The organism is Nonomuraea polychroma, from assembly GCF_004011505.1.
GTDB lineage: Bacteria > Actinomycetota > Actinomycetes > Streptosporangiales > Streptosporangiaceae > Nonomuraea > Nonomuraea polychroma.
The window spans coordinates 8,766,280-8,878,504 of record NZ_SAUN01000001.1 but is presented as its reverse complement, the minus strand read 5'-3'; the positions used below and the strand labels follow the sequence as shown (position 1 = coordinate 8,878,504).

Below are 112,225 nucleotides of genomic sequence, written 5' to 3'. Positions count from 1 at the left end.
AGCGGGGAAGGAGCGCTGCTGAGGGCGGTGCTGACGGCGTTCCTGGGGTTCGGCTGCAGGGATCTGCACGTGATCACCGCCGACCCGTCCGGTCTCGCCACCCTCGTCAGCCGGGAACGCCGCGATCCCGGGCAGCACGTGCGAATTGAGCGCCTCGACGCGGGTGCGGACGGGGATGCTCGGCCCGATGCCGACCTGAGCGGGAACGACCTGGTCGTCCAGATCGGTGATGACCTCGGCGCGCTGGTCCAGGCCGGCCGCGCCGCACACCGATCGGGCACCTCCATCGCGCAAGTGCTGGTCCGGCGCTCGGAGGTGTGGCTGAGCGGGGTCGGGCCGCCCTCCGTCACGCAGGCCGAGTCCGGCTGGCACCGGCTGGCCGCCGCGCCGGTCGAGCCCAGGCTGCACGCCGAGGAGGACTGGGTGACCGGACCGGTGCCCGCGGTGGTCGCCGCGGTGCTGGGGCTGGCGTGCTTCTCCTTCCTGACCGGCATGGAACGCCCCCTGGAGAGCGGCGCACCACGTATGACGAGGATCGACCTGCGTAACCTCGACACCCGCTCCCACCGTTTCCTCCCCCACCCCCGCGCCGCGATCGGGATGAACGCGTCGCCAGAGCCTGATGGCGATGCGGCGCCGGTGACTGAGGAGCGGGTGCTGGAGCGGGTGCTGGAGCGGGTGCCGGAGCTGGTGGATCCCCGGCTCGGCGTGCTCACCTCCCTCGACGAAGGGGATCTCGCGCAGAGCCCGCTCGCCGTGTGCCGGGCGAGTGTCTCCGATCCGTTGTCCGTGCTGCCGAGCTGGGTGCCGCTGCCGGAGGTGGCGGGCTGGGGTGAGGACCGTCGGACGGCCCGGTTTCGCGCCCTGCTCGCCGCCGCGGCCGTCTACGGCGGCTTGTCGACCCCGCAAGGCGTGTACGAAGGGGTGGAGCTGCTCACCGGCCGCATCAGGCCGGTGACCCTGGATCAGGTGCCCGCGCCCGTCGGCGTGGCGGCCGGCCTGAGCTGGGATCAAGCGGTCGCGGCCGGACTCCGCGCCCACTGCGAGGACCTCCTACGGGCCGCGATCGAGGGTGACGGCAGTGTGGCCGGTGGGATCGACGGCGGCCACCCGCTCGCGGCGCTGCCTGACGACCACCTCGGCCGGATGATCGCCTTGGCCGGTCTGGACGTCGCCATACGGGACCTCACCGACGTGCTCGGTGTCCCCGCCTTCGACTTCCGCCTGGCCGGCCGCGGGGCTTTCGTCTCCTGCGCGCCCACCGCCCACCAGGCCATGCACGACGGACTGGAACGGGTGTTGCTGCACTGGCAGAACCCGGTGTTCGGGCTGGAGACGCCCCGCTGGCTCGACGGCACGCCCGACACGGCCCTGCTGGCCGGCGCATTACGGCGGCAGGGGCGGGTGCCGGTGGCGGTCCGACTGAACGGCGACCCCGCGGCGGCCCGCCTGCTGCCCTGCGCCGTCCGGGTCGTCCTCCTGTGACGCCGGACACGACGGTGCTGCGGACACGCACGCCGCCGGACACCGCTGTGCTCGGCACGGGCAGGCTGCACGCCGCCATCACCGCGGCCTTCACCCCCGACCGGTTGACCGCAAGTGACGCGACCCGGCCGGACGGGGCGACGGCGCTGCTGACCGTGAGCGATGCCAGCGATGAGCGGGATTATCCGGCGTTGACCCGGTTGGCCGCCGCCCGCGGGATCCCGTGGTTGCCGGTGCGGGTGGACGCCGGCTGGGTGCTGCTGGGCCCCGCCGTACACCCGCCCGCCCCCGGCTGCCCCACCTGCGTGGCACGCAGGCGGGATGCGAACCGGGCCGACGCCCAGGGCAGGGACGCCATGCGGGTGCGCTTCGGCGAGGAGCTGGCGGCGCGCCCGTCCGGGCTGCTCACCCGGGCGACGGCCACCGCGGTCGCCGCGCTGGCCGCCGCGGAGCTGGACCGGCTGCGCGAGGACGCCGCCACCGCGCTGACGGCCGGGGCGCTGCTACGGGTGAGCGTGTCGACCGGACTCGTACGCAGGCACCCGTTCCTGCCGGACCCCCTGTGCCCCGACTGCGGCCGCCGCCCGCCTGACACCCGAGAGGTCGTGCGCCCGCCGCGCGGGCCCGCACGGAAACCGGCCCCCGGCGTGTTCCGGGTGGCCGATCTGGCGGGCAGGGAGGAGGAATTGCGGGAGATGTTCGTGGACGGGGAGACTGGGCTGATCCAGTCCCTCGTCTCGGACGCGCGGGGCGGCAGCCCGATGGCGGTGGCCCGCCTGGCCCCGGCCCGCACCTCGGACGAGAGCCACCACGGGTACGGCCGATGCGACGACTTCTCCGCGGCCAGGACGACCGCGATGGTCGAGGCTCTGGAGCGGATCGCCGGCATCCACCCGCGCGCCCGCCGCCCCGCCGTCCGGGCCGCGTACGCCGACGTGGCCGAGCAGGCCCTGGACCCCCGCACGCTGGGCCTCTACCCGGACGACCGCTACGACCTGCCGGGCTTCTGGTTCTCCCGGTTCGACCCGAGCCGGGAGATCTCGTGGGTGTGGGCGTACTCGTTCGGGCGGGACGCGCCGCTGCTCGTACCCGAGAGCTACGTCTATTACGGTCCGCCTCCCGACCCCGGGCTCGCCTACGAGAGCTCCAACGGCTGCGCGGCCGGCGGGTGCCCGGCCGAGGCGATCCTGTACGGGCTGCTGGAGGTGGCCGAGCGTGACGCCATCCTGACGACCTGGTACGCCAGGATGCCGATGTCCCCCGTGGACCTGGACTCCGCCACGGACCGGCGCATTCCGATGATCGCCGAACGGCTCAGGCACCGGCTGGGCTACACCGTCGAGGCGTACGTGACGGCCATGGAGCAGGGGGTGCCGGTGTTCTGGGTGATGGCCGTGGACCCGGCCGGCAACCCGGAACGCCCCAAGGCCGTCTGCGGCAGCGCCGCTCACCTGGAGCCCGAGCATGCCCTGCGCCGCGCCCTGGTCGAGCTGGGCCCCACCTTGGAAGGCCAGCTCGATCGGTACGACCCCGCGCGGGCCGCACGACTGGCCGCCGACTCCGACCTGGTGCGCACGCTGGACGACCACCCGATGGTGTACGGGCACCCGGGCGCGTACGACCGGCTGGCGTTCCTCGCCGCCGGAGGCCCCCGCCTGGCCCTGGCAGCCCTGCCAGGCTGGCCCGCCCACGACGACCTCACCGAAGACCTCGCCGAGCTGGTGCGGCGCTACCTGGACTCCGGCCTGGACGTGATCGCCGTGGACACCACCTCGCCCGAGATGGAAGCGGCCGGGCTGCACGCGGCCAAGGTGATCGTGCCGGGCACGGTGCCGATCACCTTCGGGCACCGGCACCGGCGTACCCACGGCCTGCCCCGGCTGCTGTCCAGGCCGCGCCTGCTCGGCCACCGCGCCGAGGACCTGCGGCCGGAGCAGCTCAACCCGTTCCCCCACCCCTTCCCCTAGAGCCGGAGCGACGTGACCATGAGCCCCGCGAACACGGCCGTCCACGACTACGTGGCCGCGCTGCGCGAGCGCGGACCGCTCGCCGTCGACTGGAGCGCCGCGCCGACCCGGCACAAGCGCTACCCGGACGCCGCCCGCATCCCCTTGCCCCACAACGCGAAGAGCCCGTCCGGCCTGGGCGAGCTCGCGGCGGCGGGAGAACTGCTGCGTGAGCTGCTCGGCATCGCCCGGCTCATCTGGTACCACCCCACTGACGACCAGGGCCGCCCCGCAGGCGGCCCGCCGCTGCTCCTGCTGGGCCGCCCGGCGCCGTCCGGAGGCGCGCTCTACCCGGTGGAGGCGTACCTGGCCTGCGGCGACCTGTACCACTACGACCCCGTGCACCACGCGCTCGAACGGGTGCGTCAGGGCGAGCACACCCCCGAGCTGACCGCCTGTCTCGCCTGCCCGCCGGCTCCGCAGCCCCATGCGGTGCTGGTGCTGAGCGGGGTGTTCCTGAGGTCGATGTTCAAGTACGGCGACCTCGGATACCGGCTGGTCTGCCAGGAAGTGGGCGTCCTGGCCGCGCAGGCGCTGGCGGTGGGGCGGCGGCTCGGCGTGGAGGTGGGCGTTCACCTGCGTTTCGAGGACGCGCGGGTGGAGCGGCTGCTCGGCCTCGACGGCGCCAGGGAAGGCGCGCTGGCCGTTCTCACCCTGCGCCTGCCGACAGCCCCCCGCCGGCACCGGCACCTGCCCCGGGGGCCCTGGGAACGGGAGAGCGAGCCGCGTCCCCGGCCGCTCCCGCCCGGCCCGGCCGCCGCTTTGCACCAGGCCGCCAGGTCCGATCCCGGCTCGGTCGCGCGACGGCCCGCGGTGCCGCCGCTGCCACCGGGGCCCGGGCTGGCGCTCCCGGACCCGCTGCCGGTGCGGCTCGCCGACGGCGTGCCCCGCCGCGCCTCCCCTCCCGCGGGCTACCGGCCGGAGCCGATCCCGCTGCGTTCGCTGGCCGCCGTCCTGGCCGAGGCGGCGCGGCCGTACCCGGGGGACGGTCTGGGCACGGCGGCGCTGTACCTGCTGGCGCAGCGGGTACGCGGCCTGGCCCCGGGGGCGTACCGCTACGACGCGGGCCGGCACGTGCTGCACCGGGTGGGGGCGACGGCCGTGCCGGAAGCCGGGAGGTTGCTGGCCAACACCAGGAACGCCCTGCGTACTGCCGCGATCGCCCTCGTGCCCGTCACCGATCCGCTGGCCGGCATGGGCGCCCGCTGGTACCGGACGCGGCAGATCGAGGCCGGCATGGCGGCGCACCGGGCCGCACTCACCGTGGCGGCGCTGGGCCTGACGGCACGCCTGCACACCGACGGCGCCGACGCCGCCGACCAAGCACTTGGACTCGTGGGGACCCGCTGGAGGAGCCTGACCTTCCTGCTGGCGGGAACCCCGCGCGCGGGCGGTCCCGCGCTGGCCCGCCCGATCCACCGTCCCCCGACCCGAGGAGGTGGCGCCGAACCGTCCTGAGCCGCGCCGAACACGGATCAGAGCTCATCAGACAAAAGGAGAACCATGAGCAACGACATCCTGCCGCTCGACCTCAGCGGCCTCGAAGTGGCCTCCATCGACGTCCTGTCCGCCGACTCGATCGTGGTCGAGGGGCACGGGGCCATCGAGACGGGCGCGTCCTCGTACAGCCCGTACTGCTCGTCGTACATGCAGGCGTGCAGCTGCTGGGTGCCCGAGCAGTAGTGATCAGATAGGCCGGGGGCGCCGTCGCGCGCCCCCGGCCGCTAGGAGCCTTGATGAGCCGAGCAGTGCCGTCCGGGGCGGGGTACGCGGTCGCGCCCGTGTTCGGGGTGCGGGTCGCGAGCGTGCCGGTGGAGCGGTTGGAACGGATGCGCTGCGTCGAGACGTGGGCGCTGGTGGACGAGCTGGCCGAGGTCTCGGCCTGGCTCTCCCGCGAGGGCGCGGAGCTGTCCGAGCCGCTGCACGAGGCGATCGGCGCGGCCGCGGGCACCCCGGCGAAGCCGCTGCTCGTGGCGTTGCGGCGGGCGGTGTACGGGGACCGGCGACCGGACCGGCGCAGCCTCGACGCGCTCGCGTACCTGCCGGATGAGCTCGCGCACCGGGTCGAGGCCTGGCTGGCGCGTCGCGAGCACCGGGAGGAGGTGCGACGGCGGCTGCCCGAGGTGCTGGCCGCGGAGGTGGACGCGGCGGTGGAGGCCCTGCGGCACGCCGCCGGCGCCGACACCTTCCGCCGCGGACTCGCCCAGGGCAGTCCCGTCCTGTCCGCCCAGGTGGACCGCTGGCTCGCCGGCCGCCCCCCGGGACGCCAGGAGCTGCTCGGCCTGGCCAGGTATGTGGCCAGGGCCGCGGCCAAGACCAGCCCGTACGCGACGTTCACGCTCAGCGGGCTCGGCGCGTGGGCGGCCGGCGGGCCCGCCGTGCAGCCGCCGGACTCCCTGGACTGGCAGGGGGTCGTCGAGCTCGACCGGGCCGTGCTGCAGCCGGTGTGGGCGGCGCTGACCAGGCATCCCGAGGTGTACGCGCGGGCGCGGCTGCGGGTCAACCCGGCGGCGTACGACGACGGGGAGCGGATCTGGTTCCTCGGGCCCGGGCCTGCCGAGCGGCTGTCGAGCGTGCCGGCCGGGAAGGACGTACGGGCGGCGCTGGCCTGGCTCCGCACGCACCCGGACGTGGCGGCGGGGTCGGTGCCCGGCCTGCGGCCGCTGGTGCAGGCGGGGCTGGTCGAGCTGGTGCCTCCCTACGACGAGCAAGGGGACGACCCGGTGGGCGTCCTCGCCTCCTGGCTGCCGGTGCCCTCGCTGGCGGCGACGGTGCGCCGCATCGCCGAGGCCGCGCACGGTGACGACCGCCGCAAGAGCATCGACACCGTACGGGAGGCGCTGGAGGAGCTGCTCTCCCCGGGAGCCCGGGCCCATCCTTGGCTGCCGGACAAGAACCTGTGCCCGGAAAGTGCGCTCTTGACCGGTGTCGCCGGGCGCTGCGGGGCCGGCGTGTGGCAGGCGCTGCTGGACGATCTGGATGCCGTTCGCGGCCTGCTCGGGTTGTTCGACTCCGACCTGCCCGCCAAGGTCAGCGCGGCCGCCTATTTCCTCGATCGGTACGGGCCCGACGCCTCCGTGCCGGCGCCGGTCTTCTACCGTGACCTGCACACCGCGGAGCATCCTGGGCCGGCGGGGCTGATGGTGCGCGAGCTGCTCGGCAACCCCCTGGCCACCCCGGGCGGTGCGGGGCTGCCCGACCTGCCGGGAATGCGGGCGCTGGCCGCGGCCCGCCGGCGCTTCTGGCAGGCCGCGAACGCGGGACCGGGCGGCGGCGCCCCGGTTTGCCTGCCGGTGGAGGAGCTGGCGCAGCTGGCCACCGGGTGGCCGCCGTTCGTCCAGGCGCCCGGGTCGGTGTGCTGCTACGTGCAGGTAGTGTCCGCCCCCGATGGCCCGCGCCTGGTCCTCGGCACCGTCTCCGCCGGTTACGGGCGCGGGCTGTCCCGCCTGCATCGGCTGATCACCCTCGCCGGAGATCAGCCTCCGGCCGCCACGCTGCTGCGCGCTCCACAGGAGGGCGTACGCCTGGCCGAGTGCCGGGCCATCGCGGGCGGCGGCCTGAACCTCCGCACCGCCACTGCCGACGTCGCCCTGGCCTACCCGGGCACGGGCGCGAGCGGCGGGATGCCCGAGGTTTCGATGGATGAGCTGGTGGTCACCTATGACGCCGTCACCGAGCGGCCGGCCCTGCGGGACGCCACCGGCTGCCAGGTCCGGCCCGTGCACCTCGGCCTGGCCGCGCAGCACTGGTTGCCGCCCGCACTCCAGTTCCTCATCCGGGTCTTCGGCGAGCCCGCCACGGCGATGGTGCCCGGCTGGGTGTTCCGCGCGGGCGGTGACGTGCCCCCGCCGGGCGTCGTGGAACGCTGGCCGCGCCTGGATGTGGGCCGCGTGACCCTGGCCCGCGCCTGCGTACGCCTGCGCGCCGGTGACTTCCCCGTACCGCTGAGGGGCGAGGCGGACGCGGCGTACCTGCCCAGGCTGGCGGCCTGGCTGTCCGCCCATGGGGTGGCGCGCCGCTTCTTCGCCCGCGTGGTGGACCTGCGTGCCGGTCTGGGCATCGGGCTGCTGAGCAAGGGACGCAAGCCGATGTACGTGGACGTGACGGACCACCTGCTGCTCACCGGATTCCTCCGGTCGATCGGCGACCCGGACGCTCTGATGGTGCTGGAAGAGGCCCTTCCCGACCCGGCCGACGCCCCCGTGTACGGCGATGGGGAACGCCACGTCACCGAGTACGCCGTACAGGTGTCGCGGTCGTGAGCGGGCAGTGGGTGAGCGCGCACGTGTTCCACTACGGCGACCTGGACGCGCTGGTGACGGAGGTCGTGTCCCCTGTCGTCGGCGCGCTGGACGCGGAGGAGCACTTCTTCCTGCGGTATTGGGAGGGCGGACAGCATGTCCGGCTCCGGCTGAAGACGGCCGACCCGGACCGGGCCCGCGACCTGGTACGTTCTGCCGCCGCCGCCCATTTCGCCGGGCATCCGTCCACGCCCCCGTTCGGCCAGGACGTCTACCGCCGTTTCGCCGCGGTCGTCGCCCGGGAGGAACGTAGAGAGCACTTCGACGAGCGGTTGCGGCCGGGGGAGACGGTCGAGTTCATCGCGTACGAGCCGGAGCACGCCGCCTACGGGGACGAGGCCTGCCTGGCGGCCGTGGAGCGCCACTTCACAGACTCCAGCACGCTGGCGCTGCGCGTGTTGCGCGCGGGCACGCCGATGGACCAGCGGGTGGCCATCGGCCTGGCCGCGCTGACGCTCACCCTGGCCGTCGCCGAACCCGATCTCCCCGCCGCCGCGACCCGCTTCACCGAGACCGCCGGGCCCACCTCGGCTCAAGGATCGCGCCAGGAAGCGCTCCTGCGGCAGGCCGCGAACCTCTGGAGCTCCACCCCCGGCGGTTTGCTGGGGACCTGGCGCGAGTCGGTCGAGTCGTTGCGCGCGGCGCTCGAGCCGCTGCACGCCGCAGGCCGATGCAGGCCACGGGACCCGGGCTCACCGCACGCCCACCTGGCGATGGCGCTGCCGCCCGCCCGCCGTACCGTGCCGCTCATCCTCCTGCGGTGCGCCCATCTCTTCCACAACCGCCTGGGGCTCGGCCGCGAAGCCGAGCTGCGGACGACATACCTGCTCGCCAGCACCCTGACCGAACTCGCCGCATCGCGGAGGTAACTCATGTCCACCTGGCACTGCGCCCACGTCTACTACCACGCCGACAGGGACGCCCTGCTGCTGGGCGCGGTACGTCCGCTGCTGGCGCGGGTGCGGGAGCAGGTCGAGGCGGCGTACGTGCTCAGACACTGGCGTCAGGGCCCGCACGTGCGGATCAACGTACGGACGTCGCCGGACGTGTGGCGGGAGGTCGTCCGGCCGGCGCTCGACGAGATCGTCGGCGGCTACCTGAAGGAACACCCGTCCACCACGACCCTCGACGCCGAGGCGATCCTGGCCAGGCACCGGCTGATGGCCATGCGGGAGGAGGAGCGCGGCCCGCTCACCCCGTGGCGGGCCGACAACTCCATTCACGAGGAGCCGTTCGACTCGCGCCACCACGTTCTGGGCAGCGACCAGGCCGTTGACCTGCTCACGTCGTTCTACGCCGACAGCAACGACCTGCTGTTCGACATGCTCGAGCACGCCGGCGGCAAGCTGGGTGTGGCCATGAACCTGATGCTGACCGTCGCCCACACGTCCCAGCCGATCACCAGCAGCTACATGTCGTTCCGGTCGCACGCGGAGGGCTACCTGACCTGGGCGGCCGACCCCGCCGCCTCCCGGGCCGCGTTCGACCGCGCTTACGCCGCCCAGCGTGACGCGCTGGTCGCGCGGGTCCGCGACGTGATCCGCACGTTGGACGAGCCCGAGTCCGAGCCGATGCCGTTCGTACGGGAGTGGGCCGCCCTCATGGACGCCTACCGCGAGCGGGCCGGCGAACTGGCCCAGCCGATGACCGGGCCGGGCGAAGCCCCCGTCCTGGCGCCGCGGCGCGAACCGAGCGAGCTCCACCGGCTCATCTTCGACAGCCCCGCCTACCACGACGCCGTCTTCGCCGACCCGTCGTTCCTGCGCTACCGGGTGCTGCTCAACTACACGTACCTGCACCTCACCCGCTTGGGCCTGACCCCCCTCGAACGGTTCCACCTGTGCCATCTGACGGCCAACGCGGTGGAGGACGCGTACGGGGTGTCGGGTCTGGAGCAGATCCGGCAGTACATAGAGAGCCGGTAGGCACGTTGTGAGATCAATGTCCCATCAGTGGGCGGATGTCTACGTTTGCGTGTCTAGGCGGCGAACACTCAGTGTAAGACCTTTTGTCATGATGGCCGGCTGGTCAAAGATCGGCAACGAGCGGCGAATGATCCGCTCGAGCCGGAAGGGAAAAGATGAAGAAACTGATCAAGACGGCCGTTGTGGGCATCGGTGTGGCGGCGGCGAGCATGGTGCTCGCGCAGCCGGCCCAGGCCGCCTCGTTCACCTGGAATGTCGGCGACGGCGTCGTCACGTACGACGACGCTACCGACTCCATCTGCGCCCAGGCCTACAACAGCGAGGGCCCGCGCTGGGTCGAGGTGGCGCTGGTTCCGGTCAACGGCGGCGGCCCCTCCTACACCTGGCGGGACAACAACAACTACTACGGCCACTCGGGCAAGACGTGCCGGAGCCTGGCCACCGCTTACGAGGACACCTACTACCGCGCCACGGTCAGGACCTACTGGGGCGAGCGCGGCACCATCGTGAGCCGCGGCAGCAAGTACTTCTACAGCTGATCGAGCCCGGCGACGGCGCGGCAACGCGCCGTCGCCCCCGCTCTGCCTCATCGCACGGGTACGGCGAGCTCGCGGCCCCGGTAGAAGCCTTCTCGCTCCTCCACGACATACGGGGCCATGGCCTCGCGCCGGCGTGCCTCGCCCTCCGACTCTCGCCAGGCGTCGCACGCCTCCTTCGAATCCCAGAACGACACCCCGGTGATCTCCAGCCCATCCTCGGTCCAGTACGCGTAGGCGTGGTGCAGACCCTCCGGGTAGGGCTCCGGACGCCAGGCCTGTTCGAACTCCTCCAACGTGCCCGGCCTGATGCGGCGCGTTGTCACCCAGATGAAGTGTTCCCTCATCACAGCCTCCTCTGGAACACAGGTTCGGCTTGATGACCCTCTCTCACTTCCACGATAGACCGTGGTGTCCGTCCTAGCTCCGGCTGTCCGGTTTGACGAAGACCGGAGCGCCGAGCCGGAGTCGTCCCGCGTTCTGCGGCACCAGGCGGATGCCGAACCAGGTCTTGCCGTCCCAGCGGCGGTGTTTCGCCAGGGTGCGGATCGGCTCCTTGTCCTTGACCAGGGTCACCGGGTCGATGGTGGTGACCGCGCAGCGGTCGCACAACTCCGAGACACGGAAGCCGACCTCGCCGATCCTGATCTCGGTCCAGGAGTCCTCGGCGTACGGCTCGGCGCCGTCGATCACCACGTTGGGGCGGAAACGCGCCATGTCGAGCGGGGTGTCCCCGCCGATCTGCTCGTCCAGGAGACGCAGTGACGCGGCGGACGTCAGCAGCAGCGGCGCGTCCCACGCGAAGCTGACCACCTCGCCGGGCAGGCCTCCGTGGGCCGGATCGATGGTACGGCGGCGCGGGTCGTCCAGCCAGACCAGCCGGGCGGGGCAGCCCAGGAGCCGGGTGAACCAGGTGTGGGCGTCGTCGGAGGCGGCGATCGCCTGATCCAGGCCGGTGAAGCCTACAGGCACCGGCTCCCCGGCAGCCGGCGGGACTTTCAGGTCGGGCATGCCAGGGGCGGACAGCAGCAGGCCGCCGCCGTCCACGTTCTGCGCGCGGACCGATGCCATCCGGGGATGTTCGCCGAGCCAGAGGTTGTCGCCCGCCTCGTCGACGACCGCCCACCGCCGATCTCCGGCCAGCCCCCAGGGCTCCACGGTGGCTTCGGGCACGCGACATCCGGCACCGGATTTAACGGGATAAATCCGGATATCGACCAGTCTCATGATCGAATCGTAGGATGCGCCCGAGCGTACGCACAATGCCACACGGTAGGAACCACGATCTGCCGTTACCATTCAGGTCGGTGGTGCCCCGGATCCCGCAGGAGAAGCCGGCGTTGAGCGAGAAGCCGTCGGGGCCGCGCAAGCGGCCGTCGCTGATCGACGTGGCGCGCGTCGCGGGCGTCGCCCCGATCACCGTCTCCCGCGTCGCCAACGCGCAGGACACGGTACGCGAGTCCACCCGCAAGAAGGTGCTCGACGCCATGGCCAAGGTGGGATACCAGCCCAACACCGCGGCCCGTGCCCTGGCGACTGGCCGGTTCGGCACGATCGGCGTCATAACGTTCACGATGGCCACGTACGGCAACGCCCGCACCGTCGCGGCGACCGTCGCCGCCGCCGAGCGCCAGGGCTACGCGGTGACGTTGCTGACCGCGCCGTCCACCAGCCAGGACGAGGTGCACAGCGCCGTGGCCCGGCTGAAGATGCAGGCCGTCGACGGCGTCGTCGTGATCGTGGAAGCGCGGCTGCTCGGCGATGAGCAGTTGTCCCTCCCGCCCGGCATCCCGATCGTGGTGGCCGACTCGGGCGGGGCGTCGGAATTCTGCGTCGTGGACAGCGATCAAGAGGGCGGTGCGCGGCTGGCCACCGGGCACCTGCTGTCGCTGGGGCATCGTACGGTCTGGCACATCGCCGGTCCGGCGCGGTCGTTCGCGGCCGCCGCGCGGGCGAAGGCGTGGGAGGAGACCTTGCGCGCGGCCGGTGTGCGCCCGCCGCGCGTGTTCGGCGGCGACTGGACCACCCAGTCCGGCTACCGGCACGGGAAGACCCTGGCCGCGGACCCGTCGGTCACGGCGATCTTCGCGGCCAACGACCAGATGGCGCTCGGGGCGATGCGCGCGCTGCACGAGGCCGGTCGGGCCATCCCGGGCGAGGTCAGCGTGGTCGGCTTCGACGACATGGAGGACTCGGAGTCGTTCTGGCCCCCGCTGACCACCGTGCACCAGAACTTTGACGAAATCGGGCGGCTCTGCGTGGACAGCCTGCTGGACGAGATCCGCCACCACACCGGTGCGTTGCGCACGCACATCGTGCCGACCTCTTTGGTCGTACGGCAGAGCACCGCGCCTCCACCAGCCATGTGAGGCGCGGTGCTCCTTGCTCCCTAGGAGCGCCTCCATTGCTGGTGGGAGGTGCCGGCGCACTGTCCCACGTCGATCAGCGTCCCGTTGCCGGTTCCGGCGCCCGTGGCCTGCAGGCACAGGCCGGTGGCCGGATTGGTGATGGTCAGGTCGGCGTTGACGGCCCACTTCTGGGCGGGCGTGCCGGCGCAGTCGTTGATCTGCACGGGGCTGCCCGGCGAGACGCCGTCGCCGCCGATCTCCATGCACTTGTTGCCGTAGACCATGAGCGCCCCGTCGGTGGTGTGGTTCCAGGACTGGTTGGCGCCGCCGTTGCAGTCCCACAGGTCGAGCTGGGTGCCGTTGGCGGTGCTCCATCCCGGCACGTCGACGCATCGGTCCGAGCCGACTCCCCTGATCACCTCGCCCGGGGGAGCGGGCGGGTCGTCGTTGACCGGCGGCTCGTCCCCGAATCCCCAGCCCCACCTCAGCTGGGCGAGACCGGTCGCGCTGTTGGGCGTCAGGGTGCCGTCGGCGTTCTGCGAGAGCAGTGAGTAGGCGTCCCCGGCCCGCAGCCCGGGCCAGTAGACCAGGCCCATCCGCTTCTCCCGAGCCGTGTTGGTGGTGGCGGCGAAGTAGGAGGTGTAGATGTTGCCGTTCCACGCGCCGTAGTTGAGCCCGGTGGTCATCGGGGCGCCGGCCTCGTCGATGAGGGTGCGGTAGGCGTACTCGCCGAGGCGTGCAGCCAGGTCGGCCTTCCACTCGGCCTCGGTGGTGTGGGCGGCCCAGAAGCCGTAGAAGTGCAGGGACAGCAGGGTGCCCTGGAGCTCGGGTGCGGCGCCGACCCCTGTGACATTGTCGTTGTAACCGGTGCCGCTGACGATGACGCGCCCGCGCGGCACGTGGCGGTGCGCGGCCAGCCAGTCGGCGCCGATCGTGACCCACTGGTCCAGGCCGTAGCCGAATGGCTCGTTCATCGGCTCGAAGTACACGCGGGAGTGTTTGCCGTACTTGCCGACGATGGTGTCCCACATGGCGTTCCACGCCGCCACGTCGTCGATCTTGCCGTCCTTGGCGGTGTTGGCTTCCCAGTAGCTCAGGATGACCTTCATGCCACGGGCGAGCGCGGCGTCGATGGCGCCCGTGTAGGACGACCACCAGGTGGTTCCCACGCTGGAGGGATTCACCGGCATCCGTACGGTGTTGGCGCCCAGCACCGACTGGAAGCCTGAGACGATCCGCTTCGCCTTGGCGTGGGTGGCGGCGTAATCGTCGGAGGTGGAAAGGCCGGTCGGCACGACCTGGTCGGCGGCGTAGTTGTCCCGCGGGTCGGCCCAGTTGACGCCGCGGAAGTCACTCGTTCCGCGGGAATGCGCGGTGGCCGGCTGGGCGAGCGCGGCGGTGAGCGCGCTCGCCAGCAGGACGGCCGCCGCCACCGCGCGCGGGACAAGCCCGCGTGTCAGCGCAGCCATGCGTGTACGTCTCCTTCATGGTGGGGGTTCACGGGGGTGGAGAGAGAGCAGTGATGGTTGCGCAACCATTGAAGGGATACTGAAGCGCGGCGGTCACCGTGTCAACACCCTGCGTGCGTGGACCTGCTTCGCGGGATTTCTTACCTGCGTTTAATGCTGGGCCAAGGGGGCTCCCATGCCGGCTCCCGATCATCGATGTCATGAGCGTCCTGACCACCGCCCCCCACGCCCCGGCCACCGCATCGGACTCCGGCCCGGCCACGATCTCCCGCCGGCTGCCGTCCTACGCGGTCGTCGGAGCCACGTGCACGGTGGCCTATCTGGTGCTGTTCTGGGCGCTCTCCGCGATCCTGCCGTCGATGGCCGCGAACACCATCGCCATGCTCACCACGGCGATCGCCAACACCGCCGCCAACCGGCGGTTCACGTTCGGGGTGACCGGCAGCGCGGGAGCCGCGCGCGACCATCTCGGCGGGCTCATCGCCTTCCTCATCGGCCTCGGCATCTCGACGCTGAGCCTGGCCGTCCTGCCGTCGGGCTCCTCGGCGACGGCTGAGCTGATCGCGGTGATCCTGGCCAACGGCCTGGCGTCGGCGATCCGGTTCACCCTGTTGCAGGGATGGGTGTTCAACCCGAGGCTGCGCTCAACGACACACTGACGCCGCGAAAAAGGATTCCCGCCTGTCCGACCTGGACATGTTCCACCACGGCTACGTTCCGAGGGGGCGCTGACGTGACGGTGGCCGCCGTCCTCGCCCGAGCCGAACCCTCCTCCCGCTGAACACAGGAGGAGGTGGCATGTCACACAAGAAGATCAGGCCGCCCGCGGGCGTGTCGGGCGGGGCCGGTCCAATGGTGTCCGAGCGGGTGGTGGCACGCCTGCTGGTGGTTCTCGCCGCGGCCGCGGGTTGCCTGGACGCCGTGTGCGTGACGCGCCTCGGGGGCGCGTTCGCCAGCGTCGTCACCGGCAATCTCGTGCAACTCGGGCGTGGCGTCGCGACGCTGGACGGTGCGCTGTCGGCGGGCGTCACCACAGCCGTGGCCGGTTACGCTCTCGGCGTCGCGGCCGGCAGCGCAGGGCTCGGCAGCGGGGCCGGTTGGCGCCGGCGGGCCTGCTTGATCGCCGTGGCCGAGCTGGCGCTGCTGGCATGCGTGTGCGCTGGATGGCTGGCCATCGACGGGCAGCCGAACACGAACGCCGCCGTGCTGCTGCTCGCGCCCGCCTCGGCGGCGATGGGTGTGCAGAGCGCGCTGACGATCAGCTCAGGCGTGCCCGGGGCATCGACCACCTACCTGACGGGTACGCTGACCGGCCTCATGCGTACCCGCACCGGCACGCCACGCCGGCGGGCCGCCGTCGCGGGCGACGTGGGCAGGCTGGCAGCGCTGCTGTGCGGCGCCATCATCGGCGCGCTGCTGCTGCGCGTGGCGCCGTTGTGGGCGCCGGCCCTGCCGGTGCTGCTGGTCGGCGTCGTCGTCGCGATCATCGCGATCTCCACCCGCGGGCGGATAGACCGTCCGTAAGACGGTCGGCCCGGTCAATCGCGCGGGCGGACGGACAGTCCGTGAAACGCCCGGCCCGGTCAATCGCGCGGAAGGCGCAGGATCAGCCGCCCTCCTGAGTCGCCTCCGGCTTCCAGCGTGCCGCCGTGGACCCTTGCGATGTCACGGGCGATCGGCAGCCCCAGCCCGCTGCCCCCGGTATCCCGGGACCGGCTGTGTTCGAGCCGGGTGAACCGTTCGAACACCCGGTCCCGCATCTCCTCGGGGATCCCCGGCCCGTCGTCCCGCACCTCCACCACGGCCTCGTCCGCGTGTCCCCGGACGGAGATCCACACCCGGGAGTCGCCGTACCGATCGGCGTTGGACAGCAGATTCGTCAGCAGCCGCCCCAGCCGCAACCGGCTCCCCCGGACGTGCACTCCGGGCTCCACGTCGATGGTCATGGGCAACCGGGAGGGCCGCTGGGAGATCTCCTCCTCTACCAGCTGCCCGAGATCGATCCGCTGCTGCTCCATCGGCGTGCCCGCGTCCAGCCGGGCCATCAAGAGCAGGTCGTGCACGATGTCCGACAGCCGCTGAGCGTCCCTGATCGCCGCCCGCCACTCCTTCTCGTCCAGGTCGTGGAGCCCTGACTCCAGGCGTACGAGGAGCCCGGCGATGGGGGTCCGCAACTCGTGGGAGGCGTCCGAGACGAAGCTGCGGTGCCGCTCCACGGCGTTCTCCAGCCGCGCCAGGGTCCCGTTGACGGTGGTGGCGAGCTCGGCGACCTCGTCCTTCGTGTCGGGCACGTCGATGCGCCGGCTCAGATCCTGGGCGCTGAAGTGCTCCAGCTCCGATCGGATCCGCTCCACGGGAGCGAGCACCCGGCCGGTGCCGTACCACGCGCCCCATCCCAACAGCGCCACCAACGCCGCCGCCGAGGCCGACAGGATCACGGGAAGGAACGGCGATCTCAGCAGGAACGGCTCATGCGTGGCCGCGTAGGCGACGACGGGCCCGTACACGCTGGTGGGGTTGCTCGTTCCCACCACGACCATGCAGCCGCCGGAGTGGCACACGCGGTCCATGACCCGGGAGTCACCCCCAGTGGGCCGGGCGTCGGTGAGGGCCTGCCGGCCGGCGCTCCCCTCGGTGGCGGCCAGCACCCGGCCGGAGGCGTCGACGATCTGCATGATCTGCACACCGTCCCATGGCGGGATGGAGCCGGTGAAGCGCACCTTGTCGATGGTGGTGGCGAGGCGGCGACTGGCGGCGTCCGCCTGGGCGACGAGGTCGGCTCGCGCGCGTACCGGGTACGTCAGCGAGATCGCCAACACCCACACGCTGACGATGACGCCGAACAGCGCCACCGTCGCGATCGTCATCCGGGCCCTGATGGAGCGGCCGCCTGCCATGCTCATACTGTGTCACTTACCGAAGAAACCGCAGGTAAAGCGGCGGATGCCGGTGAGGTGCTCAGCCGCGCGGGATGACCAGGCCGGGCCGGAGGGCGAGCAGCACGCCCAGCGTGGCGTAGCCGAGGATGAGGTGCCCGCACGGTCGGTGCGCCACGCGTGCTCCCGCAGAGGATGGCCGTCGGCGAGCAGGTACGCGTCAGGCGGCGCGGCGCAGGGCATGCTCGGTCAGCCGTGCGGCTTCGAGCGCGGTCTCTTTGATGGACGCGTCGGTCGGCCGGGTGGCCAGCGTCGTGTAGCGGACCGCCACGACGAGATTCGCCAGCCGGAAGCTGACGACAGAAGTGTGGACCCTGCCGTGCGGGCCGGTCAGCTCGAAGGCGAACGCCTCCTCACCCACCCCCTCGATCCTGCGGCTGGGCGTGCTCTTCGCGGTGTAGGAATCCGCCGCGCCGATCGCCTCCCACGTCCATTCCACGTTCTGCCCGGCCTCGCGCCAGTAGCGTTCCTCGCTGAGCAGGAGCTTGTGCGCGGTCTGCCTGGTCATCGACCACGGGTCGGCGGTGCCGGAGTCGGTCTGCACCTGGAGGCTGATCCCGTGGTCGGGGATGGTCCACCGGCACGTCGGCCCGCCCTGGTCGGTGCTCGGCCGGCCCGTCACGGGCCGGCGTGACTTGAGCAGCTGAGCCGCCTCCTGGGCCGGCAGCACCGTGCACACGTCGATGGGCACGGTGAAGGCGTCAGGAACATCTGTCTCGGCACTCCTGGTGGCGGCGACGAACGCCGTGACGACCAACGCCAGCGTGATGACCAATAAGGCCCAGATACGGCCACGTCTGCGGGTCCTTTCCCGGATCATGGCGGCGGCGTGGGGCAGCCGGGTGGGCCGGCCGGCCGCGATGTCCCTGAGCGCGCGCAGGGCCGTCTGGGCGTCCGGCCTGGCGGTCGCGGGGCGGGCGAGCATGGCCGCCAGGACCGGGCCGAGAGGCTCGCGGGCCGGACGGGGCCGCGTTTTCAGCGTCGCCCTGATCCGCTCGGAGGGGGAGCCGTCGAAGGGCGGGCGCCCCTCTGCCGCCAGGTAAAGCGTGGCGGCGAGCGACCACAGATCGCTGGCCGGGCCGCCCTTGTCGCCCCTCAGGCGTTCCGGGGCGATGAAACCGGGTGAGCCGATCATCATTCCGGTCTCTGTCAGCGTCTCCTGGCCTTCCTCCCTGGCGATGCCGAAGTCGGTGAGCACGACCCGGCCGCTGTCGGTGAGGAAGATGTTGCCCGGCTTCACATCGCGGTGCTGCAGACCGCGCGCGTGCGCGGCGTTCAGCGCGTCGAGCACGTCGGCGCCGATGCCGGCCACCTGCCGGGGAGGCAGCGGGCCCCGCAGCGCGACCGTCTCGTCCAGCGTGCGGCCACGGAGCAGCTCCATGACCAGCCAGGGCCGGCCCTGCTCGACCACGATGTCGTGCAGCTCGACGATGCCGGGGTGGCGTAGCCGGGCGGTGGCCTGCGCCTCGCGTACAGACCTGGTGACGGCCTCGGCACGCTTCGCCTCGCCCATGCCGTCAGGCAGCTTCAGCTCCTTGACGGCGACCTCACGGTGCAGCATCTCGTCCCTGGCCAGCCAGACGGTGCCCATGCCGCCGCTGCCGAGCTGACGGATCAAGGCGTACCTGCCGGACAGCCTTCCGCCGTTCACGTCGTGGCTTGATCTACCACGTATCGCACCTCTCTCCACAGCCTGTGCAAGCTAGCCACCTGAGCTTTCAACTCGCTTGACGCGCCCCGTACATCGAAAGGGCCCGGGCGACCAATGATCGCCCGGGCGGGAGGCCGGTCTCAGGAGGTCGCCACCGCCTCCTCCTGAGCGGGTTCGGCGGCGGCCGGGGCGGGCTGGCGCAGGACGACGAGGGCCACGGCGAACGCCGCGAGCAACAGCCCGGCGGAGATGCCGAACGCCAGCCGGTAGCCTCCGGTCAGCGCGGCGGCCTGGCCGGCTCCGGCGGCCAGCAGCTCACCGGTGCGCGAGGCGGCCATCGTGGACAGCACCGCCACACCGATGGCCATGCCGACCTGCTGGGTGGTGTTGAACAACCCGGACGCCAGCCCCGCGTCGCTCTCCCGCGCGCCCGACATGCCCAGCGTGGCCAGCGCCGGGAGCACAAGTCCGCCACCCGAGATCAGCAGCATCGGCGGGAGCAGGTGAGCGACGTAGTCCGCGTTCACCGTGACGCGGGTGAGCAGGAGCATCGCCCCGACGAGCAGCACAAGGCCGGCCAGCAGGACGGTACGGGCGCCGAAGCGGGCGCTGAGCCGGGCCGAGACGAACAGCGAGATCGAGCCGATGCCCACCGCGGCCGGGAGCATCGCCAGCCCGGTGTCGAGCGCTCCGTAACCCAGGACCCGCTGCATGTAAAGCGCGACGAGGACCTGGAAGGCGAACATCCCCGACAGGGCCAGCATCTGGGCGAGGTTGGCGCCGACCACGTTGCGCGAGCGCAGGATCCGCAGCGGCATGAGCGGGGCCTTGGCCGTCGCCTGCCGCGCCACGAACGCGGCGAGCAGGGCCAGCGACACCGCGCCGAGGCCAAGGGTGTGGGCGGCGAGCCAGCCGTACTCCTCGACCTTGACGACGGTGTAGATGCCCAGCATCAGGCCGGTGGTCACCAGCACGGCCCCGATGACGTCCGCGCCGGCCGCCAGGCCGACACCGCGGTCGGCGGGCAGCGCCAGCAGCGCCAGCACGACGGTGATCACGCCGATCGGCACGTTGATGAAGAAGATCCACGGCCAGCTCAGGGCGTCGGTGAGCACACCGCCCAGGACCTGGCCGATCGAGGCGCCGGCGGCACCGGTGAAGCTGAAGATCGCGATGGCCTTGCCGCGTTCGCGCAGGTCGGTGAACAGCGTCACCAGGATGCCCAGGACCACGGCGGAGGCCAGCGCGCTGCCCACGCCCTGCAGGAACCGGGCGGCGATGAGCAGGCCGGGGCCGGTGGCCGCGCCCGCCAGCACGGAGGCGGCGGCGAAGATCGTGTTCCCGGCCAGGAACATGGTCCGGCGCCCGATCAGGTCGCCCAACCTCCCGGCCAGGAGCAGCAGACCGCCGAAGGGGATCAGATAGGCGTTGACGATCCAGCTCAGCTCCGCGCCGGAGAAGCCCAGGTCCTTCTGGATGGCGGGCATCGCCACCGTCACGATGCTGCCGTCCAGGATCGTCATCAGTCCCGTCGCGGACAACACGCCCAGCGCGGTCCAGCGCGAGTTACGCACGTACGACATGGTCTCTCCCGTCTCAAGTCGACAGGAGAGACCGTAGCAGATAGTTCCGTAATAGACGATCCTTTTCGGATCTACTTTGCGCGCTCCCGGGCCCGGCGCGCTTGCTGCGGACCCTCGGCGGGGCTGGCGAGATGCCCGCTGACCAGGCGGTTCAGGGCGCGTACCAGGACCTCGCGCTCGTCCTGGGGGAGCGCGTTCAATGCCGACCGGTGCACGCCGTCCACGATCTCCTGGCTGCGCGCGGCGATCGCAGCGCCCGCATCCGTGACCGCGATGATCCGCGCCCGGCGGTCGGTGCTGGACGGGCGGCGCTCTGCGTACCCGGCCTTCTCCAGCGCGTCCACGGTCACCACCATCGTGGTCTTGTCCATGTCGCCCAGCTCGGCGAGCTGGATCTGGGTGCGCTCCTCCTCCAGTGCGTGGACGAGCACGCAGTGCATGCGCGGCGTCAGCCCGATCTCGGCCAGCGCCGCCGTCATCTGGGTGCGCAGCACGTGGCTGGTGTGGTCGAGCAGGAAGGACAGGTCGGTTTCTGTCCGCGCGGGAGCCATCGCTGTCATGTTCTCAGCCTACCCAAGTGGTCCTGCTGCGGATTATCTGCGAAGGGACGATATACGCCGAAGAGGCATGACGACCGGAATCGAGTCCCGATCGCCATGCCTCGTGGAATGGGGTTAGAAGTAGGGGGCCCAGCCGGTCCCGATTTCGATGGCGGGGCCGAAGTTGTTGGCGCCCTTGCCGTTCCAGACGGTCAGCGTTCCGGTCGCGGCCGAGAAGATGTCCCCGACCCCATCGGCGTTGAAATCGGCACCGCCTGACGAAGAAGAAGCGGCTGACGACCTGCTGCCCCGGTGTCGTGGGCGCGGCGAAGCCCTGCGGCGGGGGCGGGGGAGGCGCGCCGAGCAGCGCGGTGAGGTCGCGGCTCAGCTCCTCCTCGGTCGCCCACTGACGGCCCCGGTTGAACATCGCGAACGCGGCCACCGACAGGCGCAGCAGCTCCTTCTCCACGGCGGAGCGCAGCGCGTCGCCTTCCAGGCCGGGCGCCGACTTGCCGATCTCGCGCTCGGCGAAGCGCACCAGGATGCGCTCGTACAGCTCGGCCGAGCCCAGCTCCGGGCCCTCCGCCCGCAGCGCGTCATCGCCCACGTCGTAGAGCGCGAGCATGAGCAGGAGCAACGGCTGGGAGGCCAGGTGCGGCTGGCGGTACACCGCCGCCATCGGCAACGGCGACAGCCCTTGGGCGGAGAAGTAGGCGGCGTTGGCCGCGTTCCAGATCTCCAGCCAGCGGCTCACCTGCTGGTTGTTGAAGGGCTCCAGGCGTAGCGCCACGGCGCCGCCCGGGGGGATCCGTGCCCGGTCGGCCACCGCGGTGCGGCTGGTGACGATGACGGCGACGGGCCTGCCCTGGTCGGCCTCGCGCTCCTGGAAACGTACGACCTGCTCCAGGTAGTCGCTCTGGCCGATGTTGGTCGCCTGGAGCAGCTCGTCGAACCCGTCGAGGAGGACGACGGGGAGCGCGTCACCGGCCGCTCGCACCAGGGATGGCCAGGACAGCTGCTCGCCGGTCGCGTCGCGGATCGCGTGCTCGATCTGGCTCTGCAGGTCGGCGTCGGCCGGCACCTCCCTGAGCACGACACGCACGGCCATGAAGTCCGTCGCGGGCAGCCGGGCGGCAAGAATCTTGGTGAGCACGGACTTGCCCGAACCCGGCTGGCCCAGCACCACCAACGGCGCCTCCACCGCATGCCGGGACGTCAGGTGCCCGATGAGGAAACCCTGCAGGTCGTCCCTGACCTCGTGCTGAGCCCACCAGGACTCCTCGTCGAGCCGGTCCGCGCGGATCACCGGCACCACCCGGTAACGCGGATTGACGTACGCGGTCTCCAGCGACGGGATGACCAGCCCCTCCGGGATGTCGCCCATGGCCACGATGGGCCGCTCCAGCTGCCTGCGGTACCGGCGGGTCAGCGCCTGACGGCGTTCGTCGGGCGCCCGGCCGGAGGCGATGGCCTCGAGCACGCGGCCGAAGTCGGTGAGCCCGATGCCGAGCCGGCGCAGCTCGCTCCTGGTCGCCTCGTGGTCGAGCCGCGCGGCCCAGTAGGCCACCTCGGGGAAGTCGCCGGCCAGGCGGGTGAACAGCTCGCCGTAGTGACGCAGCGCCGCCTCCGGCACCTGCTCGCGCAGGGCTCGGGCGAAGCGTTCGCGGGCGGCCTCCGGCGCGCTCGCCCACGCCGGTTGCTCCGAGAGGTACGCGAGCAGGTCGTCGCCGAGCGAGCCGTAGTACCGGCGAAGCGACCGGGGCATCGTATCCCGGCGATCGCGTGGGGAGTGGCTGGGGATGTCCGTGTCCAGCAGAATTCTCGCGAGCCTGCCGAGACCACCCTCCCACGTGCGGCCGGTCGCCACCGTCACTTCGGCCGCCGCGCCCAGGCGCAGCTTGGCGTGGTCGAAGGGCAGCTCGGCTTGTCGCACCGCGTCGAAGTACGCGGTGAGAACGAGCACCCGCTGCGCCGCCGCAAGCCGCTCAGTCCGGTCATATCTACTCAGACCACGTAACCGGTCCGCGAGCCCCTTCACCAGCTCGCCGCTCAGCTTGGCCAGCTCCCCCTTGGCGTCGAACAGGCTGACCGCCAGTTCGCTACCGCCGCCCGTCGCGGCCAGCAGAAGCCCTCCCGTCGCCTTGTCCAACGCCTCGACCACGGTGCTTCGACCACCGAGCAGCTTGGCCGCATCGGCGTAGGAGAGTCTCTTCGACATGAGGCCTCCACGAGGATGATCTCCTCATTGTGCACCTAGCCTTCATCGCGGAGAGTCACTTCACGCAGTCGGCTGTCGTACCCCAGACGTCCCACACGAGCGGCTCGGCCTCGGGCAAGAGCGGCTCGTGTTCTCGTCAGGCGGCGGTCGTCTGGATGAGGGACGCGAGCGCGGAGCGGCTCTGCTGGAGCCCGGAGATCCGGGCGTCCAGCTCGCTGAGCTGCTCGTCCAGGTAACGGCGCACGCACGGGTGCAGATCGGCCAGGCTCGGGCCCTCGACGCAGCGGAGGATCTCGCGGATCAGGTGCGTGGGCAGGCCGGCCGCGAGCAGCCCTCGGATGTTGCGGACGGTGGCGGGCGAGTCGTCGGCGTACCGGCGGTGTCCTCCGCTGCTGCGCTGCGAACGCAGCAGGCCCTGCTCCTCGTAGTAGCGCAGCATGCGGGGGCTGACCCCGGCCTCCCGAGCCAGATCACCGATCCTCATGTGACGTCCCTCACAAACCCTTGAATCTCACATCGGTGGCAAATCTTACGGTCTTGGCCATGAGCGAGAAACTGATCAAGGCCAATCACGACAACATCCTGCTGGGCGGCGATCTTCCGGTGCGCCGGATCGGTTACGGGACCATGCGGCTGGCGGACGGCCCCGACTCCCCGCGCGGGGGCGAGGCGCTCATCTGGCGGCCCCCGGCCGACCGGGCCGCCGCGCTCGCGGTGCTGCGCCGGGCTGTGGACCTGGGCGTCAACCTCATCGACACCGCCGACGCGTACGCGCTGGGCGGTGGCGAGGAACTGGTCGCCGAGGCGCTGCACCCCTACCGCGACGGCGTGGCCGTCGCGACCAAGGTCGGCGTGCTCCGGCCGTCCCCCACCGAGTGGGTGCCGCTCGGCCACCCCGCCTACCTGCGACAGCAGGCAGAGCTGAGCCTGCGCCGCCTGCGTGTCGAGCGGATCGACCTGCTCCAGCTGCACCGCATCGACACCGACGTGCCGCTCGCCGACCAGATCGGCGCGCTCAAAGAGCTGCGGGACCAGGGCAAGGTACGGCACATCGGGCTGTCGGAGGCGTCGGTGGAGCAGCTCCGCGAGGCAGCTCAGATCGTCCCGATCGTCAGCGTGCAGAACATGTACAACCTCGTCACCCGGCACCACGATCCGGTGGTCGACTACGCGGCGACCAACGGCATCGCGTTCATCCCGTTCTTCCCCGTCGCGATGGGCGCGCACGCGAGTCCGGACGGCCCCGTCGCGGCGGTGGCGCGGGAGCTCGGCGCGACCCCGGCGCAGGCGGCGCTGGCCTGGCTGCTGCACCGCTCGCCGACCGTCGTCCCCATCCCCGGAACGACCTCGCCGGCGCATCTGGAGGAGAACGTCGCCGCGCTGGATCTCACGCTGACCGGCGCGCAGTTCGCCCGGCTGGACCAGGCCGGCGGGTAAGACCTCGTCGGCGTTGCCTCTGCCCCTGGGACAGCGCTCATACTGGCTCGGTGGCCATCGGCATGCCCCTGACGGAGCTCGGCCAGGTGCTGCGGCTGGACGGTCCGGAGGCGGCGCAAGCCGTGGCGCGGCACTGGTGCCGGACCGGCGGAGCACGTGGCCGACGTGGCGTTCCCGTTCACGCCGGAGGAGGTGGACGGCGCGACCGCGAGGTAGGCGCTACTGGTGGTCGGCGACGTATTTGTCGAAGAAGTCGAAGGTGCGCCGCCATGCGTCGTCCGCCGCCGGGCGGACGAGGCCGTGACGCAGCGGGAACAGCGCGAGTTTCGCGATGGGGTGGTGGCCGTCGGTCATGAAGGAGTGCCCGGCGGCCGGGTAGATCTCGACGTCGTGCTCGATGCTGAGCGCCCGCATGTGCTCCTGCAGCCGGGTGCCGTGCGACCGGAAGCCTCCGTCGCGACCGCCGTAAGAGCCCACGACCGGGCACACCGCCCGCAACTCGCCCTGGTCGCGGGGGACCGCGCCGTAGTTCACCGACGCGGCTCGCACGCCGGGTGGCGTGCTTGCCGCGTACGCGAGGGCGAATCCGCCACCCATGCAGAATCCGATCACACCGAGCCTGCTGCCGTCCACGTCTTCGCGGTCGGCCAGCCATTGCCGGGTCGCGTCGATGTCGGCGGTCGGCCGCCCCGGCCTCCCGGTCACGAACTGCTGCATGGCCCGTGCCAGGCAGCCGATCCTGGTGCCGTGGCTGTACAGATCCGGCAGGACCGCCGCGTATCCATGGTCGGCGAACAAGTCCAGCACGTTCAGCATGTCCGGCTCGACGCCGTAGATCTCGTGGACGACCACCGCCCCCGGCCATCCGGTCGCGGGTGCGGTCCCCTCCGGCAGTGCCACGGTCGCGGCCAGCGAACTGCCGTCCGGCAGGGGAATGCGCACCTGTTGTCTCATCAGCAGTCCTTGGCCGGCCCGGTTGAAGCAAGACGTAACGTAACAGGTCTCGGATGGCCTAGCCCGAGGCGAGATCGCGGCGGCGCAGGCCGTACCGGCCGGGGATCGGCTGCCTCCGTCAGGGCGTCGGGGGCTGCTCGGCGAGAGGCGTGGGCGGGGCCGGCTGGTGGCGCGGGTCGGCAAGCTCGTGGGCGGAGCGGGTCAGCCAGATCACCGTCAGGGCGCCGGTGACCGCCAAGACGTCGTCGTAGATGCCTCCAGCGACTGCGAGCAGCAGCCCCACAACGATCGGCGCCACCATGGAGGTGATGCCGTACACGAAGGTGGCCCGCTGCCAGCGGCCGTCCCACCGCTGGGCCCGCAGGATGAGCACCATCCAGACCAGCGCCGCCAGGGCGCAGATCAGGGCCACCCCGTTGGGCAGCAACCAGTCGGGGACGTTGAGCACCGTGATGACGGCCGCGCCCCCGTACCCCAGCATCCCTGCGCCCAGCGCGAAATCGGCACGCTCCAGGCTCCGTCTCAGCACCGGCTGGAACAGCACCACGACGACCCACATCAGCACGGCGTCGAGCACCAACGCCCAATGGGGCCAGGACGGCACGAGGGGATTCAGCAGCCAGGACGCCGCCGTGGCGTACAGCGCCATCCGCAGCCGCCGCGTGTGCCGGTCCAGCTCTGGTGGCGGACCCGCCAGCGGCCCCCGCAGGCTCTGCCACAGCGCCCAAGCCCACGCCATGCCGGCCAGGAGCAGGGTGAGCACGTTCGGCCACGTCGCCGCGGCGTCCTTGTCCATCTCCGTGAACAGGGTCAACCGCCACAATCCGCCGAGGTCGCAGGTGATCAGCGCGATCACGGCGGCGACCGCCAGCGCGACGACGTACACCCCCACGATGAGCAGGGCGGGAATGCCTAATCGGTAACGGCGGGGCATGGGCACTTCCTGGGGCGATGGGGATCGAACGCCTCACCTTAGCGATCCGGCACCGCGAAGTCGATCAAGCGCAGACGCTCGACAAGGTGGTCAGCCGCCCAGCAGCTTCAGCACCGCGTTGACGGCCGGGCTCGCCGTGCGGAGCAGCGCGTGGGTGGTCCGGGTGATCTCGATCGTGGAGATCGGGCGGAGCAGGACGCCGTCGGGAACGCCGACCACCGTGGCGACCAGTTCCGGGACCAGGCCGACGCCCAGACCCTCGCGGACCATGCGGAGGGCCAGGGCGTAGTCGTCGGCCGTGTGGATGACGTTCGGACGGAAGCCCGCCAGGGCGCAGGCACGGTCGAGCATCTCGTGGTCGGTGGTGCCCTGGGAGCCCGCTATCCACTGCTCCTCACGCAGCACGCGCAGATCCACCTCGCCGGTCGCGGCGGGGTGGTGTGCGGGAAGGGCGATCAGGATGGGCTCGACGCCGAGGAGCCGCCGGGAGACTCCAGGGGGAGGGTCCTCGGGGATGACGCTGTAGGTGAAGCTGATCCCGAGGTCGCAGCTGCCGTTGCGGAGCGCCTCGACCGCCTCGCGGGGTTCGAGCTCGTAGACGATCACGTGGAGGCCGGGATGGCGGGTTCTGGCGGCGGCTATGGCGGGCAGCAGGCGGTGGACCGCGGCGGTGGCGAAGCAGGCCACCCGGACGGGTCCCCGCGGGGTCGAGGCCGAGCGGAGGTCTTCCTCCGCGGCGTCCAGGGCGTTCAGGACGATGTGCGCGTGCCGGACGAGGCGCTGCCCTTCGGCCGTGAGGCGGACACGGCGCCCGGCACGCTCGAACAACGGCACCTTGGCCTCGCGTTCCAAGGTGGCGAGTTGCTGCGACACGGCGGACGAGGTCATGCCACAGACCTCGGCCACGGCGGTCATCGTGCCGCGTTCGGCGAACTCACGCAGCAGGCGCAGCCTGGCGGGATCCAGCATCAAGGAAACCTTATAGATCAGTGCAGAAATACTAAGTGGACGTTGCCAATTGGAGCACGCGACACTGTCGCCAGGCCAGGAGAAATCGACGCCCGAGGAGGGCAAGGATGCTGACTGTCGTTGAGGTTCCCCAGTGGCAGGGGTCAATGTCGCCCACGGCGCCCAGGTTGGTCGAGGGCGCCTCCCGCTTGGCCGCAATGGTTCCCGCGGCCCGGCACGTCCGGGTGGACACCGGAGGCACTCTTGCCGAGACCGCCGATCGGGTCCGGCAGGCGTTGCCCCAAGACGGCTTCACGGTCACGGTCGGCGGGGACTGCGCCGTCGACCTCGAACCGGTCGCGGCGGCGCTGCGCCGGTACGGCGACCGCCTGAACCTTGTATGGTTCGACGCCCATGGCGACATGAACACCCCCGCCACGTCTCCGTCCGGCGCCTTCCACGGCATGATCCTGCGTACGCTCCAGGGCGAAGGCCCCTCCGACCTGGTGCCTTCACCTGCGCTGCGCCCGGATCAGATAGCCCTGGCCGGCACGCGCTCGCTGGATCCCGCGGAGGCCGACTACATCCGCCGGGCCGGCATCGGCGGCCTGTCCACCATCGACGACGACGCAGTCCTCTACATCCACGTAGATCTTGACGTCCTGGACGGCATCACGTCCGTCGGCTACCCGGAACCTGGCGGTCTGTCCCCGGAGGCGCTGACCGAGGCGATCGCCACCCTGGCCGCTCGGCACGAGATCGTCGGCCTGTGCATCACCGAATACGCGCCCTCGGACCCGCGGGACGAGGAGATGCTCCGGCACCTGGTGCCCGAACTCGTGCGGCTGTGCAGCGGCCGTAGAACACCCTGACCGCAGCATCTGATCACGCCGGGTCAGCTTGAGTACGGGGGTACTCATGCCATCCCCGCGTCCCCGCTCCATCGTGGGAATCGGCGTATTCGACGGTCGAGGAGATCCCATGATCAGGGACGGACGCTACGAAGGTGAGAGCGGCGGCATCTCGGTCACGCTGCGGGTGGACGCCGGCGGCTCCGGCGTGATCAGCGCGGACGTGTTCCGGGTCGTATCAGGCGGCCTCAGATACCTGGCGTCGGCGCGCACCGCACCCGGCACCAAGGTGGCGCTCGACGACGGGAAATGGCCGGCGATCTGGCAGGCCGGTCCGGCGAACAAGACGACGGGATCGCTGGCCCTCGCCCCGGCGGAGGACGGCGGCGTGTCGGTCACGTTCACCCTCGACGCCGCGCTGAACGGGTTGCCCGTCCAGACCGAGATCGTCATCCCGGCCGAGCACAAGGACGTCGCGCTGCGCGAGCTGGGCCTGGAGATCGAGCTGGAGGAGGACGCTCCCGCGCCGAGCGCGGTGATCTTCCAAGGCGTGGAGCGCACCGTCAACGGCTGCCTGGGGGCCGCCGGGTTCGCGGTCAAGGAGATCGGGCGGCAGACCTCCATCCCCGCCGGGATCGCCGGAGCGTGGGACGACTCCCTGCTCTACACCATGCTGAGCGATCTCATGCTCATCACCGGCGAGGCGTCGCTCCGCGCCAGGGCGTGGGAGCTGCACCTGCTCCTGCTGTCCCGGGCGGCCATCCCTGGACTCGCCGGCGTGATGTTCGACGCCGAGGGCCTGCTCCAGCGGCAGGGCGCGGCGGTCTTCACCTCCGGGTTCCAGGGGGCGACCAGAGACCAGAAGATCATCAGGACCGTCGTGCACGAGCTCGGGCACGCGCTCAACCTCGCGCACCGCTTCGAGCGCGCGGTCGGCCGGGCCGACTCGACCTCCTTCATGAACTATGACTGGCGGTACCGGGGCGGCGGCCACGAGCTGGACTACTGGCGCGATTTCGCGTTCACCTTCGACGCCGACGAGCTGGCGTTCCTCCGCCACGGGCCGTTGATGTCGCTCATCCCCGGAGGCGAGCCCTTCCACTCGGTTCGTTACTGGGCCGACGGGACCGGCGGGCACTCGCCGTACGCACGGGAGGTCCCGTTCGACGGTCACCGCCTGACGCTCACCGCCCCGGCGGCGGGGACGACCTTCGCCTTCGGCCAGCCGGTGTTCCTCAAGGTCACCCTGGAGAACCGCACCACGGCGAATCTGGAGGTGGAGCGCTGGGTGCTCGACCCGAAGAGCGGCCCGCTGGAGATCCTGGTACGCCGCCGCGCCGATCCGCCGGAAGAGGCGACCGCGTTCACCCCGATCGCCCAACGGTGCATGGCCGCCATGGACTCCACCGCCAAGCTCGTCATCCCGCCCGCCGGGTCGCTCAGCAACAACGTCAACCTCACCTTCGGCTCGGCCGGCTTCACTTTCGCCGAACCCGGCGAATACGACATCACGCCGGTCCTCGGCATCTACGGCCGCGATCCGGCGGGCGAGCCCGTCCAGTGGGTGTCCACGGGGGAGTCGCTGCGCATCCGCATCTCGCCTCCGCAGGATGTGGCGGAGGAGCGCGAAGCCGAGGTGCTGCGGACACCGGACGTGGGCGCCTGGTTCGCCCTCGGCGGCAGCGACGCCCTCGCCTCGGCGAGGGAAGCGCTGGAGGCGGTACGCGAGCGCCGCCAGGCGGAGGCCGGGGTCCATGATCCTGTCGTCGCGGCGATCGTACGGACGGCCGCACTCGACGCCGCCCGCCCGTCGGTCCGGCTCCAGGACCACGAGTTCGTCCGCCGCGACGGCAACCCCCAGCAGGCCGCCGACCTGCTGGCCGGCCTCGACAGCCAGGCGCTGCGCACCTTCGACCCTTACACCGCCCAGCAGACGGCCGCGCTCGCCGACCGGTACCGGAGCGCCGCCGAGCAATAGCCACCCCGCTGCCACCCCCTCCCCGGAGTGTGTCCGGCGTCACCTCCGGTGCGTGGATTTGTCCACAGTTGATCTCTCCGGAGCTCCGTAATGTCCGTGCTGTCGGACAGAACCGGCGCACCCAGACGGGACACACAACGGGGAGGAACCCGAAATGCGTAAGACCTTTGCGATCGCCGCCCTGGCCGGCTCGATGGCCGTCACCGGCCTCGCTCTCAGCCCGGCCGCCCAGGCCGCCACCACCACGCAGACCACGACCACCACCGTCAGCTGGGGCAAGTTCTTCTCCAGCGACCACAAGGCCTACACGTTCGGCAAGACGTGGAGCAGCGGCGGCACGGTCTTCACGAAGTGGTACGGCGTCGACAAGGTCGGCGGCAAGAAGGGCTGGGTGTGGTTCGAGTACTACAAGAACGGCTCCTGGCACCGCTTCAACAAGGCCTGGGACGGCAAGGTCGTCGGCACCTGGAGCGGCCACGGGATCAAGAAGGTCTACACCTTCACCTGCTGGGCCGGGAAGTTCGACAACTGCGGCAAGAAGTACCGCATCTACTGAGCTCGAACGGATGCTCCGCCAGTGAGGCCCGGCGCAGCGCGCCGGGCCTGGGCCGTTCAGGCCCGCAGCCTCTCCAGGCGCAGCGCGCCGCGCAGCAGCGGGCGTGCCGCCAGGGCCACGAGCACCGCTGCGAGAACCCCGATGCCCGCCATGGCCAAGGCCCTGGTGGACGCCCAACCGAGCCACTGGACTTGATAGATGTCCATGAGGGGCACGATCACCGCCGCCGCTCCCGAAACAGCGGCCACGAGGCAGACCGGCAGCGCGGCGATGACCGCTTGCCGTACGAGCACCCCGCTCAGCGCACTTTCCGGCACCCCCGAGGCGGCCAGCGCGGCGAACGAGCGACGATGATCGATCAGTTCCTCCGCCTGGTGCACCACGAGGGCGACCGCCGAGGTCAGCAGGGCCACCAGGAGCGCGACATCCACGAGCGCGTGGGCCTGGGAGTAGCCGACGCCCGCCTGCTGGGCTCCGGCGCCCGCGCCGAAGAACACCGTCAGGCTCACCACTGACAGGGCTCTGGCCCATGCCCTCGGGTCGGCCTCGACCAGCCGTGCGGCCAGCAGCATCTCGGGGGAGGCGGCCCGTCGGCCGGCCCGGCGAGCGTACGCTCTGATCAGCCAGGTCGTGGCCATGGTCACGCCGAACAGCAGGAGCACCAGCCCGGCCGTCATGGCCAGAGCCGCCCCGTACGGACCGACGATAGGAAAGCGGCCCTTCAGCACGCTTCCGAGAGTGAAGAGGCCGACGCCGGCCACGACGAGGAGGAGATCTCGCACTCTCGGCCCTCGCAGCCGTGTCCGTCGAGCCACACCGATCGGCGAGGCGATGACGTGCCGGCCGGCGCGTGACCCCGACTGAACCCCGTACAGCACCACCACAGCCATGACCACGGGCACCTGAACCAGCGGCCCGCCGAGATGGGTGATCACGTAGACCGCAGCGCCGGCCAGGGAGCCGAGCAGCGCCAGCAGGCCGCTTTCCAGGGCGCCGAGCAGGCGCACGTCGCCTGGTGTGGCCCCGGCCAGCCGCATGCCTGCCAGCCGTCGCTCCCTGGTGGCGGAGGCCAGCCGGTTGGCCTGGTGAACCAGAGCGGCGACCGGCAGGGCCAGCAGGGCCAGCGCGAGCCCGGTCAGCGAGCCGCCCTCGTCCTTGAAGTCCGCCAGGCTGACGGCCGTGCAGACCAGGAACGTCGCCACCCCGACCCCGGCGGCGACCAGCCCGGCGCGTACCCGCTCGGCCCGCGACCGTCCCCTGTTCAGCATCCGCATGACGGTGATCATTGGTTGATCCCCGCCAGAACGGCGCCGTCGCGCAGGGCGATCTCCCGGTCGGCGTAGGCGGCCACCCGGTTGTCGTGAGTGACCAGAACCACGGTGGTACGGCCGGTGCGCGCCGTGTCGAGCAGTGCGCTCATCACCTGCTCGCCGCCCAGCGTGTCCAGCGCGCCCGTGGGCTCGTCGGCGAACAGCACGCGGGGGCCGGTCGCCAACGCACGCGCGAGTGCCACTCGCTGCAGCTGACCCCCGGACAGCTCGCCGGGCCGCTGATCGGCGCAGTCGGACAACCCCAGCCGCGACAGCCAGTCCGCCGCGACGGTCATCGACTCCTGCCTGCCGTGCCGGTTGAACAGCATGGGCAGGGCGATGTTCTCCGCTGCGGTGAGCTCGGGCACCAGCCCGCCGAACTGGAAGACCACGCCGAAGCTCTCGCGGCGGAGCTTGGTCAGCTCGCCCTCGGCCAGCGTGTCGATCCGCCTGCCGTCCAGGACGACCTCGCCGGACTCCGGGCGGATGATCCCGGCCAGGCAGTGCAGCAACGTCGACTTGCCCGATCCGCTCGGCCCGGTGATCGCGACGATCTCGCCCTCCGCGACCTCGAGGGAGACGCCTGTCAGCGCCCTGGTCTTGCCGTACGACTTCACCAGGCCTCTGGCCTCAAGCATCCTTCTCCTCCTTCAGCCGCGAAATCGCGGTCTCGATCCAGCGCAGGTCGGCGTCGAGGTGCTGAAGCGCGTAGTCCGCCGCCAGCACTTGGGCCGGCGCGCCGGACGCCTTCGCGGCGGTCAGCTCCCTCATGCGGGCCAGATGCGCCTCACGCTGCCGCGCGAGGTACCCGTCAGCGGCCTTTCCCGCGACGGCGACGCGCGCGAACAGCGAGCTGGCAACATATGGCGCCGGTGGCTCCACGGTGTTCAGCCACTGGGCCAGCTCTGCCCGGCCGCTGTCGGTGATCGCGTAGACGGTCCGCTCGGGTCCGCCCTCCTGCTGCGTCTCCGCCACCTCCGCGTAGCCGTCGCGTTCCAGCCGTTGCAACGTCGCGTAGACCTGCCCGTACGCGAGCGGTTTGGCGCCGGCCAGGCGGTGATCGTGCTCCTTCTTGAGCTCATAGCCGTGCTTCGGGCGCTCGACGAGGAGGCCGAGCAGCACGTGACCGGTTGACATGATCATGACTATACATTCAATGAATAGTTAGGCAAGTGCCAACGGCCGCGAGCCCACACCGCCCGCGGGGACGGTGACTCCTTCGACGACCTCTTCTCCGAGCCCGGTGCCGCTGGCCATCAAGCAGGCGGCCCGGCGGTATCTGGGCATCGTGCGGCCGTACAACGTCGCGCTGGAGCGACTCGAAAAGGCGATCAAACGGCGGCCGGCCTGCTCGGCCTGGAGCAGTACGACGAAGACGACTACTCGTGACCCACGCCGTGCAGTCCCTGGGCGCAGCCGGAAAATCGCTCGCTCCTCCGTAGGTCCTGCGGCAGCATGGCCAGGGCGGTGTCGGCATTCGGGAGGGGCGGATGGCTGCGCTCGAATCACGCGAGCACTCCGGGGATGGTCCATCTCTACGAAAGTCGGCGGTCCTGCTGGCACTGCGCTACTACTGCGGTGAGCTCAAGCGTCAGTGGCGAGTCGCGGTGCCCGCGCTGACGCTGCCGGCGATGGGCAACATCTGCCTCTTCTACCTGGCGCCGCTGGCGGTCGCCGGGCTCGTGGGGCATCTGGCCGAAGGCGGGGACGGCACGGTCACCGCGTTACTGCCCTATGTGCTCGGATTCGGCGGCTGCCTCCTTGCGGGCGAGGCGCTGTGGCGGGTGGGACTGCACTTCCTCAACCGTACGGACGCCCGGGGCATCGAGCGACTCGGCGTGGTGGGCATGGACGAGTTGCTCACCAAGGACGCCGCGTTCTTCCACGACAACTTCGCCGGCTCGCTGACCAAACGGGTGCTGGGATTCTCCGCCAGGTTCGAGGAATTCGCCGACACGCTGACATTCTCGATCATGGCCAAGCTGGTGCCGCTGGCCTTCGCTTCGGTCGTGTTGTGGCAATATCACCCGCTGCTGGTCGTCGTCCTCGTGGGCCTCATCATCGTGACCGGCTTTCTCGTCGCTCCGCTCATTCGCCGTCGCCAAGCGCTGGTCGACGAACGTGAGGCGGCCAAGGTGCTGGTGTCGGGCCACGTCGCCGATGTGCTGGCCAACATGGAGACGGTTCGCGCGTTCGCCGCCGAAGATCGCGAAGCCACCGAACATCGGGCCAGGGTTGCCGAGCAGGGCAGGCTGTCGCTCCGCTCCTGGGATTACGGCAACCTCCGGGTGGACACCGTCGTCGCCCCGCTGTCCGTCCTCACCAGTGCCGTGGGCCTGCTCCTCGCCGTGGCACTCCGGGGAGGCCTGGGCGTGGAGGCCATCGTGGTGACGTTCTCCTACTACACGACCACGATCAGCATCATGTTCGAGTTCAACCAGATCTACCGGCGCATCGAGAGCGTGCTCACCGAAGCCGCCCAGTTCACCGAGTTGCTCCTCGTGCCGCCGACCGTGGTCGATCCGGCCGATCCGCAGCCGCTGCGCCCGGCCGACGCGAGCATACGCTTCGAGCGGGTGAGATTCGGCTACGCCGGCGGCGCGCCCTTGTTCGAGGATCTGGATCTCGACATTCCCAGCGGCACCAAGATCGGGCTGGTCGGCCAGTCAGGCGGTGGCAAGAGCACCCTCACCCGGCTGTTACTGCGCCTCATGGACGTCGACGGAGGCCGGATCCTGATAGGCGGCCAGGACATCACCCGGCTGCGCCAAGCCGACCTGCGCAGCCTCATCGCCTACGTCCCTCAGGAACCCGCCATGTTCCACCGGTCGGTGCGGGACAACATCGCCTTCGCCCGGCCGGGGGCCACGGATGCCGAGATCCTCCGGGCCGCGCGGGCGGCGCACGTCACGGAGTTCGCCGAGTCTCTGCCGGACGGATTCGACACCCTGGTCGGCGAGCGTGGCGTCAAGCTCTCCGGCGGCCAGCGGCAACGCCTGGCCCTCGCGCGCGCCATTCTGCGCGACGCCCCCATCCTGCTGCTGGACGAGGCCACCAGCGCCCTCGACTCCGAGAGCGAAATCCTCGTCCAGGAAGCCTTGTGGCACTTGATGCAGGACCGCACCGCGCTCGTGGTCGCGCACCGCTTGAGCACCGTCGTCCGCATGGATCGGCTTGTCGTGCTCAACCGGGGACACGTCGTGGAGCAGGGCACCCACAACGAATTGCTCCAGGCCGAAGGCCCGTACGCACGGCTCTGGCGTCACCAGTCCGGTGGCTTCCTGGTTGACGACGACACCCCGGACGCGCTCCACCGTTGACCGGTGCCTCCGCGCACCGGTGGGCCGGGGCGTGGAGGCTCCGGCCCACCGGGGCAGCCCTACGGGGCCGGGTAGTCCGCGATGTACACCGGCACCCCGATCTTGGTCGTGTCAGCCGCGTCGCCCACGCCGTTGACGACGTGGTCGATGATGCCGGCGCTGAGGTTGACGGTCATGATGTGGTGCAGCCTGACGCCCGGCGTCGCCGGAACCTCGAAGCCGTTCTCGGTGTGGATCTGCGGGTTGTTCTGGTTGAAGACGTAGACGCCGCCCCCGTAGAGGCGGTGCGTTTTCACGCGGTCGCCGACCTTGTAACCGGCCCAGCCCTCGACGGCGCCGTTCATCCAGTCGGCCTGGGTCGGCGGGTCGTACGGCAGCTCGTTCTGGTAGAGGATCGTCGTGCCGTCGTCGCCGTTCCAGACGGTGTTGTACTGCTGGAAGTGCTCGACGAAGAGGCCGGTCGCGGTCACATGGTCGCCGTTGATGACGGCGCCGTTGCGGCCGATGTTGGTGTTCCAGCGCTGGGTGTCGGTGAAGCCCTCCACACCGTGGTCGGCGCGCCACACCCAGGCGTGGTCGATGAGCACGTTGTCGCTGTTGACCTCGAGCGCGATGTCGGTCTTGCCGACGTGCGGTCCGCCGACCCGGAAGTACACGTCGGACAGGGTCGTCGGGTTGTCCGCCGAGCTCCAGCGCGGCCCGTGCTTCTTGCCCACCCTCAGCAGAACCGGCGACTTCTCCAGACCCGCGTCGACGGTCACGCCGGCGACGACGACGCCGGGGACGTCGGCCACGTCGAGCGGCGTCGAGCCGTGGACGGCGGTGAGCGTGGCGTGGCCGAGACCGAGGACGACCGTGTTCGGGCGCTTGACCTCGATGGACCGCGCGATGTCGTACACGCCGGGAGTGAGCAGCAGGTGCTTGCCGCGCGCGAGCTGGTTGTTGATGACCTGCACCGAATCCGACGGCTTCGCGACGAAGAAGTGGCTGATCGGCAGCGTACGGCCGGGCGTCATGCCGTCAGCCCAGGAGATGCCACGCGTGTCCTTGCGGGCGGCGGGCACGCGGACCTTGTACCTGCCCTGCGCGTCGGCGTACAGGTAGGGCTTCTCCCGGCTGACGGGAGTGGCGTCGAGGGTCGTGTAGGGCGGACTCGGGAACCCGGCGTCGTCCGGCGCGCCGACGACACCGGAGAAGACCTGGTTCCACACGCCGTTCGACCAGCCGGCGACCTCGCTGTTGCGGGTCAGCCACTGCTGTTGCGATCCGTTCGTGACGGACGGCAGCTTGGAGTCGGCGATGAAGCCACCGCTGGCGTACTGCGGGCCGGCGGTGCAGTAGTCCATCAGCGACAGGTTGCCGCCGCCGATGTTGAGCCGGCGCAGGGACACCGCCTGGGAGACGGCCCAGAAGTTCGCCGACGATCTGCAGCCGTCCTGGCCGGCCGCGTTGACGTTGATCGACAGGTTGGACAGGGTGCGCCAGAAGTTGACGAGCGCGAGGCAGTTGGCGGTCCCGCCGTCCGCCAGGCAGCGGTTGTAGACCTCGACCTTGCCGTTGATGACGACGTCGGTGGGGGAGGCGCCCAGGCCGGCGATCTCGGTGTAGTAGCCGACCTTGATCTGGAGCGGATGCTCCGCGGTGCCGTACGTGCCGGGCTTGAAGAGGTAGGCGTGGCGCGTGGTGCCCATCTCGTTGTCGACCTGAGCGGCGTGCGCCGCGTCGAGGGTCGCCTGGATGTCGCTGACCGGCATGCTCGGGTCGAAGACGGTGACGTTCGGCCCGAGATCGGGGATGCCGGGGGCCGGCGATGCGGCGCTGGCGGCCGGTCCCGCCGTCATGACGGCGGTCGCCAGCACGAGACCGAACGATAACGCCCGGGCGAGTTGCCGGCCGGGGCGCCGCCTCGTGGCACTCCCGTCGCCGAGAGGCTGGGTCGTCATACGGTTCGTCCTTTCCGCTGCGTGTGCAGCGCTCCATGGACTGGGGGCATCGGAGGTGGATGAGATCCTTTGACGGGCGGTGGGACACCGCCGGATCATGAGAGAGCGCTCTCTCGCGGGGCAACGCTCGTATCAGGGCCGGAAAGATGTGTGGGACGTTTCTATCGCGTGAACCGGGCGGATCACAAGTACACGGACTACGCCCGCCGGAAGGTGCCTCTTGCCCGCCAGTCCCACGCTCCCTAGCTTGATCGCGTGAGCTCCAGGTCAGAGGAAGAGCATCCCTCCGTTCCGCGGTCGCGCGCGCTCTGGATGGTGATGAGGGCGCGGCCGTTGTTGCTCGTGCCGGAGTGGGCGCGCCGGTGGCTGGTGCCGGCGGCGGCCGGGATCGCCGTCGCGGCGGTCATGGCTCTGCTCGTCCCGGCTGTCCTCCCCGCCGTGGCCGCCGGCCTGGTCGCGGCCGGTGTGGCCACGGCGCTCCAGATGGCGGACCCGGACGAGTCGCGGCTGCCGCTGGCGAACGAGGAACTGCACCGGCTGATCGCCGAGGTGGCCGCCGAGCTGGGACTGCGCCGGCCGGGGCGCGTGTGCGCGTGGGCGCGTCCCGACTCGCTGGCCGTGCGGGTCACTCCCTGGAGGGACGAACTGCGGCTGGGCCTGCCGTTCCTGACGGAGATGAGGCGCGACGAGCTGCGAGCCGTGGTCGCGTACGAGCTCACCCTGCTCGCCCTGCGCCGGTCCCTGCTCACTGACGCCTTGCACACGTGGTGGATGACGGACCTGCCGCGGGGGCGGCCGGTGCCTCCCGAGGTCGAGGACGTCCTGATCGGCATGTTCCGGAGCGCCGACGCCGCGGCGGCCCGCGTGGCCGGGGTGCCGGCCAGCACGTCGGCTCTGCTCCGCGGCGCCCTGATCAGCAACTCGTTCACGTGGTTCGCCGTACGGTACGGCGGCCCGGCGGCGGAGTTGCACGGCTTCCCGACCGATCTGTACGCGGGCTGGCGCTGGAAGGGCCGCCACGACGGTCTCCTGACGGCCTTCGCCCGCTCCGTCGCCGAGGACGACCGCCCGGGCTCCACCCCCATGAGAATCGCCGCGCTGACCGGCGAGACCCCCACCGACGTCGCCGCCAAGATCGCCGCCGACGGGATCGGGACGCGGGCAGGAAGTGCCGGATCAGCGGTGCTGCCCGAAGGCCTCCCGGAGGAGGACGAAAGGCGGCTGGCGAGGGCGTTCATGCGCGAACTGCTGGCTCGTCCGGCCGCTCGGGGCGTGCCACTGCGTGAGGTGCCCGACCGGCTCTGGGACGGCGTACTGGAGCAGGAGCGCACCGACGTGCTGGCCGTCGTCGCGGCCCTGCTCGGCCGGGAGGACGCGACATCCGAGGACGTGGTGGACGTCGCCCGCGCCGGACGAGCCGACGAACTCGCCTGGGACCACCGCGCCTGGTTGTGCCCCCACCGGGATCCCGCCGTGTGTGCGCTGTTCCCAGTGCTCCACCGCGAGCTGCGGGAGAGCGGCCACGCCTACGCGAACCCGCTCGCGCGCCGAGTCCTGATCGCCCCGGACGGAGCCCGGGTAGACGTGGCCGCGCTCGCCGCCGAGGTCGCGACAGGCACGTAGGCGCCGCCACCGGCAAGCGTGGACGGGCCGTCCAGCCGCAGGACGTCGAAAGCACCTTGGAGGAACTGGCAGGTCAATGCCGCTCGCGTACGATGCTCATGTGACCAGCAGGCCCGTCACGGAGCAGCACCTGCGCGACCTCGCGCGACTGCGGCGCGTCCGCGACCGGATCGACCGGGAATACGCGCAGCCGCTGGACGTCGAGGCGCTCGCCCGCGGCGTGCACATGTCGGCCGGGCACCTCAGCCGCCAGTTCCGCCTCGCCTACGGCGAGTCGCCGTACGCCTATCTGATGACGCGGCGCATCGAACGCGCGATGGCGCTGCTGCGTCGTGGCGACCTCAGTGTCACCGAGGTCTGTTTCGCGGTCGGCTGCTCGTCGCTGGGCTCCTTCAGCACGCGCTTCACCGAGTTGGTCGGTGTGCCGCCCAGCACCTATCGGGCCCAGACGGCTCGCGCGACGGCGGGGATGCCGTCGTGCGTGGCGAAACAGGTGACACGACCGATCAGGAATCGAGAAGCGCCGGTTGGCAGCCGCAACTAGCGTGACCGCCATGGACATCACCATTCACGCGAGCTTCCTCCCGCACGACGACCCGGACGCCTCCCTGGCCTTCTATCGGGACACCCTGGGCTTCGAGGTCCGCAACGACGTCGGATACGAAGGGATGCGCTGGATCACGGTCGGCCCCGCCGGCCAGCCCGGCACGTCCATCGTCCTGGAGCCGCCGGCCGCCGACCCCGGCATCACCGACGACGAGCGCCGCACCATCGTCGAGATGATGGCCAAGGGCACCTATGCCGGCATCGTCCTGGCCACCGCCGACCTCGACGGCACCTTCAAGCGGCTCCAGGCCGGCGGCGCCGAGGTCGTCCAGGAGCCGACCGAACAGCCGTACGGCGTTCGCGACTGCGCCGTCCGCGATCCCGCGGGCAACATGATCCGCATCCAAGAGCTGCGCTAGCGGCTGTCACGGATGAGTGCCACCCATTCGCCGCACGCACCGATGCGTGACGGCCGGTGGTTGGTCTGACGCCGAACAGGTAGGCAGAGCACCGTTGCCGGGACCGCGCCGACGAAGAGGAAACCAGACGTACCGCTTGAAACTGGTTAAATCAACCCCGGCGACGCCGACGGAGACCGCCAAGGCGGCCCACGTAACAAATGGAGACACGATGAGCATGGCCCCGAGGACCGACACGCAGTCGCCTGCGCCGCACGTCGCCGACAGCCACGATTTGATCCGCGTGCACGGTGCGCGTGTGAACAACCTCAAGGACGTCAGCGTCGAGATCCCCAAGCGCCGGCTGACGGTGTTCACCGGTGTGTCCGGCTCGGGCAAGAGCTCGCTCGTGTTCGGCACGATCGCCGCCGAGTCGCAGCGGATGATCAACGAGACGTACAGCGCGTTCGTGCAGGGCTTCATGCCGACGCTGGCGCGGCCCGAGGTCGACGTACTCGAAGGGCTGACGACGGCGATCATCGTCGACCAGCAGCGGATGGGCGCCGACCCCCGCTCCACCGTCGGCACCGCCACGGACGCCAACGCGATGCTGCGCATCCTCTTCAGCCGGCTCGGGCAGCCGCACATCGGCCCGCCTCCCGCCTTCTCCTTCAACGTCGCGACGCGGACGGCGAGCGGGGCGATGAACGTCGACAAGGGCAAGGGCGAGCGGATCGTGGTGCGCAACGCGGTCTACCACGGCGGCATGTGTCCGCGCTGCGAGGGTCGGGGTTCGGTCACCGACTTCGACCTGTCTCAGCTGTACGACGACAGCAAGTCGCTCAACGAGGGTGCGCTCACGATCCCCGGGTACAGCATGGACGGCTGGTACGGCCGTATCTTCCGGGGCTGCGGCTACTTCGACCCCGACAAGCCGATCCGGAAGTTCACCAAGAAGGAACTCGACGACCTGCTCTACAAGGAGCCGACCAAGATCAAGGTCGACGGCATCAACCTGACGTACTCAGGTCTGATCCCGACGATCCAGAAGTCGTTCCTGTCCAAGGACGTCGACGCGATGCAGCCGCACATCCGGGCGTTCGTGGAGCGGGTGGTGACATTCACCGCCTGCCCCGACTGCGACGGCACCCGGCTCAGCGAGGCCGCCCGGTCGTCGAAGATCAAGGGCATCAACATCGCCGACGCCTGCGCGATGGAGATCCGCGACCTGGCCGAATGGGTCCGCGGCCTCGACGAGCCGACTGTGGCGCCGCTGCTCGCGAAGCTGCTGCACACCCTCGAATCGTTCGTGGAGATCGGGCTGGGCTACCTCTCGCTCGAGCGGCCGGCGGGCACGCTGTCGGGCGGGGAGGCGCAGCGTACCAAGATGATCCGCCACCTCGGCTCCGCGCTCACCGATGTCACCTACGTCTTCGACGAGCCCACCATCGGCCTGCACCCCCATGACATCCAGCGGATGAACGACCTGCTGCAGCGGCTGCGGGACAAGGGCAACACGGTGCTCGTGGTCGAGCACAAGCCGGAGGCGATCGCGATCGCCGACCACGTCGTCGACCTCGGCCCCGGCGCCGGTACGGCAGGCGGCACCATCTGCTACGAGGGGACCATCGAGGGCCTGCGGGCCAGCGGCACCATCACCGGCCGCCACCTCGACGACCGGGCAACCCTCAAGGAGACGGTGCGGACGCCCAAGGGCAAGCTGGAGATCCGCGGCGCCACTCGCCACAACCTCCAGGACGTCGACGTCGACATCCCGCTCGGCGTGCTCTGCGTCGTCACCGGCGTCGCCGGCTCCGGCAAGAGCTCGCTGATCCACGGCTCCGTCCCCGCCTCCGCGGGCGTCGTGTCGGTCGACCAGGCGCCTATCCGCGGCTCGCGACGGAGCAACCCGGCGACCTACACCGGACTGCTCGACCCGATCCGCAAGGCGTTCGCGAAGGCCAACGGCGTGAAGCCGGCGCTGTTCAGCGCCAACTCCGAGGGCGCCTGCCCCGCCTGCAACGGCGCCGGTGTCATCTACGTCGACCTGGGGATCATGGCCGGATCCGCCACCACTTGCGAGGACTGCGGGGGGAAGCGGTTCGAGGCATCGGTGCTCGAATACCACCTTGGCGGCCGCGACATCAGCGAGGTGCTCGCGATGTCGGTGACCGAGGCCGCGGAGTTCTTCGGCGCCGGCGAGGCGCGCACACCGGCCGCGCACGCCATCCTCGGCCGGCTCGTCGAGGTCGGGCTCGGCTACCTCACCATCGGCCAGCCGCTCACCACCCTGTCCGGCGGCGAGCGGCAGCGGCTCAAGCTGGCCACTCACATGGCCGAGAAGGGCGGCGTCTATGTCCTCGACGAGCCGACCTCCGGCCTGCACCTCGCCGACGTCGAGCAGTTGCTCGGCCTGCTCGACCGGCTGGTCGACTCCGGCAAGTCGGTCATCGTCGTCGAGCACCACCAGGCGGTCATGGCGCATGCCGACTGGATCATCGACCTCGGCCCCGGCGCCGGCCATGACGGCGGCCGGATCGTCTTCGAGGGCACACCCGCCGACCTCGTGGCTGCCCGCTCGACCCTCACCGGAGAGCACCTCGCAGCCTACGTCGGCGCCTGACCGAGGCCTGCGTCCCTTCCGCGCCGCAGCAGCCCATGGTGATGACCTCGTCGCCGGCTTCGACCGCGTCGATGTGCGCACCTTGGGCTGCTGTGCGGCGATGTCGGCGCCGGCCGGCGGCCGTCTGGGAGCACATCGCTGTCGCGGCGGCAGACGGACACATCCAGCGTTCAGAGGACGAAGCGGTCGGTATAGTGGCAGAAGAGCCTCCCTGGAGTGGGAGGTCGCGGTGGTGGGGCCCACCGCCTCGCTGCCGATCCGGCGGCGGGTAACCGTGGCATCCGCCGCCAACGGTCCCTACCAGAGGTGACATTGTGCTGGTAGGAGGATCGGAGATGTCCCAGCATGAGGCGGAGCGACCCATCGATGCCGACGTCGACCTGCGCGTGCCCGCGCAGCGTGCCGAGTTGCGCCGGGCGCCGTGGTCGACGCTGGCCGTGATCGCGCTCGGGGGCGTGGCGGGCGCGCTGGCCCGTTACGGCCTGGGCGTTGCCTTCCCGCAGCCGGCAGGGCTGTTTCCCTGGACGACGCTGGCCATCAATGTCTCCGGGTGCCTGCTGATCGGGGTGCTCATGGTGGCCATCACCGAGCTCTGGTCGGCGCCCGGGTGGGTGCGGCCGTTGCTGGGCGTGGGTGTGCTGGGTGGCTTCACCACCTTCTCCACCTATGTCCTGGAGACCGGCCGGCTGCTGGTCGCCGGCGCGGAGCGTACCGCGCTGGCGTACCTGGTGCTCACCCCGGTGCTGGCGTTGGTTGCTGTGTGGGTCGGCAGCGCGGCCACCCGACTGGTCGGGACGCGGACTCTGGCCCGCCGCGACAGAGCGGAGAGGCAGGCATGAAACTGGCCGGAGCCGCGCTGCGGCTGACCGTCTTCGTCGGCGACACCGACACCTGGCACCACAAGCCGCTGTATCACGAGATCGTCCACCGGGCGCACGCGGCCGGGCTGGCCGGTGCGAGCGTGTTTCGCGGCGTGGAAGGCTACGGCGCCTCCAACCACATCCACACCACCCGCATCCTGTCACTGTCGGAGGACCTGCCGGTGGCGATCGTCATCGTCGATGCGGCCGAGCGGATCAGGGCGTTCCTGCCGCAGCTGGACGAGCTGATCTCTGAAGGGCTCGTCATTCTCGATGAGGTCGAGGTCATCCGCTATGTCGGCCGTACCGGCAGCGGAAGCACCCGGGACGCGGAACGATGACCGGGCCCCTTGCCGTGGCGCTGGTCGCGCTCGGTGCGGCCGTCGGCGCGCCGCTGCGTTATCTCGCCGACCGGCTCGTCCAGGCCCGCCACGACACACTGTTTCCGTGGGGCACGTTCACCGTCAACGTGGCCGGATCGGCGTTGCTGGGCTTCCTGGCCGCGCTGCCCGCTGATCCGGCGGTGATGACCGGCGCCGGAGTCGGGTTCTGCGGGGCGCTGACCACGTATTCCACCTTCAGCTACGAAACGCTGCGGCTGGCCCAGGACCGGGCCCGCTTCGTCGCGGTGGCGAATGTGGTGGCCAGCGTGGCCGGGGCGCTGGGTGCGGGCGTATGCGGGTTCGCGCTGGCGCGCGCCCTGATCGGATGATGACGGCGCTCGCCGAGCCGGCCCCGCGAGGCAGGGATCGACCGCTGGACTCTCCCCTCGTGGGAGGCATCATGCTACTTCCGGCGTTCGGCCCCGGACAGCGGCTCCGCACCCGCTGATCGCCCGGCTATCGAGGAGAGCGACGCATGACCATCGTGAAGGAGATCGAGGCTCGCGGCATGCAACACTGCGAGACGACGGCACTCGGGGTGCTGCTACGGCATGAGGGGCTTGATCTGTCCGAGCCCATGCTGTTCGGACTCGGCGCGGGCCTGTCCTTCATCTATTGGGACGCCAAGAGCATGGAGTTCCCCTTCCTCGGAGGCCGTGTCAAGCCCTTCGAGCTCACCAGGAACCTGGCCAACAGGCTGGGCCTGAACCTGCTGGTCGAGGAGACCGCCTCACCACGCAAGGCGTGGGAGAACGTGTCCGCCCGCATCGATGCCGGACGACCGGTCGGCCTCCAGCTCGACTGCTACCACCTGGACTACTTCCAGTCGAAGGTGCACTTCGGTGGCCATGTCGTCGCGATGTACGGCTACGACGAGCACCATGCCTACCTGGTGGACACCGCGCAACAGGGTGGAGCCGTGCGTACGAGCCGGACCACCCTGGCCATGGCGAGGGCCGAACGCGGCCCGATGACCGCCAGGAACCGCTCCTTCTCCATCACCCTGCCGGCGCACCCGCCCTCCTGGCAGAGCCGGATCATCCCCGCGATCAAAGCCTGCGCCGACGCCTTCCTCACCGCGCCCATCGCGAACCTGGGCCATCGTGGCATCGAGAAAGCCGCCCGCCAGGTGCCCAAGTGGCTCCTCCGCACGGAGCAGCCGGAGCGGGACCTGCCGCAGGCCGCCCTCCTCATGGAGAAGGCCGGCACCGGCGGCGCCCTGTTCCGTGCCCTTTACCGTGACTTCCTCGGCGAGTGCACCGGGCTCATCGACGATGACGACCTTCGCACCGGTCACCGCCTGTACGCCGAGGCCGCCGCCCTGTGGACGGACGTGGCCACTTTGATCGCGAAGGCCGGCGAGCGAGGCGACGCGGCGTACCTCGAGCAGGCCGGCGTCGTCCTCCACGACCTTTCGCGCATCGAGAAGGATGCCATGCGGGTGCTGAGTGAGATGCGACCGCAGCCGTAGCAGCACGCTGCGCGAGCCGCCCGCGAGCACGTGCTGGGGACGCTCGCCCGCCCTGTGCCAGGTGAGGGTGCGGTCGCGCGCCCGAGCCGGAGCCGTCCACGACGGCGCTCGTGCCACATCGCCGCCTCTGACGAGGCCGATCCCGGCATCCAGATCGCCAACACGGTGCAGCAGCTCGGCAGCCACATCGTCAACGAGACCATCGAGTTCGCCCTACGACGGGAGCGGCGCGCCGAACGTCTTCATGTTCGGCCACGTGCCGCACCACTAGCCGCGGCCGCCGATCCCTCGACCAGGCCGGTCGAGGGATCGGCGGCATCCGGACAGATCCTGGGGGACCACGATGTGATCAGCCGGCAGTGACGGTGACGGTCCCGTAGAAAATACGGTGATCCGAGCAGGACCCCTCGGGGGACTTCTCGGTGGCCGGGATTCCCGTGCAGGATGTGGAGATGCTGAGGGAGTCCCCGTCCAAGGCCCGGTGTTGTCGCAGTTGTGGGCTGTGTTCAGCGTGCTGGAGTACCAGTTGTTGGGCCTGCCGTAATGTGGCTGCGCGTTGAAGTCGCCCGACGATGATCACGATGTCGCCTGCCGCGCCACCGACCGCGCAACGCCCGTCGCCGGGCTGGTGATCGCCGTTGTGCCCCTGGCCCTGGTGTTCGCGTTCGCGACCAAGCAGATCATCGCCGGACTGACGACGGGTATGTCCCGTTGATGACAGATCACCAGTCCTTCATCTGCGTCGATGGCGGCAAGTCCGAGCTTCGCCTGCTCGTGAGCACCGGCGAGCACCGGCAGTACGGCGTTGGGCCGGGCATGTCGTACCAACCGGGCGAGGATGGAGTCGCCCGGATCCTCGGCAGCGTCCGGGCCGCCGCCGCGTCGGTCCGTCTGCCGGCGGAGCCGGCCGGTGTGGCGGCCGGCCTCACCGGCGTCCCCGGTGACCCGCCGGCGAGGCGCCGGCTCGTCTCCCTCCTCGAGGAGTTCTTCGGGTGCCCGGTTCTCGTGGTGGAGGACGGTCTGCTCGCCCACGCCGGGGCCTTGGGAGGCGCGGGCACGGTGTTGTGTGTGGGCACCGGAACGACCGTTCTCGCGGTCGGCGCCTCCGGGCGCAGCGTCAAGATCGACGGCTGGGGGCCGCTGCTCGGAGACCGCGGCAGCGCCCACGCCATCGGCCTGGCCGGACTGCGCGCCGCCGCGGCGGCGTACGACGGCGTGGGTCCGGCGACCGAGCTGGCCGACCGGCTCCTGGCGGAGCTGGGCGGCACGGATCTGGCCGATCTGCAGCGCTTCTACCGGGACGCCGCGTTGGTCGCGCGTACGGCCGCCTTCGCGCGTACCGTCATGGATGCGGCGGAACACGACGCGGTGGCCCGCGGCATCTGCGTCGAGGCGGCCGAGGCTCTCGCCGCCTCCGCCGCGGCGGCGGTGTCGCGCCTGCCGGACGCCGGCCGGCGCGTCTCCTCCAGCGGACGCCTCCTGGCTCCCGGCAACCTCCTGCACACATCTGTGGCCGCGAACCTGTCCGACCGGGGGTTGGACCTGGTCGCGCCGCTCGCCACGTCTCTGGAAGGTGGATTGATCTTGCTCCGCTCGGAAGAACCGTACCGTGGCCTGCTGCGGCGACTCGACACCCGGGCGGGAGGCCAGGCGTGAGGGCCGGGCATGGCGTCGAGCGACTCGACGTCGTCGTGGGGGAAGCCATGGGTGGGTACGCCGACCGGACGGAGGGCATCACCGGCACTGTCGATCCGCTGGAAGTCCACGCCGTCACCTTCACCGACAGCGGGCACCGATTCGTCTTGATCGTCGCAGACCTCGTGTGTGTGAACACCGATGTGGTGGAGCGGATCCGGGTCGCCGTCCGCGACCTGGGCGTCGACTCCTGCTGGGTGGCGGCGACGCACACCCACGCGAGCCCTGAGGCGGGATGCGTCCCCGGCGGCGCACCGACCCCGGCCTCGCTGGCCGAGCGCCTGGTCCGTGCATCGCTCCAGGCCGTCAGGGCCGCGCTCGCGGACGAGCGAGACGCGCGGCTGCACGCGATACGGGCGCGCGTCCCGGATCTGGGCGGCCGGCGGGTGCTCCCGGACGGGGACGCCGCCGACCTGCCGGTCGACGCGCTTGTCATCTCGTCGAACTCGGGAGAGATCATGGGTGTCATCGTGGTCTCGCCCGTGCATCCCACCGTGCTCCCGGCAGGCAACAGCGACGCCGGCGCGGACCTCAACGGCGGCATCCGGCGGGCCCTCCAGACCGGTGATCGGTGGGTCGTGGCGGCGACCGGCGCCGCGGGCGACATCAGCACGCGGCACACGCGGCGAGGGCGGGATCGGGCGGAGACCGACCGGCTCGGCACGCTGGTGGCCGAGCAACTTTCCATCACGGCGCCACCCCCCGGCGAGCCGGGGCAGGCGTCCGTCCTCCCACCGGTTTCCACCCGCGTCGAGCTCGCGCCCAAGCGGCCGGAGGAGTTCGCCACGGCCATCGCCGCGGCGGCGGACGCGCCGGGCGCCGGCGAACGCCACCGGAGCGTCGTCCACCAGGGTCGGCGAATCGCGCGCGACCTTCAGGCCCAAGGGCGCACCCAGCCCTACGAGATCGACGTCCAGGCGATCCGGCTCGGTGACGTCACGCTCGTGGCCGTGCCGGGTGAGCTCTTTCTCGAACTGGGCGAGGCCGTTCGCGCCGCGTCCTCGGCAGACGGCTCACCCGTGGTCGTCCTCGGCTACACCAACGGCTACCTGGGGTATTTGCCCAGCCGCGGCACTCCGGCCACGTACGAGACCCTCGTCAGCCCGGTCGCGGAGGGCAGTGGCGAGCGCGTCGTGGCGGCTGCGGTCAATGCCGTGCGCTCGAGCCGTAATGAATCTTGGGCCGTATAGGGTGCCGCTTGTGCCCCCCTCTCCCAAGCCCCGATTGCTGGGCTTCCTCGTGCTGGCCGGCTGGCCGTGGCTGGTGGCCGTTTCCCTCCTCGAGTTGTTCCTCTTGGTGGAGCCGACCGCGGTAGCACTGGTGACCGGCGAGTTGGTGGGCCGCCTGGCGCAGGGCGCAGATCGGCAGGATGCCTCCTGGAGCGGCATCGGGACGATGCTGGCGCTGCTCGGCGCGCTGCTGGTCACCGGCAACGTGCTCCGCTCGATGAGCTGGCCGCTGGCCGAAAGGGTGGCAGGGCGGATCGACGCCGCGGTCCGCGAGGAGCTGACCTCCCGCGTCCTGGCGCTGCCGACCCTGGACCGGGTGGAGGACGTCGCCGTCCAGGACGAGCTGACCACCATGCGTTCGCCGCTGCTGACCTGGACCGACGAGGGCATCGGGGCGGCGGCGGTAGGCCGGTTCCGTGCCGGGCTGACCATGGCGGGGCTGGTGACGGCGATGCTGGTGCTGTCCCAGGTGGTGTGGTGGTGGGGTCCGGCGACGGCCGCGGTGGCGCTGCTGCTGGGCCGTTACCGAGCGAGCATGTGGCGAGAGTTCCTCAGGGTGGTGTCGGGCACCATGCCGGCCGCGATGCGCGGGCGCGTGTGGGCCGCGATGATGTCGGACCACCGGGACGCCAAGGAGGTGCGGATCTTCGGGCTGACCGACTGGCTGCAGAAACACGCGGACGAGAACACCGCTGACGCCGCGCGGCGGGTCGTCGACTCGAGGGTGGCCCTGCTCCGGCGCGAGATGTCGGTCTTCCTCGGGTGGGCGGCGACCGCGTCGGTGGTGTACGTGGCGGTGGCCACCTCCGGCGAGGTGTCGGTCGGCCAGATCGCCGCGACGATCGGCGCGGTTTCCGCCATGTTCGTCATCTCCATGTCGAGCCAGGGGGAGGACATGGACGAGGTCGCGATGCCGGCCGTGGACGCGGTCACCCGGATTCGCGCGCTCGCCCCCGACCTGGAGCCGCCGCCCCGATCGGACGGCGCCGGAGAGATCGCCCTTCGGGACGTGGTCTTCGGGTACGGGGAGGTCCGCGTACTGAACGGCGTGACGCTGACCCTCACACCCGGCGAGGTGATCGCGGTCGTAGGCGTGAACGGGGCGGGGAAGACGACCCTCGCCAAGCTCCTCACCGGCCAGTACCGACCGCGGACCGGCATCGTGGTCACCGAGCCCGCGGCGTACGCGGTCTATCAGGACTTCAACCGGTACGAACTGAGCGCGTACGAGAACATCAGGATCGCGGCGCCGGAGGCGACGCGGGAGCAGGTCGAGGCGGCGGCCGCCGCGGTGGACGCGACCAAGCTGATCGAAAAGCTGGCCAAGGGCTGGGAGACGGTGCTCTCGCCCAAGTACACCGACGGCGGCGACCTGTCCGGTGGCCAGTGGCAGAAGATAGCGCTTGCCCGGGCGGCGCTGGCGGCCGCGTGCGGGGCGCGGCTCCTGGTGCTGGATGAGCCGACCGCCAACCTGGACATCGAGGCCGAGCTGGAGGCCTTCGACCGCATCCGCCAGGTGCGGGGGCAGGCGACCGTCGTCCTCATCTCACACAGGTTCTCCACCGTGCGGAAGGCGGACCGGATCGTCGTGCTGTCCGGTGGGCGGATCACCGAGGACGGGACCCACGACGAACTGCTCGCCGCCGGCGGGGAATACGCGCGCATGTTCCGCCTCCAGGCCCAGCAGTTCAAGGAGAGCGCATGAGGGTCGTCGAGATCCGCACCCTGCTGACCGAGTGCCTGCGCCACGCGCCGGGGAAGACGTGGCTTCTGCTCATCCTGACCCCGCTGAGGGCGATCACTCCTGGGCTGACCGCACTCGGCCTGCAGTGGATCGTGGACGGCGCGCTGTCCGGGTCCCGTCCGCTGCTCATCGGCGGCGCGCTCTGCGCGGCGACGGCGGGCGCCTTCGTCCTGGCCGGCAGCCGCGTCATCGAGGTGCAGGCAGGCCTGCTGGGCGGCGACGCCGGCACCGTGCTGGACCGGCGGATCATTCGATGGTGCGCGACCCTGCCGACCATCGCGCACCTGGAGGACAGCGAGTCGCTCCGCCGGATCGAGCAGATCCGCGGGCTCGGCGGGCGGACCGTCGTCACCGGGATGTCCGTCCTGAACGTGGTGCAGAGCGGGCTCTGGCTGGTCATCACGGCGATTCTGCTGGCCTGGGTCCATCCCGTGCTGCTCGTGCTGCCGCTCTTCGCAGTGCCGTCGATGCTGCTCACCCGCACCGCCTCGCGCAGGACCGAGGCGGCCAGGGCGGAGACCGCCGAGCGGAACCGGGCCGAACAGCACCTCTTCACGACGATCACCGAGGCGAACTCGGCCAAGGAGCTCCGGCTCGGCACCTCCGGCGCCCACGCCGCCGCAATCGCGCGTCGCCTGCGCGAGGAGCGGACCGCGATCATCTGGCGTACCACGCTCGCCGTCGGCGGCCTCACTCTGATCGGCTCGCTCGTCTTCGTGGTGGCCTTCATCGGGGCTCTGTTCCTCACCGCCCAGCTGGCACTCTCCGGCGTGGTCAGCCCGGGCGCGCTGCTGCTGGTGGCCACGCTCGGCGGTCAGATCAGAGGCCAGCTCGACCTGCTCACCAACGCGATCACCCGCTCCGCACGCGGCCTCACCATGGTCGGGCACTATCTCTGGCTGCGCGACCTGTACGCGGCGAGCACCAGCGGGACGCTCTCGCCGCCCGACCGGCTCCGCGACGGCATCGCCCTCTCCGGCGTGGATTTCTCGTACGGCGGTCCGCCCGTACTGCACGGCATCGACCTGCGTCTCCCGGCCGGGGCCACGGTGGCGCTGGTCGGTGACCACGGCAGCGGGAAGACGACACTGGTCAAGCTGCTCTGCGGCTTCCACCGTCCGACCGCCGGGACCATCACCGTGGACGGGACACCCCTCACCGAGATGGATCCCGCGGGCTGGCGGGAACGCGTGACCTCGGCCTTCCAGGACTTCAGCCGGTTCCCGTTCCTGGCCCGCGAGGCTGTCGGCGTGGGCGACGTGCCCAGGATGCACGAGATCGCGGAGGCAGCCGAGAAGGGTGGCGCCGCCCAGGTCTTCGCCCGCCTGCCGGAGGGCGAGGAGACCCGGCTCGGCAAGGCGCTCGGCGACGGCGTCGAGCTCTCCGGCGGCCAATGGCAGAAGATCGCCCTGTCGCGAGCGTTCATGCGTTCCATGCCGCTCCTCGCCGTGCTGGACGAACCGACCGCGGCGCTGGACGCGGCCAGCGAGTACGAGGTCTATCAGCGGTACGCGGAGGCGGCCCAGGAGTGGCAGCGGGCCACCGGCGGGATCACCCTGCTCGTCTCGCACCGATTCGCCACCATCCGGATGGCCGACCTGATCGTCGTGCTCGACGGCGGGCGCATCATCGAGAGCGGCACGCATGCCGAGCTCATCGACCGCGCCGGCCGGTACGCCCGCTTGTACGACCTCCAGGCATCCGCCTACCAGTGAGAATTCCGGCGTCAGCACCACCGGAGATCGCTCGGTGATCGGTGGTCTGCAAGTCACATGTAAGCCCGCACGCCTAGACATGCACATGTGAACCGAGACGCCGGAAGTTCGCACGAAGACGGCGTTCCATCCGTCATCGCCGCGAATGAGCTCGGCCATCTCGTTACAATGCCGACTCCGTTGAAGGAGGGAAATACGCTCCTCATGGCGCTGGAGATCAGATTCCTCGGCCCGTGGCAGGTTCTGGCCGGTGACGAACCGGTCCGGTTCGCCGGGCAACGACGAATCGGCGTGCTGGCCAGACTCGCCCTGGACGCGGGGCAGACCGTACACACCGAGCGGATCCTCACCGACATATGGGGACACAGCTCGGCGGCAACCGCGGGCAAACAACTCCACATCGTGGTCTCCAAACTCCGCGAAACCCTCGGACCCCACACCGCCGAAGAGATCATCGAGACCATGCCCGGCGGCTACCGGCTCGCGCTCGAACCCGACCACGTCGACGCCCACCTGTTCACCCGCCTGGCCAAACGTGCCCGCACCTCCCATGCGCAGGGGGCCACGGCCGCCGCGGACGCCCTGTTCCGCTCGGCCCTGCAGTTGTGGCGAGGCAAGCCACTGGCCGAGCTGACCGCTCCCTGGGCACAGATCGAAGCCACCCGTCTGGAAGAAGAACACCTCACCGTCCTGGAAGACCACGCCGATCTCCGCCTCGCCGCGGGCGACCACAACGCGGTGGCCGCCGACCTGGCCGTACACGTGCGGGCGCACCCACTACGCGAACGCCCCGCCGCCCAGCTCATGCTCGCCCTGCACCGCGCCGGCCGCCCATCCGAAGCGCTCGCCGTCTACCAGGACACCCGCCGGATCATGGTCACCGAACTCGGCATCGAACCCGGCGCCGAACTACGCCGCCTGCAACGGGCCGTCCTGGCCAAGGACCCCGTCCTCGACCTGACCACCCCGGCCCAACAGATCACGGTCAGCGAGCCGTACATCCCGGCCGAACTGCCCGCCGACACCCACGCCTTCACCGCCCGCGCCACCGAGATCCACCGCCTGCGCACCGCACTCGGCCCCGCCGACGGGCCCGCCATCACCGTGATCGACGGACCAGGCGGCATCGGCAAATCCGCCCTGGCCGTCCACGTCGCCCACGCCACGGCCGCCCGATTCACCGACGGCGTCATCTACCTCAACCTGCACGGATCCACCCCCGGCCTCGATCCGCTGACCCCGGCCCAAGCTCTGCGCCACCTGCTGCGCTCCCTCGGCCTGGACGGCGCCGCCGTCCCCGCCGACCCGGGCGAGGCCGCCGCCCGCTACCGCTCCCTGACCGCGACCTGCAACCTGCTGGTCATCCTGGACAACGCCCGCGACGTCCGCCAGATCCGCCCGCTCATCCCCGCCGGCCCCGGCTGCCGGGTCCTGATCACCAGCCGGGACCCGCTCGCCACCCTGGACAACGCCCGCCACCTCCACCTGGGCACCCTGAACGCCGGCGACGCCGCCGCGCTCCTGTCCCGCCTGGCCGGACCCGACCGCGTACGCGCCGAACCGCAGGCGGCCGAGCGGATCGTCCACCTGTGCGGCGGTTTCCCCCTCGCCCTGCGGATCGTCGGCGCCCGCCTGGCCGCCCGCCCCGACTGGACCCTGTCCGACCTGGAAGTACGGCTGGCCGACGCCACCCGCCGCCTGGACATGCTGGAGTACGCCGACCTGGCCGTCCGCGCCGGTATCGCGGTCAGTCACCACCACCTCCGAGAAGAACCGACCGGCCGCGACGCGGCCTATCTGCTGCCGCTGCTCGGCCTGCTCGACCTGCCCACCCACACCCCGGCCGCCACCGCCGCCCTGACCGGCTGGCCCCACCACCGCGCCGAAGCCGCCCTGGAACGCCTGCAGGACGCCCGCCTCCTCGAGCCCGCCGGACCCGACCGCTACCAGTTCCACGACCTGGTCGGCCTTTATGCCCGCGAACGGGCACACCAGGACCTGTCCGAGGAGGAACGCACCGCCGCCGTACGGCGTGCGCTCCACCACTACCGGGGGACCCTCTGGACGGTGAACCCCATGCTCAACCGCGATGCCGTACCGCGGTGCCCCGTCGAGTCGGCCGGTATCACTTTCGAGGACCTGGAGGAGGCGGGAGAATGGGTCCGAGCCGAGCGGGACAACCTGCTCGCCGCCGCGCAGCAGGCCCTGGACGGCCCCGACCCGGCGAACGGCGTCAGCCTGGTCATCGGACTCCACTGGCCCTTCTGCTACCAGGGTTGGCACACGCAACTGGCCGACATCTACGCGTACGCCATCGAGGTGGCCGACCGCATCGCGGCATGGGCCGACAAGGCCCAGCTCCGCAGCTTCCTCGGCTGGGTTTACCGAGATCAGGGTCGTAACGACGCCGCGATCGCGCAACTGAAGACGGCTCTCACCGACTGGGACCGCGCGGAACTGCCTCGGCGGAAGCTCGGGGTGCTCAACAACCTCGGTGTCATCAACACGATCGTGGGCCGTCTCGACGAGGCACTCGGCTACCTGGAGTCCGCGTTGGAGCTCAACGACGGCGCCCAACGGCCATGGGCTGGGGCCGCGATCCGCAATAACCGGGCGCACGTCTACTGCCGTCAGGGGCGCTTCGACGAGGCGATCGCGGAAGCACGCCAGGTGGTGGAGCTGTGGTCGAAGGTGGACCCGCTCATCGGCGGGGGCACGGCACACGATTCGCTCGGCGACGTCTACCGCCACGCCGGCCGGCCGACCGAGGCGGTGGAAAGCTACACGGTGGCCGTGCGGCTGCTCCGCGAGTCGGGATTCCGCCTGGGAGAAGCCGTGTCACGTTGGTGGCTCGGTGTCACATTGCACGACCTCGAACGGCACGGCGAAGCACGGCAACAGTGGGAGGAGTCCGTCGGCCTCCTGCGCGACGCCCGCCTGCTCACGCCCAGGGAGGCGAACGAGATCCTCGCCCGGCCCGTACCGGAAACACCCCACCCGATCAAGAACATGCTCTGACCGCCAGGCCAATGAGCCCGCTCGGCGGCCGAAGACCGCGCCGCGAGCACATGACCAAGGCCCGCGAACTCCGGCTGCAGATCTACGGAGACGACGCGACCGCCTGACCGCCTGCACCAAGCGCTACCACGCCGCCGGCGACGTGCCCTTTACCGACCGTGGCTTCCCCTGTGCCTTCGGTCGAACTGTGGGCCGGTGTGCCTTCTTCGTATATATGGATGATTCGGATATTCTCGCAGCGCGTTGAGTGCGGCGGGAGGTCTGCTGGTGAGCGTGGCCGAGGGCGTGAGATTCGGCGTTCTGGGACCGCTCCGGGCCGAGGTCGGCGGTCGCCCGGCGGGGCTTGGCGGACCCCGTCAGCGGGCCGTGCTGGCGCTGCTGCTGATCGCGCGGGGCAGGAGCGTCTCGGCAGATCGGATCCTCTCCGAAGTGTGGGAGGGCTCGCGACTCCCCTCCCTGACGACACTCCATGGGTACGTCGCCGATCTGCGCAGGACGCTGGAGCCAGATAGAGCGCCCGGCGCCCCGGCCCGGCTGCTGGTGCGCGAGGGACCCGGATACGCCCTCCGAGCGGTACCCGCCGCGGTCGACGCCGAGCGCTTCACCGAGAAGGCCGCTCGTGGCCGGCGCGCGCTGGAGGGCGGCGAACCGCAACTCGCCGCGGACCTGCTCGGACAGGCGCTCGAGCTGTGGCGGGGCCCGGCCTATGCCGACTGCGGCGGAGCCGCCTTCGCCGTGCCCGACGCGAACCGGTTGGAGGATCTGCGGGCCACAGTGCGTGAGGACCGGCTCGCCGCCGTCATCGCGTCCGGGCAGCACGCCGCTGCCGTAGGCGAGCTGGAGGCGCTGGTCGCCGAGCAGCCGCTGCGGGAGCGCGGCTGGGAGTTGCTGGTTCTCGCCCTGTACCGGTCAGGGCGGCAGGCCGACGCGCTCGCCGCGCTTCGAGCGGTCCGCAGAAGCCTGGCCGACGAGCTGGGCATCGATCCGGGACGCGGTCTACGCGACCTGGAGGCGGCCGTACTCGCCCAGGACCCGCGGCTGGCCCCGAGATCGGCTGAGCCCAGCCGCAGGTCATACCCTCCGGCTCCGGCACCACCCTCGGGCAATCTGCCGTTCGCGCTGTCCAGCTTCGTCGGCCGCGGCGGCGACCTCGCGGCCGTCGCCTCTCTGCTGGACGGGCACCGGCTGGTCACGCTCACCGGTCCGGGCGGGGTCGGCAAGACCCGCCTGGCCTTGGAGGTCGCCCGCGCCCGTACCGACGCCGACGGGCCCTGGCTCGTGGAGATCGCAGGTCTGCACGCGCCCGAACTGCTCACCGCGACCATGGCCGCCGCCTTAGGTCTGCCCACCGTGCCGTCCCCCGATCAGCTGGCCGGGATGATCGCCGGCCGTGACATGCTGATCGTCCTGGACAACTGCGAGCATCTGCTGGTCCCCGCCGCCATGCTGGTCCACACCCTGCTGACCCGCTGTGGCACTGTGCGGATGTTGTGCACCAGCCGCGAACCCTTGGGCATCTCGGGTGAAGCGGTCTACGAAGTGCCGCCCCTGGATGCCGCCACGGAGGCCGCGGATCTGTTCCTGCGCCGTGCGGCCGCCGTCTCGCCCGGCTGGGCGGCCGCGCCAGGCGACAGGGAAAGGATCGCCGCCCTGTGTGAGCGGCTCGACGGCATCCCGTTGGCCATCGAACTCGCCGCCGCGCAAAGCCGGGTGCTGTCCGTCGCCCAGATCGCCGATGCCGTCGAGGACCGCTTCACCCTGCTGGTGGACGGATCAGTCGGACGGCCGGACCGCCATCGCACGCTGCTGGACACCGTCGCCTGGAGCGATCACTTGTTGCAGCCTGCGGAACGCCGGCTCTTCCACCGGCTCGGCGTGTTCGAAGCCGGCTTCGACCTGGAGGCCGCCGCCGCGGTCGGTGGAGTCGATCCCGTCCTGGCGCCGCTGTCGGCGCTGGTCCGCAAATCGCTGGTCACCGCCCAACCCGGCACCGCGCCGCGCCGCTACCGGATGCTGGAGACCCTGCGCCAGTACGCCCTGTCCGCGCTCTCCCCCGACGAACTGGCCCAGGCACAGGCACGCCACCGCGCCTGGGCCCTGGCCCGGGCTGAGAACGCCGAACGCCATCTCCGCGGCCCGCAGGGAGCGGCGTTGCTGAACGGGCTGAGCCGCGATCAGGCGGAGTTCCGGGCCGCGTTCACCTCGTCGCTGGCGGCGGGTGACGGCGAGTACGCGCTACGGCTGGGCGGCGCGCTGTTCTGGTTCTGGTTCCGGATGGGGCATGTGGCGGAGGGCCTCACCTGGCTGTCCGAGGCGTTCGCGGCGGCCCCGCGAGCTGGAGCGGATGTCCGGGCGCGTGCCTGGTACGCGCTCACGGGACTGTACTACCTGGCCGGACTGCCGCCACAGGCGTACCAGGCGGCCCGTTCGGCGATGGAGGCGGCCCGCGAGGCAGGTGACGCGGTGACGGAGGCGGGCGCGACTGCGTACGTCCCCTACCTGGGTCTGCTGGCCGGGGCGGCGCTCGACGCCGAGCCCCTCACGCGTGAGGCCGTCGAGATGGCCCGGCGCACCGCCCTGGACTGGCTGGAGGCCGAAACGCTCATGGTCCGGGGCATGGTCCTGCGGGTGCTGGGGGACCTGCCGGGCGCCGACACGGTCTTTCAGGAGGCCGTAAGCGCCGCTCGCTCCAGTGGCCACGACTGGGTCGCGGACGGGGCGGCCTGGTGCGACATGAAGACGGCTTCGGACCGTGGGGACGGCACTCGGGCACTGGCCGTCGCGGCGGACATCCTGGCCACGATGGACCGTTACGAAGACATCTCCTTCTGGCTGGTGACGGTGCACAGCGCGGCCCGCGCCCTCGTGCTGACCGGGCAGTCCGAGCACGCGGCCGTGCTGATGGGGGCCGTGGAAGCGATCGGCAAGCGAGCCGGCGTCTCCCCGGAGCTGATGGACCCGTTGGACGGGCCGCGCGAGGCGGCCGCCGTACGCGAGGCGCTTGCGCCGGAGGAGTACGAACGGCATGCGGCCCGCGGGCGCGCGATGTCTCGGCAGGATGCGAGCGCCCTGCTCACCTCGTTGATCACGATGATCCTCTGATAGCAGCGGCCCCCGCCATCGGCGGGGGCGCTGATCGGGCCGCTGGTGCCTTGGAAGCCTTGGAAGCCTTGGAAGTCGCTGGGAAAGCCCGTTCCCACCGGCCCCCAAGCAGGCCGGCCCACTCTCGTTGTTGTGAACGCGGCGCCGCCTGGTCCGGGCGGCCGGACAACGAGGTGAATCATGATCAAGCGAATGATCTGTAGCGCGGCGGCGGCGGGAATCGCCCTGGGATTCCTGTTCGGCCTGGGCGCCACGGCGGCCCACGCCACCGACGGCGACCCCTCCCAGTGGGTGTCCGTGGCGGGCGACCCCTCCCAGTGGGACTCCGTGGCGGGCGATCCCACCCAATGGGGGTCTGTGGCGGGCGACCCCTCCCAGTGGGTCTGATCCGGACGGAGGGGTGAGGAGACGCCATGACACGCAAAGGACACCCGCCCACCGGACACGCCGTCGTCGCGGGAGCCGGGATCGGTGGGCTTCTGGTGGCCCGGGTGCTCAGCGAGACGTTCGACCGGGTCACGGTGATCGACCGTGACGCTTTGCCCGCCCAGGGCGTCCCCCGGCGGGGCGTGCCGCAGGGGCATCACGCGCACGGGATGTTGTCCCGGGGCTGCGAGATCCTCGAGGATCTGTTCCCCGGGCTGACCGCGGACCTGGTCGCCGCGGGCGCCACCACCTTGGACATCCAGGACGACGTCCGCTGGTACAACGACGGCCGGCTGCTGCACCCCGCGCCTTCACAGCTGCGCGGCCTGACGGTGAGCCGGCCCGAGCTCGAACGGTATCTGCGCTCCCGCGTCGCGGATCTTCCCGGCGTGGTGATCCACGACCGCTGCGAGGTGGTCGAGCCGATCGCCGGCAGGGAGGGCGTGGTCACCGGGGTACGTCTGCAGCGTTCGGGGCACCAGCCCGAGGACATGGCGGCCGATCTCGTGGTGAACGCCGTGGGCCGGGGAAACCGGGGCACGGAGTGGCTGCGCCGACTGGGATACGAGCCCGCACCGGAGGAACGTGTCGACTCCCGGCTGCAGTACGTCTCGCGTGATTACCGGCGCCGGCCGGGCGACGCCGACTTCGTCGCCATGGTGGTCGGGCACAGCGCGTCGGTCCCCAGGGGCGGGGTCGCCCTCAGCGCGGAGGGAGACCGCTGGCTCGTCACCCTGTTCGGCATGGGGGACGACGTCCCACCCGTCGACCCGGACGGATACCACGGGTTCGCCGCCCGGCTTCCGGTCCCGGACCTGCACCGCCTCCTGGAGCGTCTGGAACCGCTCGGGGACCCGCGGCGGATGCGCATCCCCGTGAGCATCCGGCGCCGCTACGAACAGCTAAGCCGTTTTCCCGAGGGCTATGTGGTGTTCGGTGATGCCCTGTGCCAGTTCAACCCCAGCTACGGGCAGGGCATGACGGTGGCCGCCTGCGAGGCCGCCACCCTGCGTGAGTGCTTGCAGGACGGCGGACGCGACAGCCTGGCTCGCCGCTTCTTCGAGCGGGCCGCGCGGATCATTGACGTGCCCTGGGACCTGTCGGTCGGTGGTGATCTGCGGTTCCCGTCCGTCGAGGCTCCACGCCCGCTGCGCGTGAAGCTGCTCAACCGCTACGTCGCACGCCTCCACGTGGCTGCGGAGGCGGACCCGGTGGTCGGGAACGCCTTCCTGAGCGTGGCCAACCTGCAGGCCCCTCCACAGCGCCTGTTGTCGCCCGGCGTCCTGGCCCGTGTGCTCAGGCCGCGTCCCAACGCCGGCCCGGCCCACCCCCGGCTTCCTGCGCGGGAGCAGATCCCGGCCGGCCAGTGACGTCGCCGCGCATCCTGGCGCCGCGCATCCTGGCGCCGGGCACCCTGGCGCCGGACACCCGAGATCGAAAACAGTCCCGAAGCGACTGGAGAGAAAGGACATCATCATGATCAAAAACATCACCGCGGGCATTGTGCTGGCGACCGCCGTGGCCGCTGGGTTGACGGCCGGCGCGGCCCCGGCCTCGGCGGCGACGGCCACCGCGGGCAACGCGGTCTGGGTCGAGCCCGGCGCCACCAGATCCTTCCTGGCCATGTGCCCTTCGTACGCCCCCACGATGCTGACCGATACGATCACCATCACCGCCGGCACCGGAGTGTCGGTCTCGACCAGCCTGGACACGACCTCCGACGCGTTCAGCCGCGACAAGCTCACGGTCACGGCCACGAATGGAGACGCCGTCCGCCGGTACGTCTCGGCCAAGGCCACCTGCACGAGCTGACCCTCTCCACAGCCGCCGGTCAACCCTCCGCGCCCCCCTTTCTGGGGCGCAGCCCTTCGGTTACCCTCGCAGGAGATCTCCACGAGGTGTGCGAGAGGGGGCCGATGGGCGGCGTCGCTCCCGATACCGTGCGGTTCGGGGTGCTCGGTCCCCTCAGGGCCGAGCTGGCGGGACAGGCGGTCGGCCTGGGCGGTCTGCGGCAGCGGGCGATCATGGCCGTCTTGCTGATCGCCAGGGGCCGGATGGTCTCCGTCGAGCGGATCACGTCCCAGGTATGGGAAGGCTCCCCGCCCTCGTCACCGACGACCCTCCACGTCTACATCTCACAGCTGCGCCGGGCCGTGGAGCCGGAACGCCCGCCCGGCGCTCCGCCCCGGCTCCTGGTCCGTGAGGGCACGGGCTACGTGCTGCGGGCGGATCCATCCGCAGTCGACGCCGAGCGCTTCGCCGACCTTGCCGTGGCGGGGCGGCGTGCTTTGGACGGCGGCAGACCAGGCCCCGCCGCGAGACTGCTCACCGAGGCGCTGGAGCTGTGGCGTGGTCCCGCTTACGCGGACTTCGACGGGGCCGGTTTCGCCTTCACGGAAGCGGCCCGGCTGGAGGACCTGCGTGCGGCCGCGTACGAGGACCGGCTGGCCGCCACCATCGACCTGGGCAGGCACGCTGCGGCGGTCGGCGAGCTGGAGTCCCTGGTGGCCGAGCAACCGCTGCGGGAACGCGGCTGGGAGCTGCTCGTCCTTGCCCTGTACCGGTCCGGGCGGCAGGCTGACGCGATCGCGGCGCTGCGCACGGCACGGCACCGGCTCGCCGACGAGCTGGGCATCGACCCCGGACCCCGGTTACGCGACCTGGAGTCCGCGGTGCTCGCTCAGGATCCCCGGCTCGACCCGCCGCCCGCCCGCTCCGCCGGAACCACGGGCGCCCACGTCGGCGCTGCAACCCCCGCCGCCACCAGGCCCGACACCGCCCCCGTCGCGCCGGCCCGCAGTCCGGCGGCGGCCCCCGTCGGTAACCTGCCGTTCGCATTGTCAAGCCTCGTCGGACGCGCGGACGACATCGCCGCCGTGGACCGACTGCTGGCCGAGTTCCGGCTCGTCACCCTCACCGGCCCGGGCGGAGTGGGCAAGACACGCCTCGCGCTGGAGACGGCCAGGGGCCGTACCGACCGCGACGACGGGACCTGGCTGGTCGAACTGGCCGGCCTCACCTCACCCGAACTGCTGCCCGCCGCGATCGGCGCCGCCGTCGGCATCCCCGGGGCATCCACCGCCGAAGACCTGTCGGCCGTGCTCGCCGGGCGGCGCCTCCTGCTGATGCTCGACAACTGCGAGCACCTGCTGGACGAGGTCACCGCCCTCACCGGTGTGCTACTGAGCCGCTGCGGTGGCCTGCGGGTACTGTCCACCAGCCGCGAAGCGCTGGGCGTGGAGGGCGAGGCGGTCTACGAGGTACGGCCGCTCGACCCGGCCGGGGATGGGACTGAACTCTTCAGGAAACGGGCTGCCGCGGTCCTGCCCGCATGGTCCCCCGACGTGGACGACCTCGACCGTATCCCCGGACTCTGCGCCGCGCTCGACGGCATTCCGCTCGCCATCGAACTGGCTGCTGCGCACTGCCGGATGCTCTCCGTCGGCCAGATCGCCGACGCCTTGAAAAACCGCTTCGATGTGCTGGTCGACGGCCCGCTCGACCTGCCCGCCCGGCATCGTGCGCTGGAGTCCACCATCGCCTGGAGCCACCGGCTCCTCGAACCCGAGGAACAGCGGCTCTTCCACCGGCTGAGCGTGTTCGCCGCCGGATTCGACCTCGACGCCGCGGGTGCGGTCGGAGGCCAGACTCCCGCGCTGCCTGCCTTGTCGGCCCTGGTCCGCAAGTCGCTGGTCGGTGTCGAGCCCGGCACCGTACCGCGCCGCTACCGGCTGCTGGAGACGCTGCGTCAGTACGCGCTGCGCGAGCTCGACCCGGACGACCTCGCGCAGACCCAGCAACGACACCGAGCCTGGGCACTGGCCCAGGCGGAGAGCGCCGAGCGCAGGCTCCGCGGCCCGCAGGCGGCCGAGCTGCTGGATCGGCTGACCCAGGAGCAGCCGGAGTTCCGCGCCGCCTTCGCTTCCGCGCTGGCCGCCGGGGATGGTGACTACGCGCTGCGACTGGGCGGAGCGCTGTACTGGTTCTGGTACCGCATGGGCCACATCGCCGAAGGCCTGTCCTGGATGTCCAGGGCCTTCGATGCGGCGCCGCACGCCGAGCCGGCGGTCCGTGGGCGGGCCCGGCTCGCCGTCAGCGGGCTCAGCTACCTGGCCGGGCAGCCGGCGCAGGCGTACGAGGCTGTCGTGCTGGCGGAGCGGGAGGCGCGGGAGGCCGGCGACCTGATGGTCGAGGCATCCGCACGGGTCTACCAGACGCACTTCGGCGTGCTCGCCGGCATGCCCATTGACGCTCCGGCGCTCGCCCGCAGCGCAGTCGACCTCGCCCGGCGTGCCGGGGAGGACTGGCTGGTGGCCGAAGCGCTGATGGTGGAGGGCATGCTCGCCCGGGTTCTAGGAGATCTTCCGACCGCCGCCACGGTCCTGGCCGAAGCCGTCGCGACCGCCGACTCCTGCGGCCATGACTGGGCGGCCGGCTCTTCGGCGTGGGCCGCCATGAAAACCGCCTGCGATCGTGGCGACGGCCGGCGTGCCCTGGAGATCGCAGCCGGCATCCTTGACGCGCTCGACCGTCACCAGGACGTCACCTCCAGACTTGTGCTGATCCACACCGCCGCCCACGCCCTCGTGCTGACCGGACAGGCCGACCAGGCAGCCGTGCTGATGGGCGGAGTGGAGGCTGTCGGCCGCCGGGTGGGCTTTTCGCCCGAGTTGATGGACCCGCTGGACGGCCCCCGCGAGGCCGCCGCCGTACGCGAAGCCCTCCCGCAGGACGAGTACGCACGCCTGATAGCCCGGGGACGCGAACTGTCCCTGACGGAACTGACCACCCTCATGGTGGGCCTGCTCAAGATCCGCTGACCGATGTCGAATCGCGTATCAGGACCCCGGCCATGCATCGGTGCTTCAGCGCTGCTGTCAGGCATCCAGCAGAACGTCCACTGGAGTGGGAGAACCGCTACCGCTTCATGGCCCGGTAGCGCTTGAGGAGAGCCGTGACCTTGTCGTAGTCGCGTGCGCCGTTCAGCTCGTCGAGCAGATCGTCGGGGCATAGCTCGTAGAGGTCGCCCCACCAGCGGCGCGCCTTGTTGTCCCAAATGCGGTAGCCGCCGGGAACGCCTCTGGCGACGTAGCGCCTCCTGCCCATAGATCGTCAGCCTGCAATCTGCCGATCCCAGGGGTCAAGGGCGCGACCGACCGCTCCCGCCGTACCGTTCCCCTTCTGGCAGCTCGTCCTGTTCGCTCTAGGCGGCCGTTGAATCGCCACCTGGATCTTGTGGATCCCTACGCTGCGGTGAGTACGCTGCCCGGATGGTCACGGACGATGGGACGGCGGAGCAGATGTCAAAGTCACAGTTCCCGCCGAGACGGGTGGCTGGTCGGGGGCATGGCTGGTATCGAGGTGACTGCCATGTGCATTCGGTCCTCTCGAACGGCGGAGAGCTGACGCCCGAGCAGCTTGCGGCCGGTGCCCGCGCGGCCGGCCTGGACTTCATCGCGACCACCGAGCACAACACATCAGAAGCGCATGGAGCCTGGGGTTCGCTCGCCGGTGACGATTTGCTGGTGATCATTGGCCAGGAAGCCACCAGCCAAACCGGGCACTGGCTCGCGCTCGGGATCAATCCGGGGCAGGTGGTCGACTGGCGGTATCGCGTCCGCAACGACATGATCGGCAAGTATCTGGACCAGGTACATCAGGCCGGTGGGCTATGCGTGGCGGCCCACCCGCACGCGCCGTACCCGTCTGGCGTCTTCATGTACCCGTTCGACGGATTTGATGTGGTGGAGGTATGGAACGGGCTGTGGACCTCCGATGAGCCGTGGCAGGCGGACAATGGGGCGGCACTGGCCGAATGGGGTCGCAGCCTGGCCGTCGACATCCGCGGTGGACGGTGGCGGCCGGCGATGGGCAACAGCGATACCCATCTGGAGGGCCAGATCGGCACGCCGCACACTGTCGTGCTGGCCGATGAACTGAGTACTGACGCGGTTCTCAGCGGCATCCGTGCCGGCCGGAGCTGGATCGCCGAATCGGCCACGGTTGAGCTGTCGCTCCAGGTCTCTGCTGGTGGTCGTAGTGCCCACATCGGGGAGCGGCTGGATACCTGCGGCGGACCGGCTGTGGTACGAGTGGACGTGCGTGGCGTGCCGTCCGGCACTGTCAGCTTTCACACCGAGCGCGGGACCGTGCACCGGGAATCGTTGCCGGGCAATGGATCAGACGTCTCGGAGTGGCGTACCAGCGCGGAGGAGTCGGCGTTCGTCCGGATCGAGGTTCGTCATCCCAGCGGGCACATGGCGGCGCTCACCAACCCCATCGTCCTGAGCTGAAATGCCGCGATGCCAAGCGTGCCATCGGACCGCTCTTGGCCCCGCGTTCAGTCGATCACCTGCGAATTCTTCCAGGTCGGCACCGTTCGCGGCCGTGCACGCCGGCCGTCCCCGATCTGCGATCCAGGTCACTTGCCGGGCAATCCCAGTGCCGCGAGTGTCACGGCGAGCCGCGGATCCGCCTGTCCCGCCTTCTCCAGCACGCTCCTGAGCGCCGCCTCGTAGGTGAGACTCGCCTCGGCGTAGCGTGCTCGGCCGGCCTCGGTGATGACGGTGTAGACACCGCGCTTGTCGTCCGGGCACAGATCCCGGTACGCGAAGTCCGCCGCGTTCAGCCGCGCCACCAGCCGCGTCACCGAGCTCTGGTTGAGCCCGATCTTGTCGGCCAACTCCTGCATGCGCAACTCGCCGGCGGGCGAGGCGGCCAGGTGACCGAGCGCCCGGTACTCCGACAGGCCGATGCCGTGCCGCCGCTGGAGGGTGGTGGCAAGACTGGTCTCCACGCGGGCGTGCAGCAGCAGCACGTGATCCCACGAACTGGAGAGTGCTGAGGGCGCGGGGATCGAGGTAGGGGCGGGAGCCGTCGAAGCCATGGGTGCCTCCTCCTTCTATGGCGTCCCCGGTCTTTCTCGGACCCGGGATTGACAAAAGGATACATGTACATGCAAGCTTCTGCTCGTCGGCCAATACTTGCAGATACATGCAAATAAATGAGGAGTTCTGGCATGGCTTGGATCTACCTGCTCGTCGCGGCCGTCTTCGAGGTCGTCTTCGCCCTGGCCACCAACGCCACCGAGGGCTTCACCCAGTTGTGGCCGTCCCTGCTCACCGCCGCCGCGGCGGCCGGCGGGATCTTCTTCCTGAGCCTGGCACTGAAGACGCTGGACGTGGGCGTCGGCTACACGGTCTGGACCGGCATCGGCTCGGTCGGCACCGTACTGCTCGGCTCCGTGATCTTCGGCGAGGAACTGACCGTGTGGAAGGCCCTGGCCTTCGTTCTGATCATCGGCGGCGTTCTGGGACTCAAGCTCGCCGACCGCCTGTCCGCGACCAAACCGTCCGCCGCCTGACCCTCAGCCCGCCCTCTCCCGAAGGAACGTCATCATGGCCTGGATCTATCTCTCCATCGCGATCGTGTTCGAGATCGGCTTCGCGCTCGGCACCAACGCCACCAAAGGCTTCACCCGGCTGTGGCCATCCGTCTTCGCCCTGCTGTCGGCCGCCGGCGGCATCTTCACCCTCAGCCTGGCGCTGAAGACACTGGACGTGGGCGTCGGCTACACCATCTGGACCGGTATCGGCTCAATCGGCACCGTCGTCCTCGGCGCACTCATCTACAAGGAGAAGATCGCCCCCGTCAAGCTCGCCTCATTTGCCGCGATCATCGGCGGCGTGGTGCTCCTCAAGATTGCCGCAGGGATCTGACCCGCGATGCCGATCGTCGACGAACCCGCCTGGCTGACCGAAGGCCTCGCCCCAGCCGTCACCCTGGCCGTCGCCGAGGCCGAGTGCCGGCCGCGGCGGGGATGCGGTCGACGGTGGCTCACGCGTAGCCCGGTACGGCATGGCTGCCGGCCTGTTCGACGGCCGTCTCCCGGAGGTGGGTACGGGTCGGCGGGCATGCGGGGGACCAGCTCGCTAGCGGCGTCCTTGGGCTTCGCGGGCGTCTCGAAGGGCAACTGCTGCTCCTGCAGCGCGAACCCGTACACGTAGCTGTCGATCACCGAAACCGCCATCACCCATCACCCGCTGCTGAGCTGCGGTAACTCACATGGCCATGAGCTCGGCTTCATTGATCATTCCGGTATGCTCCGGATCTTGCTGTGGTGGCGTGTCAAGCTGGTGGACATGGAGACCGGTTCCGTGCGCAGGGTTCTGGCCGTGAAGCCGGATGGTCCGTGGCTGGTGCTCGTCGACGGGATCATCTGGAATGTCGAGTCGCGAAACAACGGGGTGGACAAGCCCTTCGACATGTCGAGGATAGGGCTTTTACCGCTGCTGGAGCGGCCTCGGGAGGAGGTGGAGAGGCGAGCCCGGCAGGCGCTTGGTCCTGATGATTCAGACTTCGCCGAGGTTCTGCACGCGGTCATCCAGTGTGCGCTTGCAGGGCCGTCCGAGTATTGGATCTCACTCGCGCTGCCGTGGATGATCGCTGATGAAGTCGGGCACTTCGCCGAGTTGCTTAGGGAGATTGCTGTCGGGCGGTCCAGGACTCAAGCCACACAGCACGCGGCGAAACGGCTCTTGAAGGAGAACGGTCATTGGCCAATCGTCTGGCGCCATCCCCGTAACTGATCACTGAGGTGATCGCGGCGACGGTGACCTGCAGGCCGAGCACTGTCGTCTCGAACGGCACCGCCAGGTTGTCGCCGATCATCACATGAAAGCCGGAAAGCCGCTCATCATCGTCGTAGGCGTCCACGATCACCTGCTCGATCAGCTCATCCAGATGATCGTCAGAGGGGTGGCGAGTCACAGCAGCACACAATACTCCGGCGAGGAACCCTGATGATCATGCTTGGCAAGGGAAAGGCTGGATCGTCAGGGCTGTGCAGGGGTGATGTCGGTGTGCGGGAAGTCCTCGCCTTTGAAGAGCAGGGGCTGGTCGAGGTCTTTGGCGAGGGCGTAGGCGAAGCAGTCGCCCATGTTGAGCTTGGCCTTGGAGTTGTTGCCCTTGCCGTAGATCTGGTACGCCCGGCGGGCGATCCTGGCCTGATGGAGTGTAACCGGCTCGATGATGAGACCCATCTCGTCAACGAGTGTGTCGAAGGCGTGGCGCATGGCCTCACCACGGTTGTCCGCCACAATGGCCGCTTCGACATAGTTGACAGCCGAGATACGACACACGGCTGCGGCGATGGCGTGGGCGAATTGGGTGGCCTAAGGGCTCGCCGTTGATGACGGCAATGATGGCGCTGGAATCGATGATCACGCGGGAAGGCCGGTGTCCGGGTCGTACAGGTCTTCAACGGACAGTCGGTCCCGACCGAGGTGGGTCCGCATGTCAGCGGCGATGCTCAGGATACGTTCGGCCCTGCCTGCGGCTTCGGAGCGGCGCTCCAGCGCATCCAGACGGCGTTCGAGCACTTGAGCGGCATGCTGGGTCTCCTCGGCCAACCGGATGACCCGGCGGGCGAGGTCATGAAGGGGCTCGTGTTCGAGGTCCACACTCACCGTCGCTCGACTCCCTCCGTCACGGCGCCTGTGTTGCACTTTCCGCGTAACTGGTGGCCGAGCCTTACTCGCGTCGATGGGCAGCATCCTTCCGCGTCACAAGGTGCTCGTCGAGTCAGGGGTTCTCCTCGGGTGTGCTGCCGGCCGCGGCATGCCAGGCTTCCCAGATCTCGGGGCGAAGTCTGCCGCGGTCAGCGACCGGGAATCCCTGTTCGCGAGCCCACGCGCGCACCTGCGATGCGGTCGGCTGCAGGTCGCTTGGCCGTGCGATCTCTGCTGGTGTCCTTGGCGGGGAAGGGCGCGGGGGAGCGTCGGTGGTCGGTGGGTGCTCATCTGAGCCGGATGTTGTGGTGGTGAAGCCGAGGCGGGTGAGGGTGCGGCGTCGGTTGCCGTACATGCGCTCCAACTGTGGGACTTGTGCGTCCAGATAGTCGTGGACCTCGACGTCGTGCTTGGCGGCGGCTTCTCGCATGATCCGGCCGACGTGCTGGATCACCTTCCCTTTGAACGAGATCGGCATCGCGAGGAACAGGGCGTCCAGCCGGGGCAGGTCGAATCCCTCGCCTGCGACCTTGTCGATGGCCAGGAGTACCAGCGATCCTGCCTCGGCATCGGTCAGGCGGGTGCGGACGTGCTCGCGTTCGGCAGCGCTGAGGCATGCGTTCAAGATCGCTATGTGGTGTATCGGCGTTGTGGCTGTGCAGACACGGTGACAGGAAGCGGCTGGGAAACCGCTGCGTCCGGCTGGCGGATCCCACCCACGGCAGCTGGTATTTCGCCGTCCAGGTGACGGACGTGTCCGGACGGCGGCAACGACTGCGCCGTGGCGGTTTCCCCACGGCCGAGGCGGAGCAGCAGGCCGCCCGCGATCTCGCTCAGGCGCTGGAGGCGGCGCCCGTGACCGGGTACTGCACCGTCGCCCAGTGGCTGCGCTATTGGTTGTCGGTGGTTGAGCAGCGGATCCGGCCGACCACGTACAAGGCATACCGTGACCACGTCCGGCTGTTTCTTATCCCGTACCTCGGCCTGATCCCGCTTCGCAGGCTGTCGAGGCGGCACGTCGTGAGGATGTTCTCCGCTGTGGCCAGGCGCCGCACCCGCTACGGCAAGCCGATCAGCGCGGCCACCCTGGAAAGGATTCGCGCGACGCTGCGGGCCGCGTTGAACGAAGCCGTCCGGGAAGACGTAATCCGTGACAACCCGGCTCGGGGACTACGGCTACCGTCGCCACGCCATGTCCACCCAATGGTGTGGACCCCACGGCGGGTGGCCGCGTGGAGGCGCACCGGCGAGCGCCCCGCTGCGGCGGTGTGGACAGTCGAGCAATTGACCGAGTTCCTCGCCTTCGTTCGTGACGACCGGCTGTTGCGCTGTGGTGGTTGATCGCTCTGCACGGTCTGCGGCGCGCCGAGGTGGCCGGCCTGCGCTGGATCGATCTCGACACCGACCGGCGCGAACTCACCATTGCCTGCCAGCTCGTGCACACCGACCATGGCCTGTTCCCGTGCCCGCCGAAGAGCGCCTCCAGTCAGCGTGGTATCGCTCTGGACCTCGGCACCCTCCGGCTGCTGCACCGCCACGAACGAGCCCAGCGCGGTGAACTGGGCACCGATTGGTCGCCGTCAGCCCCGATGTTCACCCGCGAGAACGGCGAGGCGATCGATCCCGACTACCTCAGCTACCGGTTCCACAAACTGGTCCGGTGCTACCGCAGCTGTATCACGACAGCGCCCGGACCACCGCCCGGCTGGTCCTCAAGGCAGCTCGTAAGACCGCACGTAAGGTGAACAACGCTCGCCCTGGTACGTGACTCACATGTGTCCCACCGTGACTCACGATCAGACGACTCGACTACAGAATCGCGGGAAACCGCAGGTGGAGAGTGGTAGGGCGCCCGGGGCTCGAACCCGGAACCTACGGATTGAAAGGCGGTCGCCGGCGACGGCCGGATCCTGGGCCTGCGCAAGGCGCCTTTGACCGTCGAGGACCTGCACCCAGATCTACGTGACCACTACGCAGGCTTCTACGCCCCGTCGGTCATCTTCATCAACACTTCGCTGTCCTGCCTGGTGGAACTGGCATGGCGCTGGCGCGCTGCAGTCCAGCTGCTCCGGGAGCTCTACGAACAAGAACCAGCAGGCATCAGGCCCATCGAGGAGCACGAAGCCCACTACGAGCGCATCGAGGCTTGCGAACGGACCTTCATCAAGGCCGCGGCGACGATCGACCCGGCGATCAACCCCGACGATCCCAACGACACCTGGGTTGAGCTGATCACCGACCTCTGAGAGCTACCGAACGCACGTACATCAGGAGGAGCGAACAGGCACCTGCCGCGATAACCTCGTCCGTTGGCTTTCTCGTCGTTCGTTTTCGTTCCCCGCAGTTCAAGATCGTCCGTTTGGGTGGCTCCCAAGGTGGCTCCCCAAGCCCGCCAATTCCACCGCCGGCCACTGGGCTTGCAGTTCCGCCGGTATGGGCCGTAGCTTGCCCCAAGCCGTCGAAACGATCTGTTAGAGGGGCACCCACCATGGCGTTGGCATGGCATCCCATCGGCCTTGCTCTCGTGGACACTGTGATCAACCTGGCCAGAAGCCCATGGAACCGCGAGGCACTCGATCAAACTTGGCAACAGACCGGATGGCCACCCCCGGAAGGCGGCTCTCTCGCCAAGCAAATCCTCGACGATGAAGAGTGGCCCATGGTGCCTGCGGGAGAGTGGAACGTCGGAGTCATCATCAACGGCGAGAGCACTCGGGTAAGAGGATTCTCCGTGGGCTTCGCCCTCTTTTACGAGCCTGACGATATCTGGGATCCCGACCCAGACCCCGACCTGATCGACTTTCCCCAGCACATCCCCTCGGACATCTGGCGAATCGATCGCACAGCCGACCGGACCCGGTTCAGGGGCGTCTGGGAAGAGGGACACAGGACTGTAGCGCAACGCTTGGGCGCGCCGAATGTGATCGATGATGGCTGGAACGACGACTCGGAATGGCAACATGCGGTCTGGCGACTGGGCGCACGTCTTGTCATCGTGGCCCAAGGTGACGACATCACGACGTACAGCCTCTACGACGAGGCCTCGCTACAGGTGATCGACTATCCGGATGACAGGCCTATTCCGACAGGCTGGGATCTCCACGGCCTTCTCCTGGGCTCCAACCTGGAATGAGGCCAGCCCGTACGCTCGTGCAGGCCTGATCGTCCACCAGCGATCCGCCTGGGCTCGGGCCACACAGAGAGACACACGTTATCCGGTGGGTCGGGGCTGAGGAAGGAAGCCCCGGACCTTCGATCGCGCCCAAGCACGTACGGCGACCGGCCATGCAGTGGCGATCGTAGGGCTACATCTGTGCGGTGGCGTGGCAGGTCGCCAGCTCCACGGCGTGTGCATCCGGCCCGTCCCGCTCAAACGGCTCGACACCCACACCGGCCAGTGGGAGATCATCGATGTTCCCTGCGGCTCGCCGATGGACAGCAAGTGCCCGCCGTGCGCTAAGCGCAACAAGCAACTGCGCAAGGCCCAATGCCGCGAAGGCTGGCACCTCGACGAGGAACCAACGATCATCCCCGACGAGCCGAACGAGGAACAGCGCTGGCTGGTCGAGTTCCGCGCCGACGTCCAAGCCCACCGTGACGAAGCCCAAAAGGCCGGCGGCGACACGACTGACCTGGATGCGGTCATCGAGGGCCTGGACGAAGAGATCAACGCGGCAGGCATGCGCGGCAACGTCCTCGGCCGGGCCCGCCTCCAAGCGTTCGCGCTCGACCAGGCGGCGGCAGGACGTCGAGATCGAACCACTGGACGCGGGCGAGGCCCGAGACGTCCTGGACGTGGCCAACCACCAGAGAAACGGAACCCGTTGGTCCGTGGCACTCGCTCTCGGTCTTCGGCAATGTGAAGCGCTCGGCCTGCGCTGGAAGTACGTGGACCTCAAGCGAGGCGTCATCCGCGTCTTCTGGCAGATCAAGCACCAGCGCTACCGCCACGGTTGCAAGGACCCGCACGCCTGCGGCGAGCGACTCCACCGCTACCCGTGCCCGAAAGACTGCCCCAAGGCCAAGCGCACCTCCGGCCGCAAACACGTGTGCAACAAGAAAGGACAGAAGTTCTGTGCTCCCGACTGCACCAAGCACGCGCCTTCCTGCCCGGAACGAGTAGGCGGCTGGACCTTCGTAAAGCCCAAGGGCAAGAGCAAGCGAACGGTGATGATCCCGCCCCCACTGATCCCGCTCCTCAAGCTGCACCAGGAAGCCCAGCAGGCCGAACGGGAAGCCGCGGGGGAGCATTGGCAGGACTACGACCTCGTCTGGTGCCACCCGGACGGACGGCCCATCGACCCCGGTCAGGACTGGGACGAATGGAAGGAACTTCTCCGCCTGACCGAGGTGGACAAGGACGCCCGCGTCCACGACGCCCGCCACACCGCCGCGACGCTCCTCATCGAACAGGGCGTGGACATCAGCGTCGTTCAGGAAATCCTCGGCTACTCACAACTGACCACGACGAAGCGCTACACCCACATCACGGCGACACTCTCGACCGAAGCAGCAGCCCGCATGGGCCGCGCACTCTGGGGATAACTGCAACTGGAAATGCAACCGGGCGGACTTCTGATCATGGAGATCGGGGAGTCCGCCCAGGTCATTGAGGTAGGGCGCACGGGGCTCGAACCCGGAACCTACGGATTAAAAGCGGATCTGACTTTGACGTGTGTGTGCCGTTCGACCTGCATAAACGCTTGAGGCTGGGGTGTGCAAATGATTTCTGGTCCGCGAATGGTCCGGATCTTCCTAGCTGGATGAAACATAGCCCATCAGAAACAGGACGGTGAAGAGCGCGGTAGGGAGAAGACGCCAGATCCACGACACCTTGATTGAGGTGGTGAGGACGGCGCTCGGATAGGCAACGATTCCGCCGAAGACAATGAGGATCATGGACTCGAGCGAGAAGAGCCACTTGTCCTGTGCTGTGGCATATTCCCATATCGCCGTGAGGTACAGCGTTGCAACACCGGCAATGATCCATGCTGGTCGGATTCGCAACACGAGGAGCAGTGGCCATGCAAGGGCAACTGCGATCCAACGTCCGGGATCCCATGCCATTTCTAGGTAGATCAGGCAACCGGTGTACTCGCTGCAACGCTCAGGAAACAGTTCCGACCATATAAATGTCCAGATCAGGAGGATGGCAGGCAAGATGACGCCTACTAGGCCTGCGAGGATGAGGCTCCTGACTGGCTTCTCCCTTTGGGGGTTCGTATCCGGGTCTGTGGCGATCACTCGCTCATGATTCCACGCGCCTGGACTTTCGGCTATGGCGACGACGTAAGGGCCGATCCCGTGGAGGGCGTGCCGCTTTGACGAATCGTTGCGGTGGCGCTGGATCTGATGGGGAAGATCAGCCAGGGGGACAATAAACTTGATCATCGGTGAGGCCCGTGGGCCTCACCGCGCGAAGCGTGGCCGTGTCCCCCTGGGTGATCTTCGTGGGATCTGATCCGGCTCCGCAACGATTCGGTAAGGCTGTGCGCCCGGAGCGGGATGGCCCCCGCCGTACGGCGCCCGGCCCGTCCGGCGATACGGTGCGCGGCCCGTGCGGACCTCGACGCGGGTACGGCCCGGCGCAGTGCCGGCCCCGCCGTCGCCCTCAAGGCGTAAGAGCGGGGCCGGCGACCGCAGCCCACTCGCCGACGTTCCCCGCTCGCCCCGGTCTTCCGCGCGATGCGCGTGCGCTCCGATGTTCGGCCCGGTACGGCGTGGCTGCGCCTTCCACGTGTGGTGATCAGCTCTCCGGCGCGCGAGAGCGCGCCCTTGAAGCAGTAGAGAAAGTTCTCACCAGTAGACAAGTGTGGCTTCGATCTCGCTCTGGTCCTGGCGGGTCAAGAGGACATACATCATTCGTCCATCAATGGATTTCATGGCTCCGGCGAAGCATTCCCAGCCTTGGCAAGCCTGATCGCCGGGCGGAACCGCAGACCATCCTGCTGCATAAAAACCTTCGAGAGCTTCTTTCTATGTGGAGGAAAATACATCGAGACTTACTCCTCCACCTTCTGCGGAGTCACATGAATCGAAGTCGTGTATGTTACTGATGCTGTCCTTTGGAAAAAGGTCACGTGCAACTCTCAGTAGCGCTTCATTGTCCTTCTTTGCCTCAGCGATGCAGCGCTCCAGAGATTGTGTTCCCTGTTCTGTCATTCTGTCCAAGACTAAGTTGAAGAGTAGCCGACCTGCGCCAAGAGCGATTGTGAGCACGGCGAGGGCTAAGAGGGGGCGATACAATGCGCGTCTAGTTTTGTGGCTTATTTTGATAGCCAAGGACCATTTCCTCTTTCTGCTCTCATGGTTGCATTCTTTGGCGATGTCTTCCGCCATCGGGTCAGTCCAACGCCTAGCAGGACAATCAGCATGCCAACCAAGGCGGTTGGCTGAGGGGTCTCAGCCAGGACCGCCCATCCGAGAATCACCGCGATGGCTGGAAGCAGGTAGGTCACTACGGAAGCGACTACGGCACCATCATCTTGAATGATTCGGTAGTTCAGGACGTAGGCGAAGCCTGTGCCGAAGATCCCAAGAATGGTGATCGCTACCAGAGTATCCATTCTGATGCTGACGGGGGCGAGTCCGCCGAAGGGTGTTGTGGTCAGGAGTAGTCCCGAGGCTGCGGTGAGCTGGCAAGCTGACAGAACGATCGGCGGTAGACCCGGTTGGTGAGGTGACGGTCCGTCTGCTCGGCCGTCTGGACCGAGGCGCGGCAATACGCTCTTATGCCTGCGCAAGTGATCTCACCACTTGCGGGTAGGCCGTACGACCTTCGACATGGCGGCGTGACGTTGTGGCTCAACTCTGGTGTTCCGGCTCCTGAGGTGGCCAGACGAGCCGGTCATGGCGTAGAGATCCTGCTCCGTGTCTACGCCAGATGCATAGACGGGCAAGAGGTTGCGGCCAACGAACGGATCGAGAACACGCTCGCCAAGTGGAACCAAGATCAGTCCGTGAATAGTCCGGAGACAGCGGCGTCTGACGGTCCACAGTCGCGCTCAGCGGCACAAGATCGAACATCTACGGCAGAGGAAAGGCCCAGTTCAGAGGGCGATTCCGAGATCAAGAGTGGTAGGGCGCCCGGGGCTCGAACCCGGAACCTACGGATTAAAAGAAGAGGACGCGAACAAGCTAGACGGCTTGGACCTGGCGTTTGGTGGTCCGTAGTTGTCCGTCCGCATCCGCTGGCGATTGTCGCCTCGGCTGTCAGCTTGGCTGTCACGACATGGGGTGCGGACCTTCTACTTCCTCTCCTGCCTGATCTTCCCGTCTGCCTCGTCCACATGTAATGCAGCGGATCAAGGCCATGGGGTCAAGGCTGGAGCTCCCCACTGGAAGAACGACCTTGGCCCCATGGCCTTGATCTGCTGGGCTCTGCCTGGACGTGGCGGGCGGGAAGATCAGGCTCACCTCAGCCACTGATCCGGTTGGGTACCGTTCGCGATCATCCCGGAGCTGAGTCCCCGCCGGAGGCATGTCCTGACCTTCGCCGGCCCGTCCGGTTTGCTCGGGTTACTGCCTGCCATGTGATCAGCTTGGCCGACTATGCCCCCCCTCTGCCCGCGCGGCTCCCGCGCGAGAACGGCCCCCAGGCCGCACGCGCAGCGCGGGGAGGGCCGCGCGGGTGCGGCGGCGTAGCCGCCGCCTTGATTCACACAATGGCAATTCGGCAGGAGATCCGGTTACGGAGTTCGCGTCTCGTCTTCGATCCAGCGGAGGTAGTCCGGGTTGCCCTCGGCGATGGGTGTCGCGATGACGCACGGCACTTCGTAGGGGTGCTCGGCCTTGACGCGTTCGATGATGGCGGGGACAAGCGAAGCGCGCGTGTGGAGTGCTACGCGGGCTTCCGACGTTTCCTCGATCTTGCCTTTCCACCGGTAGATGGAGCGGATCTCGGGGATGTTGTGGCCGCATGCGCAAAGGCGGTCCTCCACAAGGCGGCGAGTGAGGTCGGCCAACCAGGTGGGGTCTGGCGCAGTGATGATGACTTCGCATGCCTCCGTCATGACGTAGCCGGTTCTAGGGCTTCGGCGGCGGCAGGGTCTTGCTTCAGCTCAGCGATCAAAGCGCGAGCGTCCGCCTCGGTCTTGCCCATCGCGCCCCATCCAGTCATAATCTCGCCGTCGTAGCTGAGGCCGACCCATCGTCCCTTCAGGCTCACGCCGTGAGGGTGGAGGACGAAGTACATCGTTCCCTTTGAGCGGACGGCTCCGTCGGCGGCGGCGTACCACCCCATGAGGATCTCGTTGTCCCAGAGGCGCAGTTCACCGCGCCACATGTAGCCGCCTTCTTCGACGTCGATCCCACGAGTGATGGTCTCGATCAGGATGAGCTCGCCCTGTTGGCGGAGTAGAACCTGTTGGGCGGTAATGACTTCCTCGCCCTGCATAGACGTTTGCCAGGAAGCCCACCATTCGCCGGACAGATCGATGCGGTGGGTTTCCTCCCCTGCGAGCTGGTCCAGCGTGATTCCGAGTGCGCGAGCGATGGCCTTGGCAACCGAGAGGGTGGGCTGAGTGTCGCCGGTCTCATAGCGGCGGATCTGACGCTTGTCTACGCCGACCCTGGCGGCAAGGTCGGCTTGAGACATGCCCTGTTCGCCCCGACGTTGGCGGATGATCTCGTGCATTTCCATTGCGGTAGCCCTAATTCCTTGATCCGTATGAGGACATCTTAGTCCCTACCTGCGGCAATGTCCGTCCCCAGAAGTGAGGACAAATTAGTCCTAGACAGAGGGTCTAAAGGTCCTCCATACTGGGGACACATAAGTCAGTAGAGAGGACCTGTAAGTCCTCTCAACGATAGCCGGTGATGACCGGTGAACCCAAACAGGAGGTGAGGGCAATGGCTCTCGGAAACGGCGTCCGGTTCCCGGTGCGCTTCGAGCACGTGTTCCCGGCCGGCTGCGTGCTGGTGCCGGGCTCGATCGCTCAGGGTGAGGACTACGACGACAAGACGGGCAAGCGGACCCCGTCCAAGGACAAGGTCACGCAACTGCGGGTGTGGCAGTGCCGGGTGATGGACATGGACCCGGAGCTTGGCTCCAGGTCGCGCGAGGTGTCGGTGAAGATCCTGGCTGAGGTGCAGCCGGTTCCGCCCACGGGCCAGATGTTCGAGCCGGTGGAGTTCGCCGAGATGACCGTGACCCCGTACGTCAACAACAACGGCCGGCTCGCCTACTCGCTGCGGGCCATGGGGATCGTTCGGCCCAACGGTGGCAGGCCGGCGAACGCTCAGGCTCCCGCGCCCAAGGACGGTGCGTGATGGCGACGCGTAAGGGCGGCTCCTGGCAGCGGACCGCGCTGCATGTGGACGGCAAGGGCAAGGCCACTTGCACCACGTACCCGGACCGCACTCCGGTGCTGGCGCTGGGTGCCGGTAACTCGATCGTGAGCGTGTGCCTGCACGCTGACCAGATCACCGCTGAGTCGGTCGACTTCGCTCGGGACCTGGCCAAGGCGGCTCAGGTGTTCGCGGTGGAGATCGAGCGGCGTTGGCGTGGCCTGCCGTCGATCAACGCTCAGGAGGGGCAGGCATGAGTGAGTCGATCGCGTCGGTGAGCTTCCATCTCGGCTCCGATGTGCGGATGAAGTGCATGGTCTACCCGCAGAGCGGTCCGATCCTGAGCTTGGACATCTGCGGCGCGAACGTGGCGATCAGCCCGGCCGGCCGTGAGCAGATCACCGATGACGTACTGGCCACCGTGAGGGAGTTCGCCTCGCAGGCTCAGCGCTTCCTCAGCGAATGCGAGCGCGTCCACTCTCTCCAGCTCGACCAGGCCAACGAGACGGCGGCCTGACATGCAGGCGGGGCCACCACGAAGCGGCAACTTCCGGTGGCCCCAGATCTCCCACTCTTCCCGATCAAGGAATCAAGGAGGTGTCCATCCTATGCTTCGCCGAACTCATGGTGAGGTAGCGGGGGACCTGGTCACGACCACGCCGGGCGCACCGCTGATGTTCCGCCCGACCGTCGTGCAGACCCCCGCGATCATCACGATCACGATCCTGATCTGGCGCTTCGCCTCGGGGCTGGTGCGCCTGGTCTACCGTCACCCGATCGCCGTAGCGATCAGCCTGGGCCTGGCCGCTCTGGCTGTGCTGCATGGCTGGAAGTGGGCGGCCGGTACGCTCAGCGCGGTCATCGCCGCTCTGGCCTGGTGGTGCGTGGCGCACCGCTCATCGTTCTCCCGCTGGGTCGGCTGGCGGCTGCTGGCCTGCTGGCGACTGGCCTCGGTCTACCGGCCGCACTGGTCGTTCGCGATGTCCGGCGCGGGCCTGTCCAAGCTCGCCAAGAGCCTGGAGTACCGTCCCCGCCTGGTGCGGGTGAAGTGCGGGCCGGTGGCCGACACGGTGACGGTCAAGATGCTCAAAGGGCAGTCCTTCGACGACTGGACCAGCAAAGCTGACAATCTGGCGCATGCCTTCGGCGCGCTGAGCTGCCGGACCTCGATCGTCCGGGCCGGTCTGCTGCGGCTGTCCTTCCCCCGTCGTGACCCGCTGCGCAAGCCGATCAAGGCACTGCCGATCCCGGACACAGTCAACCTGCTTGCGGTGCCGATCGGGCTGTGTGAGGACGGCTCGCCCTGGACGCTCAAGGTCCACGGAACGCACATCCTCGGGGCCGGCGCGACCGGTGCCGGCAAAGGCTCGATCATCTGGTCCACCCTGCGTGGCCTGCTCCCGGCGATCAGAGCGGGCCTGGTCCGCCCCTGGGGCCTGGACCCCAAGCTGATGGAGCTGTCCTACGGACGCGAACTGTTCTACCGGTACGCGGCCACCCCGGAGGACTGCGCCGATCTCCTCGATGAACTGGTCTCGCTCATGCAAGAGCGCGCCGGCCTGTTCGGCGGGCACCAGCGCTCCCACATCGCGTGCCTGGAGTACCCGTTTGAGCTGATCATCATCGATGAGATCGCGTTCCTGACCGCCTACCAGGCCGACAGAGATCTCAAGAAGCGGATCAATGCCGCCCTGGCCACCCTGACCACGCAAGGGCGCGCGGTCGGCTACGGCGTGATGGCGCTGCTCCAGGATCCCCGCAAGGAGGTCATGAACATCCGCAACCTGTTCCCAGACAAGATCGCCATGCGGTTGGACGAGTCGGAACAGGTGGACATGGTGCTCGGGGAGGGCGCTCGCGAGCGTGGCGCGCTGGCCGACTTCATCTCTCCCGTTCCGACGATCGGCGCGGGCGTGGCCTACGTCCGGCTGGAGACCTCCCCTGAGCCGGTGCGCGTGCGCGCGGCCTACGTCTCCGATGGCGATATCCGCGACATGGTCGCCTGGCTCAACGCCGACGACTACGGCGACACGCTTCCCCTGCCCGAGATCGAGACTGGAGAGGTGGCCTGATCATGACCGGGCTCGAACACCTTCCCGACCACAAGTGCCCCACCTGCCGGACCAAGGGCAGCTCCACTCTCGACCAGGCCACCCAACAGGTCACCTGCGGCGAGTGCGGACAGTCCTCCCTCGTCCTGGTCGCCGCCGACCCTGAGCCGGCCAACCCCGCTCGCCGTGCCCGCTCGCCTCGCCGAAGGAGGGCGACATGACGCGGCCGGCTCTACTCGATCTGTACTGCTGCGCCGGCGGCGCGACCCGGGGCTACCAAGAGGCAGGCTTCGAGGTGACCGGGGTGGACATCGCCCCGCAACCCGACTACGTGGGCGACGCCTTCCACCAGGCCGACGCCATCACCTTCGTCCTGGACAACCTGGAAGAGATCCGCTCCCGCTTCGACTTCGTCCACGCCTCCCCGCCGTGCCAGGGAGAGGGCGCTCCGGCCAAGGGCACCAACAAGACACGAGGCAAGACGCACCCCCACCTGATCGCGCCGACCCGCGCCGCGCTGGAACGGCTGGGCCTGCCCTACGTGATCGAGAACGTGGCCGGCGCGAACCTGCGCAAGGACCTGATGCTCTGCGGCGAGATGTTCGGCATCGGGGTCCTGATGCACCGCTACTTCGAGTTCGGCGGCATCGCCATCCCTCGCCCCGTACATCCTCGCCATCGGGGCCGCGTGCGCGGCTGGCGTCATGGCCGCTACTTCGACGGCCCCTACGTGGCCGCCTACGGCGAAGGTGGCGGAAAGGCCACCGTCTCGGAGATGCAGGACGCCAAGGCCATTGACTGGACCACCGATCACCTGGCGCTGCGCGAGGCCATCCCCCCGGCCTACACCCGACACATCGGTGACCACCTGATCACCGTCCTGACCGGCAACGGTCTGCCGGTCCAGCTCGAACTGCCAGATCTGACCACCATCGGGCCGGCGGCATGAACGCCTCCGACCGCTCGACTCCCCGCGCGGTGCGACTGGCTCAGCCGCTCGCGCGGGAGGTCGTTGACCAACTCGCGATCTCCTCCGGTGTCTGCGTCCGGCCGGTGCCGATGTACCGGCTCGACACCCTCACCGGACAGAGCCGGCGCTTCGACATCCCGTGTGGGGCCACCCTGGAGAGCAAGTGCCCGCCGTGCGCCAAGCGCAACGTCCAGCTCCGCAAGGCACAATGCCGGGAGGGCTGGCACCTGGAGACGGAACCGGAGATCACGCCGAACGAGCCGACCGACGAACAGCGCTATCTGATCGAGCTGCGCGCCCTGCTCCAGGCGCACCGCGACCAGGCAGAAGCCAACGGCGAAGATCTCGCCTCCTGGGATGAAGCGATCGACCAGGTTGAGGCGGAGATGCGCGCCTCCGGACTGCGCGGCAGCGTGCTCGGACGCTCCTCCACGGGCCGCAAGCGCTCCACCAGGCGACGTCAGGACGCTCCCGAGCTTCCCAAGCGCAAGAAGCTTCCCGGCACGCTCGGACGGTTCTACGAGTCGCCGGACGGCAAGCGGTTCCGGCCGTCGATGTTCATCACGCTCACCCTGCCGTCCTATGGCCGCATCCTGGATGGCGCACCCGTCGATCCCGACGGCTACGACTACCCGCGCGCTGCACGGGATGCGATCCACTTCGCCAAGCTCGTTGATCGCTTCGTCCAGAACCTACGGCGTGTCGCCGGCTGGGACGTGCAGTACTTCGCCACAGTGGAACCCCAGAAGCGGCTGGCCCCACACTTGCACCTCGCCATGCGAGGCACGCTCTCCCGTAAGGAGATCAAGCAAATAGCCGCTGCCACCTACCACCAGGTGTGGTGGCCGGCCACCGATCGCATCGTCTTCGACGGTGACCAGCTTCCCGTCTGGGATGACGCCTGCGGCTATCTTGATCCCCGCACGGGTGAGGTGCTCCCGACCTGGGACGAAGCGCTCGACTCGATCGGCGATGATGACGAGCCGATGCACGTGCTCTCCTTCGGGGACCAGGTGGATCCCAAGGGTGTGCTCGGTGGCACCGACCGTGCCGATCACCTGATCAGGCACTACCTGACCAAGTACCTGACGAAGTCGATCGCGGAGACCTGCGAGCCGAGCAACCAGCGACAAAAGGATCACGCGGACCGGATGCTCGAAGCGCTGCGTTACGAGCCGTGCTCGCCCACCTGCCCGAACTGGTTGCGCTATGGCGTCCAGCCGAAGAACGCCCGTCCGGGGCAGGCTCCAGGTCGCTGCCGGGGCAAGGCGCACAAGGCCGAACATCTCGGCTATCCCGGCCGGCGCGTCCTGGTCTCCCGCAAGTGGTCGAACAAGACCCTGACCGATCACCGTGCCGACCGTCGCGCATGGGTCCTGGAAGCGCTCGGGCTTTCGGCAACTGAGGATCAAGACCCAAACCGGTACACGTGGAAGCCGGTTCGACCCGGTGACCCCGATCTTCCGCCTCTCGGGCAACGGCTCCTAGCTGCGATCGCTGACCGTCAACGGTGGCGCGAACTCATGGCTGAACACCAGGCCAGACAAGAGGATCCGGAGTTTTCGGCAACTAAGGAAGGGAGGGCGGCATGAACAGCAAGGACAAGCTTCTCGTGACGGCGGCGGAAGCGTCCGAAATGCTCGGGCTCGGACGGACCAAGGTCTATGAGCTGATCGCGGCGGGGGAACTGCGCTCGGTGAAGATCGGTCGGTCCCGCCGTGTTCCTGTCCAAGCTCTGACCGCGTTCGTCTCGGCGATGGAGGAGGCTGCGGTATGAGTAAGACCCTTACCGGAAGTCAAGACGAGGAACCGCGCAAGAGGCGTCGGAGCAGGCGTCGTTCCCAGGGGGAGGGCTCCGTCCACCTTCGCAGCGATGGCCGTTGGGCCGGCGTAGTCGATCTCGGTTATATCGACGGGAAGCGGCGGCGGAAGACCGTCTACGGGAGGACCGAGCGGGAAGCCTTGGCCAAGCTCGCGGAAGTCCGAGACGCACAGCGCAAAGGGCTGAACCTCGCTGCTAAGCCGCGTACGGTCGCCGAATGGTTGGACGAGTGGATCGAGATGAAGCGTCGGCAGGGCACTCGTCCGCTCACCCTCCGGGGCTATCGGCAACTGATCGCCGATCACGTCAAGCCATCCCTTGGCCGCAAGAAGCTCGACAAGCTTTCGGCAACGGATGTGCGGCGGTTGGTCGAGACCAAGGCAGAGTCCGGGCTGTCGGCTGCGACCGTCAAGCAGATCCACGGGCTGATCCGCAATGCTCTGGCTGACGCTGAGCGGGAAGAGCTGGTACACCGCAACGTCGCGAAGCTCGTCAAGCCGCCGTCCATCCGCAGGGAAGAGGCTCGTGTCCTCACGATCGAAGAGGCCAAGAAGCTGATTGAGGTCATCCGGGATGATCGCCTCGAAGCGTTCTGGATCTGCGCTCTGACCCTTGGCCTTCGACGGGGCGAACTCCTCGGGTTGCGCTGGGGGAACATAGACTTCGGTAACGGGCTGCTTGCCGTACGCCAGAGCCTTCAGCGCGCGGACGGGTCCCTTCAGTTCGTCGATCCCAAGACTGACCGATCACGGCGCATTGTCCCCGCGCCAGACGAGACCTTGGCAGCGCTCCGGAAGCACAAGCGGGCTCAGGCTGCTGAGCAACTGGCGGCAGGGGAGAAGTGGAAGGATCACGGGCTCGTCTTCGCCTCGACCATCGGCACGCCGATCGAACCGGGGAACCTATCGGCTCGCTGGCGCTCGACTAGGGCAAGGGCGGGGCTCGGCTGGCTTCGGCTTCATGATCTCCGGCACGCTTGTGCGTCCTTCCTCCTGGCCTGCGGTGCTTCGCCTCGGACGGTCATGAAGACGCTCGGTCACAGTCAGATCGGGCTGACCATGAACACCTACACGCACGTGCTCCCGGACATCGAACGAGCTGCCGTCGATGCGGTCGCCAAGAAGCTGTTCGGATGATCGAAAAGCTGAAGGCCGGACTCCTCGTCGTTGAGGATGCCGGCCTTCTTGGCTGTCAAGTTGGCTGTCACCGCTACGAAAAGAAGATCCGGGATCGGTGTTTTGGCTGGTAGGGCGCCCGGGGCTCGAACCCGGAACCTACGGATTAAAAGTCCGCAGCTCTGCCAATTGAGCTAACGCCCCCATGTACAGCAAGGGTACAGAGATTACCGTCCAGTACGCGACGCGGTTCTCGCCCCTCACAGTAACGGATCGAGGCGCCCGCCGGTTTCCTGGTCGAGCCAGGACATGGCGCTCACGCCCAGGTCTATCCGGTACGCGGTGCCAGGGTGCAGGCAACGGCGGCTCAACGATAGGCGGCGATCCCGGTGAGCGCCTCACCGAGCACGAGCGTGTGGATCTCCTGGGTTCCCTCGTACGTCAGGACGCTCTCGAGGTTGTTCATATGCCTGATCACCGGATACTCCAGCGTGATCCCGTTCCCGCCCAGGATCGAACGTGCCTGCCGCGCAATGTCCAGCGCGGCCCGCACGTTGGCCAGCTTGCCGAAGCTGATCTGCCGCGGCTCCAGCCGTCCCGCGTCCTTAAGCTCCCCGAGATGCAGCGCGGTAAGGCCGGCCTGGGCCAGGCCCACGTACATCCAGGCCAGTTTCTCCTGCGTCAGCTGGAACGCCCCGATCGGCTTGTCGAACTGGACGCGGGTCTTCGCGTAGTCCACGGCCGCCTCGAGGCACGCGCGGGCGGCGCCCACGACGCCCCAGACGATCCCGAAGCGGGCCTCCGACAGGCACGACAGCGGGCCCTTCAAGCCGGAGACGCCCGGGAGCACAGCGGACTCGGGGAGGCGTACGTCGTCGAAATAGAGGGACGAGGTGATGGAGGCGCGCAGGGACATCTTCTTGTGGATCTCGGGGGCGGAGAAGCCAGGCGTGGAGGTGGGCACGACGAAGCCGCGGATGCCCTCGTCGGTCTGGGCCCAGACCACCGCCACGTCCGCGATCGAGCCGTTGGTGATCCACATCTTGGAGCCGTTCAGGATCCAGTCGGATCCGTCTTTCTTGGCGTACGTCCGCATGCCTCCCGGATCGGACCCATGGTCCGGCTCCGTCAGGCCGAAGCAGCCGATTGCCTCGCCGGCGGACATCCGGGGCAGCCACTCCTCCTTCTGCTCATCCGAGCCGTACCGCCAGATGGGGAACATGGCCAGCGAACCCTGGACTGACACGAACGAACGCAGCCCGGAATCGCCCGCCTCCAGCTCCCGGCAGGCCACGCCGTACGACACCGCGTCCGTCCCGGCGCAGCCGTACCCCTGCAGGTGCATGCCGAGCAGGCCGAGCGAGCCGAGCGCGGGGGCGAGGTCGCGCGCCGGGAAGGTGGCCTCCTCGAACCAGTCCCCGACGTGCGGGAGGATTCGGTCGGAGACGAAGGATCTGACCGTGTCGCGGATCAGCCGCTGGTCGGCGTTGAGCCGCTCGTCGAGGCGAAGCAGGTCGTCCATCGCGCATCCTCTCCTTACACGTAAGGGGTTACCAGGGTTCTACCAGGGGGAATCCCGATGTGCTAACACCGGGTACGCGGGCAGTCTTGAGACATGAGCGAATACCACCAGCACAACGTCAAGAAACTCCGCCGCACCCAGAAGGGCAGGATCGTCGCGGGCGTCTGCTCCGGCATCGGCGAGTACGTCGGGATCGACGCGAACATGATCCGCATCGCGCTGGCGATCGCCACGCTCTTCGGCGGCCTGGGCGTCGGCGTCTATGCGATCGGCTGGCTCCTCATGCCGGACGAGGACAGCGACACCTCCATCGTGCAGGACCTGATCAGCAAGTCGCAGAACCGCGGCACGAGCACCGACTGGAGCGGCGAGCACAAGCCCCAGTCATGATGAGGCCGCGGCCCGGGCAGGCACCCGGGCGGTCTTTTCACCCCGAGACTCGGTCCAGACCATGGCGAGCACGGCCGCGCAGGTGACCCCGATGATCCCTGACAGCGCGACCACCGGCTCAGGACCGAGTCTCTCCGCCGCGAACCCGCCCACCAAGATCCCGATCCCCTGTGCGGCCATCAGCCCCGACTGCACGATCCCGAACGCCTGGGCGCGACGTTCGGGCGGAACGGACTGGACGAAGGCGGCATTGGCCGCGAGCTGGTAAGCCCCGCCGATCCCCGACAGAACCCACGCCGCCAGCACGATCGCCAGCGGTGGCCGCATCGCGGTCACGATCAGGGGCGCGCAGCTCAGCATGGCCATCCAGCCCATGAGCCGCAGCCGCCGCGGCGGCGACACGAACCTGCTGAAAAGGAACGCCCCCACCACCGTCCCGGTCGGCATCGCCGCCATCAGCAGCCCGGTGATGACGGGCATCGGCAGTGTGCCCGCGTCGAACGTGGCCGCGTACGGCACGGCAATGCCTTCAGGGAGCACATAGAAGCCGCACAACCAGGCGAACAGGACGAGTGTCCGCAACTTCCTCGATCCGAAGACCAGCCTGCCCCCCGCCCTGGTCATGGTCCACATGGACGGCTTCGAGCCATCGCCACCACCGGCGGCGGGGCGGCGGCGGACGCCGGAGATCAGGATCAACGCGGAGGCGAGGAACGTCGCCGCGTCGAGGGCGAGCGCCCGGTACGGGCCGATCGTGGCGATCAGCGCCCCGCCCGCCGCGAAGCCGATCATCTGAACGGCCTGGTTCGTCATGTTCTGGAGGGCCGAGCCGATGACGTACCTGTCGCCTTCCAGGATCTCGGGCACCAGCGCCGCCCGCGCGGCCGAGAACGGCGCGCTGAGCAGCACCACGAGGAACACCAGCGAGCACAACGCCCAGAACGGCATGCCGGGCACCGCCATGACGGCCACCAGCCCGGCGCGGATGAGATCGCAGGTCAGCATGACAGCCCGGCGCGCGAACCGGTCGGCCAGTCCCGCCAGCAGCGGGCCGCCGAGGATCGACGGGAGGTATGTCAGCGCGTAGACACCCGCCGTGGCCAGCGGCGAGTGCGTGTGGTTGTAGACCAGCACGGCGAGAGCGACCTGCGCGAGCTGGTCGCCGAGGAGCGACAGGCCTTGGGCGTACCAGAGTGCCCGGAACTCCCTGATGGTGACGACTTCCCGATAAGTGGCTTGATGTACGTCCGCACGTCGATGCCGTCCCGGCGGCCGTCGCGCCCGCATGGCCCCCATTGGACTCCGATGTGCCTGACTCAGGGTGTTCGCTATGTCACCTAAGGTGCCCGATCACTTGGTCAGCCGCAACCCAAAGAAGCCAACCAAAGGCAAAGGGTTACCACCCCAGCTCGTGCAGCCGGGCGTCGTCGATGCCGAAGTGATGGGCGACCTCGTGGACGACCGTGATGCGCACCTCGTCGATCACGTCTTCCTCGGAATCACATATTTGGGATATGGGATTGCGGTAGATCTCGATGCGGTCGGGCAGGACTCCTGAGTACCAGTCGCCGCGTTCGGTGAGGGGGACACCGGTGTACAGGCCGAGCAGGTTGGGCTCCGGCGGATCATCGACCACGACGACGACGACATTGCTCATGGCTGCCGTGAGGTCGGCGGGAATCGTGTCCAATGCCTCGGCCACGAGTTCCTCGAACTTGTCCCGCGATACCTCGATCACACTTGCCATTCTGCCCCGACGGTCAGGTAAGCAAGAAACCGTATGAAGTTCCTCCACAGTTCAAAGGCAATCCTCCGATCGAAGCCGATGAAGGCGGCGGCCGTCCTGCTGGTGGCCGCTGCGGGCGCCTGGCTGGGGATCTTCTTCAGCGGCACCGTACGCGCCCAGGTCGGCCCCGTCGAGACCGGCATGTCCCTGCGGCCGGCCTGGAACGGCGAGACGGTCGTGGACGCCAGCCCGCTCGGCACGCTCACGTTCCGCACCCATGACGCTCCGCTCCGCCTCCGCATCACCCTGGAGAACATCGACCAGGAGCGCGCGAGGGCCTTCCTCGAGGACCCCCGCCTGGCCGACCGGCTGCCCCAGCTCCTCGAGAGCGATCTGCTGGACGGTGTGCGGGCCCTCGTCATCCGCTCACTCCTGTGCGCCGGCGCCGGGGCGCTGATCGCCGTCCTGGTGGTCTACAGGCGCCCGCGGGTGGCCCTGCTGGGCCTCGTGGCGGCCTCCGTGGCCCTTGCGGGGACGGGCGCGCTCGCCGCCCTCACCTTCCGCCCCGACTCGGTCATGGAGCCCCGCTACTCGGGCCTGGTCGCCGCCGCGCCGCCCTTGGTGGGCAGCGCGGAGTCGATCGTGACGCGCTTCGAGTCGTACCGGTCGCAGCTCACCAAACTTGTGACGAACGTCTCAAAGCTCTACGACACGGTCTCCACCCTCCCCCTGTACGACGCCGACCCCAAATCCATCCGGGTCCTGCACGTCTCCGACATCCACATCAACCCGATCGCCTGGAACGTCATCCGTTCGCTCAAGGACCAGTTCGCCGTGGATCTGATCGTCGACACGGGTGACATTTCCGACCATGGCACCAAGGCCGAGAACAAGTTCGTGGACGAGATCGGCCGCCTCGGGGTCCCGTACGTGTACGTCCGCGGCAACCACGACTCCATGTCCACCCAGAAAGCCATCGAGAAGCAGAAGAACGCCGTCGTCCTGGACGACGAAACGGAAACGGTGGCCGGCCTCCGCATCTACGGCCTGGGCGATCCCCGCTTCACCCCGGACCTGTCGGTGCGCGTCGACTCGAACCCGGCCACTCTGGCGGGATACGCCCGGGCTCACCTCGGCAAGGTCGGCAAGGCCGACGTGGTGGCCGTACACGACCCGGACGTCGGCAAGGGCTTCAGCGGCGCCGCCCCCATGATCCTCGCCGGCCACACCCACGAACGCAAAACCACCATGCTCCCGACCGGCACCCGCATGCTCATCCAGGGCTCCACCGGCGGCGCCGGCCTGCGCGCGCTCGAACATGCCCAGCCCACCCCCGTCCAGGCCTCGGTCCTGTACTTCGACAGGGAGACCCGCCGGCTGCAGGCCTGGGACGACATCACGCTGGGCGGGCTGGGGGAGCAGTCTGTGTACATCCAGCGTCACGTGGAGCCCGACCCACAACGTATGATTTCCCCAGAGCCAACGAACGCCCCGTCGCCAACGGGATCGGTCAGCGGCACTCCCTCGCCGAACGCCGGTCCGCCACTTTGGCATCAGGGGCAATCGTCCCCTATGCTTCAGAGGTCTCCGACGGAAGGCGACAGGGAATCCTGAGCCCCCATCGTCTAGCGGCCTAGGACACCGCCCTTTCAAGGCGGCGGCACGGGTTCGAATCCCGTTGGGGGCACTGCGAGCGCCTAGCGCACCGCGAAACGGCTGGTCGAAGACCACCGGAGAGCTGGTAAGCTAAGCGAGCGCAAACAGCAAGAAACGCAAGGTCCTGTAGAGCAGTTTGGAGTGCTCGCCACCCTGTCAAGGTGGAGGTCGCGGGTTCAAGTCCCGTCAGGACCGCTCTGGGTCAGGTAGCTCAGTTGGTACGAGCGTCCGCCTGAAAAGCGGAAGGTCGGCGGTTCGACCCCGCCCCTGACCACCTCTGCGCGTTGGTAACCCCTGGTCAGCGAAGGCCGGCACGTTGGCACGGGCGAGCGGGCCGATCAGGCCCACCTGGCGTGCGGCGGTCAGATCGTGACCGCCTTGGGCAGCACGGGCGCCGGGGCTAGCCTCCGCGCCGCTGAGCCCGCCGAAGACCGCTACCCGACCTCGCCGAGGTCGAAGGCGACGTCAGCGAGCCGAACCGTCCGCACCTCCGGATCGTCGAGGAGCTTGCGCAGGTCGGCGAGTTTCCAGCGGTCGACGACGAGCCCGTGCACGACGCCCTCCTCGGCCGCTCCCGCGAGCCACCCGTAATCCAACTCAAATGCGCCGAGGTCGTCCCCCTCGTCAAGCAGCCCGACCCACCTGCGGAACTCCGCCAGCGCCGCCACGGGCTCGGTCTCGCACTGGTAGGTGAGATCCGCCTGGATGTTGTCCTCGGTCATGCCGCGGTTCCAGACCACCGCGTTCAAGGAGGCCGGTTCACTGGAGTCGTCGTAGTAGGACGGGGAGTAGATGTAGGAGACGTCCGCCCCTCCGCAGGTCCTGTGCCTCCGGTTGAAGGCGACGAGCCGCTCGGTGGTCATCGAGTCCGCGAACTCCACGACCGCGACGGCGTCGAGCGTCTGGGGAAGCCCATCGATGGTCTTCCGGGCCTTTTCCGTCAGCACCTCGTCGACGCCGGGGTCCACGTCTACAAAACCGATCGCGTCGGCCAGGCTGCCGGACGGCCCGTCGAGGGAGGGGGCCCGGACGGTGCCGAACAGGTTCTCCACGATTTCGTACTCCGTCGCGCCCGCTCTGGGACCGGCCCGGCGCGGCTCCCCCCACAGCGTGTAGGTGGTTTCGAGCAGCCCCCCGCCATTGCCGTAACCATGCGACAGGCGCTTGTCCGGGTTCGCGACGCGGGCGGCCGTGGCGTACACCTGGGCCACTCGCTCGTCGTCGAAGTCGATGAACACCCACAGAACCCGGTCGACCGCGCTGAAGGCCAGCAACAGCGCCGCGGTGACGGCCATGACCTTGACCAGAGACCTCGCCACGTACGCCCAGTCGGGCTCCCTCGCGTTCATCACCGGGTGCTCCTGCGATCTAGATCAAATCGGGTACGGCGCACCATAGCCGCACGGAACCGGCGTGGACAGGGGAGATCCGGCGGGGACTCGGTATGACCGGGCGGGAGGAACTGCTACCAGGCAGGGCTGCATACCCGGCTAACGGATCCAAGTCCTGGCAGGCAAGGTCGGCAACCCCTCGACCGGGTACTGCCCGTGCACCACCTCATGGCCAGCGGCCGCCCAGGCTCTGGACCAGGCTCTGGACCAGATCCGCTTGGAGCGGCCGGTCGGCTTCACGCACCGGGTGGTCTTCCGGCGCTCCACCACCTGTCAGGAGCGCAACATCGTGCCAGAGGCCGATTTCGCCTGCGTCTTCTGCCGGGCGACCCTGCCAGCGATGTGGAGCGTGGACCCGTTCGATATCGGCAGCAGGTCCTCGCCGCTCCCTGATGACCGCGACGAGCACCACGATCTCGCATGAGTCGTCAAGATCAGTCACCCGGTCCGTCGAAGACGTCAAGGACGGCACGAGGGACCACTCCTCATCCCGCGGCGATGGGTCGGCTGACAAAGCCCTCGACGCTTTCCCGCAGCTAGAGGCACGGTTTCGAGTTGTCACGGTGTGGCCTGGCCGCGGCGTCACCTTTCCTTGAACGATCTCAAGGGAGTCGGGGTGGCCGAGGCCAAGCGACTCAGGCCGGGCGACTAGGACCAGGCCGGGCGACTACCGGCTGGTAAATATCGCGTGGAGCCCGTGGGTGGCCTCGGGGCCGTAACCGACCGCCCCCACCGGCACCGCGCCGCCGATCTTCTCGATCACTCGGGCCGTCCAGACCGGGCCGAAGGCCCCGCACAGCTCGATGAGCTGGACGCCGTCGGCGACGAGCCGGGCCGCGACCGCCGGCGACTGCTCAGGCCGGCCGACACCGACCAGGACGGTACGGCAGGTGCCGGTCTCGGTGATGGACACATCCCGCTCGGGGTCGCAGCCGTCGGCGGCGTAGATGAAAGCCCAGTGGGTGAGCGCCATGGTCATTACTCCAGTCCAGTAGCCGAGATAGATATCGGCAGCTAACCGGACCGACCTGGCGTACGGCTATGAGGCGGCGCCTCACCGGCGTGAGGCGCGGCCTCAGCGGCCAGGTAGGCGGCGAGCCCGGCAAGCCGCTCGGCGGCCCGGTGTGAGGGACTCCACACCAGGGCGTGCCGCAGCCGGGGGGCGTCGGGCACCGGCAACCAGGCCAGGTTGTCGCCAGCCAGATCCCAGCGGGGACGGATCGCCACCAAAGACTGGTGGTGCGTCAGCTCGGCGACGAACAACCCGCGCCGTGGGGGGCCTTGATGTACTCGGCGTGGCCGCCAGCCCGCCGCACGGAAGGCGTCGAGCATCGCATCGTGGTAGCAGGGCGCCAGTTCCCTGTCGAACCACAGCAGGTCCTGGCCGTCGAGGTCGTCCCAGCCGAGCTCGTCCCGGCCGGCCAGCGGATGCCGGGATGAGACCAGCACGCCCAGCGGTACATCACTGACCGTCCGTGCCTCCAGACGTCCGGTGTCGGCGGGCAGCACGATGAGACCCGCATCCAGCTTCCCGTTCTGCAGCAGCTCCAGTTGGCGGCTCACCGGCAGATCGCACAGGTTCGCCTGCCTCGCGCCCGCCCGCAAGGAGGCTACGACGCCGAAGGGCGCGCCAGGTGTCACGCCGACGCGCCAGGCCTGCTCGCCGCCGGAGGCAAGCTGAACAGCGCGGACTCCTGCGTGGGCGGCCTCGAGTGCGCGGTGTGCATGGGGAAGCAACACACGTCCCGCGGCCGTGGGCACCATGCCGCCCGGCGTCCGGTGGAACAGAATCGTCCCAAGCTCGCGTTCCAGCGTGATGATCTGCTGGCTGAGCGAGGTGGCCCTGATCCCCAGACGTTCAGCCGCGCGGGTCAGGTGCTGCTCTTGCGCCACGACGCTGAAATAGCGCAGTTGCCGCAGTTCCATGTGGGCACCCCTTTTCCAGGCTGCATCCAGCCGATTCTCGAGTCTGCTTACAAGGAACGTGGGGCGGCTTCCTCGCTGGTGCGATCACCGGCACCGCGACGCCGGCCGACGGCGACTTCCGGCGCGCCGACCCCCGCTTCCAGGAAGCCGATCTCGCCGCCAACCGGAAGCCGGCCGAGACCCTGGCCGATCTGGCCGCCGCCAAGGGCGTCACCCCTGCCCAGCTCGCGCTGGCGTGGGTGCTGGCTCAGGGCGACGACATCGTCACCAATCCGGGAACCACCCGCGCGGCCCGCGTCGAGGAGAACGTCGTGGCTGGACACCTGACGTTGACGGCGGGCGAGCTGGAGACGCTCAGCGCGCTCGGCGGTGCCGCAGGCGACCGCTATCCCGAGTTCCTCATGAACACGATCGACTCTTTGTCGGTAGCTCGACGGCAACCCGCGAAGCCGCTCGCGGTTCGCGAGCAGCTTCGCGCAGATCTTGCCGCAGGCACCGGGCGATCGCCTCCGGCTCTGTCCTGGGCGCAGCGAGGCCGGCAAGCGGGAGTCGGTGACCCGGACGTCGTCGTCGCCCTGCGCCGGCAGATGCTTGTCCTGCCGGCTCGCCTCGCGCTCGTGGGAGAACATCGCTAGGCGTTCCTGCACGTCGGTGGGATGGTGACGGTTGCCACGAGCTCCACGCGTGCCATGACCCAGTGGGTGTGCCGGTCGACCCACGTCTCGTCGAGATCCACCACGTCGGCCAGCGGCACCCCGCGTCGCGCGCCGCATCCAGGGCTCAAGCACGGGCGGCGACGCCGGCGAAGGCGCGAATCCTGGCGTTCTCCCTCGCTGTCTTCCAGACCAGTCCGTACGCGGCCTCCGGGGCGTCCGCGATGGGGATGTAGGCGATGTCCGGCCGGGCGTAGTAGCGGGTTGCCTGGCAGGTGAGCGGGACCATCGCCTTGCCCGCCGCCACCAGAGCGAGTGCCGCCTGAAATGTTGTCACCGACGGTCCGCGGCGGATGGGCTCTCCGGCGCTGGTCCGCGGGGGGATGTGCCGGTCGAGCCAGTACGCTGGGGCGCCGTCGACGGTGAGCACCGTATCCCTGGCCAGGTCGTCAAGGACAACCGTCTCGCGCCGCGCGAAGGGATGGCGGGAGGAGACGGCCAGCACGTAGCTCTCGCGCAGCAGCACGGGGCCGACGGTGAGGTCCGGCTCGTGCACCGGGAGGAGGGTCGCCAGCAGATCGACGCTGTCGCTGCGCAGCGGCGCCAGGTGGTCATCGATCTGTGTCTCCAGAGTGAGCTGGGCCTCACAGTCCGGATGGCGATCGTGGAACTCATCAATGATCTGGCTGAGCACGTGTGCGGTCGCCGGGCCGAAGAAGCCGAGGCGCAGCCCCCCGCGAATGCCACGCCCGGCGGCTGAGGCCTTGGCGATCTCGCGCTGGATCTGCCGGTAGGCCGGCTCGATCCCGTCGCGGAGCTGGCGCCCGATCGGAGTCAGACTGACCCGGCGGCTGGTGCGCTCGAACAGCGCGGTGCCGATGCGGCGCTCCAGCTTCCTGATGATCTGGCTGGTCCGGCCCTGCGACATGCCAAGACGCTCTGCCGTACGACGGAAATGCAGCTCTTCGGCGAGGGTCAGGAAGGTCTCGATCTCCTGCTCGTCCAACCGCCTGCGCCCCCATTGGTGAAGATTGCTCACCAATAGTGTGCCAGATCGCGATTGTTCCAGCAGGCCAGCGCATCGAGGCTGGATGCGTCACCGACCGTGACTATCAGAAGAGAGAGAGGCAGAAATGCAGGACCGATTCCACACCACCTTGACCGCTGGCAACGCCGCCCTGCTGCTGGTGGACCACCAGATCGGGCTGTTCACCGGGGTGCGCGACATTACCGTGAGCGAGCTGAGGCACAACGTCACAAGCCTGGCTAAGGCCGCAGTGCGCCTGAAGCTGCCGATCGTCGTCACCACCACGGCCGCTGACAGCATGTGGGGACCGCTCATCCCCGAATTGCAGGCCGTACTCCCGGAGGAGCTGAAGGTAATCGACCGGAGCTCGGTGAACGCCTGGCAGGACGACCGGGTACGCGACGCCGTCGAGGCGACCGGACGCAGCAAACTCATCATCGCTGGCATCTCGCTCGAGGTATGCGCCGCGTTTCCCGCGATCTCCGCGACCGCGGCAGGTTATGACGCTTACGTGGCCGTCGACGCCTGCGGCACCTTCTCCCGGACCAAGCGGGAGACCGGGCTCCTCCGGCTGCAGCAGGCAGGTGTGATCGTGAGCGACTACGCCACGCTCGCCGTAGAGATCCTCGCCGACAACGCGCACCCGATCGCCGGCGAGGTGTACAGCGACCTCGACATACCGTTCGCCACCCTCGTCGGACAGCTCGCCGCGGCCTACAGCCGCTGACGCCGGTGTGGCCTGCCCGCCTTGAGAGCAGAGTCGCAGTTCACGCGCGATCCTGAGCGGGGGGCAGGCCCACGTAACCAGAGGAAGGGCCGCGATATGGCGGCCATCGTCTTCATGCACGCGTTCGATCCAGCGGGCGCGGCTGGCAGCCGCAGATCCTCCAGTTAAGAGACGAACATCGGGTGCTGGCTCCTGCCTCCTGACCTACCGGGTCACGGTGCGACGCCGGGACCGTTCTCGCTGGAACGGGCCGTCGCATCGATACGTGCAACGATCCTTGGCGAGGCCGAGCCCGTCCATCTCGTGGCTGTCTCCGGTTCGGTCAGCGTGGCGCTGCTGGTAGCGCTGGCCGAGCCGGCGCACGTCGCCGGCTTGATCTTGTCCGGGGGTACGGCACGCGGCGGGCGCGGAGACGCTGTGACAGTAGTCGTGGCGGCCACATCTGAGGGCCTGAAGAATCCCTGCTGTGAGCCGGACCGACAAGACGATGCCGCTACAAATACAGAAGCAGGACGGTCGCCGCTACAGGCATGACGCGGGCGGGTCCTATAAGGGCATCGGCAAAGACACGAACATCGCCGAACGGAGATCTCGGCAACGCGTTCGCCTGATCCTGCTACGGGGCGAGGAATCGGAGCCTACGAAGCACCGCCACAGCGAGAAGTGGCTCTACCAGGGAACATGAAGAAGCGCTCCAGGAGCCCCCGGGAGCGCTTCGCCGTGTGACGTGATCATGTGAGCTCAGCGCTTCGCCTAGCTTGCCGAGGGCTCAGCGCTTCTCGTCGATGGAGGCGTAGCCGTAGATCGTCATCGTGACCTCGATGTCAGAGTGGCCGACGATTTCCGGACGACGTGCGGCGGAACGCTTCCTGCTCTGCCGGGCGCACAATCAGACCGGTCGCGCGTCATGAAAGTTTCACCGGTAGTTGACGGAGGGAAAGCGCTTTCCTACCGTGGCTACGGTTTCATCGATGTTTCCATGCTTTGCCCGGGCAAGGTCACCAAGGCGATCTCGTACGCGGCGTCTTGGCGCTGGAACATGGCCCGCGCCGCCGTACCCACACCACTGGAGAGCATGATGCGCCTGAAAGCCGTCCTCGCATGCACCAGCCTGTTAGCCGGCACATTCATCGCCCTGTCCCAACCCGCCGCTCATGCCGCGCCCACGCGGTATGAGGCGGAGACCTCGCCCGCGGTCTGCACCGGCACCATCGACAGCAACCACTCCGGATACTCGGGCAGCGGGTTCTGCAACGGCAACAACGCCACCGGCGCCTACGCCCAGTTCACCGTCAACGCCGGCGCAGCCGGGACGGCGACTCTCGGCGTGCGGTTCGCCAACGGGACCACGAGTGCCCGGACCGCCGACCTGGTCGTCAACGGCTCGACCGTCCAAAGTGTCTCCTTCGAGGCCACCGGCGCGTGGAACACGTGGGTCACCAAGACGCTCACCGTGTCGGTGAACTCGGGAAGCAACACCATCCGGCTCAACCCGACCACCTCGAACGGCCTGCCCAACATCGACTACCTCGACTTCGAGGCAGGTGGCACACCACCACCCCCGCCGCCTGGAGGAATCATCGGCTGGGCCACGCAGGGCGGTGGCACGACCGGTGGTGCGGCCGGATCCACGGTCACCGTGAGCACCTTTGCCGATTTCCGGACCCAGGCACAGGCCGCAGGCGCCAGGACCATCCTGGTCAACGGCATGCTCAGCGGCTCGGGCACCGTCGAGATCTCGGCCAACAAGACGATCCGGGGCGTCGGCGCGAACTCCGGTATCTCCGGGACCACCCTCAACATCGAGGACATGAGCCCAGCCAATGTGATCATCCAGAACATGAACATCCGCGGCGTACCCGGTAACGACGCGATCCAGATCGAGAACGCCACCCATGCGTGGATCGACCACAACACCCTCTCCAGCACCATCGAGAGCGACCCCGACTACTACGACGGCATGCTGGACATCACCCACGGCGCTGACTACATCACTGTGTCGTGGAACGTTTTCCGCAATCACTGGAAGAACTCACTGGTCGGCCACTCCGACAGCAATGCCGGTGAAGATCGGGGCCACCTACGGGTCACCTATCACCACAACTGGTTCGACCGGACTTTCGAGCGCAATCCGCGGGTGCGTTTCGGTGAGACGGTCCACGTGTTCAACAACTACTACTCGAATATCAACCACAACACCTCCTCCTACGCCATCGCCTCGGTTATGGACGCCGGACTGCTCGTCGAAGCCAACGTCTTCGAAAACGTGCAGCAGGCGTGCTGGTCGGCGAGCGGGTACGCGGACTCCGATCCCGGACGGTTGGTGGCGCGAAACAACTCGCTGACCAACTCCGGGCCATGTGAGATCAATGGCTCCGTGGCGGCAATCCCGTACGGCTACACCGCAGAGAACGTCGGTGCCGTGAAGTCCTCCGTCACGGCGGGTGCGGGCGCCGGCAAGCTGTAACAGCGTTCCGGTTGACGTACAGGTGGAGGCCTGCGGCCCGCGCCGGCCGGTCGCAGGCCTTCACGACATCGCGCGGCAGGTCCGTGCCATCCGGGGCCGCCGGAGGCGCGATGGACGGCGACCGGTCCGACTGCTTCCGGAAGCCCGCGCGGGCCGCCGATCGGACCTCAACCGGGCCCTTCGGCGGGGATGCCGAGCCTGCCCCGGTACGGGTGCGACCGCTCGGCGAGGACGCTCAGAGCGCCGTCGAACCCTCCCATCTCGCAGGTCAGGAGGATCCCCATGGCAGTCTCGGCCTCGTCGCCTCCTATCAGGCCACACCGTGCTCAGCCTGATCTACCTCCGGGATCGGAGTTCCGCGGGCTGCCTGAGCCGCTGGACCCGGACGAGCTCGCAGAGCGCTTCACGCTGCTTCCGGATGATCTGGCAGCAGTGGCGAGGCGGGCGGAGAGGGCCTGGATACGGTCGACGAGCTCGGGTGGCTCGTGCACTTCGAAGTCGATGTCCATCAGCGCGACCCAGACGGCGAGTTCGTCAAGGTCGTTCGCGCCGCTGGACAACGTGCAGGACCGCTCGTCGATCGGCTCGATCGTCCCCGTCGTGGCCGGCATGTGCTCGGCGACGACCTCGGCCGGAGCGTGCATCGTGAAGCGGCCCTGGTATCGATAGGGCGCGATGGAGATCGACCGGGACATGTAGGCCGCCAGGTCGGAGTCGGGCGGGTCGCGGGGGACGAACCGTGGTCCGTTCGGCGTCTGCAGGCTCAGGCGGTCGACCCGGTAGGTGCGCCAGTCCGCCCGGCTGGTGTCCCAGCCCACCAGGTACCAGTGCCGGCCCGAGTGGACGAGCCGGTACGGCTCGGCGGCGCGAGCGCTCTCCTGCCCGTCGTGCGTCCGGTAGTCGAACCGCAGGGTCTCGTGGTCGCGGCAGGCGGCGGCGATCGCGGTCAGGGAGGCCGGGTCCACCGCCGAACCCGCCCGTCCCATCGGCACGGTCATCGACTGCAGCGCGTGCACGCGATGCCGGAGCCGGGACGGCAGCACCCGCTCCAGCTTGGCCAGCGCCCGCACGGAGGTCTCCTCGATCCCCGACACCGAGCCCCCGGCCGCCGTCCGCAGCCCCACCGCGACCGCCACCGCCTCGTCGTCGTCCAACAGGAGCGGCGGCAGGTCCGTGCCTGCGCCGAGCCGGTAGCCGGGCGTGCCCGCGGTGGCGTGCACGGGATAGCCGAGCTCGCGCAGCCGCCCGACATCACGGCGGACGGTCCGTGCGGTCACGCCGAGCCGCTCCGCCAGTTCCACGCCCGACCACTCCCGGTGGGTCTGCAGGAGCGAGAGCAGTCTGAGCAACCGGGCCGATGTCTCCACCATGTTCTCCAGATTGCCCTATTCCTAGGACCGATCCTGTCCTAACCCGTCCCTAGCGTGCTCTCCATGACGTTCACCACGGAGATCAGTCCGTTCCGCATCGACATCCCGCAATCCGCGCTCGACGACCTGCACGACCGGCTGGCGCGCACCCTCTGGCCCGACGAGCTGCCCGGCGTCGGCTGGTCGTACGGCATCCCGGTCTCGTACGTGCAGCGGCTGGCCGAGTACTGGCGCAGCGGATACGACTGGCGAAAGCACGAGGCGGCGCTCAACGAGTACCCGCAGTTCACCACCGAGATCGACGGCCAGAACATTCACTTCCTGCACGTGCGTTCCCCCGAGCCGGACGCGCTGCCACTGATCCTCACCCACGGCTGGCCCGGCTCGATCGTCGAGTTCATGAAGGTCATCGGCCCGCTCACCGACCCCCGCGCCCACGGCGGCGACCCCGCCGACGCCTTCCACGTCGTCGCCCCGTCCATCCCCGGCTTCGGTTTCTCCGGCCCCACCCGCGAGACCGGCTGGGACCTTCGCCGGGTCGCCCGTGCGTGGGCCGAGCTGATGAGCCGCCTCGGCTACGAGCGCTACGGCGCCCAGGGCGGCGACAGCGGCTCGGTCATCTCCCCCGAGCTGGGCCGCGTCGCCCCCGAGCGGGTGGTCGGCGTGCACGTCAACGGCGCGCTCGGCTTCCCGGCCTTCGACCCGGCCGAGATGGAGGGCCTCACCGAGACCGAGCAGGCCCGCATGCAGCTCTACGCCGACGACGACCGCTCCGGCTACGCGATCATCCAGGCCACCCGGCCGCAGACCGTCGCCTTCGGTCTGCACGACTCACCCGCCGCCCAGCTGGCCTGGATCGTGGAGAAGTTCAAGGAGTGGACCGACCCCGCGCACGACCTGCCCGAGGACGCGGTCGACCTTGACCAGATGCTCACCGACGTGACGATCTACTGGCTGACCCGCACCGCCGCCTCGTCCGCCCGGCTCTACAAGGAGGGCTCGGCACAGTGGGGGATGCCGGTCGAGCGCTCGGAGGTCCCGCACGGGGTCGCGGTCTTCCCCGGTGATGGCGGGATCCGGCGTGTCGCCGAGCGCGAGCACAACGTGATCCACTGGTCGGAGTTCGACCGGGGCGGTCACTTCGCCGCCATGGAGGCCCCTGATCTGCTGGTCGACGACGTCCGGGCGTTTTTCCGCAAGGTCCGCTGACCGCGGGCTCCGCGTGGCAACGGCTGGGAGAGTCGCCGCCGGTGGGCGAACACGTGGTTCCAAGCTCGGTCTCAGCGACCGCGTCCAGGCCGTCGTGCTGGCCTACGAGACCGGGCTGATCTCCCGGGCGGTGCGGCGCAAAGGGAGTGACTCACTCGGAGGAGGCAGAGTCCCCGTGCGTTCCGGTCAGGAGTGGCCGTTGCGCAGGACCGTCTGCCGGCCGTCGTCGCCCGGGGTGCTCACGATGAGGCGGCGCGCCATAGCCGTGGCGTCCTCCTTCGTGAGGCTCGCCCCCATGGCCGTGGCCTCTTCGTACGCCTCCGGAGAGAGGGCGTCGCGCACGGCGGCGACGTTCCGTGGGCCGTCCAGCGGATCCATGAGCTCGGGGGAGTAACCCACCCGGGAGCCGATGGCCGAGACCGTGCCGAGCAGCACGGCGCCGTCCGTCGCCCGGCCGGCCATGCCGAGGGCGCCGGCAAGCACGTGGGCACAGGCCAGCCAGGAGGTCACGTCCTGCACGCGGTCGAGGTGCACGACCAGCCGGGCCGCCTGCTGCACCGCGCGGTCGGCGTCGCCCAGGTCCATGGCGACCTTCGCCCCGATCCAGCCCGAGGAGCAGTACGCCCATTCGTGGCCGCAGGCCTCGGCGATGTCGGCGGCCTGTACGAGCTGCCCGGCGGCGAGCAGCGGATCGCCCGCCACCCTGGTGATCTGTCCGCGCACCATCATCAGCTCGGCCTCGACCCACGGCAGCCCGGCCGCCCGTACATGCTTCCAGCCCTCGGCGAGCGTGCTCTGCGCCTTGCCCGGGTCGCCGCTGAGCTGGAGGAAGTACGCCCGGTACGGCAGGGCGCGGGCCATGGTCTCGACGTCGCCGGTGGCCTCGGCCTGCCGCAGCGCCAGCTCGACGTCGTCGTTCCCGGCGAACGGGTCGCCCGCCAGGTACCGGAGCAACGCCCGCCCGATCAGCGCCTGCCCCCGCCCGGGGTGGTCGGCGTCTGCGCGGTCGAGGGCCTCGGACAGCCGCGCGATGCCTTCGTGCACGTCGCCGTTGCGATACCAGAACCACGACAGCGCGCCGGCGATGCGCAGCGCGGCGTCCCCGTCGCCCGCGGCCAGGGCACAGCTGAGCGCGGCCCGCGTGTTCGACTGCTCGTTCCGGAGCCTGCGCAGCCACAGCTCCCCGTCGAAGGTGCGCAGGCGCCGTCCGGCCGTCTCGGCCAGCTCGACAGCCCACGCCAGATGGCGGCCCGCCCATCGGGCCCGTTCGTCGCCGGACAGGGTGCGAAGGGCGTACTGCCGGATGCTCTCCAGCATCCGATAGCGCCGGGGCACGGCAACGCCGTCCACAGTGACCAGTGACTTGGCGACGAGACCGCCCAACCTGTGCAGCACCGCCGGAGGCCCCGCCACCCGTTCGGCCGCCTCCAGGTCGAACCCGCCCTCGAAGAGGCTCAGGCAGCCGAGCAGGTCTTTCTCGGGTGGGGTGAGCAGGCGCACGCTCGACTCGATGGCCGCCTCCAGGCTCCGATGGCGCTCGGGGGCGGTGCGGGAGCCGGTGGCCAGCAACGCGAACCGATCGTGGAGCCCGCCGGCGATCTCGTCGAGGGACAGGACTCGGGTCTGGGCCGCCGCGAGCTCGATGGCCAGAGGAAGGCCGTCCAGCTCCCGGCAGATCCGGGAGATCAGCCGCCGCTCGTCGTACGAGGGCCGCCGGTCCGGACGGACCGCGAGGGACCGTTCCACGAAAAGTTCGACGGCCGCCCCATCGAGGTCCAGCGGTGGCAGATCCCAGGTCGTCTCTCCCGCGACGGCCAACGGCTCCCGGCTCGTGGTGAGCAGCCGCAGGCCGGGGCAGCGGGACAACAACGTCTCCGCCAGCGGCGCGACCGCGTCGACCAGATGCTCGCAGTTGTCGAGGACCAGCAGCATCTCCCGGTCGCCGATCGAGGCGGCGAGGTGGTCGGTGCTGGCCGTGATGGCCGTGCCCATCGCCGCGCCGACCGTGGCCGGCAGCAGCTCCGCATCGGTCACGTCGGCGAGGAGGGCCAGCCACGGGCCGTCCCCGTCCTCATGCTCCCGGGCGATCTCCAGAGCCAGGCGGCTCTTGCCGGTGCCGCCGGGACCGGTGATCGTCACCAGCCGGTGGGCGGCGAGCAGATCCTTCACCGTGCTCAGGGCGGCGGCACGCCCGATGAGGCGGGTCAGCGGCGCCGGAAGCTTCGGGCGGGCAGGCACTCTCGGCTCGGCGGGCTCGGCGATCACCGCCGCCTCCTTCGGAGCCCGCCAGTCCAGCGCGGGGTCCTGCCGGAGCACCGCTGCCTCCACGGCGCGCAGCGAGGGGCCGGGGTCCACTCCGAGCTCCTCGATCAGCCGCTCGCGCGCCATGCGGAGGGCGGCCAGGGCGTCTCCCTGCCGCCCGCTCCGGTACAGGGCGAGCGCCAGCAACTCCCAGGACCGCTCCGCCAGCGGGTGCTCGCGGACCAGCGACTCCAGCTCGCCCACCGCCTGGACGGCCGCGCCCATCGAGAGGCGGGCCGCCGCGTGGTCCTGGCGGGCGGCAAGCCTGGCGTTCTCCAGCCGCGCGATCTCGGCGCCCGCCACGTCGGAGTCGCCGAGGTCGGCGTACGCGGGGCCGCGCCACAGCGCGAGCGCGGTCGCGAGGCTTTCCGCCGCCGCCGGTGGATCGTCGGGCAGCAGCCTCGCGCCGCGCTCCGCCAGAGCGGCGAAGCGTTCCGAGTCCACCGATTCCGGCCTGACGCGCAGGACGTAGCCCGGGCCCTGGCGGTCGAGGAGGCCTGTGGCCGCACGGGGCTGCCGGTCTGGTTCGAGGGCCTTCCTCAACCTCGTGATGTACGAATACAGCGTGGAAATGGCGCTGTTCGGAGCGTGTTCTCCCCATACCGCGTCGACGATGTGGTCGGTCGTCACCACCTTGCCCTGGGCGATGAGCAGTGTGGCTACCAGGGCTTTGACGCGGGTGCCTCCGAGTTCGATGCGTTCGCCCTCGCGGGTCACCGCCAGAGGACCCAAGACGGAGAACTGGAGCACGGCTGGTTCAGCGCTCACCTATGGCCGTTCCTTAGCGTCTATCTCCGCCCAAGCGCGGAATTACCGCCTTTATACCCCAAAGCGGGATATGGATGGGGTATCCCACACCAATTGACCACGGCCGTGACGCCTGTGACAGGAGGGAGGGTTAGGGCGCGGCGGCTAGCGACGCGGTGACCACCACGGCGGTGTAACGCATCGTGAAGCCGCCCCCCGACGCGTCGATCGCGGCGCCGATGCCCGCGAGCAGTTCTTCCAACTGGTCCGGTGGGAACCGGCTGTGGCCACCGTGGGTGGGCACCTGGTCCAGCCACTCGTCCCGGGTGTAGGGCCGCTCCCAGTCGAACCGCCACTGCTCCGGGTCGCTGAACGCGCCCGACTCCCGTATGCCGTCGGCTGGCTTGGTGAACATCACCGAGTACATCTCCATGGCCGGCATCGTCAGGGCGTACGCCGGCACGTCGGGCACCACCCTGCGATAGACGGAGGCGAAGGCGTCGGCGACTTCGGGCGGGGGCTGGGCCACGTTCCAGAACAGCGCCAGCCGGCCACCTGGCCGCAGCACGCCGGCCGCCTTGGCCGCGCCTGCGACGGGGTCCACCCAGTGCCAGGTCTGCCCGGCGATGACCGCGTCGAAGGTCCGCCCGGCGGGATCCCACGTCTCAAACGCGCCCACCTCGACCTCGATCCCGCTCTGCCGGGCCCATTCGGCCATCCGCGTGTCGACGTCGACGCCGAGCACCCTGCAGCCGGCCGCTCGAAACTGCCGGGTGGAGATGCCGGTGCCGCAGCCGACGTCGAGGACGTCGGGTCCGGGGCTGGCGGTGACAATGCGGTCCACCATGGCGTCGGGGTAGCGGGGACGGGTCCGGTCGTAGCGTTCGGCGTCCGAGCCGAACGACTCCGCTACCTGACGGAGTCGATGAGGCTCCTGCTCAGAAAGACCTGCGCGCTCAGGCGGTAGAGTGGGCATGTGCCCACCATAGTGGGCACATGCCCACTCGTCAACGGAAGGGAGAGGCAGGCAGCATGCCGACAGGGGTGGCCATGCGCGACGCGCGCGCACAGTTGTTCGACGCCGCCGAGCGTGTGCTGCTCCGGGACGGGCCGAACGCGCTGACCAGCCGGGCGGTCACCACGGAGGCAGGCTGCGCGAAGGGTGTCCTGCATCGGCACTTCGCCGACTTCGACGCGTTCCTCGCCGAGCTGGTGCTGGACCGCATCGCCCGGATCGACGACCAGTCCGTCGCCCTGCGTGAGTCCGCCGGGACCGGCACCGTCGCCGGCAACCTCACCCGCGCGCTGATGGAGCTGTTCGGGACGGTCGCCGTGGCGATCGTCGGCCTCATCATCTCCCGGGACGAACTGCGCGCCCGGCTGCGTCAGGCGAGGCCGTCCGGTGTCCCGGTCCTGGCCGAAGCCGCGGCCATGATCGCGGCCTACCTCACCGTGGAGCGCGAAATGGGGCGCATCGCGGCGGATGCCGACGTCGACACGCTTGCGCTCACGCTGATCGGAGCCGGGCACCTGCTCTTCGCCGACCGGAAAGGCGCCCCGCCGGACGCCGAAGCCGTCGGCAAGGTCGTGGACACGGTCATCGCCGACGTCCTGCAAAGGCGGCTGCTATGAGCGGTCGGGAGCAAGCCCGCGCCAAGGGGACGGGCGCCGGTGCACGGGGAAGGTCTACGCCGAGGTCACGGGGAAGGTCTACGTCGAGGTCACGGGGATGACAGGGCGGCGTAGTCTCTGATCATCGCGAAGCGAAGCCTGGCGGCGGAGTTTGGGCATCTGATGGGATTTTTCGGCACATACCTTTTCGACGGAACCCGATGGCTGACGTACAAGGGTGACAAGCCACCGGCGATCCCGGGTCCGTGGCTGATGCTTGACATCTACGACAGCGACATCGCGACGGTCGTCTATTCTCCGGCGGGACGTGGCAGCGGCGTCGCGTACCTGGGCTTCACGCCACGCACATACTTCGAGGACGAGGCCGCCTCGCCACCGACCGACGTAGAGCGGGAGGCGAAGGGCCTCGCCGACTGGTGGAGGGAACGACGGGGCGGCGCCGACAAGATCGCACATGCCGCGAAGGAAGACGAGCTGGCCATCTATCTCGCCGAAGACCAGGATCTCGCGGAGATCGAGTTCGACGAGGACGAGGATGTCGATGATCTCGATGACGGGGAGATCCTCGTCGAGGTCAAGGCCGCTCGTTTCCTCACGGCTCTCGGATTGCCGGTCCCTGAAGAGCTCTCCGATCGATGAACGAGGTGCTGTCCCGAGATGTGGCGACGGCCCGGCCGGTCAGCCGGCCGGGCCGTCGCGGTTGCTAGGCCGTTCCGCAGACGGTTCCGTTGAGGGTGAAGACCGTGGGAAGGACGTTCGGGCCGCTGTAGTTGCCGACGAATCCGATCGTGGTGGACGCGCCCGTGGCGAGTGAGCCGTTGCCGGCCTCGTTCACGACCTTGACGTCCGACCCGGTCTGGGTCCAGACGGCGCTCCAGCCGCTGCCCAGGCTCTGCCATGACCTCGGCCAGGTGAAGTTCAGTGTCCAGCCGTTGATCGGCGCGCCGTTGTTGGTGATCTCGATGGCGCCGACGTAGCCGCTGGCCCAGTCGGTCTGGTTGGTGAGTTTGACGGTGCAGGAGCTGGCGGCGGGGGTGCCCGTGGTGAAGGTCAGCGGTGGGGACGACCAGGAGAGGCCGCCGCCGCTGTCGCGGGCGATCACGTTGACCGTGTACCGGGTGCCCGGCTTGAGGTTGTTCACGGTGAACGACGTGCCGGTCGTCTCGCCGAGTTGCTCGCTGATGGCGCCGTTCTGGCGGTGGAGCTCGTACTTCGCGATCGGACGGGCGCCGGGGGAGGCGGCCGGCCAGGAGATCGTGGCGGTCTTGTCCGTGATGTCCGAGGCAGTCGGCTGGCCGGGGGCGGCCGGGAGGCCGGTCTGGGACGAGGCGGGGCGCAGGACGAGCGTGGTGAGGGAGAGCGGGGGCAGCGTCGGGTTTTCCGCCGTCGAGGTGGTGATGCTCGTGGCGCCGTTGGTGTGGGTCAGCACGGTGGCCGCACCCGCCGCCGGGCGGAAGCCGGAGTAGTCCAGCGCGATCGGGTACGACGTGTCGGACGATGTGTTGATCAGCAGCACCGCCAGGTCACCGTTGGGCCGGCGGGCGGCGTGCGCGGTGACCTTCGGCTGGTCGGTCGCGGCGCGGACGAACTGGTCCCCGGGGCGGGCGAACCTGCTCATCATCTGCAGCGCGTAGTAGGGGGCGAAGGGCGTGTTCAGCGCCGGCTCGCAGACCGAGTTGTCGGAGGTGCACGTCGCACTCGACAGCAGGCCGAAGTCGCCGTAGTCGGTGTGGCCTTCGACCTGCGTGACGGGGCCGATGCCGTTGTGCACGTTCCACCAGTCGACCGTGAAGACCCCGTTCGCCAGCAGCGTCGCGTACGCGTCGGCGGCGGCCAGTGCACCGGGCTGGGTGGTGGTGCCGGCGCTGCTGCTGCCGGTGTTGAACTCGGTCATCGCGATGCCGATCCGCTCGGAGCCGGTTCCGGCGTACTTGGTGATCTGCTCGCGGGTGAGGTGGATCATGTCGGCCACGTGGCCGGCCTTGTCGAGGGCGCCCGGATACCAGTGCAGGATCACGAAGTCGATCTTCGATCCGGCGGTGGACAGGACGACCTTGTTCCAGGTCCCGGTGTCCCCTTCGCCGACCAGGCCGTCGGGCCAGTTGGCCGAGGTGGTCAGCACCGCGCCGATCTTGATGGTCGGATCGACCGCCTTCATGGCGTCGGCGTAGGCCACGACGTGGCGGGCGTACTCGGCCGGGCTCTTGTCGGCATGGTTGTCCGCCTCCCAGGCGGAGCCGTAGTGGCCGTTGCCGTAGTTCTCGTTGCCGATCTCCCAGTACTTGATGCCGTAGCCCTTGGTGACATTGGCGTGCCGTACCCAGGCCGCGGCCTCCTCGGCGGTCCCCGTGCCGTAGTTGGCGGTCACCATCGCCTGAGCTCCGGTGCGGCGTACGCCGCTCATGAACGTGTCGAAGTCGGTGTTGGGGGCGACATATCCACCGGGCGCGGTGTGGTCGGCCCAGTGGTAAATGTCGGAGTACGAGCCGCCGGGATAGCGCAGCAGCTTCACTCCGGCGTCCTTCAGCCGGTCGGCGGTCTCGTCGGTGCCCAGGTTCGTGTCCCAGATCGCATGGTTGGTGCCGATGCCCGTCTGGGGGACGGTGGCCAGGGCGGCGCGGGCGTTGACGGTCACCGCGACAGGGGTGGTCTCGTCGTCGGCGTACGCCGCGGGGGCGGACAAGGCGGTCAGCGACAACAGGATCGCGGACACGGCTCGTAACAGGGTCTTCGGCATCGGCGCTCCTCGCCATGGATAGCGGTCACCACTCGACGCCCCCTCCTGACCAGGAGGCACCATGATCATGAGGGGAGGGCGCCAGGACCGTCAACCAGCCGTGAAACTTTCACGGCCGGGCCTGGAGCGTGGTGGAGCCGGTTGCGCAAGCGGCGACATATCTGGATAGGGCGGGCGGCGAAACGGTGGAAACGGCGGACGACGGCCATCGCGAAGCTATGATCGCCGTCGAGCCGGACCGGACGGAAAGGACCGCATGCCTTTCGACCACAACGATCACTACCACCGCACGCTCCTGCGCCGGGTGCCGAAGGGCTGCCGGACCGCGCTGGACGTCGGCTGCGGGACCGGCCGCTTCGCGCGGCGGCTCGCGAGCCTCGGGATCCAGGTCGACGCCGTGGACCCGGCGGCGGAGGTGATCAAGGCCGCCGAAGCAGAAGGCGGGGGCCCGCGTTTCCACCACGCCGACATCACCGAGATGGAGCTGCCCGAGGGCCGCTACGACTACATCTCCTGCCTGGCGAGCATCCACCACGTGCCGTTCGGCACCGTCGCCGCGCTGCGGGACGCGCTCGCGCCCGGAGGCGTGCTGGCCATCCTGGGCTGTTATCCGGAGCGGTCGGCCGTGGACTACGCATGGAGCCTGGCCGCCATCCCGGCCAACGCGGCCGCGCGCCTCGCCGTCGCCGCCACGGAGCCTCGGGGGCGGGCGGAGGGCACACGGGCGCCGGTCAGGAATCCCGAGATGTCGTTGGAGGAGATCCGGCGGGAGGCGGCCGCCCTGCTTCCTGGGGCCACCATCCGGCGGTTGCTCTTCTGGCGATATCTGCTCGTCTACCGCAGGCCGAGCTGATGGATCCGCTGCTGACCCGGCTGCGCGCGGCCGGATTCGACGCCGTCTCCGCCGACCTCGCTCCCGGCGGGGTGGTGGCCATGGCAGGCATGGCCACCCTCCGGGACGGCTCCCGCGTGTTCGCGAAGACCCTGCAGGGCGCCGGGGCCGATCTCTTCGAGATCGAGGCCGAAGGGCTGCGCGTGCTGCGCGAGGCCGGTGCCACGACCCCGGACGTGCTGGCGGTGACACCGGACCTGCTCGTCCTGGAGCCGCTGTGTCCGCGACCGGACGACAACGAGCGGTTCTGGGAGGACCTGGGCCGCATGGTCGCCTCCATGCATGCCGTGACCGGTGAGCGGTTCGGCTGGCACAGGGACGGCTGGCTCGGCCGGCTGCGCCAGGACAACACCTGGGACGAGGACGGGCACGCCTTCCTCGCCCAGCGCCGCATCCTGCGCTGGCTGCCGGAGCCGCTGGTGGAGGCCGCCTTCGACGCCGAGGAACGCCGATCGCTCGAACGGCTCTGCGCGGCGCTGCCCGACCTGCTGCCGCCCCGGCGGCCGGTGCTGACACACGGCGACCTGTGGCGCGAGAACATTCTCACCGACCGGGCGGGCGGCCCCGCCCTGATCGATCCCGCCGTCTCCTACAGCTGGGCCGAGGCCGACCTGAGCATGCTCTGGTGCTCACCACGCCCGCCGGCCTCCGACCGGTTCTTCGCCGCGTACAACGAGGCGGCGCCCCTGCCGGATGGCTGGCGGCAGCGCATGCGGGTGTTCCACCTGCGGGAGTTGCTGAGCGACATCGCCCACGACGATGGCGGCTGGGGCGCCGCGCAGGAGGTACGCGAGATCATCGCGCCGTTCGCCCGCCGTCAGTAGGTCAGTTGTACCTGTAGAGCTTCGTTTCGATCCGGCGGTTGTGGTCGAACACCGAGGCTCGGTACATGCTGATGGCCAGATCGCCGTGCTCGGCCTTGCCGCACGTGTTGACGCCGGCCAGCTGGTGGATCTCGAACCGCGCGGTCGGGTCGCCGGCCACGAAGTATTCGGCGCGCGCCTGATACTTGTCGGCGCGGGTGTCGCAGGCGAAGACGTACGTGTTCCGCTCGGCGAAGCAGGTCATGGAGGCGCCTCTGGTCGAGGTGCAGACCTTGGCCCGGGCACGAGCGGCGGCCGGGGTGACGCGCGTCTCCCGCTTGACCGGATATTTGGCGATGTTCTGCACGGTCTTCCACCGGCCGAATCGCACCCGGCGATTCCCGTCGTACAGCGCCACCCGGAAGGTCACGACCTTTCCGATCTCGCGGCTGCCGCGCACCTCGCCCTCGCGGGCCAGGTTGTGGATCACGTACTTGGTGCCGAGGTAACCGTTCAGGTAGTACTCGACGGCGGGGTGGACCTTGTCACGCGCGGTGTCCTCGATCGTGATCCCCGGCCGATCGCTCCCGTCCGGCCCTACGCACGCCTCCGCTCCCTTGATCCGGACGCACACGGGCTCGTCCTCGTCGGCTTCGCTCACGGACGTGGGAATGTCCCGCGCGACCACGCGAGGCTCCACGGCCGCCGCGGCCCCGTCGGCGCTGAACACGACAGCGATCATCGCGACCGCTGCGATGAATGTACGACCTAACGCCACTCGAACCTCACCAGTCTCAGAAGTCACATCGGTTGTCTGAATGTGACGCTGATCTCTCCGGATAAGTTCGGATTTCGGATAGATGGTGTTCAGCAGACGTTCAGAGCACGGCGAGAAAAGCCTTCATCGGCTGGACCAGGCGCTGAACGAATGCCACGAGCGCCATGCCGTTCGGCCTGGCGCCGTGGCACTCAGTTTTCCAGTTCGGCCGGCTCCCGCCTCTTCGTGGTCAGGGAGGCCAGCAGCAGCATGAGCGCGCTCTGGGCGAGCATGCCGGGTGCGAGCGGCGGGGCGAAGCCGACGGTCTTGGTGGCCGCGTACCACCACTGGGTGAGCGGCGAGAGCGTGCTCCACTCGGTGTCGGAGCCGCCGGCGCCGTAGTTCACCGAAATGTGGACGAAGACGCCGTACGCCGCCGTGAGCAGCACGACCAGTGCCATCACACGAACCACGGTGACCGTGCGCGCGGAGCCGCCGAAGGCCAGCATGGCCAGGGCGACCGTGAGGAGCACGAGCGCCGCCCACGGGATCATCTGGGTCATGCTCTCCCAGTGGCGTTCGAAGGCGAGCTCGAAGGCGGCGCCGGCGATGCCGATGGCGACCAGAGCTAAGAGTCCGAAACGTAGCGAGATCGTGCCTGCTTGGGCGAGCTTGCGGTGGCTTGGCGCCCTCTCCGAGGTTGAGGTCATGCCACTGACCATTTCCTCGCTGGTTCAGAGCATCCTGTGCGAATTCTGAAGAACTGGTAAGAACCTGTCAGCCTGCCGTACGCCGCAGGACCTGCTCGAATATCCGGGCCAGCTCGACCGCGTCCTCTCCCGCGTGATGTGTGTGGGGGAACCCATCGAGGCCCAGCTCCCGCTTGATGTCGCCACTGCGGCTCGCGGACCACTCACGGCCGGTCAGTCCCATCCAGTAGCTCCGCAGATCGATCCCGGACCCGGTCGCGCCGAACGGGCTCTTCCCGGTGAAGCGCATGAAGTACCAGTGCACGAACATGCCGTCCCACACCGCGGGCGCGGCCAGGAAGACGGGCCGCCCGATCTCCCGCAGCCCGTTCACCCACCGGGCGGCCGCCGCCATCGCCTCCTCCGGCGTGGGCGCCTCGCGCAGCAGCCGGTCGCGGTCGAGCCCGGAGACGGCCAGCGCCTCGGGCACGTATGCGTCGGAGATCGGCCGCAGCTCCGTGTAGAACGTCAGGTCCGGCCGCCCGGCCACGGCCATGCCCAGGGAGATCATGCTGTACGGGCCGGGAACGGGCCCGTCGGCCTCCACGTCCACGGCGACGTACAACTCCGGAAGTCGGGACACGGCCCCCAAGGATAACTGCACGAGTTCTTCACGACATCCGCACGCCGGCCTGGTGGATCGGCGGGACCTGGCGCGGTGTGCTCGAAGGGGATCACCTGCCGGTGTCCCACTCGACGGAGGTGCCGCCCATGGGGGACTGGATTGATGAGCCGATCGTGGATCCCACGCTGTCCGCACGCGACCGGTCGCGCCTCCTCAACGCGGCCTCGCCGCTGCCCGGCCCGCCTGACCGCGACCCGCCACCCTGGGTGCGGTGGCTCTTCCGTTTAGGCGCGGTCGTCACCGGCGGCGGGGGAGCCCTGTTCACCGTGGCGGCCTACCACACCGACCCCGGGGCGGCCGGGCTGTCGGCCGTGATGGTCGTGGTCATCACGATGCTCTTCATCGGCGTCACCCGGCCCGGCATGGGACATCGGCGCTACTGCAGGTACGCCGGCCGCTACGTCATCCCGTCCGCGCTGGACGACGCCGCGCTCGACCTGCTGGCCAGGGCGCGGCAGGCCGTCACGGACGTGTCCGGCTCCCGCGTGCACCGGCTGGGACTCCTCGACGCCATCGCCAACGACGTCGTGCTGCCCGAACAGCTGTGGGAGATCGCCTGCCTGTTGCGTACCCACACCGACCTGCGGGCCGAGCAGGCCGCGGCGCTGGGCGAGGTGATGACGCCCGAGCTCGCCGCCGTGCTGCAGGCCCAGCGGGAGGCGCTCGGCCTGTCGGTGGCGGCTGTCGCGGGGCGGGTGGAAGAGCTGGAGGCGTACGCGCGCCGGGTGCGGGAGGCGGACGCGGCACTGCGTGCGCAGGAACTGCAGAAGAGCAATGAACGGTACCGGGACCTGCTGGCCAGGACCGGCGACACGGAGGGCCTGCGTCACCTGATCGACCAGGCCGACACGCTGACGAAAAGCCTGCGTGCCGAGTGTGATCCGGGCGCCGCGCTCAGCCTCGGCGCGGCGCCCCAGGAGTTCACATGTTGATCATGTGACCGGCGAGGCCGTGGATCGCCTCCTTGACCGCCTCGCCGAGCGTCGGGTGCGCGTGGACGTTGCGTGCCACCTCGTGCACCGTCAGGTCCCACTGCTGGGCCAGCGTCAGCTCCGGCAGCAGCTCGGTGACCTCCGGCCCGATCAGGTGGGCGCCGAGCAGCTCGCCGTGCGTGTCATCGCTGATGATCTTGACGAACCCGGCCGCGTCGCCCAGGCCGTGCGCCTTGCCGTTCGCGGTGAACGGGAACTTCGCGACCTTCACGTCGTAGCCCAGGTCGCGGGCCTGCGTCTCGGTGTAGCCGAAGCTGGCCACCTGCGGCTGGCAGTACGTCGCCCGCGGGATCATCACGTAGTCCAGCTCCATGGTCTCCGCGCCCGCGATCGTCTCGGCGGCGATGATGCCCATGGACTCGGCGGCGTGCGCCAGCATCAGCTTGGCGGTGACGTCGCCGATGGCGAAGATGTGCGGCACGTTCGTCCGGAGGCGCCCGTCGACCGCGATCGCGCCCCGGTCGGTCAGCGCCACGCCGGTCTTCTCCAGACCGTAGCCGTCCACCCGCGGCTGGAACCCGATGGCCTGCAGGACCTTGTCCGCCTCGAGCACCTGCTGCTGACCGTTCTTGGTGACGGTGACCTTGACGGAGGCGCCGGTGTCCTCGATGCCGTCCACCCGGGTCGAGGTCATCACCTCGATGCCGAGCCGCTTGTAGCGCTTGGCCAGCTCCGCCGAGACCTCCTCGTCCTCCAGCGGCACGACCCGGTCCAGGAACTCCACGATCGTGACCTTGACGCCGTAGTTGTGCAGCACGTACGCGAACTCCACCCCGATGGCGCCGGCGCCCGCGATGATGATGCTGCGCGGCAGCTCCTCGGTGAGGATCTGCTCCTCGTACGTCACCACCCGCTCGGACAACTGCGTGCCCGGGATCAACCGAGTGGTCGCGCCCGCCGCGATGATGCAGTGGGAGAACGTGATCGTCTCGCCGTTCACCTGGAGGGTGTTCGCGTCCAGGAACGTGCCGCGGCCGTCGTACTCCGTGATGGCGTTCTTCTTCATCAGGTAGTGAACGCCCTTGACCCGGCCGTCGGCCACCTTGCGGCTGCGCTGGAAGGCCGCGCCGTAGTCGAAGGTGACATCGCCGCTGATGCCGAACGTCTTGG

The 112,225-nt window shown here is 69.4% G+C and carries 109 protein-coding genes and 4 tRNA genes (2 of these 113 running past the window's edge); 70 read left to right on the top strand and 43 right to left on the bottom strand.

Going from position 1 to position 112,225, the window contains the following annotated elements; translation table 11 throughout:
* The 8 genes from EDD27_RS40785 to EDD27_RS40750 form a co-directional block, all read left to right on the top strand.
* Positions 1 to 1,485: the 3' portion of a hypothetical protein gene (locus EDD27_RS40785; RefSeq protein WP_164904009.1), read on the top strand. It extends 309 nt beyond the left edge of the window; only the last 1,485 of its 1,794 coding nucleotides appear in the window; the start codon falls outside the window, past its left edge; the stop codon is at positions 1,483 to 1,485.
* Complete coding sequence (locus EDD27_RS40780) at positions 1,482 to 3,452, top strand: TOMM precursor leader peptide-binding protein (protein ID WP_127937132.1); 1,971 nt, start codon at positions 1,482 to 1,484, stop codon at positions 3,450 to 3,452. The genes EDD27_RS40785 and EDD27_RS40780 overlap by 4 nt, the downstream gene beginning before the upstream one ends.
* Before the next feature lie 18 nt (positions 3,453 to 3,470).
* A complete protein-coding gene (locus EDD27_RS40775; protein ID WP_127937131.1) occupies positions 3,471 to 4,949 on the top strand; it encodes a SagB family peptide dehydrogenase in 1,479 nt (492 codons plus the stop codon).
* Positions 4,950 to 4,994: 45 nt separating this feature from the next.
* Complete coding sequence (locus tag EDD27_RS40770) at positions 4,995 to 5,174, top strand: hypothetical protein (RefSeq protein WP_127937130.1); 180 nt, start codon at positions 4,995 to 4,997, stop codon at positions 5,172 to 5,174.
* Between the two features lie 53 nt (positions 5,175 to 5,227).
* The gene (locus EDD27_RS40765) at positions 5,228 to 7,753 is read left to right on the top strand and encodes a lantibiotic dehydratase (RefSeq protein WP_127937129.1); all 2,526 of its coding nucleotides are present in this window, start codon (positions 5,228 to 5,230) and stop codon (positions 7,751 to 7,753) included.
* Positions 7,750 to 8,661 (top strand): lantibiotic dehydratase C-terminal domain-containing protein, encoded by a 912-nt coding sequence (locus EDD27_RS40760; RefSeq protein ID WP_164904008.1) that lies wholly within the window; start codon positions 7,750 to 7,752, stop codon positions 8,659 to 8,661. Before EDD27_RS40765 ends, EDD27_RS40760 begins: the two co-directional genes overlap by 4 nt.
* Before the next feature lie 3 nt (positions 8,662 to 8,664).
* Positions 8,665 to 9,717 carry a thiopeptide maturation pyridine synthase gene (locus tag EDD27_RS40755; protein WP_127937127.1) on the top strand — a complete coding sequence of 351 codons (1,053 nt, stop codon included), beginning with the start codon at positions 8,665 to 8,667 and terminating at the stop codon, positions 9,715 to 9,717.
* Between the two features lie 155 nt (positions 9,718 to 9,872).
* Complete coding sequence (locus EDD27_RS40750; RefSeq protein WP_127937126.1) at positions 9,873 to 10,256, top strand: hypothetical protein; 384 nt, start codon at positions 9,873 to 9,875, stop codon at positions 10,254 to 10,256.
* Positions 10,257 to 10,303: 47 nt separating this feature from the next.
* Here EDD27_RS40750 and EDD27_RS40745 read toward each other — a convergent pair whose 3' ends face one another.
* Positions 10,304 to 10,600, bottom strand: a complete 297-nt coding sequence (locus EDD27_RS40745) for an antibiotic biosynthesis monooxygenase (RefSeq protein WP_127937125.1) — start codon at positions 10,598 to 10,600, stop codon at positions 10,304 to 10,306.
* A 73-nt stretch (positions 10,601 to 10,673) separates the two neighbouring features.
* Positions 10,674 to 11,480, bottom strand: coding sequence for an MOSC domain-containing protein (locus EDD27_RS40740; RefSeq protein ID WP_127937124.1), 807 nt, complete (start codon positions 11,478 to 11,480; stop codon positions 10,674 to 10,676).
* An 80-nt stretch (positions 11,481 to 11,560) separates the two neighbouring features.
* Between EDD27_RS40740 and EDD27_RS40735 the strand changes: the two genes are divergently transcribed.
* Positions 11,561 to 12,622, top strand: coding sequence for a LacI family DNA-binding transcriptional regulator (locus EDD27_RS40735; protein ID WP_241564522.1), 1,062 nt, complete (start codon positions 11,561 to 11,563; stop codon positions 12,620 to 12,622).
* Between the two features lie 20 nt (positions 12,623 to 12,642).
* Here the strand turns inward: EDD27_RS40735 and EDD27_RS40730 are convergent, their stop codons facing one another.
* Positions 12,643 to 14,070: a ricin-type beta-trefoil lectin domain protein gene (locus tag EDD27_RS40730; protein ID WP_127937122.1), complete on the bottom strand. Its 1,428-nt coding sequence runs from the start codon at positions 14,068 to 14,070 to the stop codon at positions 12,643 to 12,645.
* Positions 14,071 to 14,270: 200 nt separating this feature from the next.
* Here EDD27_RS40730 and EDD27_RS40725 point away from each other — a divergent pair, with 200 nt between their 5' ends.
* Together EDD27_RS40725 and EDD27_RS40720 are read left to right on the top strand one after the other, a co-directional pair.
* Positions 14,271 to 14,729, top strand: a complete 459-nt coding sequence (locus tag EDD27_RS40725; RefSeq protein ID WP_127937121.1) for a GtrA family protein — start codon at positions 14,271 to 14,273, stop codon at positions 14,727 to 14,729.
* A 139-nt stretch (positions 14,730 to 14,868) separates the two neighbouring features.
* Positions 14,869 to 15,594 carry a YoaK family protein gene (locus tag EDD27_RS40720; protein ID WP_127937120.1) on the top strand — a complete coding sequence of 242 codons (726 nt, stop codon included), beginning with the start codon at positions 14,869 to 14,871 and terminating at the stop codon, positions 15,592 to 15,594.
* 59 nt (positions 15,595 to 15,653) lie between these two features.
* Here the strand turns inward: EDD27_RS40720 and EDD27_RS40715 are convergent, their stop codons facing one another.
* The 6 genes from EDD27_RS40715 to EDD27_RS40690 all read right to left on the bottom strand — a co-directional run bounded on the left by EDD27_RS40715 (position 15,654) and on the right by EDD27_RS40690 (position 23,481).
* A complete protein-coding gene (locus EDD27_RS40715) occupies positions 15,654 to 16,967 on the bottom strand; it encodes a sensor histidine kinase (protein ID WP_164904007.1) in 1,314 nt (437 codons plus the stop codon).
* A 199-nt stretch (positions 16,968 to 17,166) separates the two neighbouring features.
* Positions 17,167 to 18,657 carry a serine/threonine-protein kinase gene (locus tag EDD27_RS40710; protein ID WP_127937118.1) on the bottom strand — a complete coding sequence of 497 codons (1,491 nt, stop codon included), beginning with the start codon at positions 18,655 to 18,657 and terminating at the stop codon, positions 17,167 to 17,169.
* A 140-nt stretch (positions 18,658 to 18,797) separates the two neighbouring features.
* Complete coding sequence (locus EDD27_RS40705; protein WP_127937117.1) at positions 18,798 to 20,240, bottom strand: MFS transporter; 1,443 nt, start codon at positions 20,238 to 20,240, stop codon at positions 18,798 to 18,800.
* 71 nt (positions 20,241 to 20,311) lie between these two features.
* Entirely contained in the window at positions 20,312 to 20,800 is a 489-nt protein-coding gene (locus EDD27_RS40700; protein WP_127937116.1) for a MarR family winged helix-turn-helix transcriptional regulator, read from the bottom strand.
* A gap of 4 nt (positions 20,801 to 20,804) precedes the next feature.
* Entirely contained in the window at positions 20,805 to 22,997 is a 2,193-nt protein-coding gene (locus tag EDD27_RS40695; RefSeq protein ID WP_127937115.1) for an NACHT domain-containing protein, read from the bottom strand.
* A gap of 136 nt (positions 22,998 to 23,133) precedes the next feature.
* Positions 23,134 to 23,481 carry a MerR family transcriptional regulator gene (locus tag EDD27_RS40690; protein ID WP_127937114.1) on the bottom strand — a complete coding sequence of 116 codons (348 nt, stop codon included), beginning with the start codon at positions 23,479 to 23,481 and terminating at the stop codon, positions 23,134 to 23,136.
* A 59-nt stretch (positions 23,482 to 23,540) separates the two neighbouring features.
* Between EDD27_RS40690 and EDD27_RS40685 the strand changes: the two genes are divergently transcribed.
* Positions 23,541 to 24,434, top strand: a complete 894-nt coding sequence (locus tag EDD27_RS40685) for an aldo/keto reductase (protein WP_127937113.1) — start codon at positions 23,541 to 23,543, stop codon at positions 24,432 to 24,434.
* Between the two features lie 219 nt (positions 24,435 to 24,653).
* Here the strand turns inward: EDD27_RS40685 and EDD27_RS40680 are convergent, their stop codons facing one another.
* The 3 genes from EDD27_RS40680 to EDD27_RS40670 all read right to left on the bottom strand — a co-directional run bounded on the left by EDD27_RS40680 (position 24,654) and on the right by EDD27_RS40670 (position 27,291).
* Positions 24,654 to 25,388: a dienelactone hydrolase family protein gene (locus EDD27_RS40680; RefSeq protein ID WP_127937112.1), complete on the bottom strand. Its 735-nt coding sequence runs from the start codon at positions 25,386 to 25,388 to the stop codon at positions 24,654 to 24,656.
* A 118-nt stretch (positions 25,389 to 25,506) separates the two neighbouring features.
* Positions 25,507 to 26,322 carry a hypothetical protein gene (locus tag EDD27_RS40675; RefSeq protein WP_127937111.1) on the bottom strand — a complete coding sequence of 272 codons (816 nt, stop codon included), beginning with the start codon at positions 26,320 to 26,322 and terminating at the stop codon, positions 25,507 to 25,509.
* A 90-nt stretch (positions 26,323 to 26,412) separates the two neighbouring features.
* A complete protein-coding gene (locus EDD27_RS40670; RefSeq protein ID WP_127937110.1) occupies positions 26,413 to 27,291 on the bottom strand; it encodes a LysR family transcriptional regulator in 879 nt (292 codons plus the stop codon).
* Between the two features lie 107 nt (positions 27,292 to 27,398).
* Between EDD27_RS40670 and EDD27_RS40665 the strand changes: the two genes are divergently transcribed.
* The 3 genes from EDD27_RS40665 (at position 27,399) to EDD27_RS40655 (ending at position 30,655) form a co-directional block, all read left to right on the top strand.
* Entirely contained in the window at positions 27,399 to 28,142 is a 744-nt protein-coding gene (locus EDD27_RS40665; protein ID WP_127937109.1) for an arginase family protein, read from the top strand.
* Between the two features lie 109 nt (positions 28,143 to 28,251).
* On the top strand, positions 28,252 to 30,099 hold the full coding sequence (locus EDD27_RS40660; RefSeq protein ID WP_127937108.1) for a zinc metalloprotease: 1,848 nt from the start codon (positions 28,252 to 28,254) through the stop codon (positions 30,097 to 30,099).
* 154 nt (positions 30,100 to 30,253) lie between these two features.
* On the top strand, positions 30,254 to 30,655 hold the full coding sequence (locus tag EDD27_RS40655) for a hypothetical protein (RefSeq protein ID WP_127937107.1): 402 nt from the start codon (positions 30,254 to 30,256) through the stop codon (positions 30,653 to 30,655).
* Between the two features lie 56 nt (positions 30,656 to 30,711).
* Here the strand turns inward: EDD27_RS40655 and EDD27_RS40650 are convergent, their stop codons facing one another.
* Genes EDD27_RS40650 through EDD27_RS40640 form a run of 3 tightly spaced genes read right to left on the bottom strand, consistent with a single transcriptional unit; the run spans position 30,712 to position 33,102 of the window.
* Positions 30,712 to 31,929, bottom strand: coding sequence for a hypothetical protein (locus tag EDD27_RS40650; protein WP_127937106.1), 1,218 nt, complete (start codon positions 31,927 to 31,929; stop codon positions 30,712 to 30,714).
* An 8-nt stretch (positions 31,930 to 31,937) separates the two neighbouring features.
* The gene (locus tag EDD27_RS40645) at positions 31,938 to 32,603 is read right to left on the bottom strand and encodes an ABC transporter ATP-binding protein (protein WP_127937105.1); all 666 of its coding nucleotides are present in this window, start codon (positions 32,601 to 32,603) and stop codon (positions 31,938 to 31,940) included.
* On the bottom strand, positions 32,596 to 33,102 hold the full coding sequence (locus EDD27_RS40640; RefSeq protein ID WP_127937104.1) for a PadR family transcriptional regulator: 507 nt from the start codon (positions 33,100 to 33,102) through the stop codon (positions 32,596 to 32,598). The genes EDD27_RS40645 and EDD27_RS40640 overlap by 8 nt, the downstream gene beginning before the upstream one ends.
* Positions 33,103 to 33,455: 353 nt before the next feature.
* Here EDD27_RS40640 and EDD27_RS40635 point away from each other — a divergent pair, with 353 nt between their 5' ends.
* Positions 33,456 to 35,285: an ABC transporter ATP-binding protein gene (locus EDD27_RS40635; RefSeq protein WP_127937103.1), complete on the top strand. Its 1,830-nt coding sequence runs from the start codon at positions 33,456 to 33,458 to the stop codon at positions 35,283 to 35,285.
* A gap of 59 nt (positions 35,286 to 35,344) precedes the next feature.
* On the opposite strand, the gene EDD27_RS40630 is transcribed toward EDD27_RS40635, so the two are convergent.
* Positions 35,345 to 37,228, bottom strand: coding sequence for an adenylyl cyclase (locus EDD27_RS40630; protein ID WP_206641870.1), 1,884 nt, complete (start codon positions 37,226 to 37,228; stop codon positions 35,345 to 35,347).
* Between the two features lie 255 nt (positions 37,229 to 37,483).
* On the opposite strand from EDD27_RS40630, the gene EDD27_RS40625 reads away from it, so the two are divergent.
* From EDD27_RS40625 to EDD27_RS40530, 20 genes are all read left to right on the top strand, one after another.
* A complete protein-coding gene (locus EDD27_RS40625) occupies positions 37,484 to 38,851 on the top strand; it encodes a M48 family metalloprotease (protein WP_127937102.1) in 1,368 nt (455 codons plus the stop codon).
* A gap of 76 nt (positions 38,852 to 38,927) precedes the next feature.
* Positions 38,928 to 39,395 carry a helix-turn-helix transcriptional regulator gene (locus EDD27_RS40620; RefSeq protein ID WP_127937101.1) on the top strand — a complete coding sequence of 156 codons (468 nt, stop codon included), beginning with the start codon at positions 38,928 to 38,930 and terminating at the stop codon, positions 39,393 to 39,395.
* A 10-nt stretch (positions 39,396 to 39,405) separates the two neighbouring features.
* Positions 39,406 to 39,816, top strand: coding sequence for a VOC family protein (locus EDD27_RS40615; protein ID WP_127937100.1), 411 nt, complete (start codon positions 39,406 to 39,408; stop codon positions 39,814 to 39,816).
* A 217-nt stretch (positions 39,817 to 40,033) separates the two neighbouring features.
* A complete protein-coding gene (locus tag EDD27_RS40610; protein ID WP_206642281.1) occupies positions 40,034 to 42,418 on the top strand; it encodes an excinuclease ABC subunit UvrA in 2,385 nt (794 codons plus the stop codon).
* A gap of 335 nt (positions 42,419 to 42,753) precedes the next feature.
* Complete coding sequence (gene crcB / locus EDD27_RS40605; RefSeq protein ID WP_127937098.1) at positions 42,754 to 43,257, top strand: fluoride efflux transporter CrcB; 504 nt, start codon at positions 42,754 to 42,756, stop codon at positions 43,255 to 43,257.
* Entirely contained in the window at positions 43,254 to 43,619 is a 366-nt protein-coding gene (locus EDD27_RS40600) for a DUF190 domain-containing protein (protein WP_127937097.1), read from the top strand. The genes crcB (EDD27_RS40605) and EDD27_RS40600 overlap by 4 nt, the downstream gene beginning before the upstream one ends.
* Positions 43,616 to 43,990, top strand: a complete 375-nt coding sequence (gene crcB / locus EDD27_RS40595; RefSeq protein WP_127937096.1) for a fluoride efflux transporter CrcB — start codon at positions 43,616 to 43,618, stop codon at positions 43,988 to 43,990. Before EDD27_RS40600 ends, crcB (EDD27_RS40595) begins: the two co-directional genes overlap by 4 nt.
* Before the next feature lie 146 nt (positions 43,991 to 44,136).
* Positions 44,137 to 45,132: a BtrH N-terminal domain-containing protein gene (locus EDD27_RS40590; protein WP_127937095.1), complete on the top strand. Its 996-nt coding sequence runs from the start codon at positions 44,137 to 44,139 to the stop codon at positions 45,130 to 45,132.
* Between the two features lie 54 nt (positions 45,133 to 45,186).
* On the top strand, positions 45,187 to 45,495 hold the full coding sequence (locus EDD27_RS40585) for a hypothetical protein (protein ID WP_127937094.1): 309 nt from the start codon (positions 45,187 to 45,189) through the stop codon (positions 45,493 to 45,495).
* Between the two features lie 193 nt (positions 45,496 to 45,688).
* Positions 45,689 to 45,847: a hypothetical protein gene (locus EDD27_RS54905; RefSeq protein WP_164904006.1), complete on the top strand. Its 159-nt coding sequence runs from the start codon at positions 45,689 to 45,691 to the stop codon at positions 45,845 to 45,847.
* Positions 45,847 to 46,788 (top strand): BadF/BadG/BcrA/BcrD ATPase family protein, encoded by a 942-nt coding sequence (locus EDD27_RS40575; protein WP_127937093.1) that lies wholly within the window; start codon positions 45,847 to 45,849, stop codon positions 46,786 to 46,788. Before EDD27_RS54905 ends, EDD27_RS40575 begins: the two co-directional genes overlap by 1 nt.
* Positions 46,785 to 48,017: a hypothetical protein gene (locus EDD27_RS40570; protein ID WP_127937092.1), complete on the top strand. Its 1,233-nt coding sequence runs from the start codon at positions 46,785 to 46,787 to the stop codon at positions 48,015 to 48,017. Before EDD27_RS40575 ends, EDD27_RS40570 begins: the two co-directional genes overlap by 4 nt.
* A 10-nt stretch (positions 48,018 to 48,027) precedes the next feature.
* Positions 48,028 to 49,761: an ATP-binding cassette domain-containing protein gene (locus EDD27_RS40565; protein WP_164904005.1), complete on the top strand. Its 1,734-nt coding sequence runs from the start codon at positions 48,028 to 48,030 to the stop codon at positions 49,759 to 49,761.
* A complete protein-coding gene (locus EDD27_RS40560; protein WP_127937090.1) occupies positions 49,758 to 51,515 on the top strand; it encodes an ABC transporter ATP-binding protein in 1,758 nt (585 codons plus the stop codon). The genes EDD27_RS40565 and EDD27_RS40560 overlap by 4 nt, the downstream gene beginning before the upstream one ends.
* A 180-nt stretch (positions 51,516 to 51,695) precedes the next feature.
* The gene (locus tag EDD27_RS40555) at positions 51,696 to 54,533 is read left to right on the top strand and encodes an AfsR/SARP family transcriptional regulator (RefSeq protein ID WP_164904004.1); all 2,838 of its coding nucleotides are present in this window, start codon (positions 51,696 to 51,698) and stop codon (positions 54,531 to 54,533) included.
* 243 nt (positions 54,534 to 54,776) lie between these two features.
* A complete protein-coding gene (locus EDD27_RS40550) occupies positions 54,777 to 57,635 on the top strand; it encodes an AfsR/SARP family transcriptional regulator (protein ID WP_127937088.1) in 2,859 nt (952 codons plus the stop codon).
* 180 nt (positions 57,636 to 57,815) lie between these two features.
* Complete coding sequence (locus EDD27_RS40545; protein WP_127937087.1) at positions 57,816 to 58,022, top strand: hypothetical protein; 207 nt, start codon at positions 57,816 to 57,818, stop codon at positions 58,020 to 58,022.
* 26 nt (positions 58,023 to 58,048) lie between these two features.
* Positions 58,049 to 59,431 (top strand): NAD(P)/FAD-dependent oxidoreductase, encoded by a 1,383-nt coding sequence (locus EDD27_RS40540; RefSeq protein WP_127937086.1) that lies wholly within the window; start codon positions 58,049 to 58,051, stop codon positions 59,429 to 59,431.
* 106 nt (positions 59,432 to 59,537) lie between these two features.
* Positions 59,538 to 59,873 carry a hypothetical protein gene (locus tag EDD27_RS40535; protein ID WP_127937085.1) on the top strand — a complete coding sequence of 112 codons (336 nt, stop codon included), beginning with the start codon at positions 59,538 to 59,540 and terminating at the stop codon, positions 59,871 to 59,873.
* A 104-nt stretch (positions 59,874 to 59,977) separates the two neighbouring features.
* Positions 59,978 to 62,881: an AfsR/SARP family transcriptional regulator gene (locus EDD27_RS40530; RefSeq protein ID WP_127937084.1), complete on the top strand. Its 2,904-nt coding sequence runs from the start codon at positions 59,978 to 59,980 to the stop codon at positions 62,879 to 62,881.
* 97 nt (positions 62,882 to 62,978) lie between these two features.
* Here EDD27_RS40530 and EDD27_RS40525 read toward each other — a convergent pair whose 3' ends face one another.
* On the bottom strand, positions 62,979 to 63,167 hold the full coding sequence (locus tag EDD27_RS40525) for a hypothetical protein (RefSeq protein WP_127937083.1): 189 nt from the start codon (positions 63,165 to 63,167) through the stop codon (positions 62,979 to 62,981).
* Between the two features lie 164 nt (positions 63,168 to 63,331).
* On the opposite strand from EDD27_RS40525, the gene EDD27_RS40520 reads away from it, so the two are divergent.
* Entirely contained in the window at positions 63,332 to 64,354 is a 1,023-nt protein-coding gene (locus tag EDD27_RS40520; protein ID WP_338324687.1) for a CehA/McbA family metallohydrolase, read from the top strand.
* 128 nt (positions 64,355 to 64,482) lie between these two features.
* Here EDD27_RS40520 and EDD27_RS40515 read toward each other — a convergent pair whose 3' ends face one another.
* Positions 64,483 to 64,947, bottom strand: a complete 465-nt coding sequence (locus EDD27_RS40515) for a MarR family winged helix-turn-helix transcriptional regulator (protein ID WP_127937082.1) — start codon at positions 64,945 to 64,947, stop codon at positions 64,483 to 64,485.
* 132 nt (positions 64,948 to 65,079) lie between these two features.
* Between EDD27_RS40515 and EDD27_RS40510 the strand changes: the two genes are divergently transcribed.
* Both EDD27_RS40510 and EDD27_RS40505 read left to right on the top strand, forming a co-directional pair.
* Positions 65,080 to 65,424: a DMT family transporter gene (locus EDD27_RS40510; protein WP_127937081.1), complete on the top strand. Its 345-nt coding sequence runs from the start codon at positions 65,080 to 65,082 to the stop codon at positions 65,422 to 65,424.
* 34 nt (positions 65,425 to 65,458) lie between these two features.
* Positions 65,459 to 65,779, top strand: a complete 321-nt coding sequence (locus tag EDD27_RS40505; RefSeq protein ID WP_127937080.1) for a DMT family transporter — start codon at positions 65,459 to 65,461, stop codon at positions 65,777 to 65,779.
* A gap of 757 nt (positions 65,780 to 66,536) precedes the next feature.
* On the opposite strand, the gene EDD27_RS40500 is transcribed toward EDD27_RS40505, so the two are convergent.
* From EDD27_RS40500 to EDD27_RS40485, 4 genes are all read right to left on the bottom strand, one after another.
* Complete coding sequence (locus EDD27_RS40500; RefSeq protein WP_241564521.1) at positions 66,537 to 66,830, bottom strand: calcium-binding protein; 294 nt, start codon at positions 66,828 to 66,830, stop codon at positions 66,537 to 66,539.
* Positions 66,831 to 66,895: 65 nt separating this feature from the next.
* On the bottom strand, positions 66,896 to 67,159 hold the full coding sequence (locus EDD27_RS40495; RefSeq protein ID WP_241564520.1) for a type II toxin-antitoxin system VapC family toxin: 264 nt from the start codon (positions 67,157 to 67,159) through the stop codon (positions 66,896 to 66,898).
* 123 nt (positions 67,160 to 67,282) lie between these two features.
* Positions 67,283 to 67,528, bottom strand: coding sequence for a hypothetical protein (locus EDD27_RS40490; protein WP_164904003.1), 246 nt, complete (start codon positions 67,526 to 67,528; stop codon positions 67,283 to 67,285).
* Between the two features lie 115 nt (positions 67,529 to 67,643).
* Positions 67,644 to 68,195, bottom strand: a complete 552-nt coding sequence (locus EDD27_RS40485) for an Lsr2 family DNA-binding protein (protein WP_127937078.1) — start codon at positions 68,193 to 68,195, stop codon at positions 67,644 to 67,646.
* A 128-nt stretch (positions 68,196 to 68,323) separates the two neighbouring features.
* On the opposite strand from EDD27_RS40485, the gene EDD27_RS40480 reads away from it, so the two are divergent.
* From EDD27_RS40480 to EDD27_RS54895, 6 genes are all read left to right on the top strand, one after another.
* Positions 68,324 to 68,911 (top strand): tyrosine-type recombinase/integrase, encoded by a 588-nt coding sequence (locus tag EDD27_RS40480; protein ID WP_164904002.1) that lies wholly within the window; start codon positions 68,324 to 68,326, stop codon positions 68,909 to 68,911.
* Positions 68,908 to 69,315 (top strand): site-specific integrase, encoded by a 408-nt coding sequence (locus EDD27_RS40475; protein ID WP_127937076.1) that lies wholly within the window; start codon positions 68,908 to 68,910, stop codon positions 69,313 to 69,315. Before EDD27_RS40480 ends, EDD27_RS40475 begins: the two co-directional genes overlap by 4 nt.
* 186 nt (positions 69,316 to 69,501) lie before the next feature.
* Positions 69,502 to 69,816, top strand: coding sequence for an SUKH-4 family immunity protein (locus EDD27_RS40470; RefSeq protein ID WP_164904001.1), 315 nt, complete (start codon positions 69,502 to 69,504; stop codon positions 69,814 to 69,816).
* Between the two features lie 242 nt (positions 69,817 to 70,058).
* Positions 70,059 to 70,703: a hypothetical protein gene (locus tag EDD27_RS40465; RefSeq protein ID WP_127937074.1), complete on the top strand. Its 645-nt coding sequence runs from the start codon at positions 70,059 to 70,061 to the stop codon at positions 70,701 to 70,703.
* A 157-nt stretch (positions 70,704 to 70,860) separates the two neighbouring features.
* Positions 70,861 to 71,433 carry a replication initiator gene (locus tag EDD27_RS58440; RefSeq protein WP_338324686.1) on the top strand — a complete coding sequence of 191 codons (573 nt, stop codon included), beginning with the start codon at positions 70,861 to 70,863 and terminating at the stop codon, positions 71,431 to 71,433.
* The gene (locus EDD27_RS54895) at positions 71,366 to 72,115 is read left to right on the top strand and encodes a tyrosine-type recombinase/integrase (protein WP_164903999.1); all 750 of its coding nucleotides are present in this window, start codon (positions 71,366 to 71,368) and stop codon (positions 72,113 to 72,115) included. The genes EDD27_RS58440 and EDD27_RS54895 overlap by 68 nt, the downstream gene beginning before the upstream one ends.
* A 210-nt stretch (positions 72,116 to 72,325) precedes the next feature.
* On the opposite strand, the gene EDD27_RS40450 is transcribed toward EDD27_RS54895, so the two are convergent.
* From EDD27_RS40450 to EDD27_RS40430, 4 genes are all read right to left on the bottom strand, one after another.
* Positions 72,326 to 72,961 carry a hypothetical protein gene (locus EDD27_RS40450; RefSeq protein WP_127937073.1) on the bottom strand — a complete coding sequence of 212 codons (636 nt, stop codon included), beginning with the start codon at positions 72,959 to 72,961 and terminating at the stop codon, positions 72,326 to 72,328.
* Positions 72,962 to 73,836: 875 nt separating this feature from the next.
* A complete protein-coding gene (locus EDD27_RS59015) occupies positions 73,837 to 74,292 on the bottom strand; it encodes a DMT family transporter (protein ID WP_421917355.1) in 456 nt (151 codons plus the stop codon).
* A 966-nt stretch (positions 74,293 to 75,258) separates the two neighbouring features.
* A complete protein-coding gene (gene cutA, locus EDD27_RS40435) occupies positions 75,259 to 75,582 on the bottom strand; it encodes a divalent-cation tolerance protein CutA (RefSeq protein ID WP_127937071.1) in 324 nt (107 codons plus the stop codon).
* A complete protein-coding gene (locus EDD27_RS40430; RefSeq protein ID WP_127937070.1) occupies positions 75,579 to 76,205 on the bottom strand; it encodes a helix-turn-helix transcriptional regulator in 627 nt (208 codons plus the stop codon). Before EDD27_RS40430 ends, cutA begins: the two co-directional genes overlap by 4 nt.
* Before the next feature lie 215 nt (positions 76,206 to 76,420).
* Between EDD27_RS40430 and EDD27_RS40425 the strand changes: the two genes are divergently transcribed.
* From EDD27_RS40425 to EDD27_RS40385, 9 genes are all read left to right on the top strand, one after another.
* Positions 76,421 to 76,840, top strand: a complete 420-nt coding sequence (locus EDD27_RS40425; protein ID WP_127937069.1) for a transcriptional regulator — start codon at positions 76,421 to 76,423, stop codon at positions 76,838 to 76,840.
* Positions 76,840 to 77,115: a thioredoxin domain-containing protein gene (locus tag EDD27_RS40420; protein ID WP_127937068.1), complete on the top strand. Its 276-nt coding sequence runs from the start codon at positions 76,840 to 76,842 to the stop codon at positions 77,113 to 77,115. The genes EDD27_RS40425 and EDD27_RS40420 overlap by 1 nt, the downstream gene beginning before the upstream one ends.
* Positions 77,112 to 77,375, top strand: coding sequence for a hypothetical protein (locus tag EDD27_RS40415; RefSeq protein WP_127937067.1), 264 nt, complete (start codon positions 77,112 to 77,114; stop codon positions 77,373 to 77,375). Before EDD27_RS40420 ends, EDD27_RS40415 begins: the two co-directional genes overlap by 4 nt.
* A 91-nt stretch (positions 77,376 to 77,466) precedes the next feature.
* The gene (locus EDD27_RS40410) at positions 77,467 to 78,930 is read left to right on the top strand and encodes an FtsK/SpoIIIE domain-containing protein (protein ID WP_127937066.1); all 1,464 of its coding nucleotides are present in this window, start codon (positions 77,467 to 77,469) and stop codon (positions 78,928 to 78,930) included.
* A 2-nt stretch (positions 78,931 to 78,932) separates the two neighbouring features.
* On the top strand, positions 78,933 to 79,130 hold the full coding sequence (locus tag EDD27_RS40405) for a hypothetical protein (protein ID WP_127937065.1): 198 nt from the start codon (positions 78,933 to 78,935) through the stop codon (positions 79,128 to 79,130).
* A complete protein-coding gene (locus EDD27_RS40400; RefSeq protein WP_127937064.1) occupies positions 79,127 to 79,858 on the top strand; it encodes a DNA cytosine methyltransferase in 732 nt (243 codons plus the stop codon). Before EDD27_RS40405 ends, EDD27_RS40400 begins: the two co-directional genes overlap by 4 nt.
* On the top strand, positions 79,855 to 81,471 hold the full coding sequence (locus EDD27_RS40395) for a replication initiator (protein WP_127937063.1): 1,617 nt from the start codon (positions 79,855 to 79,857) through the stop codon (positions 81,469 to 81,471). Before EDD27_RS40400 ends, EDD27_RS40395 begins: the two co-directional genes overlap by 4 nt.
* On the top strand, positions 81,468 to 81,656 hold the full coding sequence (locus EDD27_RS40390; RefSeq protein WP_127937062.1) for a helix-turn-helix domain-containing protein: 189 nt from the start codon (positions 81,468 to 81,470) through the stop codon (positions 81,654 to 81,656). Before EDD27_RS40395 ends, EDD27_RS40390 begins: the two co-directional genes overlap by 4 nt.
* A 185-nt stretch (positions 81,657 to 81,841) precedes the next feature.
* Positions 81,842 to 82,837, top strand: coding sequence for a tyrosine-type recombinase/integrase (locus tag EDD27_RS40385; protein ID WP_206641868.1), 996 nt, complete (start codon positions 81,842 to 81,844; stop codon positions 82,835 to 82,837).
* Between the two features lie 107 nt (positions 82,838 to 82,944).
* On the opposite strand, the gene EDD27_RS40380 is transcribed toward EDD27_RS40385, so the two are convergent.
* Positions 82,945 to 83,020: transfer RNA gene (locus tag EDD27_RS40380), tRNA-Lys, on the bottom strand.
* Between the two features lie 163 nt (positions 83,021 to 83,183).
* Positions 83,184 to 84,338 carry an acyl-CoA dehydrogenase family protein gene (locus tag EDD27_RS40375; RefSeq protein ID WP_127937060.1) on the bottom strand — a complete coding sequence of 385 codons (1,155 nt, stop codon included), beginning with the start codon at positions 84,336 to 84,338 and terminating at the stop codon, positions 83,184 to 83,186.
* Positions 84,339 to 84,431: 93 nt separating this feature from the next.
* On the opposite strand from EDD27_RS40375, the gene EDD27_RS40370 reads away from it, so the two are divergent.
* Positions 84,432 to 84,728, top strand: a complete 297-nt coding sequence (locus tag EDD27_RS40370; protein ID WP_127937059.1) for a PspC domain-containing protein — start codon at positions 84,432 to 84,434, stop codon at positions 84,726 to 84,728.
* Here the strand turns inward: EDD27_RS40370 and EDD27_RS40365 are convergent.
* A complete protein-coding gene (locus EDD27_RS40365; protein ID WP_338324685.1) occupies positions 84,723 to 86,015 on the bottom strand; it encodes an MFS transporter in 1,293 nt (430 codons plus the stop codon). The two genes, EDD27_RS40370 and EDD27_RS40365, sit on opposite strands and share 6 nt — an antisense overlap.
* Before the next feature lie 109 nt (positions 86,016 to 86,124).
* A complete protein-coding gene (locus tag EDD27_RS40360; protein WP_421916547.1) occupies positions 86,125 to 86,475 on the bottom strand; it encodes a metallopeptidase family protein in 351 nt (116 codons plus the stop codon).
* A 78-nt stretch (positions 86,476 to 86,553) separates the two neighbouring features.
* On the opposite strand from EDD27_RS40360, the gene EDD27_RS40355 reads away from it, so the two are divergent.
* From EDD27_RS40355 to EDD27_RS40340, 4 genes are all read left to right on the top strand, one after another.
* Positions 86,554 to 88,068: a metallophosphoesterase family protein gene (locus tag EDD27_RS40355; protein ID WP_127937056.1), complete on the top strand. Its 1,515-nt coding sequence runs from the start codon at positions 86,554 to 86,556 to the stop codon at positions 88,066 to 88,068.
* Positions 88,069 to 88,141, top strand: a tRNA-Glu gene (locus EDD27_RS40350).
* An 89-nt stretch (positions 88,142 to 88,230) separates the two neighbouring features.
* A tRNA-Asp gene (locus EDD27_RS40345) sits at positions 88,231 to 88,305 on the top strand.
* 5 nt (positions 88,306 to 88,310) lie between these two features.
* Positions 88,311 to 88,384, top strand: a tRNA-Phe gene (locus tag EDD27_RS40340).
* A 160-nt stretch (positions 88,385 to 88,544) separates the two neighbouring features.
* Here EDD27_RS40340 and EDD27_RS40335 read toward each other — a convergent pair.
* Complete coding sequence (locus EDD27_RS40335; RefSeq protein WP_127937055.1) at positions 88,545 to 89,459, bottom strand: hypothetical protein; 915 nt, start codon at positions 89,457 to 89,459, stop codon at positions 88,545 to 88,547.
* 259 nt (positions 89,460 to 89,718) lie between these two features.
* Here EDD27_RS40335 and EDD27_RS40330 point away from each other — a divergent pair, with 259 nt between their 5' ends.
* Complete coding sequence (locus tag EDD27_RS40330; protein ID WP_127937054.1) at positions 89,719 to 89,925, top strand: hypothetical protein; 207 nt, start codon at positions 89,719 to 89,721, stop codon at positions 89,923 to 89,925.
* Between the two features lie 243 nt (positions 89,926 to 90,168).
* On the opposite strand, the gene EDD27_RS40325 is transcribed toward EDD27_RS40330, so the two are convergent.
* On the bottom strand, positions 90,169 to 90,480 hold the full coding sequence (locus tag EDD27_RS40325) for a DUF6506 family protein (protein ID WP_206641867.1): 312 nt from the start codon (positions 90,478 to 90,480) through the stop codon (positions 90,169 to 90,171).
* A gap of 35 nt (positions 90,481 to 90,515) precedes the next feature.
* The gene (locus tag EDD27_RS40320) at positions 90,516 to 91,427 is read right to left on the bottom strand and encodes a LysR family transcriptional regulator (RefSeq protein ID WP_127937052.1); all 912 of its coding nucleotides are present in this window, start codon (positions 91,425 to 91,427) and stop codon (positions 90,516 to 90,518) included.
* A gap of 20 nt (positions 91,428 to 91,447) precedes the next feature.
* Between EDD27_RS40320 and EDD27_RS40315 the strand changes: the two genes are divergently transcribed.
* A complete protein-coding gene (locus tag EDD27_RS40315; RefSeq protein ID WP_127941292.1) occupies positions 91,448 to 92,062 on the top strand; it encodes an aldo/keto reductase in 615 nt (204 codons plus the stop codon).
* On the opposite strand, the gene EDD27_RS54890 is transcribed toward EDD27_RS40315, so the two are convergent.
* Together EDD27_RS54890 and EDD27_RS40310 are read right to left on the bottom strand one after the other, a co-directional pair.
* Positions 92,059 to 92,211, bottom strand: coding sequence for a hypothetical protein (locus EDD27_RS54890; RefSeq protein ID WP_164903997.1), 153 nt, complete (start codon positions 92,209 to 92,211; stop codon positions 92,059 to 92,061). The two genes, EDD27_RS40315 and EDD27_RS54890, sit on opposite strands and share 4 nt — an antisense overlap.
* Positions 92,208 to 93,119 (bottom strand): LysR family transcriptional regulator, encoded by a 912-nt coding sequence (locus EDD27_RS40310; protein WP_241564519.1) that lies wholly within the window; start codon positions 93,117 to 93,119, stop codon positions 92,208 to 92,210. The genes EDD27_RS54890 and EDD27_RS40310 overlap by 4 nt, the downstream gene beginning before the upstream one ends.
* A gap of 94 nt (positions 93,120 to 93,213) precedes the next feature.
* Between EDD27_RS40310 and EDD27_RS40305 the strand changes: the two genes are divergently transcribed.
* The 3 genes from EDD27_RS40305 to EDD27_RS40295 all read left to right on the top strand — a co-directional run bounded on the left by EDD27_RS40305 (position 93,214) and on the right by EDD27_RS40295 (position 96,301).
* A complete protein-coding gene (locus EDD27_RS40305; RefSeq protein ID WP_127937051.1) occupies positions 93,214 to 93,834 on the top strand; it encodes an isochorismatase family protein in 621 nt (206 codons plus the stop codon).
* 177 nt (positions 93,835 to 94,011) lie between these two features.
* Positions 94,012 to 94,368, top strand: a complete 357-nt coding sequence (locus tag EDD27_RS59010) for an alpha/beta fold hydrolase (protein ID WP_127941290.1) — start codon at positions 94,012 to 94,014, stop codon at positions 94,366 to 94,368.
* Positions 94,369 to 94,813: 445 nt separating this feature from the next.
* Positions 94,814 to 96,301 (top strand): pectate lyase family protein, encoded by a 1,488-nt coding sequence (locus tag EDD27_RS40295; protein WP_127937050.1) that lies wholly within the window; start codon positions 94,814 to 94,816, stop codon positions 96,299 to 96,301.
* A gap of 326 nt (positions 96,302 to 96,627) precedes the next feature.
* On the opposite strand, the gene EDD27_RS40290 is transcribed toward EDD27_RS40295, so the two are convergent.
* Positions 96,628 to 97,671 carry a helix-turn-helix transcriptional regulator gene (locus EDD27_RS40290; protein ID WP_164903996.1) on the bottom strand — a complete coding sequence of 348 codons (1,044 nt, stop codon included), beginning with the start codon at positions 97,669 to 97,671 and terminating at the stop codon, positions 96,628 to 96,630.
* Positions 97,672 to 97,734: 63 nt separating this feature from the next.
* On the opposite strand from EDD27_RS40290, the gene EDD27_RS40280 reads away from it, so the two are divergent.
* A complete protein-coding gene (locus EDD27_RS40280; RefSeq protein WP_127937048.1) occupies positions 97,735 to 98,880 on the top strand; it encodes an epoxide hydrolase family protein in 1,146 nt (381 codons plus the stop codon).
* 186 nt (positions 98,881 to 99,066) lie between these two features.
* On the opposite strand, the gene EDD27_RS40270 is transcribed toward EDD27_RS40280, so the two are convergent.
* Positions 99,067 to 101,949 carry an AfsR/SARP family transcriptional regulator gene (locus tag EDD27_RS40270; RefSeq protein ID WP_127937047.1) on the bottom strand — a complete coding sequence of 961 codons (2,883 nt, stop codon included), beginning with the start codon at positions 101,947 to 101,949 and terminating at the stop codon, positions 99,067 to 99,069.
* Between the two features lie 130 nt (positions 101,950 to 102,079).
* Positions 102,080 to 102,904 carry a class I SAM-dependent methyltransferase gene (locus EDD27_RS40265; RefSeq protein ID WP_127937046.1) on the bottom strand — a complete coding sequence of 275 codons (825 nt, stop codon included), beginning with the start codon at positions 102,902 to 102,904 and terminating at the stop codon, positions 102,080 to 102,082.
* A gap of 56 nt (positions 102,905 to 102,960) precedes the next feature.
* Here EDD27_RS40265 and EDD27_RS40260 point away from each other — a divergent pair, with 56 nt between their 5' ends.
* Together EDD27_RS40260 and EDD27_RS54885 are read left to right on the top strand one after the other, a co-directional pair.
* The gene (locus EDD27_RS40260; RefSeq protein WP_127937045.1) at positions 102,961 to 103,560 is read left to right on the top strand and encodes a TetR/AcrR family transcriptional regulator; all 600 of its coding nucleotides are present in this window, start codon (positions 102,961 to 102,963) and stop codon (positions 103,558 to 103,560) included.
* Positions 103,561 to 103,812: 252 nt separating this feature from the next.
* Positions 103,813 to 104,199: a hypothetical protein gene (locus EDD27_RS54885; protein ID WP_164903995.1), complete on the top strand. Its 387-nt coding sequence runs from the start codon at positions 103,813 to 103,815 to the stop codon at positions 104,197 to 104,199.
* A 64-nt stretch (positions 104,200 to 104,263) separates the two neighbouring features.
* Here the strand turns inward: EDD27_RS54885 and EDD27_RS40250 are convergent, their stop codons facing one another.
* Entirely contained in the window at positions 104,264 to 106,297 is a 2,034-nt protein-coding gene (locus EDD27_RS40250) for a cellulose binding domain-containing protein (protein ID WP_127937043.1), read from the bottom strand.
* A gap of 256 nt (positions 106,298 to 106,553) precedes the next feature.
* On the opposite strand from EDD27_RS40250, the gene EDD27_RS40245 reads away from it, so the two are divergent.
* Together EDD27_RS40245 and EDD27_RS40240 are read left to right on the top strand one after the other, a co-directional pair.
* A complete protein-coding gene (locus tag EDD27_RS40245) occupies positions 106,554 to 107,150 on the top strand; it encodes a class I SAM-dependent methyltransferase (RefSeq protein ID WP_127937042.1) in 597 nt (198 codons plus the stop codon).
* Positions 107,150 to 108,013, top strand: a complete 864-nt coding sequence (locus tag EDD27_RS40240) for a fructosamine kinase family protein (protein ID WP_127937041.1) — start codon at positions 107,150 to 107,152, stop codon at positions 108,011 to 108,013. The genes EDD27_RS40245 and EDD27_RS40240 overlap by 1 nt, the downstream gene beginning before the upstream one ends.
* A gap of 1 nt (position 108,014) precedes the next feature.
* Here the strand turns inward: EDD27_RS40240 and EDD27_RS40235 are convergent, their stop codons facing one another.
* The 3 genes from EDD27_RS40235 to EDD27_RS40225 all read right to left on the bottom strand — a co-directional run bounded on the left by EDD27_RS40235 (position 108,015) and on the right by EDD27_RS40225 (position 110,081).
* Positions 108,015 to 108,734 (bottom strand): hypothetical protein, encoded by a 720-nt coding sequence (locus EDD27_RS40235; RefSeq protein ID WP_127937040.1) that lies wholly within the window; start codon positions 108,732 to 108,734, stop codon positions 108,015 to 108,017.
* Between the two features lie 227 nt (positions 108,735 to 108,961).
* Positions 108,962 to 109,459: a hypothetical protein gene (locus EDD27_RS40230; protein ID WP_241564518.1), complete on the bottom strand. Its 498-nt coding sequence runs from the start codon at positions 109,457 to 109,459 to the stop codon at positions 108,962 to 108,964.
* Between the two features lie 67 nt (positions 109,460 to 109,526).
* On the bottom strand, positions 109,527 to 110,081 hold the full coding sequence (locus tag EDD27_RS40225) for a 3'-5' exonuclease (protein WP_127937039.1): 555 nt from the start codon (positions 110,079 to 110,081) through the stop codon (positions 109,527 to 109,529).
* Between the two features lie 128 nt (positions 110,082 to 110,209).
* On the opposite strand from EDD27_RS40225, the gene EDD27_RS40220 reads away from it, so the two are divergent.
* The gene (locus tag EDD27_RS40220; protein ID WP_127937038.1) at positions 110,210 to 111,055 is read left to right on the top strand and encodes a hypothetical protein; all 846 of its coding nucleotides are present in this window, start codon (positions 110,210 to 110,212) and stop codon (positions 111,053 to 111,055) included.
* Here the strand turns inward: EDD27_RS40220 and lpdA are convergent.
* Positions 111,045 to 112,225: the 3' portion of a dihydrolipoyl dehydrogenase gene (gene lpdA, locus EDD27_RS40215; protein ID WP_127937037.1), read on the bottom strand. The gene runs 199 nt beyond the window's last position; the window shows 1,181 of its 1,380 coding nt (coding positions 200-1,380); the start codon falls outside the window, past its right edge; its stop codon occupies positions 111,045 to 111,047. The two genes, EDD27_RS40220 and lpdA, sit on opposite strands and share 11 nt — an antisense overlap.

Excerpts from the sequence above, each read along its gene's own strand:
- EDD27_RS40775 (WP_127937131.1), top strand. The coding sequence starts at position 3,471 with ATGAGCCCCGCGAACACGGCCGTCCACGACTACGTGGCCGCGCTGCGC.
- EDD27_RS40770 (WP_127937130.1), top strand. The coding sequence starts at position 4,995 with ATGAGCAACGACATCCTGCCGCTCGACCTCAGCGGCCTCGAAGTGGCC.
- EDD27_RS40765 (WP_127937129.1), top strand. The coding sequence starts at position 5,228 with ATGAGCCGAGCAGTGCCGTCCGGGGCGGGGTACGCGGTCGCGCCCGTG.
- EDD27_RS40755 (WP_127937127.1), top strand. The coding sequence starts at position 8,665 with ATGTCCACCTGGCACTGCGCCCACGTCTACTACCACGCCGACAGGGAC.
- EDD27_RS40750 (WP_127937126.1), top strand. The coding sequence starts at position 9,873 with ATGAAGAAACTGATCAAGACGGCCGTTGTGGGCATCGGTGTGGCGGCG.
- EDD27_RS40745 (WP_127937125.1), bottom strand. The coding sequence starts at position 10,600 with ATGAGGGAACACTTCATCTGGGTGACAACGCGCCGCATCAGGCCGGGC.
- EDD27_RS40740 (WP_127937124.1), bottom strand. The coding sequence starts at position 11,480 with ATGAGACTGGTCGATATCCGGATTTATCCCGTTAAATCCGGTGCCGGA.
- EDD27_RS40730 (WP_127937122.1), bottom strand. The coding sequence starts at position 14,070 with ATGGCTGCGCTGACACGCGGGCTTGTCCCGCGCGCGGTGGCGGCGGCC.
- EDD27_RS40725 (WP_127937121.1), top strand. The coding sequence starts at position 14,271 with ATGAGCGTCCTGACCACCGCCCCCCACGCCCCGGCCACCGCATCGGAC.
- EDD27_RS40720 (WP_127937120.1), top strand. The coding sequence starts at position 14,869 with ATGTCACACAAGAAGATCAGGCCGCCCGCGGGCGTGTCGGGCGGGGCC.
- EDD27_RS40715 (WP_164904007.1), bottom strand. The coding sequence starts at position 16,967 with ATGGCAGGCGGCCGCTCCATCAGGGCCCGGATGACGATCGCGACGGTG.
- EDD27_RS40705 (WP_127937117.1), bottom strand. The coding sequence starts at position 20,240 with ATGTCGTACGTGCGTAACTCGCGCTGGACCGCGCTGGGCGTGTTGTCC.
- EDD27_RS40700 (WP_127937116.1), bottom strand. The coding sequence starts at position 20,800 with ATGACAGCGATGGCTCCCGCGCGGACAGAAACCGACCTGTCCTTCCTG.
- EDD27_RS40695 (WP_127937115.1), bottom strand. The coding sequence starts at position 22,997 with ATGTCGAAGAGACTCTCCTACGCCGATGCGGCCAAGCTGCTCGGTGGT.
- EDD27_RS40690 (WP_127937114.1), bottom strand. The coding sequence starts at position 23,481 with ATGAGGATCGGTGATCTGGCTCGGGAGGCCGGGGTCAGCCCCCGCATG.
- EDD27_RS40685 (WP_127937113.1), top strand. The coding sequence starts at position 23,541 with ATGAGCGAGAAACTGATCAAGGCCAATCACGACAACATCCTGCTGGGC.
- EDD27_RS40680 (WP_127937112.1), bottom strand. The coding sequence starts at position 25,388 with ATGAGACAACAGGTGCGCATTCCCCTGCCGGACGGCAGTTCGCTGGCC.
- EDD27_RS40675 (WP_127937111.1), bottom strand. The coding sequence starts at position 26,322 with ATGCCCCGCCGTTACCGATTAGGCATTCCCGCCCTGCTCATCGTGGGG.
- EDD27_RS40670 (WP_127937110.1), bottom strand. The coding sequence starts at position 27,291 with ATGCTGGATCCCGCCAGGCTGCGCCTGCTGCGTGAGTTCGCCGAACGC.
- EDD27_RS40665 (WP_127937109.1), top strand. The coding sequence starts at position 27,399 with ATGCTGACTGTCGTTGAGGTTCCCCAGTGGCAGGGGTCAATGTCGCCC.
- EDD27_RS40660 (WP_127937108.1), top strand. The coding sequence starts at position 28,252 with ATGATCAGGGACGGACGCTACGAAGGTGAGAGCGGCGGCATCTCGGTC.
- EDD27_RS40655 (WP_127937107.1), top strand. The coding sequence starts at position 30,254 with ATGCGTAAGACCTTTGCGATCGCCGCCCTGGCCGGCTCGATGGCCGTC.
- EDD27_RS40650 (WP_127937106.1), bottom strand. The coding sequence starts at position 31,929 with ATGCGGATGCTGAACAGGGGACGGTCGCGGGCCGAGCGGGTACGCGCC.
- EDD27_RS40645 (WP_127937105.1), bottom strand. The coding sequence starts at position 32,603 with ATGCTTGAGGCCAGAGGCCTGGTGAAGTCGTACGGCAAGACCAGGGCG.
- EDD27_RS40640 (WP_127937104.1), bottom strand. The coding sequence starts at position 33,102 with ATGTCAACCGGTCACGTGCTGCTCGGCCTCCTCGTCGAGCGCCCGAAG.
- EDD27_RS40635 (WP_127937103.1), top strand. The coding sequence starts at position 33,456 with ATGGCTGCGCTCGAATCACGCGAGCACTCCGGGGATGGTCCATCTCTA.
- EDD27_RS40630 (WP_206641870.1), bottom strand. The coding sequence starts at position 37,228 with ATGACGACCCAGCCTCTCGGCGACGGGAGTGCCACGAGGCGGCGCCCC.
- EDD27_RS40620 (WP_127937101.1), top strand. The coding sequence starts at position 38,928 with ATGCCGCTCGCGTACGATGCTCATGTGACCAGCAGGCCCGTCACGGAG.
- EDD27_RS40615 (WP_127937100.1), top strand. The coding sequence starts at position 39,406 with ATGGACATCACCATTCACGCGAGCTTCCTCCCGCACGACGACCCGGAC.
- EDD27_RS40610 (WP_206642281.1), top strand. The coding sequence starts at position 40,034 with ATGGCCCCGAGGACCGACACGCAGTCGCCTGCGCCGCACGTCGCCGAC.
- crcB (WP_127937098.1), top strand. The coding sequence starts at position 42,754 with ATGTCCCAGCATGAGGCGGAGCGACCCATCGATGCCGACGTCGACCTG.
- EDD27_RS40600 (WP_127937097.1), top strand. The coding sequence starts at position 43,254 with ATGAAACTGGCCGGAGCCGCGCTGCGGCTGACCGTCTTCGTCGGCGAC.
- crcB (WP_127937096.1), top strand. The coding sequence starts at position 43,616 with ATGACCGGGCCCCTTGCCGTGGCGCTGGTCGCGCTCGGTGCGGCCGTC.
- EDD27_RS40590 (WP_127937095.1), top strand. The coding sequence starts at position 44,137 with ATGACCATCGTGAAGGAGATCGAGGCTCGCGGCATGCAACACTGCGAG.
- EDD27_RS40575 (WP_127937093.1), top strand. The coding sequence starts at position 45,847 with ATGACAGATCACCAGTCCTTCATCTGCGTCGATGGCGGCAAGTCCGAG.
- EDD27_RS40560 (WP_127937090.1), top strand. The coding sequence starts at position 49,758 with ATGAGGGTCGTCGAGATCCGCACCCTGCTGACCGAGTGCCTGCGCCAC.
- EDD27_RS40545 (WP_127937087.1), top strand. The coding sequence starts at position 57,816 with ATGATCAAGCGAATGATCTGTAGCGCGGCGGCGGCGGGAATCGCCCTG.
- EDD27_RS40540 (WP_127937086.1), top strand. The coding sequence starts at position 58,049 with ATGACACGCAAAGGACACCCGCCCACCGGACACGCCGTCGTCGCGGGA.
- EDD27_RS40535 (WP_127937085.1), top strand. The coding sequence starts at position 59,538 with ATGATCAAAAACATCACCGCGGGCATTGTGCTGGCGACCGCCGTGGCC.
- EDD27_RS40530 (WP_127937084.1), top strand. The coding sequence starts at position 59,978 with ATGGGCGGCGTCGCTCCCGATACCGTGCGGTTCGGGGTGCTCGGTCCC.
- EDD27_RS40525 (WP_127937083.1), bottom strand. The coding sequence starts at position 63,167 with ATGGGCAGGAGGCGCTACGTCGCCAGAGGCGTTCCCGGCGGCTACCGC.
- EDD27_RS40520 (WP_338324687.1), top strand. The coding sequence starts at position 63,332 with ATGGTCACGGACGATGGGACGGCGGAGCAGATGTCAAAGTCACAGTTC.
- EDD27_RS40515 (WP_127937082.1), bottom strand. The coding sequence starts at position 64,947 with ATGGCTTCGACGGCTCCCGCCCCTACCTCGATCCCCGCGCCCTCAGCA.
- EDD27_RS40510 (WP_127937081.1), top strand. The coding sequence starts at position 65,080 with ATGGCTTGGATCTACCTGCTCGTCGCGGCCGTCTTCGAGGTCGTCTTC.
- EDD27_RS40505 (WP_127937080.1), top strand. The coding sequence starts at position 65,459 with ATGGCCTGGATCTATCTCTCCATCGCGATCGTGTTCGAGATCGGCTTC.
- EDD27_RS40465 (WP_127937074.1), top strand. The coding sequence starts at position 70,059 with ATGGCGTTGGCATGGCATCCCATCGGCCTTGCTCTCGTGGACACTGTG.
- EDD27_RS40450 (WP_127937073.1), bottom strand. The coding sequence starts at position 72,961 with ATGATCAAGTTTATTGTCCCCCTGGCTGATCTTCCCCATCAGATCCAG.
- cutA (WP_127937071.1), bottom strand. The coding sequence starts at position 75,582 with ATGACGGAGGCATGCGAAGTCATCATCACTGCGCCAGACCCCACCTGG.
- EDD27_RS40430 (WP_127937070.1), bottom strand. The coding sequence starts at position 76,205 with ATGCACGAGATCATCCGCCAACGTCGGGGCGAACAGGGCATGTCTCAA.
- EDD27_RS40425 (WP_127937069.1), top strand. The coding sequence starts at position 76,421 with ATGGCTCTCGGAAACGGCGTCCGGTTCCCGGTGCGCTTCGAGCACGTG.
- EDD27_RS40420 (WP_127937068.1), top strand. The coding sequence starts at position 76,840 with ATGGCGACGCGTAAGGGCGGCTCCTGGCAGCGGACCGCGCTGCATGTG.
- EDD27_RS40415 (WP_127937067.1), top strand. The coding sequence starts at position 77,112 with ATGAGTGAGTCGATCGCGTCGGTGAGCTTCCATCTCGGCTCCGATGTG.
- EDD27_RS40410 (WP_127937066.1), top strand. The coding sequence starts at position 77,467 with ATGCTTCGCCGAACTCATGGTGAGGTAGCGGGGGACCTGGTCACGACC.
- EDD27_RS40405 (WP_127937065.1), top strand. The coding sequence starts at position 78,933 with ATGACCGGGCTCGAACACCTTCCCGACCACAAGTGCCCCACCTGCCGG.
- EDD27_RS40400 (WP_127937064.1), top strand. The coding sequence starts at position 79,127 with ATGACGCGGCCGGCTCTACTCGATCTGTACTGCTGCGCCGGCGGCGCG.
- EDD27_RS40395 (WP_127937063.1), top strand. The coding sequence starts at position 79,855 with ATGAACGCCTCCGACCGCTCGACTCCCCGCGCGGTGCGACTGGCTCAG.
- EDD27_RS40390 (WP_127937062.1), top strand. The coding sequence starts at position 81,468 with ATGAACAGCAAGGACAAGCTTCTCGTGACGGCGGCGGAAGCGTCCGAA.
- EDD27_RS40375 (WP_127937060.1), bottom strand. The coding sequence starts at position 84,338 with ATGGACGACCTGCTTCGCCTCGACGAGCGGCTCAACGCCGACCAGCGG.
- EDD27_RS40370 (WP_127937059.1), top strand. The coding sequence starts at position 84,432 with ATGAGCGAATACCACCAGCACAACGTCAAGAAACTCCGCCGCACCCAG.
- EDD27_RS40365 (WP_338324685.1), bottom strand. The coding sequence starts at position 86,015 with ATGCGGGCGCGACGGCCGCCGGGACGGCATCGACGTGCGGACGTACAT.
- EDD27_RS40360 (WP_421916547.1), bottom strand. The coding sequence starts at position 86,475 with ATGGCAAGTGTGATCGAGGTATCGCGGGACAAGTTCGAGGAACTCGTG.
- EDD27_RS40355 (WP_127937056.1), top strand. The coding sequence starts at position 86,554 with ATGAAGGCGGCGGCCGTCCTGCTGGTGGCCGCTGCGGGCGCCTGGCTG.
- EDD27_RS40335 (WP_127937055.1), bottom strand. The coding sequence starts at position 89,459 with ATGAACGCGAGGGAGCCCGACTGGGCGTACGTGGCGAGGTCTCTGGTC.
- EDD27_RS40325 (WP_206641867.1), bottom strand. The coding sequence starts at position 90,480 with ATGACCATGGCGCTCACCCACTGGGCTTTCATCTACGCCGCCGACGGC.
- EDD27_RS40320 (WP_127937052.1), bottom strand. The coding sequence starts at position 91,427 with ATGGAACTGCGGCAACTGCGCTATTTCAGCGTCGTGGCGCAAGAGCAG.
- EDD27_RS40305 (WP_127937051.1), top strand. The coding sequence starts at position 93,214 with ATGCAGGACCGATTCCACACCACCTTGACCGCTGGCAACGCCGCCCTG.
- EDD27_RS40295 (WP_127937050.1), top strand. The coding sequence starts at position 94,814 with ATGCTTTGCCCGGGCAAGGTCACCAAGGCGATCTCGTACGCGGCGTCT.
- EDD27_RS40290 (WP_164903996.1), bottom strand. The coding sequence starts at position 97,671 with ATGGTGGAGACATCGGCCCGGTTGCTCAGACTGCTCTCGCTCCTGCAG.
- EDD27_RS40280 (WP_127937048.1), top strand. The coding sequence starts at position 97,735 with ATGACGTTCACCACGGAGATCAGTCCGTTCCGCATCGACATCCCGCAA.
- EDD27_RS40265 (WP_127937046.1), bottom strand. The coding sequence starts at position 102,904 with ATGCCCACTCTACCGCCTGAGCGCGCAGGTCTTTCTGAGCAGGAGCCT.
- EDD27_RS40260 (WP_127937045.1), top strand. The coding sequence starts at position 102,961 with ATGCCGACAGGGGTGGCCATGCGCGACGCGCGCGCACAGTTGTTCGAC.
- EDD27_RS54885 (WP_164903995.1), top strand. The coding sequence starts at position 103,813 with ATGCTTGACATCTACGACAGCGACATCGCGACGGTCGTCTATTCTCCG.
- EDD27_RS40250 (WP_127937043.1), bottom strand. The coding sequence starts at position 106,297 with ATGCCGAAGACCCTGTTACGAGCCGTGTCCGCGATCCTGTTGTCGCTG.
- EDD27_RS40245 (WP_127937042.1), top strand. The coding sequence starts at position 106,554 with ATGCCTTTCGACCACAACGATCACTACCACCGCACGCTCCTGCGCCGG.
- EDD27_RS40240 (WP_127937041.1), top strand. The coding sequence starts at position 107,150 with ATGGATCCGCTGCTGACCCGGCTGCGCGCGGCCGGATTCGACGCCGTC.
- EDD27_RS40235 (WP_127937040.1), bottom strand. The coding sequence starts at position 108,734 with ATGATCGCTGTCGTGTTCAGCGCCGACGGGGCCGCGGCGGCCGTGGAG.
- EDD27_RS40230 (WP_241564518.1), bottom strand. The coding sequence starts at position 109,459 with ATGACCTCAACCTCGGAGAGGGCGCCAAGCCACCGCAAGCTCGCCCAA.
- EDD27_RS40220 (WP_127937038.1), top strand. The coding sequence starts at position 110,210 with ATGGGGGACTGGATTGATGAGCCGATCGTGGATCCCACGCTGTCCGCA.